The sequence below is a fragment of the Streptomyces sp. NPDC021012 genome (assembly GCF_044333355.1).
In the GTDB taxonomy this organism is placed as follows: Bacteria; Actinomycetota; Actinomycetes; order Streptomycetales; family Streptomycetaceae; genus Streptomyces.
Genome location: NZ_JBIRQU010000004.1, coordinates 556,977 through 670,993 on the forward strand (window position 1 = coordinate 556,977; position 114,017 = coordinate 670,993).

Sequence of the window (114,017 nt, forward strand, 5' to 3'; positions counted from 1 at the left end):
CTACCACCGGCACGCACACGGGCTGGTGGAGAGAGGCCGTGATCTACCAGGTCTACCCGCGCAGCTTCGCCGACGGAAACGGCGACGGCATGGGTGACCTGGAGGGCGTCCGCAGCCGGCTGCCGTACCTCAAGGAGCTCGGCGTCGACGCCGTCTGGCTCTCCCCGTTCTACGCCTCGCCGCAGGCCGACGCCGGTTACGACGTCGCCGACTACCGGGCCATCGACCCCATGTTCGGCTCGCTCCTCGACGCCGACGCCCTGATCCGCGAGGCCCACGAACTGGGCCTGCGCATCATCGTCGACCTGGTCCCCAACCACTCCTCCGACCAGCACGAGTGGTTCCAGCGCGCCCTGCGCGAGGGCCCCGGCTCGGTGCTCCGCGAGCGCTACCACTTCCGCCCCGGCCAGGGCGAGAACGGCGAACTCCCGCCGAACGACTGGGAGTCCATCTTCGGCGGCCCCGCCTGGACCCGTACGGAGAACCCGGACGGCACCCCCGGCGACTGGTACCTCCACCTCTTCGCCCCGGAGCAGCCCGACTTCAACTGGGAGCACCCCGCCGTCCGCGACGAGTTCCGCTCCATCCTGCGCTTCTGGCTCGACATGGGCGTCGACGGCTTCCGCGTCGACGTCGCCCACGGTCTGGTCAAGGCCGCGGGACTGCCCGACATCGGCGCCCACGACCAGCTGAAGCTGCTCGGCAACGACGTCATGCCCTTCTTCGACCAGGACGGCGTCCACGAGATCTACCGCTCCTGGAGGCAGATCCTCGCCGAGTACGACGGGGAGCGCGTCCTCGTCGCCGAGGCCTGGACCCCGACCGTCGACCGCACCGCGAACTACGTGCGCCCCGACGAGATGCACCAGGCCTTCAACTTCCAGTACCTGGGCACCCACTGGGACGCCGCCGAGCTCCGCGCCGTCATCGACGCCTCCCTCGACGCCATGCGCCCGGTCGGCGCCCCCACCACCTGGGTGCTCTCCAACCACGACGTCACCCGGCACGCCACCCGCTTCGCCAACCCGGCGGGCCTCGGCACCCAGCTCCGCGAGGCCGGCGACCGCGAGCTCGGCCTGCGCCGCGCCCGCGCCGCGACCCTCCTGATGCTGGCCCTGCCCGGCTCCGCGTACGTCTACCAGGGCGAGGAGCTCGGCCTCCCGGACGTCACCGACCTGCCCGACGAGGTCCGCCAGGACCCGTCGTTCTGGCGGGCCAGCGGCCAGGACGGCTTCCGCGACGGCTGCCGCGTGCCGATCCCGTGGACCGTCGAGGGCTCCTCGTACGGCTTCGGCGACGGCGGCTCCTGGCTGCCGCAGCCCGCGACCTGGGCCCAGCTGAGCGTCGAGGCGCAGACCGGCGACCCCGGCTCCACCCTGGAGCTCTACCGCAGCGCGCTCGCCGTCCGCCGCGAGCGCCCCGAACTCGGTGCGGGCGACTCCGTCGAGTGGCTGGAGGCACCCGAGGGTGTGCTCTCCTTCCGCCGCGGCGGATTCGTCTGCACCGCCAACACCACCGGCCGGGCCATCACCGTCCCGCTGCCCGGCCGGTATCTCCTCTCCAACGAGGAGGTGGACAGCTCCGCCGTGGAGGGGACGGTGGAGCTGCCCGCCGACAGCACCGTCTGGTGGGCGGTGTGACGATCCCCCTGCCGCGGGGCGCCGGGAGCGGCGCCCCGCGGCTCGCGGACATCGCGGCCCAGTCCGGCGTCAGCGAGGCCACCGTCAGCCGCGTCCTCAACGGCAAGGCGGGGGTGGCCGGCGCGACCCGGCACAAGGTGCTCGCCGCGCTCGACGTCCTCGGCTACGAGCGTCCCGTACGGCTCAAACGCCGCAGCGCGGGCCTCGTGGGGCTCGTCGTGCCCGAGCTGACCAACCCGATCTTCCCGGCCTTCGCGCAGGTCGTCGAACAGGTCCTCGCCGGGCACGGCTACACCCCCGTGCTCTGCACCCAGATGCCCGGCGGCGCCACCGAGGACGAGCTCGTCGAGCAGCTCGTGGAGCGCGGGGTCGCCGGGATCGTCTTCCTCTCCGGGCTGCACGCCGACGCCACCGCCGACCCCGCCCGCTACGCCCGGCTGTCGGCCCGGGGCGTCCCGTACGTCCTCATCAACGGCTACAACGAGCACATCGACGCCAACTTCGTCTCCCCGGACGACCGGGCCGCCGCCCGCATGGCCGTCCGGCACCTGGTCGAGCTGGGCCACGAGCGGATCGGCCTCGCCATCGGCCCCACCCGGTACGTGCCCTCGCGCCGCAAGGCCGAGGGCTTCACCGCCGAGCTGCACGAGCTCCTCGGCGTCGACCGCGCCGAGGCCGAACGGTTCATCAGGCCCACGCTCTTCGGCGTCGAGGGCGGCCACGCGGCCGCCGACATCCTGCTCCGCGAGGGCTGCACGGGCATCGTCTGCGGCTCCGACCTGATGGCGCTCGGCGTCATCCGCGCGGTGCGCGCCCGCGGCCTCGACGTGCCCGGCGACGTCTCCGTCGTCGGCTTCGACGACTCCCCGCTCATCGCCTTCACCAGCCCGCCGCTCTCCACCGTCCGCCAGCCCGTCCAGGCCATGGCGACGGCGGCCGTCGGCGCGCTCCTGGAGGAGATCGAGGGGAACCCGGTGCAGCGCACGGAGTTCGTCTTCCAGCCGGAGCTGGTGGTGCGCGGTTCCACGGCGCAGCCGCCGGCCCGGCTTCCGCAAGTCCTTCCGTAACAAGTTGCGTGGGGGTGCCCGGAGGGTTGACCGGGCGCCGGGGCACTCGTACGGTCACGGCTGAAAACAGTTGCTGAACCTTTCGGCAACTTCTTGCGACAGTGAAGTCAGCAGGAGGAAGCATGGCCAGAAAGACCGTGGCCGCTGCACTCGCCCTCGTGGCGGGAGCCGCTGTGGCCGTCACGGGCAACGCCCCGGCGCAGGCCGCCCCACCCGGCGCGAAGGACGTCACCGCGGTGATGTTCGAATGGAACTTCGCCTCCGTCGCCCGGGAGTGCACCGACCGCCTCGGCCCCGCCGGATACGGATACGTCCAGGTCTCCCCGCCCCAGGAACACCTCCAGGGCGGCCAGTGGTGGACCTCGTACCAGCCGGTCAGCTACAAGATCGCCGGACGTCTCGGCGACCGCACCGCCTTCAAGAACATGATCGACACCTGCCACGCGGCGGGGGTCAAGGTCGTCGCCGACTCCGTCATCAACCACATGGCGAACGGATCGGGCACGGGAACGGGCGGGACCCCGTTCTCCAAGTACGACTACCCCGGCCTCTACTCGGGCGCCGACATGGACGACTGCCGGGCCACCATCTCCAACTACCAGGACCGCGCCAACGTCCAGAACTGCGAACTCGTCCAGCTCCCCGACCTGGACACGGGCGAGGACTACGTCCGCGGGAAGATAGCCGGCTACCTCAACGACCTGCTCTCCCTCGGCGTCGACGGCTTCCGCATCGACGCCGCCAAGCACATGCCGGCCGCCGACCTCGCCAACATCAAGTCCCGGCTGACGAATCCTTCCGCCTACTGGAAGCAGGAGGCCATCTACGGCGCCGGCGAGGCCGTCCAGCCCAGCGAGTACCTCGGCAACGGCGACGTCCAGGAGTTCCGCTACGCCCGCGACCTCAAGCGCGTCCTGACCGGCGAGAAGCTCGCCTACCTCAAGAACTTCGGCGAGGCCTGGGGCTACATGTCCTCCGCCCAGTCCGGCGTCTTCGTCGACAACCACGACACCGAGCGCGGCGGCGACACCCTGAACTACAAGGACGGCGCGAACTACACCCTCGCCTCCGTCTTCATGCTCGCCTGGCCCTACGGCTCCCCGGACGTCCACTCCGGCTACGAGTGGACCGACAAGGACGCGGGCCCGCCCAACAACGGCCAGGTGAACGCCTGTTACGCCGACGGCTGGAAGTGCCAGCACGACTGGCGCGAGATCTCCTCCATGGTGGCCTTCCGCAACACCGCCCGCGGGCAGGCCGTCACGGACTGGTGGGACAACGGCAACAACGCGATCGCGTTCGGCCGCGGCTCCAAGGCGTACGTGGCGATCAACCACGAGTCCTCCGCCCTCACCCGCACCTTCCAGACCTCCCTGCCGGCCGGCACCTACTGCGACGTGCAGTCCAACACCCCGGTCGCCGTCAACGCGTCCGGCCAGTTCACGGCCACCCTCGGCGCCAACACCGCGCTCGCCCTGCACACCGGCGCCACGAGCTGCGGCACCACCCAGCCCGCCACCGCCGGAGCCTCCTTCAACGTCAACGCCACCACGGTCACCGGCCAGAACATCTACGTCACCGGCAACCGCCCCGAGCTCGGCAACTGGGCCCCCGCCTCCGCCCTCAAGCTCGACCCGGCCTCGTACCCCGTCTGGAAGCTGACGGTGAACCTGCCCGCCGGCACGGCCTTCGAGTACAAGTACCTCCGCAAGGACGCCGCCGGAAACGTCACCTGGGAGTCCGGCGCCAACCGCACCGCGACCGTCCCCGCCTCGGGCCAGATCGTCCTGAACGACACCTTCCGCAACTGAGCTTTTCCCCCACGCAAGGGCCGCCCCGCCGGGGCGGCCCTGCCACCCGTACCCCCTTTCCAGGGAGCACCCCCGTGATACCCAAGAGAACGGCGGTCGCGCTGGCCGCCGCGCTGTGCGCCGCCCTCGTGCCGGCCGTCCCGGCCACAGCCGCCGGCAAGGCACCCGCACCGCCCTCCGACAAGGCGCTCGCCGCCCAGCCCGCACGCCAGGACCTCACCCGCGAGCAGTTCTACTTCGTCCTGCCCGACCGCTTCGCCAACGGCGACACCGGGAACGACCGCGGCGGCCTCACCGGCAGCCGTACGGAGACCGGCTTCGACCCGACCGACAAGGGCTTCTACCAGGGCGGTGACCTCAAGGGCCTCACCGAGCGGCTCGACTACATCAAGGGCCTCGGCACCACCGCCATCTGGATGGCGCCGATCTTCAAGAACCGGCCCGTGCAGGGCACCGGCAAGGACGCCTCCGCCGGCTACCACGGCTACTGGATCACCGACTTCACCCAGGTCGACCCGCACTTCGGGACCAACGAGGACCTGGAGGGGCTGATCGCCGCCGCCCACGCCAAGGGCATGAAGGTCTTCTTCGACGTCATCACCAACCACACCGCCGACACCGTCGACTACGCGGAGAAGAAGTACGGCTACCGCCCCAAGGGCGCCTACCCGTACCTCGATGCCTCGGGCCGCCCCTTCGACGACCGTACGAAGATCGGGAAGGTCGACGCGGACTCGTTCCCGTACACGCCGACGACGACCGGCGGGAAGGTCCCGTCCTGGCTGAACGACCCGACGATGTACCACAACCGGGGCGACTCCACCTGGGCCGGGGAGTCCGCCGAGTACGGCGACTTCGTCGGACTCGACGACCTGTGGACGGAGCGTCCCGAGGTCGTCGAGGGCATGAAGAAGATCTACGAGAAGTGGGTCCGCGACTTCGACATCGACGGCTTCCGCATCGACACCGTCAAGCACGTGAACCTGGACTTCTGGACGCAGTGGGCCACCGCCCTCGACGCGTACGCGAAGAAGCAGGGCCGCGAGGACTTCTTCATGTTCGGCGAGGTCTACTCCGCCGACACCGCCGTCACCTCCCCGTACGTCACCCGGGGCCGGCTCGACGCCACCCTCGACTTCCCCTTCCAGGACGCGGCCCGCGCCTTCGCCTCCCAGGGCGCCGGAGCCGACCGCCTCGCGAAGGTCTTCGCCGAGGACTACCGGTACACCACCGACAAGGCCAACGCCTACGAGCAGGTGACCTTCCTCGGCAACCACGACATGGGCCGCATCGGCTCCTTCCTCAAGCAGGACAACCCGAACGCCTCCGACGAGGAGCTCGTCCGCCGCGACCGGCTCGCCAACGAGCTGATGTTCCTCTCCCGGGGCAACCCGGTGGTCTACTACGGCGACGAGCAGGGCTTCACGGGCCCCGGCGGCGACAAGGACGCCCGCCAGACCCTCTTCGCCTCCAAGACCGCCGACTACCTCGACGACGACGAGCTCGGCACCGACCGCACGCACGCCTCCGACGCGTACGACACCACGCACCCGCTGTACCGGTCGATCGCCGCGCTCTCGAAGCTCACCCGCGAGAACCCGGCCCTCCGCGACGGCGTCCAGCAGGAGCGGTACGCCGAGGGCTCCGTCTACGCCTTCACCCGCACCGACCCGAAGACGCGGACCGAGTACCTCGTCGCCGTCAACGGCGCCACCACGCCGAAGACCGTCACCGTCCCCGTCGACTCCGCCGACTTCCGTGCCCTGTACGGGGGTCAGGGCGCCGTCACGGCTGCCGACGGCAAGGTGACCGTCACCGTCCCGGCCCTCTCCTCCCTCGTCCTCAAGGCCGGCGCCCCGCTGCCCGCCCCGGCGACGAAGCCCACCGTGACGCTCAAGGCCCCCGCCGCGGGCTCCACCGGCACCGTCGAGCTCTCCGCCGACGTCACCGGCGGCGGCCTCAACCGGGTCGTCTTCGCCGCCCAGGTCGGCGACGGCCGCTGGCAGACCCTCGGCACCGCCGACCACGCCCCCTACAAGGTCACCCAGCACGTCACCGCCCCCGCCGGCACCGCCCTGCGCTACAAGGCCGTCGCCGTCGACTCCGCCGGCCGCACCGCGAGCGCCCTCGCCGCCACCACCGCGGGCGCGCCCCCGGCCCCCGAGAAGCCGGTCGCCGTCGAGCGGACGTACGCCGTCGTGCACTACAAGCGCGCGGACGGGAACTACGACGGCTGGAAGCTGAAGGCCGCCGGCCAGGAGACGGCCTTCACCGGCCGCGACGCCTACGGCGCCTTCGCCTGGGTCAAGGTCCCCGAGGGCGCCTCCACCCTCACGTACACCGTCGAGAAGGACGGCACCGCCGACGGCCCGCAGCGCGCCATCAGCCTCGGCCGCACCGGCGAGGTCTGGATCACGCAGGGCGCCGAAGGCCAGTCCGACACCAACCCCGCACCGGGGGTCCCGGACAAGACGAAGGCCGTCATCCACTACCAGCGGGAGGACGGGAACTACGACGGCTGGGGCCTCCACACCTGGACCGGCGCCGCCCAGCCCACCGACTGGTCCCGGCCGCTGATGCCCACGCGCGTCGACGCGTACGGCGCGGTCTACGAGGTCCCGCTCACGGAGGGCGCGAGCTCCCTCTCGTACATCCTCCACAAGGGCGACCAGAAGGACCTGCCCACCGACCAGTCCCTCGACCTCGGCACCTACGGCCACGAGGTCTGGCTCCTCTCCGGACAGCCCACGTACCTCCTCCCGACCACCGGCGGCGCCCCGAACCTCGACCTCGGCAAGGCCGAGGCCCAGTGGATCGACCGGAACACCGTCGTCTGGAAGGTGAAGACCACCGACGCCACCAGCCAGCAGCTGGTGTACGCGAAGGACGGCGGGATCACCGTCACCGACGGCGCCCTCAGCGACGAGGGCCGCTGGCTCCGCCTCACCCCGTCCTCCCTGAGCGACGCCCAGAAGGCGAAGTTCCCGCACCTCGCCGCGTACCCGGCCTTCACCGTCGACCCGCGCGACGCCGACCGGGTACGGGACTCCCTGCGCGGCCAGCTGATCGCCACCCAGCGCGCCGCCAACGGCGCCCTGCTCGCCGCCACCGGCGTCCAGACCGCCGGAGTCCTCGACGACCTGTACGCGCCGAAGGCCACGCGGGCGCAGCTCGGCCCGGTCTTCCGGAACGGCCGCCCCGCCCTCTCCCTCTGGGCCCCCACCGCCCGGTCCGTCGCCCTCGAACTCGACGGGAAGACCGTGCCCATGCGGCGCGACCCCGCCTCCGGCGTCTGGTCCGTCACCGGCCCGCGCGACTGGGCGGGCAAGCCGTACCGGTACGTCGTGGAGGTCTGGGCCCCCAGCGTCCAGAAGGTCGTCGAGAACCGGGTCACCGACCCCTACTCCACCGCCCTCACCACCGACTCCGCCCGCAGCCTCGTCGTCGACCTCGCCGACCCGGCCCTGGCCCCCCAGGGCTGGAAGGAGCTGAGGAAGCCCGCCGCCGTGCCGCTGCGGGACGCCCGGATCCAGGAACTCCACATCCGGGACTTCTCGATCGCCGACGCGTCGGCCGAGGCCGACCACCGGGGCACCTACCTCGCCTTCACCGACAAGAACAGCAAGGGCTCGGAGCACCTCCGCGACCTCGCCGCCTCCGGCACGAACTACGTCCACCTCCTCCCGGCCTTCGACCTCGGCACCGTCCCCGAGAAGAAGTCGGACCGGACCACCCCCGCCTGCGACCTCAAGGTCTACGCCCCGGACTCGGCCGAACAGCAGGCATGCGTCACCGCCGCCGCGGCCAAGGACGCCTACAACTGGGGCTACGACCCCCTGCACTACACCGTCCCCGAGGGCTCCTACGCCACCGACCCCGAAGGCACCCGCCGCACGGTCGAGTTCCGGCAGATGGTCCAGGCCCTCAACGGCGACGGACTGCGAACCGTCATGGACGTCGTCTACAACCACACCGTCGCCGCCGGACAGTCCGACAAGTCCGTCCTCGACCGGATCGTGCCCGGCTACTACCAGCGCCTCCAGGCCGACGGCTCCGTCGCCACCTCCACCTGCTGCGCCAACACCGCGCCCGAGAACGCCATGATGGGCAAGCTCGTCGTCGACTCGGTCGTCACCTGGGCCAAGCAGTACAAGGTCGACGGCTTCCGCTTCGACCTCATGGGCCACCACCCGAAGGCGAACATCCTCGCGGTGCGCAAGGCCCTGGACGAGCTGACTGTCGCTCGCGACGGCGTCGACGGAAAGTCGATCGTCCTCTACGGCGAGGGCTGGAACTTCGGCGAGGTCGCCGACGACGCCCGCTTCGTCCAGGCCACCCAGAAGAACATGGCCGGCACCGGCATCGCCACCTTCTCCGACCGGGCCCGCGACGCCGTCCGCGGCGGCGGCCCCTTCGACGAGGACCCGGGAATCCAGGGCTTCGCGAGCGGCCTGTACACGGACCCGAACACGTCGGCGGCCAACGGCACCCCGGCCGAGCAGAAGGCCCGCCTCCTGCACTACCAGGACCTCATCAAGGTCGGCCTGACCGGCAACCTCGCCGACTACCGCTTCACCGACACCTCGGGCCGTACGGTCAAGGGCTCCGAGGTCGACTACAACGGCGCCCCGGCCGGATACGCCGCCGCGCCGGGCGACGCCCTCGCCTACACCGACGCCCACGACAACGAGTCCCTCTACGACGCGCTCGCCTTCAAGCTCCCGGCGGGCACCTCCCCGGCCGACCGCGCCCGCATGCAGGTCCTCGCCATGGCCACCGCCACCCTCTCCCAGGGCCCCTCGCTCTCCCAGGCCGGCAGCGACCTGCTCCGCTCCAAGTCCCTGGACCGCAACTCCTTCGACAGCGGCGACTGGTTCAACGCGATCCACTGGGACTGCCACGACGGCAACGGCTTCGGCCGCGGCCTGCCCCCCGCCGCCGACAACAAGTCCAAGTGGCCCTACGCCAAGCCGCTGCTCGTGAACCCGTCCCTCACGGTCGGCTGCGCCCAGATCGACGCCTCCTCCGCCGCCTACCAGGACCTCCAGAAGATCCGCACCACCGAACCGGCCTTCTCCCTGGCCACGACCGACCGGGTCCAGGAAACCCTGTCCTTCCCGCTCTCCGGCCGCGACGAGACCCCCGGCGTCATCACCATGCGCCTCGGCGACCTGGTCGTCGTCCTCAACGCGACCCCGGACAGCACCTCGCAGAAGGTCGCCGACCTCGCCGGCAAGCACTACGCCCTCCACCCGGCCCAGGCCTCCGGCTCCGACCCGCTCGTGAAGACCTCCACCTACGATCCGACCTCGGGCACCTTCACGGTCCCGGCCCGAACGGTGGCGATCTTCAAGACCAGCTGATCCCACGCCTGACGGGGGCGGCGCCCCCCGTTGTGGGCAGTCGTTCCGCTGGGGCGGAACGGGTGGGCACAACGGACCCGCGCCTTGCCGGCGCCAGAGGCTTACGAGCCCGGACCCGCACCCCGTGCACAGCGCACAACGGGTGCGGGTCCAGGCGCGGAACGCGGAGGCGCCGCTAGAGGGCGCCGTCCCGTGTGCCCACCCGTCCCGCCCTGCGGGACGATTGCCCACACGGGGCGGGGCGGAGGCCCAGACGGGCAGCGGGGGCGCCGCCCCGCACGGCGGGGGGGCGCTGCCCCTCACGCCAGGGCCTTCTCCATCAGCCGCACCGCGTACACCCGGCCGTCGGCCCCCACCTTCTCCAGGTGGGGGCCGACGGCCGTGTACCCGGCCCCCTCGTAGTACGTCCCCAGGACCGGATTGCGCGCCTCGCAGTCCAGCCGGGCCAGCGTCCGGCCCGCGGCCGCGATCCGGTCCTCCGCGTGCGCGAGCAGCATGCGCCCCGCACCGGCCGGTGCCGTCTCCCGGTCGGTCATGAGCCGGTGCACGTAGCCGGCCACCGGCGGCTGCGGTCCCCAGACCTCCCGGTCCTCCCACCACAGCTCGTACGCGCCGACCGTCCGACCCTCGTGCGCGGCGATCCACACCTCGCCCTCGGCGATCCGCGCGCGGAAGTGCTCGGAGCCCCGGGCCCCCGGCTTCCACTGGTCGATCCCGCTGCGCACCATCCAGCGCGCCACCCCGTCGAACAACCCCACCAACAGGTCCAGGTCGCGCTCGTCCGCCTGCCGGAAGGTCACTTGTGTCGTCATGGCGATCACCGTAAAGGTGTGGCCAGACATTCGTTTCCCCAGGAGTGACCCCCATGCCGCAGATCACCGTCGACTACTCCGCGCCCCTCGACCGCCGCGGCTTCGCGCGCGCCCTGCACCCGCTCGTCGTGGAGACGGTCGACGCGACGCTCGACGCCTGCAAGACCAGGTTCCGGGAGGTCGAGGAGTTCGTCGTGGGCGGCGGAGAGGGCGAGGACGTCCTCGTGCACGTCGAGATCGCCCTGCTCGCGGGCCGCACCGACGAGGCGAAGGCACGGCTCGCGGAGGCCGTCCTCGACCTGCTGCCCGGGTACCTCAAGGCCGCCGAGGGGGCCAGGCTCTCCGTCGAGGTCAGGGACCTCGACGGGTCCTACCGCAAGCGCTGATCCGGCACGCCGGGCACGCCGGGCACGAGCGCCGCGAGCCTGGCCACGAGCTCCCCGAAGGGGCCGTCGGCCGGCTCGTCGGCGAGGATGCCGACGAGGATCTCCGCCATGTCCGCGTCGTACGCGGCGCTCACCGCCGCCAGCGCGGCGAAGTCGTGCACGAGCTGGAGCTCCAGCTCGGCGCGCGGGACCCGGCGGCCGTCCAGCCAGAGGAGCGCCGTCGACTCGGCGAGCGACACCCAGGAGCGGACGACCAGTTCGAGCCGGGCGGAGGGCTTCTCGACCTCCAGGTGCGCCAGGATCTGCTCGTACGCGGCCTGCCGCACTTCGTCGATCATCGCGTTCGTCGTGGAGGAGCCGACCGCGGGCCCGCCGCGCATCAGCGCCGCGAAACCGGGCCCGTGCTCGTCCACGAAGTCGAAGAAGCGGCCCATCACCCGCAGCAGCCGCGCCCCGAGCGGCCCCCGCGGCGGCTCCACGAAGCGGGCCGCCAGCTCGTCCGCCGCCCGCCGCAGCGCCGCCTCGTAGAGGCTCTGCTTGCCGGGGAAGTAGTGGTAGACCAGCGGCCGCGAGATGCCCGCGGCCGCGGCGATCTCGTCGATGGAGACCTCGTCGGGAGAGCGGTGGCTGAAGAGTTCGAGGGCCACCCCGATCAACTGCTGCTTGCGCTCCTCGACGCCCATCCTGCGGCGTACCCCGGTCGTCATACGAACAGCCTAACCGCGTCCGTTACGCTCCTGCCCCATGAGCTCTTCCGACCAGGACACCCCGAAGGCCGAGGCCCCGGAGGCCGACGAGCCCCAGGAGACCGAAGAGGCCCGGGAAACCCCCGACTCCCCTGACCCGGAAGGGGAGGAGGAGACCGGGGCCCCCGCCTCCGGGCTGACCCCGAAGCAGGCGCGGCGGCTGCGCGTCGCCGCCGCGTCCGTGCTCCTGGCCGTCCTGGCCGTGGTGCTGGTCATCCGGCTCGCGAGCCGCACGTCCGTCCTGGTCGTCGGCGTGTACGGGCTCGCCATGATCCTCTGCGGGATCGTGATCGAACTCTCCCGCAACGGCCGTACGCGCCTGGGCACCTGGCTCCTGGCCGGCGGCCTCCTCACCGCCCTGGCCCTGGACTGGCTGGTCCTGCCCTAGCGGCTACAGGTCGAGGACGAGCCGCTTCCCCGCGCAGCGCGAGACGCAGATCAGCATCGAGTCGTTCCGCTCCTCGTCGGTGAGCAGCTCGTCCCGGTGGTCGATCTCGCCCTCCAGGACCCGCTGTTGGCAGGTCCCGCAGAAGCCCTGCTGGCAGGAGTACATGAGGCCGGGCACCTTCTCGCGTACCGCCGACAGGAGCGACTGGTCGGCCGCCACCGTCAACGTCCGCCCGGAGCGGCGCAGTTCGACCTCGAAGGCGGTGCCGCCGGTCGTCGCGGCGGCGGTGAAGCGCTCGAACCGCGCCGTCCGCCCCTCGGGCATGGCGGCGGCCACCGCGTCCATCAGACCGTCGGGCCCGCAGCAGTAGACGGCGGTCTCGGCGGGGAGGTGGGCGAGGAACTCCAGTCCGGGGAAGCCGGATTCGTCCTCCGCGACGACGGTGACGCGGTCGCCGTCACCACCCAGCCGCTCGATCTCCTCCAGGTACGGCATGGTGGCCCGGCTGCGCCCGCAGTACACGAGCCGCCAGTCCGCCCCGGCCGCCTCGGCGGCGCGCAGCATGGGCAGGACGGGGGTGATGCCGATGCCGCCCGCGACGAAGGCGTACGCGGGGGAGCCGACGAGCGGGAAGCGGTTGCGGGGCCCCCGGATCTCGATCTCCACGCCCTCGCGGAGCTGCCCGTGGACCTCGCGGGAGCCGCCGCGCCCGTCCTCGACGAGGCGGGTGGCGACGGTGTACGAGGCGGGGTCGCCGGGATCCCCGCAGAGCGAGTACTGCCGGACGAGCCCGGAGGGCAGGACGAGGTCGATGTGGGCGCCCGGCTGCCAGGCGGGCAGTCCGGCACCCTCCAGGCGCAGTTCGACGACGCCCTCGGCGGGCGTGGAGCGCCGGGTCACGCGGACCTTGCGCGGGACGGTGCTGCCCCGCCCGTACCCGGACACGGGGGTGTCGAGGGAGGGCATCGGCCAGAGCGGTGCGGTGGTCATGCGGCTGCGGACGGCGCGGCGGACGAGCAGCGCGGCCCCGGCGACGAGGGCGACGGTGGTGAGGCGGGGCATCAGTGGCCTCCGTTGGCGCCGGGGGAGGAGGCCAGGTAGGCCATGGCCTGCGCGGTGTTGCCCTCCTGGGAGGGGTGGTAGGCGCGGCTGAGGTAGCGGGGTATGGAGCGCAGCATGGCCGGGGTGGAGGGCAGGACGCCCTGCCGGCCCTTGCGGACGAAGTCCGCGAAGGAGGCCTTCGGGTTGACGAGGCTCGGGTCGTTCTCCATGAAGAAGCGGATGCCCCGCTGCCAGAGGAAGACGAGCGCGGAGAAGGCGAGCGCCCAGGTGCGGGCGCGGCGCCGGTAGCCGCCGTCGAGGTGCATGAAGAGCTCGAAGGCGACCGCGCGGTGCTCGACCTCCTCGGCCCCGTGCCAGCGCAGCAGGTCCAGCATGGTCGGGTCGGCGCCGACCCGGTCGAGCTCCTCGGCGTTGAGGACCCAGTCGCCGAGGAAGGCGGTGTAGTGCTCGATGGCGGCGATCAGCGCGACCCGCTCCATGAGCCACCAGCGGCGCGGCCGGCCGGGCGGCAGGGTCCGGTCCCCGAGGAGCTTCTCGAAGAACCAGTCGACCTGCGCGGTGTACGGGGTGGGGTCGAGGCCCAGCTTCCGCAGGTGGGGGAGGACGTCGTCGTGGGCCTGGGAGTGGATGGCCTCCTGGCCGATGAAGCCGATGACGTCCTCGCGCAGCCGGTCGTCGGTGATGTACGGCAGTGCCTGCTTGTAGACGTGGACGAACCAGCGCTCGCCGGCCGGCAGCAGCAGGTGCAGCACGTTGATGGTGTGCGTGGTGAAGGGGTCGCCCGGTACCCAGTGGAGCGGCGTCTCTTCCCAGTCGAAGGAGACCTTGCGGGCCTTGAGCTCGACGTGCTCCGACGCCACCGGTGCAGGCTGCGTATTAGACATGACGTCAATGTACTGAGAAGTAAGTCGCTGACAACAGGCCCGCGCACCGTCTTTTTCCTGGTTGCCGCCGAGTCTTCCCCGATCAGCGAAGGGCACCCGTCCGGCTCCCGCCCCGCAGGGTCCCGTCCAGGTCCGCCCGCGCGCCCGCCTTCGCCCGCACCGCGAGGAGCGGTCCGTCGGAGCGGCCCTCCACCCCGCCGGAGACCTCCAGGGCGGTGAAGTCCGGGCTGCCCGCCGCCAGGACGAACCAGCCGCCGCCCGGCGCCTGCCACAGCACGCCCGCGAGGACCCGGGGATCCCGCACCCCGCAGGCCGGCGAGCCCTCGGAGCGGGCGGCGAGCGCGGCCGGGACCCGGGGCGAGGGGACCAGGAACTGGGCGAGGACCCGGCTGCCCGTGCCCCGCCAGGTCTCCGCGCGCGTGCACACCCAGGTGGCACGCCCGGCGCCCTCCGGCAGCGGCTGCCGCGCGAATCGCCAGGCGTTCACGGACCGCACCCCGTGCCCCCGCACCGCCGCCAGCTGGCACGCCGTCCGCGCCCAGGCCTCCCGGGCCTCCGGGCCCGTCGCGTCCACGGGCGCGGCGGGCGGACCCCACAGCAGCCGGGCGGGCGCCAGCTCGCCCAGGTCGGTGAGGAGCCGCACCCCCTCGCCGTCCCGGACCTGGAGCGTGTTCCAGCGGGAGCAGGCGCCGGCCTGCGCGGGGCTCGGCAGGGGCTCGGTCACCCCGTCGGCGTCCCGCGCCAGCGGCCACGGGTCCTTCGCGGGCATGAGGAGGTCCCGTACGGCCGTCTCCCGCACCCAGGGGGCCGTCAGATAACGGACGTTGCCCCCCGCGCGCGAGACGACGAGCGCGGCGGCGCCGACGGCGTCGGCCGCGTCGGTCCGCGCGAAGTCGAGCGCGGCGCCCTCCGTCCCCTCGACGGGCTCCGCGTACCGCACGGCCCGCAGCCCGTCGTGGAAGAGCACCACCCGCATCGCGTCGACCCGACCCGCGAACAGCAGTTGCGGCGGCCCCATCGGCGGCCCCACGGGCGTCCCCGGCGTCGCCGAGGTCCGCACGGAGCCACCGGGCCGCGCCCACACCGCGAGCGCCCGCCGCAACAGCGCGCTGTCGCCCCTCAGCCCGCCGCGCACCGGCCACACCGAGAAGTCCCGCCGCGTCGCCCCCTGCCACACCCCGGGCTCCACCCGCTTGACCTCACCGGGGTCGAGAGCGGCCTCGGCCGCGGGATTACGCGCGTACGAGGGCGCCGCAGCACCGTTTCTTCCCCACCCGTCCCCCGGCAGCCCCAGCAGCGTCCCGCACACCACGAGCGCCACGACGGCCACGAACCCGGCCCGCGCATGCTGCCTCCGCCGCATCAGATCGGTCGGCCGCGCCTGCAGCGCACACGGATCGAACTCGTCCGACTCCAGCAGCGCGGCACCACTGAGGCGCCGGGGGAGCGCGCTCCCTCCGGGGCCGGCGCCCCGGGGGCGGCCGGCGCCCGACAGTCCTCCGGACTCGTGGCCCCCGAGTGCTCCGGCCTGTCCGGGACCGGCGGTTCGACCGGGTTCCCTGTGTCCGTCGTGCCCGTCGTGCCCGTCGGCGTCTCGACGGCTGCCGCCGGGCGTGGCCGGGCCGGTTGCCCGGCCAGGACCGCGAGGGCCGTCCGGGAGTTCGGCCCGGCCCACCCTCCCGGGGCCGGCCTGCTCGCCGACCCGCTCGGAGCGGCCCTCCGGGGCGGCGGACCCGGTTCCGGTCGGTGCGCCAGGCAGACCGGAACCGTCGGGGCGACCGGAACCGCCGAGGCGACCGGCTGAGCCGAGGCCCCCGGTCCCACCTGGATTCCTGCCCTCACCCGGGCTTCGGGTCCCATCCGGGCTCCCGGTCCCACCCGGGCTCCCGGTCCCATCCGGGCCCCAGGCCCGCCCCGGCCCGCTCTGTTCGCCGACCCTGGCCCTCCCGGATCCGGTCCCAGCGGGCTCGGCGGGCTCGGCGGGACCGGCGGGGTGGCCGGAGTGGCCGGGGTCGGCGAAGGCCGGGTCGGCCAGGGCGTCCGCCTCCGCGAGGGCCGCTGCCGGGTCGTCGACGCCCGCGGCGGCCAGGATGCGCAGGACCTCCGGGTCGCCCTGGCGCTCCAGGCCGCGGAGGACGTATGCCGCGCGGCCGGGGCCGGAGAGCCGGGACAGCTGCTGGTCCAGGGCGAGTTCGTCGGCGCCGCCGACGCGGGGGAAGAGCCGGAGGCCCCACACGTGCGGCAGCAGCGGCGGGAACTGCGCCCGGCGCGGCAGCGCGAGGCGCCGGAGCGGCAGCCCGGCGATCAGCGCCTGCCGCAGCACCTCGCCGCGCACGTACGCGTACCCGGGATCCACCGCGTCCTCGGCCCGGCGCGGGCCGGGCACGGCAGGGCCCGGGACCCGGCGGCGCGGGAGCGACCGCTGGACGAGGGCGTGCGCGGTCAGCACCCGGCGGTTGCGGCCGAGCGAGGGCGGCAGCACGAGATAGGCGATGCGGACGAGCCGCGGATACCGCTCGACGAGCGCGGCCTCGGCCTGTTCGACGTCGACGGGGCCCACGGGCGAGGGAACGAGATCCTGGGTGCTCACGTTCAGCAGAACGAGCGATTCTTCCGATGGTCACCCCGGCCGCCGCCCGGGGATCAGGCCGCGGAGACCGTCAGCCGCTCGCGGATCAGCGCCGTCACCTCGTCCGGGATGCCGAGCCCCTCCCGTACGTACTTCTCCATCGACCCGTGCCGGACCGCCACCTCGTCGAGCGCCGCGTCCAGGTACTCCGGCAGGACCCCGATCAGTTCGAGCGCGAGCTCGGGGTCGCCGCCCTGGGCCGTGAAGCCCTCGATCATCGGCGCGAACGCGAGCCGCACCGCCGGGTTCACCGACAGGTACTCGGCCCGCACCGTCTCCTCGTCCGCGCCGAGCAGCGACAGGACGACCGTCGCCGCCCAGCCCGTACGGTCCTTGCCGGCCGAGCAGTGGAACAGCAGCGGCCCCGCGCCCGGCGTGCCCAGCTCGCCGAGCAGGGCGCGGTAGGAGGCGCGGGCGGAGTCGCTGGAGACGAAGGTCCGGTAGGTCCGGGCGAAGGCCGCCCGCACCCTGCCCCCGCCGAGGTGCTCCTCGGCGAGCGCCGGGTCGGCGAGCAGGGCCTTCAGCCGGGCGGCGGGCGGCAGCCCACTGCCCGCCAGATAGTCGGCGAGGACGTCCGCCACCAGCAGCCGGGCCCCGGCCGGCAGCCGGTCCGGCCGGTCACCCCGCTCGGTCTCCGTCCGGAAGTCCACGACGGTACGGATCCCGAGCCCGGCCACGGCAGGCTCGGCCGGGTCGAGCCGGTCGAGCTGCGCGGACCGCAGCACGAGCCCGGACCGCACCGAACGCCCCTCACCGAGCGGCAGACCGCCGAGGTCACGGAGATTGGCGACGGAGGTGGCGGGGATGGCGGGCATGGCGTCGACTCCTCCGATTCACACGACTCCCTGCCGACCGTAATGGATCGCCCCACTCCGAGCAGGTCCACCCACTACGCGCCCACACCCGGCATGACGGTGCGCTTCGCTCACGCCCCCCGTGCGGGCCCGCGCCCGGCGGGCCCCCTCCCGGGGGCTTCACCCCCGCCCCCGCGCGGGGCCCGTACCCGCCTGGGGCTTCGCCCCGCCCCGCGTGGGGCCCGCACCCGCTGCCCGTGTGGGCCGCGCGCCCGGCGGGGCGGTGCCCCTCCCGGGGCTTTGCCCCCGCCCCCGTGTGGGGGCCGCACCCGCTGCCCGTGTGGGCCCGCACCCGGCGGGGCGGTGCCCTCCGCCACCCGCCGTGTGGGCAATCGTCCCGCTGGGGCGAGGGGGTCCCCCCTGCTCGAGCGAAGTCGAGAGCTTGGGGGAGGGTGGGCACACGGGACGGCGCCCTCTAGCGGCGCCTCCGCGTTCCGTTGCCTGGACCCGCACCACCAGGGAGCTGTACACAGGGGTGCGGGTCCAGGCACTGAAGCCTCTGGCGCCGGCAGGGCGCGGGTCCGTTGTGCCCACCCGTTCCGCCCTGCGGAACGATTGCCCACAACGGGGGGGCGGCGGCGGGACGCGGGACCGTTGAGGGTGGGTACCGCCCCGGCGGCGCGCGCCCACAACGGGGGCGAAGGGCGGGCACCGCCCTGGCGGCGCGCGCCCACAACGGCGGGCGCCCCCCGCAACCGGGGCGCAAAAGGGCCCGCCCTCACCCCTTCGCCAGCGCCGCCAGCACCTCCGCCTCCCGCTCCGCGCTGAGCCCCGCCCCCGCCCGGTCCGGCCGCTGGGGCGCGACTCCGCCGAGGGAGAGCAGCCAGGTCCAGGTGTCCGCGACGGTGTCCGCGACGGGGCGGCAGTGCAGGCCGGTGGCGAGGGCGCGGGAGACGTCGGCGGTGTGCATGGCGTCGTAGGTCTCGCCCGGCGGCAGCCAGACGGGGAGCTCGGTCCAGGGCTCGGCCCCGGCGGCGAGGAGGGCCTCCGGGGGAGTCCAGCGGAGTTCGGCGTCGGCGCCGGTCGCCCGGACGCAGGCGTCGAGCAGCTCGCCCATCGTGGTGTGCCCGGGCGGCGAGACGAGGTTGTAGGGCCCGGAGAGCCCGGCCGCCACCGCGTCCAGCGTCCACGCGGCGAGGTCGCGGACGTCGATGTACTGGACGGGCAGCTCGCGCGGCCCGGGCGCCAGGACGGGCCCGCCGCGCGCGATCCGGCCCAGCCACCAGGGGAGCCGGCCCACGTTCTCGTACGGGCCGAGGATGAGCCCCGCGCGCACGAGCAGCGTCCGGTCGGGCCCGAAGGCGTCGGTGACGGCCAGTTCGCCGCCCCGCTTGGCCTCCGCGTAGGGCACGTCCCCGTCGTCCGGGGAGCCCTCCACCAGCGGCCCGTCCTCCCCGAGCCCGGCGGCGGCCGGCCAGGCGTACACGGAGCGGCTCGACACGTACGCGTACCGCCCGACCCGGTCCGCGAGCAGCCGCGCCGCGTCCCGGACCGCCGAGGGCGCGGCCGACCAGGTGTCCACGACGGCGTCCCAGGAACCGGTGCCGAGCGCGGCGAGCCCGTCGGGGGCGGTGCGGTCCCCGAGCAGCGAGGCGGCTCCCGCCGGAACGGCATGGCGGCCCCGGTGGAAGACCGTCACCTCCCAGCCCCGTGCGAGCGCGTCCTCGACGATCGCGCGGCCGACGAACTCCGTACCTCCGAGCATCAGCAGTCTCATGATCCGAGCCTGCCCGGCGGGCAGGGCCGGGGCCAGGGCGTTCCGCTCCCGGAGGATTCCGCCAGGGGAGGAACGACTTAGGGAGGTGGGCCTGTCCGGCCTTCCGGCCGGATGACACGATGACGGCGATGACAGATGCCCGGTCGCCCCTGCGCACCCTACGAGCCGCACTTTTCGCGGTCGTGTGCGTGACTTTGGCCGCCGTGGGGCATTCGTCCATGTCCGCGCACCGGCTTCCGGCGACCACGCTGCTCGCCGCCTTCGCCGCCACCACGGCCATCGCCTGGGCCGCGGCCGGACGACGCCGGGGCGCGCCCGCGATCGCGGGGGCCCTGCTCCTCCTCCAGGGCGCGCTGCACCTGCTCTTCTCGACGGCGGGCGGCCACGCGCGGGAGTCGCACGCCGCCGTGCCCGGCCTGGGGAACATGCCGGGCATGGAGTCCATGGACGCCATGGACTCCATGGGGGTGGGCATGACCATGGGCACCCCCACCCCCATGAGCTCCGGCGCCGGAATGCTCGCCGTCCACCTCCTCGCCGCACTCCTCTGCGGGGTCTGGCTCGCCCGCGGCGAGGCCGCGTTCTTCACGCTCGCCCGCGCCGCCCTCGCGTACGCCTTCACCCCGCTCCGCCTGATCCGCGCCCTCGTCCCCGTCGCCGGGACCCCGCGCCGCCCGGTCCGCCGGGCGCGGCGGAACGCCCGCCGCCCGCGCACCGTCGTCCTCGCGCACACCCTCTCCCGGCGCGGCCCGCCCCGGCTGTCCGCACCCCGCGCCACGGCCCTCGGAGCACACGTCTGACCCGGGGGTCGCCTCCCCCTGTCGACTCACCGACTCCAAGGACAGTCAGCCATCATGACCATCGACGATCTCGCGCGCCCGAAAACTCCGAAAACACCGGAAACTCCGGAAGCCGTCGACCCCGGAGCGCCGTCCTCGACGAAGCCCCGGCCCGGCACCTGGAGCGCCCTGCGCCCCCTCGTCCTGCGCCTCCACTTCTACGCGGGCGTCCTCGTCGCCCCGTTCCTCCTCGTGGCCGCCGTCAGCGGTCTGCTCTACGCGCTCTCCTTCCAGGCCGAGAAGGTCGTGTACGCGCACGAGCTGGAGGTCCCCGTCGGCGGCACCGTCCTGCCGCTCTCCCGGCAGGTGGACATCGCCCGCGAGGCCAACCCGGACGGCACCGTCACCGCCGTCTGGCCCGGCGCCGAACCCGGCGCGACCACCCGGGTCCTGATGGCCGACCCCGACGTCCCCGAGGACGCCTCGCTGGCGGTGTTCGTCGACCCGTACACCGGTGAGGTGCGCGGGCAGCTGCCCAGTTACGGCAGCTCCGGCGCCCTCCCGCTGCGGACCTGGATCGACGGCCTCCACCGCGACCTGCACCTGGGCGACCTCGGCCGCAACTACAGCGAACTCGCCGCGAGCTGGCTGTGGGTGATCGCGCTCGGCGGCGTGCTGCTCTGGGTGGGCCGCCGCCGGAAGAGCCGCCGCGCCCTCGTCCTGCCCGAGCGCGGTCCGAAGTCCCGTCGCCGCACGCTCTCCTGGCACGGCTCGGTCGGCCTGTGGGCGGCGCTCGGCCTGGTCCTGCTCTCCGCGACCGGCCTGACCTGGTCGCGGTACGCGGGCGAGAACATCGGCACCGTCCAGGACGCGCTCGGCGGCGCCACCCCCGCCCTGTCGGCGGGCGCGGCCCCGTCGTCGGAGCACGAGGGCCACGGCGGCGGCCACCACGGCGGTACGGCCCCGAAGGGCGCGGACATCGGCATCGACAGGGCGCTGGAGGCGGCCCGCGCGGCGGGGATCGACAGCCCGCGGATCTCGGTCGTCCTGCCCGCCGAGGGCAAGGGGTACGTGGTCAAGGAGACCGACACGCAGTTCCCGGTCCAGCTGGACTCGGTGGCGCTGAACCCGGCCGACGGCACGGTCCTCGACCGCCTGCGCTTCGCCGACTATCCGCTGCTCGCGAAGCTCACCCGCATCGGCATCGACGCGCACACCGGCGTCTTCCTGGGCCTGTTCAACCAGCTGGCCCTCGCCGCCCTCGCGCTCGCCCTGGTCCTGCTGATCCTCTGGGGCTACCGCATGTGGTGGCTGCGCCGCCCCGGCCGCCCGGTGGCGCGCGGGGCCTGGCGGAAGGTCCCGGTGACGCTGCTGCTGCCGCTCCTGGCGGCGACGGCGGTTGTCGCCTGGTTCGTACCGCTGCTCGGTCTGAGCCTGCTGCTGTTCCTGGCGGCGGATCTCACCCTGGCGCTGATCGCCAGGGTGAGATCCGGCCGAACGGCCTGATCAGGGCGTGTACTTGTAGCCGACCCGCCGCACGGTCTGGATCGTGTGGCGGTGCTCGGCGCCCAGCTTGCGGCGCAGCCGGGCCACGTGCACGTCGACCGTCCGGCCGTCGCCCACGTGCCCGTACCCCCACACCGTCGTGACCAGCTGGTCGCGGGTGTGCACCCGGTGGGGGTGCGCCACCAGGTGGGCGAGCAGCTCGAATTCGAGGTACGTCAGGTCCAGCGCCTGCCCGTCGACGAGGGCGATCCGCTGGACGCCGTCGATGGTCACCGACCCCCGCTCCTCCGCCGCGACGGGGGCCTGCGGGGGGACGGGGACGGGGGCCACGGGCAGGTGCGGCTGCTGGTCGGCCGGGACGAGGACGAGGTACCCGACCATCGGCGGGCGCCCCGGCAGCGTCGGCAGCGCGTGCTGTGGCGCGGGCAGCAGGGTCGCGCCGGGCGGCAGGAAGTCCGCCACCTGGGAGAGGTCGACGACCTCGTTCGGATCGACGGCACGCAGTCGGTGCCGGCCGGGGCGGACGGCCGTGAGGGAGGCGCTCTGGGCGTGGGCGCTCTGGGTGTGGGCCATGGCAGATCAGCTCTTTCGCGCGGGGAACGGACGGAGGTGTCTCGTACGTCGTGCGCGTGCGGCCGAAGGCCGGGATCGGACCGTGTACCGATCGGGGCGTTAGAGGGCCGACGCGTTCCTCACGCGTCGACAGCACCGGTCGAAGTCGTGGTGCGCCCGGGTAGGCCAGAACGGCTCGAGGTCGTGGCGACCCTTCGCGGTGTCGTTCTGCATGATGGCCATATCCCTATTAAACCAGGAGGGAAACGAGCTGAGCACCCCCGGTCACCCCCCAACTCGTCCGAACGTCCGGAAAAGATCCGTCGACCTCCCCGTCACACAGCCGGCCGCGGCCCTCGACCAGCCGGCCGCCGCCCCCGGCCCGCCCGCCGCCTCAACCGACCAGCCGCTTCCGCCAGTCCAGCCCCGTGACCAGGATCGCCTGCTCCGGGTCCCCGTCCCACCGCACGCGCAGCCCCTGCCCGCGCAGCGCCCCGGCGACCTCCTCGCCGACCGCCGCGGCCGTCGTCGTCTCCGCCGCGTGGTCGAACCGGCCGTACAGCAGGTACAGCGGCCCGCCGTCCGCCGCGCCCTCGGTGCACTGGGTGTGGAAGTACACGAACCCGCGCGCCCGGTCCGCCCCGTCCTCCGCGCCGATCTCCGCCGTCCCGCAGGACCGGCAGCACGTGAAGTGCTCGCGGGCGACGATCCCGGCCGCGTCCAGCTCGGCGAAGGCGGCGGTGATCCGCTCGGGGTCGGTCGTGCCCTCCCAGCCCGCCATCTCCCCGACGCGCTCCAGCCACAGCCGGTCCACCAGCGCGGCGGCCTGCTCGCGGGAGACCGGGTGCTCGTCCGGGGAGAACACCTCCTCCTGGGCGGCCCGGGTCAGCCGCGCTCGGTCGTCGTAGCCGCAGACGAGCATCGAGCGCACCCGGTTCTCGATCTCCTCCCGCACCTCCCCGGGGAGTTCGGGAACGTCCGGCGCCGCCGGGAAGTCCAGGTCCTCCCAGCTCACCCCGGCGTCCCAGGCGGCTTCGCCGCGTGCCCAGGCCGCCAGGACCTCCGCGACCCGCTCCGGCGTGTCGAGCCGTGTCCCGACGTGCAGTTCGGGCCCGCCGGCCCGGTGCTCCAGCCGGAAGTGCCCGCCGTCGGCGTGCCACACCTGGGCGAAGACGTCCGGCAGGTCCGGTATCCGCTGGAGGACCAGGAAGCGGTCCCCCTCGGCGCCGATGCGCCGCACGAGCCCGGTCAGGTCCTCCTCGGACGGCCGGACGTGCTTCTCCCAGTTCTCGGTCTGCACCGTGATGTCGAGCATGAGCCCACTGTCACAGACCCCACTGACAACGCCGCAGGGGCGCCCACCGTGTGAAACGGCGGGCGCCCCTGTCGGGCTGTGCGCGGGATCAGACCTGGCCGGCCTTCTCCAGGGCCTCGCAGCAGGTGTCCACGATGAGGCGGGTCACCACGTACGGGTCCACGTTCGCGTTCGGGCGGCGGTCCTCGATGTAGCCCTTCTGGTCCTGCTCGACCTGCCACGGGATGCGGACCGAGGCACCGCGGTCCGAGACGCCGTAGGAGTACTCGTCCCACGGGGCGGTCTCGTGCAGGCCCGTCAGGCGCTCGTCGATGCCGGCGCCGTAGTTCTTGACGTGGTCGAGCGGCTTCGAGCCCTCACCGAGCGCCTCGCACGCGGTGATGATCGCGTCGTAGCCCTCGCGCATCGCCTTCGTGGAGAAGTTGGTGTGCGCGCCCGCGCCGTTCCAGTCGCCCTTCACCGGCTTCGGGTCGAGCGTCGCGGAGACGTTGAAGTCCTCGGCCGTGCGGTAGAGCAGCCAGCGGGCGACCCACAGCTGGTCCGAGACCTCCAGCGGGGACAGCGGGCCGACCTGGAACTCCCACTGGCCGGGCATGACCTCGGCGTTGATGCCGGAGATGCCGAGACCGGCCTTGAGGCAGTTCTCCAGGTGCGCCTCGACGATCGGACGGCCGTGGATCTCGTCGATGCCGACGCCGCAGTAGTAGCCGCCCTGCGGGGCCGGGAAGCCGTTGACCGGGAAGCCGAGCGGACGGGTGCCGTCGAAGAAGGTGTACTCCTGCTCGATGCCGAAGATCGACTCCTGGGCGGCGTACCGGCCGGCGACCTCGGCCAGCGCGGCGCGCGTGTTGGACTCGTGCGGCGTCATGTCCGTGTTGAGGACCTCGCACAGCACCAGGACGTCGTTGCCGCCGCGGATCGGGTCCGGGCAGGAGAAGACCGGCTTGAGGACGCGGTCCGAGGCGTGACCCTTGGCCTGGTTCGTGCTGGAACCGTCGAAGCCCCAGATCGGCAGCTCGTCGAGGGCGAGGCCCTCACCCGCGATGATCTTCGTCTTGGAGCGAAGCTTCGCGGTCGGCTCGGTGCCGTCGATCCAGATGTACTCAGCCTTGAAGGTCACGGGTCTCATCCTTTGGCGTGCTGCTGCGGGGATCCGCCGCGGCTCGCGGCACTGCGAGAAGCTGCGGTCACCGCGCCGTCTGCGCGGTGTGTGTTCGACCGCAGCTTCGCAACCTGGGATTTCCCGTCGGTTGCCCGTTTGTGAACCCCGTGTTACTCAGCCATCCGGGTGAACCCGCGTCCGCCGTGCGACAGCGCGTGCGCCGAGCGGCGCCCCACCCCTCGTATACGGGGAGCGGGGCCTGTCAGTACCGCCCGGCAGACTGGGGGCATGGCGAAGAAGATCGGCGACAAGCCCCGTATCGGACTCCTCGGCACCGGCCCCTGGGCCGCCCGTACGCACGCGCCCGCGCTCGCGGGGCATCCGGGCGTCGAGTTCAGCGGGGTGTGGGGCAGACGGCCCGAGGCGGCCGCCGCGCTCGCCGACGCGTCCGGCACGCGCGCGTACGAGGACGTGGAGGCCCTGTTCGCCGCGAGTGACGCCATAGCCCTGGCGCTCCCGCCGGACGTCCAGGCGGCCTTCGCCGTCCGGGCGGCGGCCGCGGGCTGCCACGTCCTGCTCGACAAGCCGGTCGCCACGACGGTGGCGCTCGCCCGCGAGGTGGCGGAGGCGGTCGAGGCGGCCGGGGTCGCCTCGGTGGTCTTCTGCACCCTGCGGTTCGCGGAGCCGACGGCCCGCTGGACGGACGAGCGGGCGGCGGAGGGCGGCTGGTTCCTGGGCGAGGCGCACTGGCTGGGCTCGCTCTACGGCACCGGCTCCGCCAGCGCGTACGCGGCCTCGCCCTGGCGGCGGGAGAAGGGCGGCCTGTGGGACGTCGGCCCGCACGTCCTCTCCGTGTACCTTCCGGTCCTCGGCGACGTCACCGAGGTCACCGCCGTGCCGGGCCCCGACGACACCCACCACCTGGTGCTGCGCCACGCCTCGGGAGCGAGCAGCACGGCCACGCTCACCCTGAGTGCGCCCCCGGAGGCGGCGGAGGCGGCCCTCACGCTGTACGGCACCGGGGGCCGGGCCGAACTGCCCCGCTGGGACGGCGCGGTGGAGGCATTCGCGGCGGCCGTGGACGCCCTCGTCACCGCGGCCCGCACCGGCGAACCCCACGCCTGCGACGCCCGCTTCGGCCTCCGCATCACGGAGATCCTGACGGAGGCGGAGCGGCATGCGGCCCGCGGCTGACGACGGCACGGCCGGTGACGGCGACGACGGCACGACCGGCGGCGAGCCCGTCCTCCGGGCCGTCACGCCCGCCGACTGGCCCGTCTGGCGCGAGGCCCGGATCGCCTCGCTCACGGTCTCGCCGGAGGCGTTCAAGGTGCGGCTCGCCGACTGGGGGCGGGGCGGTGAGGAGCGGTGGCGGGCCCGGTTCGAGGACCCGGCCGCGTACGGCGTCCTGGCCGTCCGCGGCGGTCGGCCGGTCGGGATGGCCGCGGGGCTCCTCGCGCCGGACGCCGTGCCCGAGCTGCGGTCGGTCTGGGTCGCCCCCGAGGCCCGGGGGCTCGGTCTCGCCGCCCGGCTGATCGCCGCCGTCGAGACCTGGGCGCAGGGCACGGGAGCGGACCGGCTCCGGCTCTCCGTGCTGGCGGCCAACGCCCCGGCGATCGCGCTGTACGAGCGCCTCGGCTACGTGCCGGACGGCGGCGCGGGGGAGGAGCGCGTCATGACGAAGGCGCTGGGCGACGCCCTCTGAGGCTCTCCGCGAGGGCCGCGCACAGCGCGTCCAGGGCGGCCCCGTACAGCCGCTCCGGCGGGGTGGCGTAGCCGACGACGAGGCCGTCCGGGTGGGCGGCGCCGCGGGCGTCCGGGTGGCGGTAGGAGGCGAGGCCCTCCGTGGCGACCCCGTGCCGGGCGGCCGCGGCGAGCGCCGCCCGCTCCGTGCCCGGGGGCAGCTCCACGACGGCATGCAGACCGGCGGCGATGCCCGTCACCCGTACCTCCGGCACCCGTTCGGCGAGGACGGCGGCCAGCCGGTCGCGCCGCTCCCGGTGGCGGCGGCGCATGCCCCGCACGTGCCGGTCGTACGCGCCGGAGGCGAGGAGCTCGGCGAGGGTGAGCTGGTCCAGGGCCGAGGCGTACGGCTCGCGTTCCCCCTTCGCGGCGGCGACGGCGTCCACGAGCGCCGCCGGCAGGCACATCCAGCCGAGGCGCAGCGCGGGGGAGAGGCTCTTGCTGACGGAGCCGAGGAGGACGGTCCGCTCGGGGTCGAGGCCCTGGACGGCGCCCACGGGCCGCCGGTCGTACCGGAACTCCCCGTCGTAGTCGTCCTCCAGGACCAGCCCGCCGGAGCGCCGGGCCCACTCCAGGACACCGGCCCGGCGTTCGGGGTGCAGCGGTCCGCCGGTGGGGAACTGGTGGGCGGGCGTGAGGAGTACGGCCCCGGCCCCGGGCGGGACCTCCCCGGTGCGGGCCCCGCCCCCGTCGACCCCCACCGGCACCGTACGGACGCCGGCCTCGCCGAGGAGGCCCCGGTGGAAGGGGAGGCCGTACGCCTCGACGGCCCAGGGGCGCTCCGTACCGAGCACCCGGGCGAGCAGCCGCAGCGCGTGCGCGGCGCCGGAGCAGATCACGATCCGCTCGGGGCTCGTGCGCACGCCCCTGACCCGGGGGAGGTACTCGGCGAGGGCCCGGCGCAGTTCGATCCGGCCGTGCGGGTCGCGGCTCCCGAAGGCCTCGTGCGGCGCGGCGGTCAGGGCCCGCCGGGCCGCCGCCAGCCAGGGGCCGCGCGGGAAGGCGCCGGGGTCCGGCCTGCCCTGGACGAGGTCGTACGGGAGGGGCGGCGGCGCGGCCGGGCGCAGGGGCCCCGCGGCGGGTGCGGCGACCCGCTCGGCGACCCGGGTGCCGGAGCCCTGGCGGGAGGTCAGCCAGCCCTCGGCGACCAGTTCGGCGTACGCGGCGGCGACGGTGTTGCGGGCGATCCCGAGGTCGGCGGCGAGCGACCGGTAGGGCGGCAGCCGCGTCCCCGGGGCGAGCCGCCCCTCGCGCACGGCCTCGCGCAGGGCCCGGATGAGCGCGGCCCGCCGGCCGCCACCGGCGCCGAGGTCCAGATGGAGGTCGTTCCCGAGCGCGTCGGCGCCGCTCACCGCTCCCCGCCGTCGTCCATGAGGTCCCGCACCCCGGTGAGGAACCGGCGTACGGCCCCGGTCTCCTCCTCCGTGAAGCCGCCGAGCAGGGCGACCGTCCCGTCGATCAGCGGCCCGAAGTGCGCGCGGCCCAGTTCCTTGGCGCGGTCCTCGACGGTCAGCAGGACGCGCCGCCGGTCCCGGGTGTCGCGCGTCCTGGCCACGTACCCGAGCCGTTCGAGCCGGTCGACGACGGCGGTCGTGCCGGCCGAGTTGAGGCCGAGCCGCTCGCCGAGCCACCCGGCGGTGGCGTCCGTACCGGCGCGCTCGGCGTCGAGGAGGCAGATCAGGGCCCGTACGTCCGTCGGGTGCATGCCGTTGCGGGCGGCGAACTCGTTCTGGCGCAGGCCGTACTCGACGGTGACTTCGCGCAGCAGATGAAAGATCCGCATCTCCGGTGACGAGTCCACCGAACCCTCCTATGATCTCCAGCGATCCCAATGTCTCGCTGAGCGAGATTATCGACGAACGAGATTATCGCCGAACGAGAGGACGAGCGCGATGCCGCACGCCCGGACCACCGCCGGCACCTACGCCGCGGCCTACGAAGAACTCCTCGCCACCTGGCCCGCCCCCACCACCACCTCGGAACTCCGCACCCCCCACGGCACCACCCACGTCCTCCACCACGGCCCCCCGGACGGCCCGCCCGTCCTCCTCCTGCCCAGCGGCGGGTCCACCGCCTGCTCCTGGCGCGCGACGGCCGCCGCGCTCGGCGCGACGCACCGGGTCCACGCCGTCGACCTCGTCGGCGGACCGGGCCGCAGCCGGGCGGACGGCAGCCCGATCCGTACCGCCGCCGACCTCACGGCCTGGCTGGACGCCCTGCTCGACGGCCTCGGACTGGCCTCGGCCTCGCTCTGCGGCCACTCGTACGGCGGGTGGATCGCGCTCCGGTACGCCCTGGCGGCCCCCGGCCGGACCGACCGCCTCGTCCTCCTCGACCCGACCGGCTGCTTCGCCGGCTTCGGTCCCGGCTACCTCCTGCACGCCCTGCCCGTACTGCTGCGCCCGACGGCCGCGCGCATGGAGGCCCTCCTGACCTGGGAGACCGGCGGGGCCGCGCACGACCCGGCGGTACGGCGCCTCGACACCCTGGCGGCGGAACTGCCCCGGCACCGCCCGGTCACCGGCCCCCGCCCCACCCGCGCCGAACTGGCCGCCCTGCGGCCCCCGACGCTGATGCTCGCGGCGGGGCGGAGCCGCGTGCACGACGCGGCCCGGATCACCGCGACGGCCCGCGCGACCGTCCCCGGCATCGCGACGGAGACCCTGCCGGAAGCGACCCACCACACCCTCCCGACGGACCTGCCGCCCGAGGGGCTGTCGGCGATCACCCGCTTCCTGACGGGCTGAGGAAGCCGACGGGCGGAGGGCTCAGCGGGACAGCGCGTCCCGCACGGCCTCCTCGGTCCGGCCGACGACGGCCGTGCCGTCCTCCGCCGTGATGATGGGCCGCTGGATCAGCTTGGGGTGCGCGGAGAGCGCCTCGATCCACCGCTCCCGGCCGTCCTCGTCCCGGGGCCACTCCTTCACCCCGAGCTCCTTGGCGATGTCCTCCCCGGTCCGCGTGATGTCCCAGGGTTCGAGCCCGAGCCGCTTCAGCACCTCCCGGATCTCCTCCGGCGTCGGCACGTCCTCCAGATACCGCCGCACGGTGTAGTCGGCGCCCTCCGCGTCGAGGAGCGTGAGGGCGCCGCGGCACTTGGAACAGGCGGGATTGATCCAGATCTCCATGCCCCACACGGTACTCGCACGGGCACCCCCCAAGCCCCCCTCCACCACCCCCCAAACCCCACCTGGCCAGGGGCGATTGTCAGTGGGGTTCTCTAAAATGGGGGGTGAAGGTGAGGGTCCCGGGGAGGGCCCGCACCCCACCGTTCGCCAGGAGGTAGCCCATGGCTCTCGCCGTGATCCGGACGCCGTCCATCGAACCCTGGAAGCCGCTGGAGAAGAAGCGGCTCCCCGCGGGCCGCCCCCGCGAGTGGTACGTGACGCACAACCGCCGCCTGAAGGCCATGCGCCTCGCGATCGCGCTCCTCGACGCCGGCGTCTACGTCCCGTCGAAGGCGACGAACGCGACGATCAGCGCGACGGCCGCCGAGATAGGCATCCACCCGCCCTCCGACACCACCTGCCGCATGGTCCGGGCCCTGATCCGCTACGGCCGCTGACACCGGCGGAGCGCCGCCCGGGTCCAGGCCCGGACCCGGGCGGCGCCGTCGCCGGATCCCGCCCGCTACCAGGCCACCGGCAGCCGCTCGGGGAGCCGCTTCATGAAGTTGGTGCGCCACACCAGCTGCTCGACCGGCACCGCGAGCCGCAGCCCCGGCAGCCGGTCGAGGAGCGTCTCCAGGGCGATCTCGGCGTGCCGCTTGCCGAGCGCCGTCGCCGGGCAGTAGTGCGATCCGCCGCCGAAGGAGAGGTGGTCGGAGGCGTTCTCCCGGTCCGGCCGGAAGGCCAGCGGGTCGGGGAAGCGCTCCGGATCGTGGTTCGCGGCCTCCACGAGCACCAGGACCAGCTCACCGGCCCGCACGTCGACGTCGCCGAGCCGCACGTCCTCCAGGGCGAGCCGCGGCAGCCCGTCGCCGATCGACAGGTTCACCCGCAGCAGCTCGTCCATCGCCCCCGCGACCCGGCCACCGCCCCCGGCCAGCGCCTCCCGGACGTCCGGCCGGGTCAGCACCGACACCAGCGCCATCGTCAGGAACCCGGCGGTGGAGATCACCCCGGCCCCGAACAGCGTCACGCCCACCGTCGCCAGCATCTCGTCCGTCAGATGCGCGTACTCCGGATCCTCGCGCAGCGCCGCGAGCTCCGCCATCAGCCCGCCCGTCGCCGGATCGTCGAGCCGCTCGGTCATGTACGCGATGTCCCGGTCCCAGTTCAACCGGGCCGCCTCGATCTCGCGCGGCGCGTTCATGAAGGCCACGTCCAGGCTGCGCAGCAGCCGCGGCCCGTCCTCCTCCGGGATGCCCAGCATCCGGCAGTGCAGCCCCGCCGAGTACGGATCGGCATAGGCGCCCCGCAGCTCCCCGGGCGCCCCCTCGGCGACCAGCGCGTCCACCAGGGCCCCGGCCCGCGCCCGCAGCCACTCCTCCAGACCGGGCGCCTTCGGGTTGATCGCCTTCATCACGGCCTTGCGCAGCCCGGCCCCCGTGATGTTGCCCATGTTGTTCACCACGTGCGGCGGGATCGTCAGCGCGTACTGCCGCGGCGCTCCCGGCGCCGAGGTGTCCTTCAGGCTGAACCTCGGGTCCTCCAGGACCTGTCGGCACAGCTCGTACGAGGAGACCAGCCAGGCCTCGGCCCCGGCGATCGTGCGGACCTTCCGCACCGGCTCGGCGCGCAGCGCGCCGATCTCGGCGGGCAGCCGGGTCCCGTCCCAGTCGAAGGGGAAGGCGGGCAGGGTCTCGACGGCGACGCTCATCGCGCGGTTCCTTCCATGACGGTCTCGACGGGCGTGAGGATGCCGTGGCCCTGGTTGCGCGAGGCCCGGAGCCCGGACCCCCGCCCGTACAGCAGATCGGCCAGCGGCAGCGCCTGGTGGTAGCAGTTGAGCGAGGACGGCACCCCGAGGATCGCGGGCGTGTCCAGGAACAGCGGCACCTCGGCGCAGATGTACGCCCGGCACACCTCCCGCTGCCGCTCGTCGACCACCTGCCCCGGCGCCAGCTTCCCGGCCAGGAAGATCCCGGTCAGCGCGTCGCAGGTCTCCCGCACCACCGGGTCCGCCGCCACCGCGTCGAGCACCGTGCGGTGCAGCTCCCGGTAGGCCGGGACGTCCCCGAACTCCGACATCCCCCGGGCCCGTACCCGCACCCCCGCGGGATCGGCCTCCGCCACGGCCGCCCCGACCTTCGCCCGCACCCCCCGCAGGTTCTTGACGGCCTTCCGCCGCGCCTCGTCGGCCCCGTACCCCAGCGCCTCGTACATGTCGGCGACATGCAGATCGGTGTAGACGAGATCGACCTGGTCGAAGTGGTCCAAGCCCCAGCGCGTCAGCTCGCGCAGCCGCCGGGCGGTGAAATAGCTGTTCCCCGGTGAGACGCCGATGACCACGTGCGCGCCCTCGTCGGCGATGACGCGGCAGTGATCGGTGTACGGCTGGAGTCGGAGCGTCTCGGCAGGGGCGAAAGCCGCCTGAGTCACGTAGGCAGTCCTCATCGCGCCAACTAGTCCCTGCGGAGCCCTGTGCTCCGGGTGTGGCGGCAGCGACGACGACACGCTATCGACCAGTCGCGGAGCGTGAACCCCCTACCCATAGGTACGGGCGACAGTTCGTCAGCTGTTCACGCCCCCGTGATCTCGGCCGGAAACGGCGAGGCCCGCCGTCCCCTCGGAGGGGGCGGCGGGCCTCGTCAGGCAGCCTCGGCTTAGAGGTCGAAGTAGAGCTCGAACTCGTGCGGGTGCGGGCGGAGCTGGATCGGGGCGATCTCGTTGGTGCGCTTGTAGTCGATCCAGGTCTCGATCAGGTCGGAGGTGAAGACGCCGCCGGCCTGGAGGTACTCGTTGTCGTCCTCGAGGGCGTTGAGGACGGCCTCCAGGTTGGTCGGGACCTGCTGGACGTTGGCGTGCTCCTCGGGAGCGAGCTCGTAGAGGTCCTTGTCGATCGGCTCGGCCGGCTCGATCTTGTTCTTGATGCCGTCGAGGCCCGCGAGGAGCAGGGCGGAGAAGGCGAGGTACGGGTTCGAGGACGGGTCCGGGGCGCGGAACTCGACGCGCTTGGCCTTCGGGTTCGAGCCCGTGATCGGGATGCGCATGGCGGCGGAGCGGTTGCGCTGCGAGTACACCATGTTGACCGGGGCCTCGAAGCCCGGGACCAGGCGGTGGTACGAGTTCACCGTCGGGTTGGTGAAGGCGAGCAGCGACGGGGCGTGCTTGAGGATGCCGCCGATGTAGTAGCGGGCGGTGTCCGAGAGGCCCGCGTAGCCCGTCTCGTCGTAGAACAGCGGGTCGCCGTTCGCCCACAGCGACTGGTGGACGTGCATGCCCGAGCCGTTGTCGCCGAAGATCGGCTTCGGCATGAAGGTCGCGGTCTTGCCGTTGCGCCAGGCGACGTTCTTCACGATGTACTTGAAGAGCATCAGGTCGTCGGCCGCGGCGAGCAGCGTGTTGAACTTGTAGTTGATCTCGGCCTGGCCGGCGGTGCCGACCTCGTGGTGCTGGCGCTCGACCTGCAGGCCGACGTTCTCCAGCTCCAGGGAGATCTCGGAGCGCAGGTCGGCGAAGTGGTCGACCGGCGGGGCCGGGAAGTAGCCGCCCTTGTAGCGGACCTTGTAGCCGCGGTTGTTCTCCTCCGCACCGGTGTTCCAGGCGCCGGCCTCGGAGTCGATGTGGTAGAAGCCCTGGTTCGCCGAGGTCTCGAAGCGCACCGAGTCGAAGACGTAGAACTCGGCCTCGGGACCGAAGTAGGCGGTGTCGGCGATGCCGGTGGAGGCGAGGTACGCCTCGGCCTTCTTCGCGATGTTCCGCGGGTCACGGCTGTACTGCTCGCCCGTGATCGGGTCGTGGATGAAGAAGTTGATGTTCAGCGTCTTGTCGCGGCGGAAGGGGTCCACGCGGGCCGTCGACAGGTCGGCGCGGAGCGCCATGTCGGACTCGTGGATGGCCTGGAAACCGCGGATCGACGAGCCGTCGAAGGCGAGCTCCTCGGACGGGTCGAAGGCCGTCGCCGGGATCGTGAAGTGCTGCATCACACCCGGAAGGTCGCAGAACCGGACGTCGACCATCTTGACGTCGTTGTCCTTGATGAACTTCTGGACCTCGTCGGCGTTCTGGAACCCGTTGGTCTGGGACATCCCACTCCTCCTACTCCCGGCCCGGGGAGGGGCGGGGTTGCAGCGGTCGTGCGGCCAGTGCGGTGGCACACGCTGGACCCGACCATAGGCAGACGGGATTTCTCAAGCGTGACCCGATTGTTTCGGCGAAGTTAACCGGGCCGTGTGGCGCACCGCCTCCCTTGCACCGTACTCCGACCCGGGCCGAACTGATCAAAAACGGGCACAGTACCGTGGTCGGGTGGACAACAGGCAAGCACTCGGATCTTGGCTCTCCGGCCCCCGCGCGGCGGCCGAGGACGCAGGCGTCGACTTCGGCTACCGCGGTGAGCAGCTCGGGCTGCCGGAGGAGGGCCCCGGCTCGATCGCCCGCCCCGGGCGGCGCCTCGGCGCCCTCGCCGTCGACTGGGCCCTCTGCATGCTGATCGCATACGGCCTGATCACCGACGGCTACAACCAGGCCACGGGCAACTGGGCCCTGGTCATCCTGTTCGTCCTGGGCGTGCTGACGGTGGGCACCGTCGGCTCGACGCCCGGCAAGCGGATCTTCGGCCTGCGCGTCCTCTCCGTGAACGGAGGCCGCCTCGGCCTGTTCCGGGTGGCGCTCCGATCCCTGCTCGTCTGCCTCGCCATCCCGGCCCTCATCTGGGACCGCGACGGCCGCGGCCTCCACGACCGCCTCTCCGGCGCCGTCCAGGTCCGTATCTGAATCACGTATACGAACAGGGAAAGGCCCCGGACCTCGCGGTCCGGGGCCTTTCTCGTCAGGTCGGGGGTCAGCGCATCTTTCCGCCGCGCGGCATCCGCATGCCCTTCGGCATCGGACCCTTCGGCAGCGGCATGTTGCTCATGAGGTCGCCCATCGCCCGCAGTCGGTCGTTGGCGGCGGTCACCTGCGGGCCGGTGAGCACGCGCGGCATCTTGAGCATGGTCGTACGGATCTTCTTCAGCGGCACCTGGCCCTCGCCGTCGCCGACGATGATGTCGTGCACCGGCACGTCCACCACGACGCGGCTCATCCGCTTCTTCTCGGCCGCGAGCAGGGTCTTGACCCGGTTCGGGTTGCCCTCGGCCACCAGCACGATGCCCGCGCGGCCGACCGCGCGGTGCACGACGTCCTGGCTGCGGTTCATCGCGACCGCGGGGGTCGTGGTCCAGCCGCGTCCGACGTTCTGCAGCACCGCCGCGGCCGCGCCCGGCTGGCCCTCCATCTGCCCGAAGGCCGCGCGCTCGGCGCGCCGCCCGAAGACGATGGCCGCCGCCAGGAGCGCCAGGACGAAGCCCAGGATGCCCAGGTAGACCGGATGACCGATGAGGAAGCCGATCGCGAGGAGGACACCGAGTACGCCGATGCCCACGCCCGCGACGACCAGACCGACCTTCGGGTCCGCCTTCCGGGTCATCTGGTACGTGAGGGCGATCTGCTTCAGTCGCCCGGGGTTCGCAGCGTCAGCGCTGCCCGTGTTTGCCTTCCTCGCCATGTCCTGAAGTTTACGTGGCCCGGGAAGCCCGGCCCGACGCGACCTCCATCACGCGCTGGGCCTCCACCCGGTCCTTGGCCCGGCGGCGGTCCTCCAGGACGGAGTTCCAGGCGTTGCGCCGGGCGGTGCGCTGGCCGGCGCCCAGGAGCAGGGCCTCCACGGCCTTCAGGGCGTCGGTGACGGACGGGATCGCGGTGACGCGGACGTGCGTCGATGCGGCCGGCATGTCGGGGTCCTCCCTCGATTGCGGGTGAGACGAGGTGGGGGGTGCGAGCGGTGGTGGCGGTGAGTGAAACCAGGCTCACAGATCGGTGTTACCAGGACGTGACCCGGCGGTCAAACACTGATGAAACGTTGATGCGGCCGGTTGGGCGAGGGGGAAACGGCGGTGCGGCCCGCGCGCCCCGCTGAGCTGCGGGGTCGTGCGGACCGCACCGGATCCGGCCAGTACTGACCGGTAACTACTTGTGCTCGGATTCACACAGCGGTCAGACGGCCTGCGTGGCGTTGTCGACCGCGCCGCGCTTCTCGATCGCCTGCTGGTACAGCCGGCCCGCGCGGTAGGAGGAGCGGACCAGCGGGCCCGACATCACACCGGAGAAGCCGATCTCGTCGGCCTCCTCCTTCAGCTCCACGAACTCCTGCGGCTTCACCCAGCGCTCCACGGGGTGGTGCCGGACGGAGGGGCGCAGGTACTGCGTGATCGTGATGAGCTCGCAGCCCGCGTCGTGCAGCTGCTGGAGCGCCTCGCTGATCTCCTCGCGGGTCTCGCCCATGCCGAGGATCAGGTTCGACTTCGTGACCAGACCGTAGTCGCGGGCCTGGGTGATGACGTCCAGGGAGCGCTCGTACCGGAAGCCCGGACGGATCCGCTTGAAGATCCGCGGGACGGTCTCGACGTTGTGCGCGAAGACCTCGGGGCGGGAGTCGAAGACCTCCTTGAGGAGCTCCGGCACCGCGTTGAAGTCGGGGGCGAGCAGCTCGACCTTGGTGCGGCCGTCGGCGCGGTCCGCCGTCTGCTGGTGGATCTGGCGCACGGTCTCCGCGTACAACCAGGCGCCGCCGTCCTCCAGGTCGTCGCGCGCGACGCCCGTGATCGTGGCGTAGTTCAGGTCCATCGTGACGACCGACTCGCCCACGCGGCGGGGTTCGTCGCGGTCCAGCGCCTCGGGCTTGCCCGTGTCGATCTGGCAGAAGTCGCAGCGCCGGGTGCACTGGTCACCGCCGATGAGGAAGGTCGCCTCGCGGTCCTCCCAGCACTCGAAGATGTTGGGACAGCCCGCCTCCTGGCAGACCGTGTGCAGGCCCTCGCTCTTCACGAGGCCCTGCATCTTCGTGTACTCCGGACCCATCTTCGCGCGGGTCTTGATCCACTCGGGCTTGCGCTCGATGGGGGTCTGGGCGTTCCGGACCTCCAGGCGCAGCATCTTGCGTCCGTCGGGGGCGACTGCGGACACATCGGCTCCTGTAGCTTCGATTCTTCGGCGCCCACCAGGGTACGCCCGTTGCTTCCATGCCTTGCTCTACGCGTGGCCAACCCGTGGCCACAGCTCGGCATTCCTCAGGCCGAGGCCGTCTCCACCGGACGCTCGATCTCCCGCGGCTTGAGATCCGCGTTCTCCAGGACGTCCCGCAGGTGCCTCTCGACGACCGGGAGCACCTCCTCGATCGTGAGGTCCCGGCCGAGCTCGTTCGCCAGCGAGGCCACGCCCGCGTCCCGGATGCCGCACGGGATGATCCGGTCGAACCAGGTGTTGTCCGGGTTCACGTTGAGGGCGAAGCCGTGCATGGTGACGCCCTTGGCGACCCGGATGCCGATGGCGGCGAGCTTGCGGTCCTCGCGGCGCTGGCCGGCGTTGGACGGGGCGTACTCGGGGCCGTTCAGGCGCGGGTCGAACTCCTCGTCCGTCAGCCGCGGGTCGAAGTCCAGCGACAGACCGCCGAGCGAGGGGCGCTGCTCGACGGGGTCGCCGAGGACCCAGACCCCGCTGCGTCCCTCGATCCGCGTCGTCTCGACGCCGAACTCGGCGGCCGTGCGGATCAGGGCCTCCTCCAGGCGGCGCACGTGCGCGACGACGTCCACCGGGCGGGGCAGCTTCATGATCGGGTAGCCGACCAGCTGGCCGGGGCCGTGCCAGGTGATCTTGCCGCCGCGGTCCACGTCCACCACCGGCGTCCCGTCCAGCGGCCGCTCGCTCTCCTGGGTGCGCCGGCCGGCCGTGTAGACCGGCGGGTGCTCCAGGAGCAGACAGGTGTCGCCGATCTCGTCGGCGAACCGCGCGGCATGCACCTCGCGCTGCTTGTCCCAGGCCACCTGGTACTCGACGGCTTCCTCGCCGAACCCAAGGCGGACGAATCGCAGCTCACTCACGGCCATGCCTCCTCCTGGGTGCCGGGATCCGGGGTCCGGGGATCATCCCGGGCCGGCTCGGCACCATGCGTCATTCGCGCCCATGCCACTGTACGGCGGCGACGGGGACGCCCCTCCGGCAGGTGGACGGGGACGTCTACGTCAGCGATGCCGTCAATCCTCACACGATCGGATGAATGTGGGGCGAAGGTGGCGGTACGGGCCGTGGGGACCGCTAAATTCGCGCCGTTCCATGAGGGTCCGGCGGGGCTGCCGTCCGGGCCCGGAAGGCAGGAGACCGCACAGCTGATGACGGAACGACCACCGCAGCGCATCCCGAACCGCCAGCTCGCCGCGCTCATCGCCGAAGCCGGGTTCTCCAACGCGGGGCTCGCCAGACGGGTCGACCAGCTCGGACTGGAACACGGGCTCGACCTGCGGTACGACAAGACGTCCGTGACCCGCTGGCTCCGCGGTCAGCAGCCGCGCGGCACCACCCCCGCCCTCATCGCCGAGGTCTTCACCCGCCGCCTCGGTCGCCGGCTCTCCGCCCAGGACCTCGGCCTCGACGCCTGCGCGCCCGTCTACGCGGGCCTGGAGTTCGCCGCCACCCCCGAGGAGGCCGTCGACATCGTCAGCGGCCTGTGGCGCAAGGACTCCGGCAGCCACGCCGAACTCCGCAAGATCGCCTTCACCCCGGCCGGCCTCGTCGTCCCCAGCCGCGACTGGCTCATCGGCCGCGCCGACGACCGGGTCGCCCGCGGCGAACCGGCCCCCGTCGCGCCCCGCGCCTCCACGCCCCCGCAGGACCTCCGCGTCCCGCCCCAGGGCCGCTTCTCCGTGCCCCGCCAGCGCGGTACGGACAGGGGGCCCGGCCAGCGGGTCTCCAGCGGCGACATCGCCGCCCTCCGCTCCGTCGGCGAACTCTTCCGCACCCTCGACCACGCCTACGGCGGCGGGCACGCCCGGCAGGCCCTCGTCCGCTACCTGGAGCACGAGGCCGAGCCGATGCTGCGCGGCACGTACGGGGAGAGCACCGGGCGCCGCCTCTTCGCCGCCGCCGCCGACCTCACCCGGCTCGCCGGCTGGACCTCGTACGACATCGCCGCCCACGGACTCGCCCAGCGGTACTTCGTCCAGGCGCTGCGCCTCGCCCAGGCCGCCGGGGACCGGGCCTACGGCTCGTACGTGCTCCTCACCATGAGCTGCCAGGCCGTCTACCTCGGCCACGGGCGCGAGGCCGTGCAGCTCGCCCGGGTCGCCCAGCAGGGCGTCGGGCCCGCCGCGCCGCCCGTCGTCCAGGCGATGCTGCACGCCGTCGAGGCGCGGGGCCACGCGGTTCTCGGCGAGGCGCGGGCCTGCAGCGCCTCCCTCGTCCGCGCCGAGCGCGCCCTGGAGGCGGCCCGGCCCGGCGACGAGGTCCCCTACTGGGCCCGCCACTTCGACGAGGCGCAGCTCGCCGACGAGCTCGGCCACTGCCACCGGGACCTCCAGCAGTACCGCCCCGCCGCCCAGCACGCCGAGCGCGCCCTCCAGCTCCGCGCCCCCGGCTTCGCCCGCAGCCGCCTCTTCTGCCGCGTCGTCCTCGCCACCTCCCGGCTCGCCCTCGGCGAACTGGACCAGGCCTGCGCGCTGGGCGCCGAGGCGGCGCAGCAGGCCTCGGAGATGCGGTCGGCCCGCGCCGTCGAGTACGTCCGCGACTTCGAGCGCCGCCTGGAGCCGTACCGCGACGCGGCGGCGGCCCGCACGTACCGCGACCGGGTGGCGGCGATCGGCTGACACGCACGGCCAGGGCGGAGGGGTCAGGCCGCCGCCCCGGGTTCGGCCAGGGGCGGGCGGACGCCCAGGTCCGTCAGGAGGGACGTCGTGGCGCGGGCGGCGGAGGCCAGGGCGCCGGAGACCGTGCCGGTGTCGCGGTGGTCGCCGCAGACGTAGAGGCCGGCGAGCAGGCGGACCGAGCGGTGCGCGTCGTGCGGGGGCGGCATCGCGGGGACGGCGTCCGGGGTGTGGTGGAGGGCGAGGAGTTCCCAGTCGTCGGTCGAGGTGCCGTACAGCGTGGCCAGGTGCTTGCGGACCCGGCGTTCCGTGTCGTCCGGCGGGGTGCCGAGGACCGTCGAGGTGATCAGGGCCCGGCCCGCGGGTGCCCGGGTCGGGTCGACCGCGCTCATCACCGCCGTGTGGGCCACCGGACCGCCCGGGTCCGACTCCAGGAGGAGGGTGGGGTCCGCGGTGGGCGCCACGGGGGCCGTGTGGTGCAGGACGGTGACCGGGTGGAAGCCGGGCACCCGGAGGCCCGGCAGCAGCTTCGCCGCCGTGCGCGCGCCCGTGGCCAGGAGGACCGAGCGGCAGCCGATGACGCCGTGCTCGGCGGTCGTGACCCGGGAGACCGACACCTCCGTGACCCGGACGCCGGTGCGGACCGTGCCCGGCGGCAGCGCGGCCGCGAGCCGCTCGGGCAGCGCCGCCGCACCGCCCTCGGGGACGGTCGGCCGGCCCAGGGCGAAGGCCCGCAGCGCCAGGTCCGCCTGACGGCTCGACATGCCGAGGTCCGGATCGGCGAGGAGCGCGGCGAGAAGGGGACGCAGCACCCCCTGGACCGTACGGGCGGGGAGCCGGGCGGCGAGGGCCTCGCGGGCGGTCCGCTCGGGGCGGGCGAGGAGGCGCGCGGGAGGCGTCGCGGCGAGCCGGACGAGGGAGGCGCCCAGCCGCGCCTGGTCGAGCGAGACGGCCGGATTACGGGGGGCGCTCGCGAGGGCGCGCGCCATGCTGAACGCTCCCCCCACGCCCCGGTGGACCCCGCCGCCCCGCTGGCCGGGCGCCCGGCGCGGGTGCGGGACGCCCCAGCGCGCGTACCGGCCGTCGCTGTGGACGAGCACCCCCGGACCGAACGGGCGCAGCGGGAGCCCGGACAGCCCCGGCGCGGTCCGCAGTTCCTCGGGCGAGAAGGTGAGCAGCGGGCCCACCCGGTCGAGCCGGAAACCGTCGACGTGGTCCGTGGCCAGCCGGCCGCCGACCTGCGGCTCCGCCTCCAGGACGGCGACCGCGAGCCCGGCGCCGGTCAGCCGGCGGGCGGCCGCGAGACCCGCGGTCCCGGCTCCTACGATGACGACGTCGACGGTCTCCACGACGTCCCTGTGCTGTGCGCTGGTTGCGGTACTGAGCACGTGCCCCTCCCCAGGTCGGCGCGCCGGTGGGAGGCCTATGCCCCCAACGGGCCCCCGGAATGCCCGAGTTCGCGTTCACGTTCGCGTGTGTGTCGAACCGTGGGCATCGAGCCTAGGCAGCGCCCGCGGGGAAGTCGGCCGCGCGCGGCGGGGGTGCACGCAGCACGGGGGAGCGCAGACGCCCTCCCCCGTCGGCGCGGACGCCCTCCCCGCTAGTGCAGCGCCGCCCGGATCGCCTCGTCGATCGTCGGGAACGCGAAGTCGAAACCGGTCTCCAACAACCGCCCCGGCAGCACCCGCTGACTGCCCAGCACGTCCTGCGCGAAGTCGCCGAGGACGACCTTCAGGGCGGGCGCGGGGACGGCGAAGAGGGTCGGGCGGCGCAGCACCCGGCCCATCGCCGCCGTCACCTCGCGGTTGGTGACGGGCTCGGGGGCCGTGAGGTTCACCGGACCCGACAGGGACGGGGTGTCGACCAGGTGGCGCAGGGCGGCCACCTCGTCGTGGAGGGAGATGTGCGACCAGTACTGGCGGCCGTCGCCCATCCGGCCGCCGAGTCCGGCGCGGAAGACGGGGAAGAGCCGTCCCCAGGCGCCGCCCTCGCGGGCCACGACCAGGCCCGTGCGGGCGTACGTGACCCGGATGCCGGCCTCCTCGGCGGGGGCGGCCGCCGCCTCCCACTCCACGCAGACCGAGGGCAGGAAGCCCGTACCGGCGGGGGCGCTCTCGTCCACCGCGCGCGTGCCGGTGTCCCCGTACCAGCCGAGCGCCGTGCCGCAGACCAGCGCCTCCGGCGGGTCCGCGAGCGAGGCGAGCGCCTGGGCGATCGCCGTCGTGCCGAGGACCCGGCTGTCCCGGATCTCCTTCTTGTACGCCTCGTTCCAGCGGCGCTCGCCGACGCCGGCGCCCGCCAGGTGGACGACGGCGTCGACGCCGACGAGCCCGGCGGCGTCCACGTGAAGGCGTTTGGGGTCCCACTCGACCTCGTCGGCGGTCCGGGCCGGACGGCGGACGAGGCGGAGGACGTCGTGGCCGTCGGCGCGCAGGGAGCGGACCAGGGCCGAGCCGATGAGCCCGGAGGCGCCGGTGACGGCGACACGCTTGCGGATCGCGGAACGCTGCATGTCCCCATCCTGCCCTCCCGGGGCCGGGACCTGGCACAGTGGCCGCCATGATCGTGCCGGAGACGCAGATACGTACCGCCGTGCGGGACGACGAGGCCGCGCTCGCGGAGCTCGACCGGGCCACCTGGTCGACGCTCCACGCGGTGATGCCCGCCCCGGAGCCGGGCGCGCCCTTCTTCGACGCGCGCCACCTTCCCGAGGACTACCTGGTGGCCGTGCGCGGGGGAGCGGTCGTCGGTTACATCCGGGTGGTGCCGCCGACCCCGCTCGCCGCCACGGCCCACGTCCGCCAGATCCAGGGCCTCGCCGTCGCCGGGTCCGCCCGGGGCGAGGGCGTCGCGCGGGCGCTGCTGCGGGCCGCCATGGACCGGGCCAGGGAGCAGGGCGCCGTACGGATCACCCTGCGGGTCCTCGGGCACAACGCGCCGGCCCGCGCGCTCTACGCCTCCGAGGGCTTCGCGGTCGAGGGCGTGCTGCCGGGGGAGATCCTCCTCGACGGCGCGTACGTGGACGACGTCCTCATGGGTCGGTCGCTACGGGGCTGAGGCATCCCCCGCCCCGTCCCTCAACAGCCTCATCCCGCCCATCAGTTCCCGCAGGCAGCGGACCGCGAGGGCGGCCGGGGCGCCCTCTCCGCGCTCCGGCGCGTCCGTCTCGGCCCAGGTCTCCAGGGCGATCCGGATGGCGTCGGTGGCGGCCGCCGCCGCGAGCCGTACCTCCAGCGGGTCGGCGGCCGGTCCGGCGAGCCCCGCGACGACCTCGCGGAGCCGCTCCTCGGACTCCTGGTTGACCCGGTACCAGACGGCCCGGAGGGCGGGGTCCTCGGCGGCGGCGCGGAGCAGTCCGCGCGTCCAGCGCAGGCCCTCGGTGTCGGCCGCGCCCGAAGGGGTGAGCGAGGCGGCGATCGAGCGCTCCAGGGCCTCGGGCACGCCCGCGCCCGGTTCCGTCGCGGCGAGGAGCTCCCGCCAGCGGTCGGCGCCGCCCGCGAGGAGCGGGGCGACGGCGTCCTGCTTGGAGCGGAAGTAGCGGTAGAAGGTGCGCAGGGCGACGCCGGCCCGCTGGGCGATCTCCTCGGCCGTGGTGCCGTCGGGGCCCCGCTCGGTGAAGAGCTCGGCGGCGGCGCGGGCGATGTCCAGCTGGGTGGCGGCCTTGCGGCGCTCCGTCAGCGAGGGGGGCGAGGGGGTGGGGGGCGTGGCGCCCTCGGACTTGGTGCTCACCCACGAAGCGTACGCCCGCGACTGCCGAACGTGCATAGCGTGCAGGTGTGGCAAAACGTGCCACTCAGGCGTACGGTGGCAGTACCCCCGGAAAGCTTGACATCGAGAGGTTGTCGACATGAACCAGCTGACCCGCTACGAAGGACGCCGCGCCCTCATCACCGGCGGCGGCTCCGGCATCGGCCAGGCCACCGTCCTGCGGATGCTCGCCGAGGGCGGCCGGGTCGTCGCCGCCGACATCAGCGAGGACGGCCTCAAGGACACCGTCGCCAAGGCCGGCGACGCCGCCGACCGCCTCACCACGATCGTCGTGAACATCGGCGACGAGGCCTCCGTACGGACCGGCGTCGCCGCCGCCGTCGAGGCGCTCGGCGGCCTGGACGTCCTGGTCAACGCGGCCGGCATCCTCCGCTCCTCGCACACCCACGAGACGAGCCTCGACGCCTTCGAGCAGGTGATCCGGGTCAACCTCACCGGCACCTTCCTGATGATCCGCGAGGCGATCCCGGCGCTCCTGGAGGGCAACGACTCCGCCGTCGTCAACTTCTCCTCCACCTCCGCGATGTTCGCCCACCCCTACATGGCGGCCTACGCGGCCAGCAAGGGCGGCATCCAGTCCATGACCCACGCGCTGGCCTCCGAGTACGCCAAGCAGGGCATCCGCTTCACCGCCGTCCAGCCCGGCTCCATCTCCTCCGGCATGACCGACGGCTCCGGCGCCTCCCGGCAGTCCCAGGGCCCCGGCCTGCCCGAGGACACCGACTGGTCCCTCTTCGCCAAGCTCGCCCCCGCCCTCGGCCAGGGCTTCGCCGGCCCCGAGACCGTCGCCGGCGTCGTCGCGATGCTCGCCTCCGAGGACGGCAGGTTCATCACCGGCACCGAGGTCCGCATCGACGGCGGGACCCACTTCTGATGACCGCCGCCGAGGTCTTCGGCGGCCGTACGGCCGTCATCACCGGCGCCTCCTCCGGGATCGGCGCCGGCCTCGCCCGGCACGCCGCCGGACTCGGCATGAAGCTGGTCCTCGCCGACATCGCCGCCGAGCGGCTCGCCGAGTTCGCGGGCGAGCTGTCCGCGACCGGAGCCGAGGTCGTCGCGGTCGTCACCGACGTCGCCGACCCCGCCTCCGTCGAGGCCCTCGCCGACACCGCGTACACCCGGTTCGGCACGGTCGACCTGCTCGTCAACAACGCCGGGATCATGGCCATGGGCTACTCCTGGGAGATCCCGGCCGAGCGCTGGGACGCCATGCTCCGGATCAACATCGGCGGGTACGTCAACGGCATCCGGGCCTTCGTCCCGCGCATGCTGGAGCGCGGCGAGAAGGCCTGGGTCGTCAACGTCTCCTCGATCGGCGGCATGCTGCCGAGCCCGCTGATGGCCCCGTACAGCGTCACCAAGTTCGGCACGCTCGCCCTCACCGAGTCGCTGCACCACGAGATGCTGATGAAGGGCGCCCCGATCCAGGTGTCCGTCGTGACGCCCGGCTCGGTCAAGAGCGAGATCTTCAGGGCCGCCCGGCCCGGAGAGACCGCCCCGCCGGAGATCGCCGCCTTCAACGAGCAGCTCCAGACCCTGGCCGACGAGCACGGGCTCACCCCCGAGGAGCACGCCGCCCGCGTCTTCGAGATGGTCGCCGAGGGCAAGTACTGGGCGATCCCCCAGCCCGAGCAGCTCTTCCCGGCCCTCCAGCCGAGGACCGACATGATCCTCGCCCAGGAGAACCCCCGGCTCCAGCTGGGCTGAGACCCCCGGGGGCGCCGGAATCCGCCCTCCGCGCCCCCGGGTCCTACACCGCCCCGAAGCGCTCCCACAGCCGAGGGAAACGGGCCGCGAGGACGGCGTCGTCCTCCAGGTCGAAGGGGGCGCCGAGCGGCTCCCCGCCCGGCATCGGGATGCCCAGGTCGGGGGTCTCGGCGCCGGTCAGCGCCTCGTAGGCCTCGTCCGCCGCGAAGCCGATCTCCTCGCCGTCCCCGTCGATCTCCACGTCGAAGTCGCCGAGCAGCTCGGCCAGGGCGTCCGGATCGTGCACGCCCCCCTCGTACACCTCCCGGCCCTGGCCGATCAGCCAGCAGCGGAAGGAGTCGAAGGTCTCCTCGCCCGCCCCGTCGAACAGCACGGCCGCGGCACCCCACAGATCCCAGAGGTACGCGCGGTTGAAGCGGGCCTCGAAATGGCGCGCGTAGTCGAGCACCGAGTCGGGGTCAAGCCGGGTCAGCCGCTCCACGAGCAGATCGGCCTGCTCCTCGGGGTCGCCCTCGGCTTCCTCGCGGGTGGCGTCGATGAGCTCCCAGAACTCGGTCTCGTCCATCACGGCACCAGCATCGTGGCTCGGCGAGTCCGACGCACCCGGAAAGCCCGAAAAGAATCCGGACAGAAGGTGTCGTACTTTCCTGCCAGCCTGGTGCGCATGACAACGGAGAACACACCCCTGCGCGGACGGATCTGCCTGGTCGCCGGTGCCACCCGGGGCGCCGGACGGGCCATCGCCGTCCAGCTCGGCGCCGCCGGAGCCACCGTCTACGTCACCGGCCGCACCACCCGGGAGAAGCTCAGCGAGGTCGGCCGCGCCACCGAGACCATCGAGGAGACCGCCGAACTGGTGACCGCCGCCGGCGGCGAGGGCGTCGCCGTCCCCACCGACCACCTGGAACCCGACCAGGTCCGGGCCCTCGTCGACCGGATCGACCGCGAGCGCGGCCGGCTCGACGTCCTCGTCAACGACGTGTGGGGCGGCGAGCACCTGATCGCCTTCGGGAAGAAGACCTGGGAGAACGACCTCGCCGACGGCCTCAGGATGCTCGAACTCGGCGTGCGGACCCACGCCATCACCTCGCACCTCGCCGTCCCGCTGCTGATCCGCCACCCCGGCGGGCTCGTCGTCGAGGTCACCGACGGCACCGCCGCGTACAACGGCACCCGCTACCGCGAGAACCTCTTCTACGACCTCGCCAAGAACGCCCCCATCCGGATGGCCTTCGGCCTCTCGAAGGAGCTGGAGGAGTACGGCGGCACGGCCGTCGCCCTCACCCCCGGCTGGCTCAGGTCGGAGCAGATGCTCGCCGGCTTCGGCGTCACCGAGGAGAACTGGCGCGACGCCACCGAGAAGGTCCCCGACTTCGGCGTCTCCGAGTCACCGGTCTACGTCGGCCGGGCCGTCGCCGCCCTCGCCGCCGACCCCGACCGGCACCGCTGGACCGGCCGGTCCCTCTCCAGCGGGCAGCTGGCGAAGGAGTACGGCTTCACGGACGCGGACGGCTCCCGCCCGGACGCCTGGGGCTTCATCATCGCGGGCGAGACCGGGAAGCCGGACGTGGCCGACTACCGGTAGAGCCCTACCGGTAGAGCTCCGCCATGCCCCGGGCCGCCTCCGCGAACCGCTCCCGGAGCGCGGCCGGGGCCAGCACCTCCACCTCCGGGCCGAGCCCGAGGAGCTGGCCGAAGGCGACCTCCTCGCTCTCCACCCGGAGCGTCACGGTCACCCGTCCCTCCCCGGCGTCCCCCGCCGCGAGCGCCTCCTCGGCCGCTGCCCGGTCCGTCACGTACGGCAGCCTGCGCGCCCCCGCCTCCGTCAGCCGTACGACGACCTCGGCGCGCAGGATCGACCGGGCGAACTCCGCCGCCCGCTCCTCCCAGAAGACGGGCAGGTCGAAGTCCGGGTCCCGGTCGAAGCGCTCCTCGCCCACGGCCACCGCCGTGAACCGGTCCACCCGGTACGTGCGGAAGGAGGAACCCGAGCGCGCGCACACGTACCAGACGCCCGCCTTCAGGACGAGGCCGTACGGCTCCAACTCCCGCTCCACCTCCTCGCCGTCCCCCCGCCGGTACCGGGCCGACACCCACCGGTCGTCCCACACCGCCTCCGCCACCGGCGCGAGCAGCTCCGGCGTCTCCGGCTCCTGGTACCAGCCGGGCGCGTCCAGGTGGAAGCGCCGGGCCGCCGACTCGGAGGCGTCCCGCAGCGAGGGCAGCAGCGCCGCCGACACCTTCAGCCGGGCCGCCGAGGCCGCGTCCTCCAGGCCCATGTCCCGCAGCGCGCCCGGCAGCCCCGACAGGAACAGGGCCTCCGCCTCACCGCGCGCCAGACCCGTGAGCCGCGTCCGGTACCCGCCGACGAGCCGGTACCCGCCGGCCCGGCCCCGGTCCGCGTACACCGGCACCCCCGCCTCGGAGAGGGCGAGGGCGTCCCGCGTGACGGTCCGCTCCGACACCTCCAGTTCGGCGGCGAGTTCGGCGGCGGTCATCGACGGACGCGACTGGAGGAGCAGGACCATCTTGATCAGGCGGGCGGCACGCATGGGCCCACCCTCCCATCCATACTGGGAACTTGGGGCAGCAGACCACAGGGGGGAGAGGCGCGATGCGACGGGGCATAGTGCTCGACGGCCGCTACGAGCTCATGCACGTGCTCGGCGGCGGCGGGTACGGCGAGGTCTGGTCCGCCCGCGACCAGCGCATGCAGCGGGAAGTGGCCGTCAAGTTCCTCAAGCAGGGCGTGGCCCGCAGGAACGAGGACCTCATCCGCTTCCGCCGGGAGATCCGCGCCGCCGCGGAGCTGCCCGGACGGTACACGACCGTCGCCCACGACTGGGGCGAGGCCGAGATCGGCGGCATCCACCTGCCCTACATGGTGATGGAGCGGCTGCCCGGCCCCACCCTCGTCGACGCCGTCAGATCGGGCGGCGTCCCGAAGTGGAACGTCGCCGTCTCCTGGGCGCGCCAGGTGGCGGCCGCCCTCGAAGCGGCGCACCGGCGCGGCATCGTCCACCGCGACATCAAGCCGCACAACGTGATGTTCACGGAGGACGGCGAGCTGAAGGTCCTCGACTTCGGCATCGCCAAGTTCTTCGGCGACACGGTCAGGGAGAGCGGACTCACCCTCACCGGAACCCCCATGGGCACCCCCGTCTACATGTCGCCCGAGCAGGCGAAGGGCGAGCGGACCGTCGACCACCGCAGCGACCTGTACGCGACGGGCGCGCTGCTCTACTTCCTGCTCACCGGTCGGGCGCCCTTCTCCACGGAGAACGGCTACACCATCGAGTACCAGGTGATCCACCACGAACCGCGCCCCGTCGAGGAGCTCGCGCCCGGGATCCCGCCCGGGCTCGCCGAGCTCGTCGGCCGGCTGCTCGCCAAGCACCCCGAGGACCGGCCCGCCTCCGCGACGGAGGTGCTGGCCCTCCTCGACGGGTTCCTGGCCCCCGCGACCGGCGCCGGGGTCCTGGAGGCCGTGGAGCGGGAGGCGTACGAGCTGCGCGAGAAGGTCCTGCGCGAGGTCGGTGAGCTCCGTCAGTTCGCCGAGTCGTCCGCCCAGCGGGTCCGCGACGAGGCCGAGGCCGCCGTGGCCGAGCTGCTGGCCCAGGCCGAGAAGGACGCGCGGGCGAAGCGCCAGGAGGCGGACGAGCTCTTCGAGGAGACCCGCGACAAGGCCCTGCAGGCCGCCCAGGAGTTCGAGACGAACCTGGCGAAGCGGCGCGAGCAGTCGGAGCGGGACCTGGCCTCGCGCCAGGTGAAGGCCGAGAAGCGGCTCGCGGAGATCGAGCACCGCGCCGAGGCGCTGCGCCTGGAGGCGGAGAAGCTCCGCACGGACGCGGAACGCCGGGCCCGCAGGGTCGTGGCGGGCGCGGAGGCGGAGGCGGCCTGGAGCCGGGCCGCGCTGGCCGGGCTCGCCGACCTCCGCGCCACGCTCGACGCGGTGCTCGCCGACAGCAGGTACCAGCCCGTCGGCACCCTGGCGGAGCAGCGCGCGGCCATCCTCCACGACCTGGAGGCCCTCCGGAGCACCCTGCCCTCCGCACCGGAACCGGAAGCCCAGATCGAGGCCCAGCAGCAGTACCGGGCCTGACGGAACGTACGCCGAGGGGCCGCCTCCGTATGTGCGTACGGAGGCGACCCCTCGGACGGATGGGGGCCCTTACAGGCCGTAGCGCTCGCGCGCCTCCTTCACGGACGTCGCCTGGACCTCGCCGCGGCGGGCGAGCTGGGCCAGGGCCGCGACGACGATCGACTGGGCGTCGACGCCGAAGTGGCGGCGGGCCGCGTCGCGGGTGTCCGAGAGGCCGAAGCCGTCGGCGCCCAGCGAGGTGTAGTCCTGCTCGACCCACTGCGCGATCTGGTCCGGGACCTGGCGCATGTAGTCGGAGACCGCGAGGACGGGGGAGTCGACGCCCGCCAGGGCCTGGCGGATGTACGGGACCTGCTCCTCGCCGCGCAGGAGGGCCGCGTCGGCCTCCAGCGCGTCGCGGCGCAGCTCCGTCCAGGAGGTCGCGGACCACACGTCGGCGGCCACGCCCCACTCGGCGGCGAGCAGCTTCTGCGCCTCCAGGGCCCAGTGGATGGCCGTGCCGGAGGAGAGGAGCTGGATGCGGGAGGCGTTCGCGGGCAGCTCCAGGCCGGCCGACTCGGCCGTGTTGAAGCGGTAGAGGCCCTTGACGATGCCCTCGTCGATGCCGGACGGCTTGGCCGGCTGCGGCATCGGCTCGTTGTAGACCGTCAGGTAGTAGAAGACGTTCTGGTCCTCGCCCTCGGCGGCCTCGCCGTACATCCGGCGCAGACCCTCCTTGACGATGGCCGCGACCTCGTAGGCGAACGCCGGGTCGTACGTCAGGGCCGCCGGGTTGGTGGCCGCGATGACGGGGGAGTGGCCGTCGGCGTGCTGGAGGCCCTCACCGGTCAGGGTGGTGCGGCCGGCGGTCGCGCCGACGAGGAAGCCGCGGCCGAGCTGGTCGCCGAGCTGCCACATCTGGTCGGCGGTCCGCTGCCAGCCGAACATCGAGTAGAAGATGTAGAACGGGATCATCGCCTCGCCGTGCGTGGAGTACGCGGTGGAGGCGGCGATGAAGTCGGCCATCGAGCCGGCCTCGGTGATGCCCTCGTTCAGGATCTGGCCGTTGACGGCCTCCTTGTAGTACATCAGCTGGTCGCGGTCGACCGGCTCGTACGTCTGGCCCTTCGGCGAGTAGATGCCGAGCGAGGGGAAGAGCGACTCCATACCGAAGGTACGGGCCTCGTCCGGGACGATCGGGACCCAGCGCTTGCCGGTCTCCTTGTCGCGGATCAGGTCCTTCATCAGGCGCACGAACGCCATGGTCGTGGCCATCGACTGCGAACCGGAGCCCTTGTCGAAGGCCGCGAACGCCTTGTCGGCCGGGGCCGGCAGCGGGGCGAGCGGGTGGGTGCGGCGGGCCGGGGCCGGGCCGCCGAGGGCCGCACGGCGCTCCTGGAGGTAGCGGACCTCGGGGGAGTCGGCGCCGGGGTGGCCGTAGGGCACCTGGCCGTCGACGAACTGCGCGTCCGAGATGGGCAGCTCAAGAAGGTCACGCATGTTCTTGAACTCGTCCGTCGTCAGCTTCTTCATCTGGTGGTTCGCGTTCTTCGACGCGAAGCCCTCACCCAGGGTGAAGCCCTTGACGGTCTGCGCCAGGATGACCGTCGGCGCGCCCTTGAACTCCAGGGCGGCCTTGTACGCGGCGTACACCTTGCGCGGCTCGTGGCCACCGCGGGAGAGGTGGAAGCACTCGAGGATCTTGTCGTCGGACAGCAGCTGCGCCATCGCGACGAGCGCCGGGTCCTTGCCGAAGAAGTCCTGGCGGATGTAGGCGGCGTCGCGGGTCTGGTACGTCTGGACCTGCGCGTCCGGGACCTCGCGGAGGCGGCGGACGAGGGCGCCGGTGGTGTCGAGCGCGAACAGCTCGTCCCAGGCGTTGCCCCACAGCGACTTCACGACGTTCCAGCCGGCGCCGCGGAACTGGGCCTCCAGCTCCTGCACGATCTTGAAGTTGGCGCGGACCGGGCCGTCGAGGCGCTGCAGGTTGCAGTTGATGACGAAGGTCAGGTTGTCCAGACCCTCGCGGGCCGCCAGGGCGAGGGCCGCGGTCGACTCGGGCTCGTCCATCTCGCCGTCACCGAGGAACGCCCACACGTGCGAGGCGGAGACGTCCTTGATGGAGCGGTTGGTCAGGTAGCGGTTGAAGCGCGCCTGGTAGATCGCGGAGAGCGGGCCCAGACCCATGGAGACGGTGGGGAACTCCCACAGCCAGGGGAGGCGGCGCGGGTGCGGGTAGGAGGGCAGGCCGTTGCCGCCGGACTCCTGCCGGAAGTTGTCGAGGTGGGTCTCGTTCAGGCGCCCGTCGAGGAAGGCGCGGGCGTAGATGCCGGGGGAGGCGTGGCCCTGGATGTAGAGCTGGTCGCCGGAACCGTCGGCTTCCTTGCCCTTGAAGAAGTGGTTGAAGCCCGTCTCGTAGAGCCAGGCCGCGGAGGCGAAGGTGGCGATGTGGCCGCCGACGCCGTACTTGGAGCCGCGGGTGACCATCGCGGCCGCGTTCCAGCGGTTCCACGCGGTGATCTTCCGCTCCATCTCCTCGTCGCCGCCGGACTCGGTGATCGAGGGCTCGGCGGAGGTGGGGATGGTGTTGACGTAGTCCGTCTCCAGGAGCTTCGGCAGGGCCAGGCCCGCGCCTTCGGCGTGCTGGAGGGTGCGGCGCATCAGGTAGGCGGCACGGTGCGGGCCCGCGGCCTTGGTGACGGCGTCCAGGGAGGCCGCCCACTCGGCGGTCTCCTCGGTGTCACGGTCCGGGAGCTGGTCGAGCTCGCTCGGATTCTTGCCTACGGGACCGGTCATGATCGCCGCCTTCCGGACAGATGGGGGTGGAGATGGGTGCCTTGTCTGGCAGGACAGGGCGGCGGGCCGGGTGCGGCCCGCCGAAGACTCTAAACCGGCGATCGATGATCGATCAAAGGGTTGAAGGGGAAAACCTCTTCGAATCGAGAAAGTCGGCACCGGGTGTCAAGGAAAAGGGCACCCGGTGCCTAGTTTTCTGCCCTGTTTTCGCAGGTGAGGCTGGATGTATGAGGGTGCGCGCGCACGGATGAGCGGGCCCGCCGAGGAGACGGGCCCGCTCACCGTGCGTAGGGATCAGGCCCGGGGTGCGCAGCCCAGGACGTGCGCCTTCACCAGGGCGCCGATGTTCGGGTCGCCGCGCCGGAAGGCCTCCACGAGGTCCTGGTGCTCCTCCGCGTACGACTTCTGGACCGTGCCCAGCCAGCGGATCGACAGGGCCGTGAAGACCTCGATGCCGAGCGTCTCCCAGGTGTGCAGCAGGACGCTGTTCCCGGCCGCCTTCACCAGCTCCCGGTGGAAGGCCACCGTGTGCCGCACCTGCGCCGTCCCGTCGGCGGCCGCGTCCGCCTCGTACAGGGCCGCCACGTGCGGCTCCAGGGCCGAGCAGTCCGCCGCGAGCCGCCCGGCCGCCAGCTCGGCCGCGATCTGCTCCAGACCGGCGCGTACGGGGTAGCTCTCCTCCAGGTCGGCCGCGGTGAGGTTGCGGACCCGGACGCCCTTGTTGGGCGCCGACTCGATCAGCCGCAGCGACTCCAGCTCGCGCAGCGCCTCGCGCACGGGCGTCTGGGAGACCTCCAGCTCGGTCGCGATCCGGCGCTCCACGATGCGCTCGCCCGGCTTCCAGCGGCCGCTGACGATCCCCTCCACGATGTGCTCGCGGATCTGCTCGCGCAGCGAGTGGACGACGGGGACGGTCATGAAGCGGCTCCTCGGGGAGTGTTGACCCTTAGACAATACGGCGGCGCCCCCGTCCGGAAACACTTCCGGACGGGGGCGCCGCTGGTGAGGCTCGTTACGTTGCCTTTCGCCGACCGTGCCTTACAGACCGAGGTCGACCTCGAACTCGCCGGCCTCCAGGATCGCCTTGACGGCCGTCAGGTAGCGGGCGGCGTCGGCGCCGTCCACCAGACGGTGGTCGTAGGAGAGCGTCAGGTAGGTCATGTCGCGGACGCCGATGACGGTGCCCTCGGCGGTCTCGATGACGGCCGGACGCTTGACCGTGGCGCCGATGCCCAGGATGGCGACCTGGTTCGGCGGGACGATGATCGTGTCGAACAGCGCGCCGCGCGAACCGGTGTTGCTGATGGTGAAGGTCGCACCGGACAGCTCGTCCGGCGTGATCTTGCTGGCGCGGACCTTGCCGGCCAGCTCGGCCGTGGCCTTGGAGATGCCGGCGATGTTCAGGTCGCCCGCACCCTTGATGACCGGCGTCATCAGACCCTTCTCGGAGTCCACGGCGATGCCGATGTTCTCCGAGTCGAAGTACGTGATGGTGCCCTCGTCCTCGTTGATCCGGGCGTTGATGACCGGGTGGGCCTTCAGCGCCTGGGCCGCCGCCTTCACGAAGAACGGCATCGGGGAGAGCTTGACGCCCTCACGGGCGGCGAACGCGTCCTTGGCGCGGGCGCGCAGCTTCATCAGCTTGGTGATGTCGACCTCGACGACCGAGGACAGCTGGGCCTGGCCGTGCAGCGCCTTCATCATGTTGTCGCCGATGACCTTGCGCATGCGGGTCATCTTGACCGTCTGGCCGCGCAGCGGGGAGACCTCCAGGGCGGGGGCCTTCGGCGCGGCGGCGGCCGCCGGGGCGGCGACGGGAGCGGCAGCGGCGGCCTTCTTGGCCTCGGCGGCCGCGAGGACGTCCTGCTTGCGGATGCGGCCGCCGACGCCGGAGCCCTTGACGGACGCCAGGTCGACACCGTTCTCGGTGGCGAGCTTGCGGACCAGCGGGGTCACGTAGGCGCCATCCTCCGACGGCGCAGCCGGGGCGGCCGCGGGGGTCGCCGGGACCGGGGTCACGACGGCCGGAGCGATGGACGGGGCGGCGGCGACCGGAGCGGCCGGAGCCGGGGCCGGGGCGACCGGCGCGGGGGCCGGAGCCGGGGCGGCCGGGGCGGCCGGAGCCGGGGCAGCGGCGGCCGGGGCGGCGGCGGGGGCCGGGGCAGCGGCAGCCGGGGCGGCGGCCGGGGCGGCACCCGCGGCGCCGATGACGGCCAGCTTGGCGCCGACCTCGGCGGTCTCGTCCTCGCCGACGACGATCTCCAGGAGAACGCCGGAGGCGGGGGCGGGGATCTCGGTGTCGACCTTGTCCGTGGAGACCTCGAGCAGCGGCTCGTCGGCCTCGACGGTCTCGCCGACCGACTTCAGCCAGCGGGTCACGGTGCCCTCGGTGACGGACTCGCCGAGCGCCGGCAGCACGACGTCGGTGCCCTGGGCGGCACCGGCGGGGGCGGCGGCCGGAGCCTCGGCCACGGGGGCCGGGGCGGCGGGGGCCTCGGCGACCGGCGCCGGGGCGGCGGCCGGAGCCGGAGCGGCCTCGGCGGCCGGGGCCGGGGCGGCGGCCGGGGCGCCCGTGCCGTCGTCGATGATGGCGAGCTCGGCGCCGACCTCGACCGTCTCGTCCTCGGCGACCTTGATGGAGGCCAGGATGCCCGAGGCGGGGGCGGGGATCTCGGTGTCGACCTTGTCGGTCGAGACCTCGAGCAGCGGCTCGTCGGCCTCGACACGCTCACCCTCGGCCTTGAGCCAGCGGGTGACGGTGCCCTCGGTGACGCTCTCGCCGAGCGCCGGCAGGGTTACGGAAACCGACATGGTTTCAGTTGCTCCTAACGAATTGCGGAAAGTGGTCGTCGCGCCCTGTGATGACGTGAGCGTCAGTCGTGGGAGTGCAGCGGCTTGCCGGCCAGGGCCAGGTGGGCCTCGCCGAGCGCCTCGTTCTGCGTCGGGTGGGCGTGGATGAGCTGCGCGACCTCGGCCGGCAGCGCCTCCCAGTTGTAGATCAGCTGAGCTTCGCCGACCTGCTCGCCCATGCGGTCACCGACCATGTGGACGCCGACCACGGCACCGTCCTTGACCTGGACGAGCTTGATCTCGCCCGCGGTCTTGAGGATCTTGCTCTTGCCGTTGCCCGCGAGGTTGTACTTCAGGGCGACGACCTTGTCCGCGCCGTAGATCTCCTTGGCCTTGGCCTCGGTGATGCCGACGGAGGCGACCTCGGGGTGGCAGTACGTCACCCGGGGCACGCCGTCGTAGTCGATCGGGACGGTCTTCAGACCGGCCAGGCGCTCCGCGACGAGGATGCCCTCGGCGAAGCCGACGTGCGCGAGCTGGAGCGTCGGGACGAGGTCGCCCACGGCCGAGATCGTCGGCACGTTGGTGCGCATGTACTCGTCGACCAGGACGTAGCCGCGGTCCATCGCGACGCCCTGCTCCTCGTAGCCCAGACCGGCGGAGACCGGGCCGCGGCCGATGGCGACCAGGAGGACCTCGGCCTCGAAGGTCTTGCCGTCGGCCAGGGTGACCTTGACGCCGCTGTCGGTGTACTCGGCGGACTGGAAGAAGGTGCCGAGGTTGAACTTGATGCCGCGCTTGCGGAACGCGCGCTCAAGAAGCTTCGAGCTGTTCTCGTCCTCGACCGGGACGAGGTGCTTCAGGCCCTCGATCACCGTGACGTCGGTGCCGAAGGACTTCCACGCGGAGGCGAACTCGACGCCGATGACGCCGCCGCCGAGGATGATCGCGGACTCCGGGACCCGGTCCAGGGTCAGCGCGTGGTCCGAGGAGATGATCCGGTTGCCGTCGATCTCCAGGCCGGGCAGGGACTTCGGCACGGAACCGGTGGCCAGGAGGACGTGGCGACCCTCGACGCGACGGCCGTCCACGTCGACGGAGGTCGGGGAGGACAGGTGGCCGGTGCCCTCGATGTAGGTCACCTTGCGGGAGGCGACGAGACCCTGGAGGCCCTTGTACAGGCCCGAGATCACGTCGTCCTTGTACTTGTGCACGGCCTTGATGTCGATGCCCTCGAAAGAGGCCTTGACACCGAACTGCTCCGCCTCGCGCGCCTGGTCGGCGACCTCGCCGGCGTGGAGCAGGGCCTTCGTGGGGATGCAGCCGTTGTGCAGGCAGGTGCCGCCGAGCTTGTTCTTCTCGATCAGTGCGACGTCCAGGCCCAGCTGCGCTCCGCGCAGCGCCGCGGCGTAACCGCCGCTACCGCCGCCGAGGATCACTAGGTCGAAAACGGTGCTGGCGTCGTTCGCCACGTCACGTCCTCCATGCATGTGCGCTCGTCGCCGGTCGTCGACGACCTGGCGGCGGCTGGTGTCCGGCCGCTTTATTTCGGCCCTGTGGTGGGGGCCCTGTCCTGCCGAGAACCCATCTTCGCACTTGTTGACGGACGACGGGACGCGGGGCCGTGCTCTGAGACGGCCGATCGTCCGTACGGCGGGGTCACCAGAGCGTACGAACCTACGGATTTCGTCGCGAGCGAACAAAGGGGGAAGGCCCCGGAGCCGAAGCCTCCGGAGCCTTCCGTCACACGCGTGGAGCTCAGAGCTCGCCGGCCGCCGTGCGCTCGGCCAGCTTCACCAGGGTGCGGACCGAGGAGCCGGTGCCGCCCTTCGGGGTGTAGCCGTACGGGGCGCCCTCGTGGAAGGCCGGGCCCGCGATGTCCAGGTGGGCCCAGGTGATGCCCTCGCCCACGAACTCCTGGAGGAAGAGGCCGGCGACCAGGCCGCCGCCCATCCGGACGCCCACGTTGGCCATGTCGGCGGTGGGGGAGTCCATGGACTTGCGCAGGTCGGCGGGGAGCGGCATCGGCCAGGACTGCTCGCCGACCTCCTCGGCGATCTCGTGGATCGCGGTGCGGAAGTCGTCGTCGTTGGCCATGATGCCGAAGGTGCGGTCGCCCAGGGCCAGGACCATGGCGCCGGTCAGGGTCGCCACGTCGATGATCGCGTCCGGGTGCTCCTCGGAGGCCTTGGTCAGCGCGTCGGCGAGGACGAGACGGCCCTCGGCGTCGGTGTTCAGGACCTCGACGGTCTTGCCGTTGTACATGCTCAGGACGTCACCCGGGCGGGTGGCGGAGCCGGACGGCATGTTCTCCGCGAGGGCGAGCCAGCCCGTGACGTTGACCTCCAGGCCGAGGCGGGCCGCGGCGACGACGGTGGAGAACACGGCGGCGGCGCCGGCCATGTCGCACTTCATCGTCTCGTTGTGGCCGGCCGGCTTCAGGGTGATGCCGCCCGAGTCGTAGGTGATGCCCTTGCCGACCAGGGCGAGGGTCTTCTCCGCCTTCGGGTGGGTGTAGGCGACGCGGACCAGGCGGGGCGGGTTCGCGGAGCCGTTGCCGACGCCGAGGATGCCGCCGTAGCCGCCCTTGGTGAGCGCCTTCTCGTCGAGGACCTGGACCTTGAGGCCGTGCTCCTTGCCGGCGGCCTGCACGGCGGCGGCGAAGGTGGCCGGGTAGAGGTCGTTCGGCGGCTGGTTGATCAGGTCGCGGGCGCGGTTGATCTCCTCGGCGACGGCCTGGGCGCGCTCGGCGGCGGCCTTGTGGGCCTTGTCGCGCGGCTTGGCGCCGAGCAGGGCCACCTCGCCGAGGGGCTTCTTCGCGTCCTTGCCGTTCTCCTGGTACGCCGTGTAGGAGTACGCGCCCAGCAGGGCGCCCTCCGCGATGGCGCCGGCGTCCTCGGCGGCGGCGATCGGCAGCGCGAACGCGGCCTTCTTCGCGCCGGTCAGGGTGCGGGCGGCGGTGCCGGCGGCGCGGCGCAGGACCTCGGCCTCGAAGGACTCGCCGTCCTCGGGGGCCTCGCCGAGGCCGACGGCCAGGACGACGGGGGCCTTGAGACCGGCGGGGGCGGGGAGCTTCGTCGCCTCACCTTCGGCACCCGAGGCGCCCAGGGTCTCCAGGACGGCGGCGAGCCGGCCGTCGAAGGCCTTGTCGACGGCCTCGGCGCCCGGGGCGACGACCAGCGTCTTACCGGACTTCGCGACGCCGACGACGAGGGCGTCGGCGCGCAGCGTCGCCGCACCGGCAGTGCTGAGAGTGAGAGCAGTCACGGTGGTGAAATCTCGCTTCCATTGAGTTCTGTGGCGGTCGAGGGATGGGCCGACCGTGCCCGCCGCATCGTATTTCGGCCCGGAGAGCGCCGAGAACGAGCCTACGCTCGCTCACCCGGTTCGCTCACGGCGGCGGTGATTCACTCATCCGTGGTGTCTCTTTCATGTTTACCCTTCCGGCTCCTGTCGCCCGGCCACACTCGCCTCATTCACGCAAGGACACCTCACCCGTCCTTCGCCACATCCGCGACATCTCCACGCGTTCCGCCGATACCGGCGGGGCCCGTCGAGGGGGGACACCCGCCATGGACTCCGGCCGAATCCGTACGCCCAGAACCGCGCCCCGCACCGGTCCTCGTACGGGAAGGATCGCGGCCCTCGCCGCCGCCGCGCTGCTCGCCACCGTCGTCCCGTCCGCGCAGGCGGTCGCCGCGACGGCGCCCCGCGTCGACCTCACCGTCCTCGTCGTCGACGACGGCGGCACCGCCGTCGGGGCGATCACCGCCGAGCTGAGGGGCTCCGGCGTCCCGTACCGCACGATCGACCTGAACGACCCGAACCGGCCGGTCGTCGACGCCGCCTTCCTCGGCGACACGGTCGACGGACGCCCCCGCGCCAAGTACCAGGGCGTCGTCCTGCCCCACGAGAGCGCCTTCGGCCCCGACTCCGCCGAGGCCACCGCCCTCCACACGTACGAGCGGACCTTCGGGATCCCGCAGGTCGACGCCTACACCTGGGCGCACCCCGGCGTCGGCCTCGACTACACCGACCAGGGCGGCTGGTCCGGCGTCCTCGACGGCCGCCGGGCCGACGTCACCGCCGCCGGACAGGCGGGCCCCTTCGCGTACCTCGCCGGGGCGCTCGCCTTCGAGGACAACGACCCCTCGATCGCCGAGAGTTACGGCTACGCGGGCCGCCCCCGCACCGGCTACACCAGCTACCTGGACGTGCCCGTCGACGGTGGCGGCCGGGCCAGCCTCCTCGGCGAGTACGCCACCGACGGCCGCCGCGAACTCGTCGTCACCTTCGCCTACAACCAGTACCAGCGGCCGTTCCGGGCGCTCGCCCGCGGCATCGTCGACTGGCTCACCCAGGGCGTCCACCTCGGCCAGAGCCGCAACTACCTCTCCGTCCACGTCGACGACGTCTTCGCCCCCGACGCCCGCTGGAACCCCGAACTCAACTGCACCCCCGGCGACTTCGACTGCGTCGGGGACGACGGAGAGGGCGCGAACCCGATCCGCATGACGGCCGCCGACGCCCAGTACGCCGCCGCCTGGCAGAAGTCCTCCGGCTTCACCCTCGACATGGTCTACAACGGCGGCCAGGGCGAGCAGTGGAAGGCCGAGCACGGCGGCACCGACCCGCTCACCGACCGGCTCGTCGCCGACCGCGCCCAGTACCGGTGGATCAACCACACCTACACCCATCCCTTCCTCGGCTGCGTCCAGGACAACGCCGTCGTCCCCTGGCAGTGCGCCAAGGACACCGCGGGCAACACCCTGTGGGTCAGCCGCTCCGAGATCTCCGGCCAGATCCGCGACAACCACAACTGGGCCGTCGGCAAGGGCATCTCCGTCGACCGCTCCGAACTCGTCACCGGCGAACACTCCGGCCTCAAGACCCTGCCCCAGCAGCCCGTCGACAATCCCAACCTCGCCGGCGCCCTCGCCGACAACGGCGTGAAATGGACCGGGAGCGACGACTCCCGCGAGCCCCAGCAGCGGTCCGTGGGCACCGGCACCGTGAAGACCGTGCCCCGCCACCCCATGAACGTGTACTACAACGTGGGCACCGCCGCCGAGATGACCGACGAGTACAACTGGATCTACACCTCCCGCGCCGACGGCGGCAGCGGCGTCTGCGAGTCCAACCCGACCTCCACCTGCCTGCCCGCCCCGCTCCCCACGGCCACCGGCTACGCCGACCGCATCGTGCCGCAGGAGGCCCGCACCGCCCTCTCCCACGTCCTGGGCAACGACCCCCGGCCGCACTACGTGCACCAGTCCAACCTCGCCGAGGAGCGGCTCCTCTACCCGGTCCTCGACCGCGTACTGGCCGATTACCGGGCCCTGTTCGCGGCGAACGCGCCCCTGGTGAACCCGGCCCAGAAGGACGTCGGCACCGAACTGAACCGCCGCTCCGCCTGGGAGCAGGCCCTCGCCGCCGGAAAGGTCACCGCCTACCGCGTCGGCACCACGGTCACCGTCAAGGCGCCCTCCGGCGTCGCCGTGCCCGTCACCGCCCCCGAGGGCACCCGCAAGAGGCTCCTGCTCGGCACCACCGCCTTCGGGACGGCCTACGCGGGCACCCGCTCCGCCTGGACCGCGCCCGAACCGCTCCAGACCGCCGTCACCCTCACGCTCCCGACCACCTGACGCCCGACACAGCACGTCCTGGGGGGAACCCGCTCATGCCGAGCAGTGGCCGTCACGTCACCATGCTCACCGAAGGCACCTACCCGCATGTCCACGGCGGCGTCAGCACCTGGTGCGACCAGCTCGTCCGCGGCATGCCGGAGGTCGACTTCGAGATCCTCGCCCTCACCGGCAGCGGCCGAGAACCCGTCACCTGGGAACTGCCGCCCAACGTCACCCGGCACACCGCGTACCCCCTGTGGGGACCCCCGCAGGGCCCGGCCGTGCGCCGGCCCCTGCGGGGGCGCGAACGCCGCCGCTTCCTCTCCGCGTACGAGAGCCTCCTGCTCGCCCTCCTCGACCCCGGGGCGGGCTGCGACTTCGGCACCGGACTGTACGAACTCGCCGAACTCGCCCGGCAGGGCCGGCTGACCGCCGCCCTCCGCTCCGAGCCCGCCCTGCGCTCCCTGATGTGGATCTGGACCATGCCGCACCTGCCCACCCTCGCGGCCCGGCCCACCGTCCACGACGCGCTCACCGCCACCGACCTGCTCGAACACGCCCTGCGCCCGCTCGCCGCGCGGATATCCACCGGCGGCGTGGCGCACGCCGTCTCCAGCGGTCTCGCCACGCTGCCCGCCCTCGCCGCGCAGCACTTCGAAGGGGTGCCCTTCCTGCTCACCGAACACGGCATCTACCTCCGCGAGCGCTACCTCGGCTACCGCACCGAAGCGCAACGCTGGCCCGTCAAGGCCCTCATGCTCGGCTTCTACCGCGAGCTCAACACCCTCGGCTACCGCAAGGCCGACCTCATCACCCCCTGCAACCAGTACAACCGGCGCTGGGAGGAGCGCGGCGGAGCCCCCACCGACCGCATCCGCACCGTCTACAACGGCGTCGACCCGGCCCTCTTCCCCGAGGCCGGACCCGAACCCGAGACCCCCACCCTCAGCTGGTGCGGCCGCGTCGACCCCATCAAGGACCTGGAGACCCTGATCCGGGCGTACGCGATCTCCCGCGCCGAACTCCCGGAGCTGAGGCTCCGCCTGTTCGGCCCGGTCCCGGCCGGGAACGAGGACTACCTCACCCGCCTGGAGAAGCTCGCCGCCGAACTGGGCGTCGCCGACGGGGTGTCCTTCGAGGGCCGGATCAGCGACGTCCCCTCCGCCTACGCCGCCGGCAGCGTCGTCATGCTCTCCTCCATCAGCGAGGGCTTCCCCTTCTCCCTCATCGAGGCCATGTCCTGCGGCCGCGCCACCGTCTCCACGGACGTCGGAGGCGTACGGGAGGCCGTCGGCGACACCGGGATCGTCGTCCCGCCCCGCGAACCGGCCGTCATGGCCGCCGCCGTCTCCGCCCTCCTCCTGGACGGCACCCGCCGCGCCGAACTCGGCCGCCGCGCCCGTCAACGCGTGATCGACCAGTTCACCCTGCACCGCTCGGTGGACGGCTTCCGCCAGATCTACCGCGAACTGGCGGGCGCCCGCCCGGCCACGCTGCCGCCCCAGGAACCCCTCCGCCTGCGCATCCCCGCCCCCCGCCGCACCTCCCCGGCCCTCGTCACAGGAGGCACCCCGGCATGAGCGGCTCCCTCTGGCTGAAACCCCCGAGGACGGAGACCCCGCTCCCGGCGATCCCGCGCCCCCGCGAGGAGGACGACACGGTACGGGCCCCCGCCGGAGGCGACCTCGCCGCCGACCCGCTCGACGAACTCGCCCGGCGGCTCGACGGGTTCGTCGCCGCCGCCGTGCACCCGGACGAGATCGCCGCGATCCTGGAGTCGGACGGCATGACCGACGAGCACATCCGGCTCACCTACGGCCGGGCCGACTCCTTCTCCCTCGCCGAGGACCTGTACGCGCGCGTGGAGCGGCGCCACCCCGAACCGGCGGCGCCGTCCGGCGGCGCCTGGTACGGCGAGCTCGCGGGCTGTCTGCTGCGGGGGCTGGTCTTCACACTGCCCGGCCTCGCGTACGTCCTCGCCGCGCCGCTGCTCGCGGGGGCGCACGGCAGGTTCGGGCTGCCCGCCGGGACCGTCCCGCTGCTCGCCGGGGCCGTCACCGGCTGGATGTGGAACCAGGCCCTCTCCCACCGCGCGTACACCTGGCTCGGCCTCGGCGACCGGCCCGCCGCCGCCCGCGCCCTGCTCACCGGCGCCCCGGCCGGGGCCCTCGCCGGGACGGCCGCCGCCCTCGCGACCGCCGCGCCCGGCGAGACCCCCGCCGCCGTCTTCGCCGCCGGGCAGTCGCTCTACCTCGCCGCCGCGACCGTGCTCCTGGTCCTCGGCCGCGAACGGGCCCTGCTCGGCGCCCTGCTGCCGCTGACCGGCGCCCTCCCCGCCCTCCGCTGGGACCTGCCGGACGCGCTGCGCGCCGCCCTGCTCCTCGCCTCCCTCGCCGCGTCCGTCGCCCTCGCCGCGCCGGCCCTCCGCCCGGGCCTGCGCCGGAGCGCGGCCGGCCGGGGCGGACCCCCGCGCTCCGCCTCCCTCCCGTACGGTTTCTTCGGCCTCGGCAGCGGACTGCTCGTCCTCCACGCGGGCGTGGGCGACACCCTGGTCGGCGGGGCGGGGGCGGTCATCGCGCTCACCCTCTCCATGGGACCCGCCGAATGGCTGCTGCACCGCTTCCGGGGCGAGAGCCTCACCCGGCTGCGGACCCTCTCCACCGCCCGCGAGTTCCGCCGGGCGGTCACCGGAACCCTCGTGCTCTGCCTCGGCGGCTACCTCACCGTCCTCCTCGCCCTCACCCTCGCCGCGGCCCTGGCCTGGCCGGGAGCGCCCTGGCCGACCCTCCCGCGCCTGCTCACCCTGCTCCTCATCGGCACCGTGCTCTGGCTCGGCCTGCTGCTCCAGGCCTTCGGCGCGGTGCTCAGCGCCGCCACCGTCTGCCTGCTCGCGGCGGCGGCGCAGACCGTGGAGCCGGTGGCGGGCCCGCTGGCCACCGGGGGAGCGGCGGCCGTACTCGCCGCCCTGACCTGCGCCCTCCTCGTACGACCGACCGCCCACCGCGCCTAGAGGTGTCATGACGACCAACCCTTCCCTCCTGGTGCCGTACTACGAGCACCCGGCCGAGCGCCCCGAGGCCTGGTCGGCGCTCGTCGACGCGGCGCCCTCCCTGTACGGCGTCGTCCTCAACCCGGCGAGCGGCGCCGGAGCCGCACCCGACCCGGCGTTCACCGAGGCCGCCGGGCGGCTGCGGGCGGCCGGGGTCCGGGTCCTCGGCTACGTGGACACCGCCTACGCCCGCCGCCCGCACGCCGAGGTCGTCGCCGAACTGGTCCGCCACCGCGACTGGTACGGCGCCGACGGCGCCTTCCTGGACCAGGTGGCGACCGCGCCCGCCGCCCTCGCCCACTACCGCCGCATCGCGGTCGCCGCCCGGGCCGCCGGGGCCGCGACCCTCGTCTTCAACCACGGCGCCCACCCGGACCCCGGCTACGAGGCCCAGGCCGACCTGCTCGTCACCTTCGAGGGCCCCTGGGACACCTACCGGACCCTGGACCTGCCGGTCGCCGCCCACTACTGCCACCTCGTCTACGCGGCCCCCGAGGGCTTCCGGCCGGACACCCCGGTGCACTGCGCCGTCCCCGGCACGGGCGCGCACCCCTGGGGCACCCTTCCGCACCTCCTGGAGCCCGCCCGATGAGACGCTCCCCGCTGCCCCTGCTCGTGGCGGTGCTGCTCCTCGCCACGGCCTGTACGGCGGCCCCCGGACCGGACTCCGGGAAGACCGGCGGCCGCTGGCGGCCGGCCCCCGGCCTCGCCTGGCAGTGGCAGCTCAGCGGCCGCCTCGACCCGGCCGTCGACGTCCCCGTGTACGACATCGACGGCTTCGACCACCCGGCCACGACCGTCGCCGACCTCCACCGCCGCGGCCGCAAGGTCGTCTGCTACCTGTCCACCGGCGCCTGGGAGGACTTCCGCCCCGACGCCGACGACTTCCCGAAGGCCCTCCTCGGCAAGGGCAACGGCTGGGACGGCGAGCGCTGGCTCGACATCCGCCGCACCGACCTCCTGGGGCCGCTCATGGCGAAGCGCCTCGACATGTGCCGGGACAAGGGCTTCGACGCCGTCGAGCCCGACAACATGGACGGCTACGAGAACCGCACCGGCTTCCCGCTCACCGCCGCCGACCAGCTCCGCTACAACCGGCTCATCGCCGGCCTGGCCCACGACCGGGGCCTCGCGGTCGGCCTCAAGAACGACCTGGACCAGATCCCGGAACTGCTCCCGGACTTCGACTTCGCGGTCAACGAGCAGTGCGCGGAGTACGACGAGTGCGGCCGCCTCGCCCCGTTCACGGCGGCCGGCAAGGCGGTCTTCCACGTCGAGTACGAGCTGACGACGGAGCAGTTCTGCCCCCGGGCCCGGAAGCTGAACCTGAGCTCCATGCGGAAGAGGTACGCGCTGGACGCCTGGCGCGAGCCCTGTCAGCCCAGCGTCAGCGCGACCAGGGCCACCGTCGCCGCCGTCTCCTCCAGCGCGCCGAACACGTCGCCCGTCACCCCGCCGAAGCGCCGCACGCAGCGGCGGAGCAGCAGCGCCGCCGCACCGAGGCCCGCGCCGGCGGCCAGGACGCCGTGGACGGCGTCGTAGGGGGAGAGGAGGAGGCCCGCCGCGGCGCAGAGGGTCAGGACGGCGGCGGTCGCGCAGGTGGCGGAGCGGGTCGGGACGGTCGCCGCGACGATCGCGCCGAGGCCCTCCGGGCGGGCCGCCGGGACGCCCTGGCGGGACGCGTGGGTGAGGGCGAGGCGGGCCACGGTCGCGGCGAGGGCGGCGCCGAGGACGCCCCGCGCCCAGCCCTCCCCGTACAGCTCGTACAGCGCGGCGACCTGGGCGAGCAGGACGAGGACCAGGGAGATGACGCCGAACGGGCCGATGTCCGACTGCTTCATGATGCGCAGCGCGTCCTCGGCCGGCTTGGCGCTGCCGAGGCCGTCGGCGGTGTCCGCGAGGCCGTCGAGGTGCAGGCCCCGGGTGAGCAGGGCGGGGACGGCGGTGGTGGCGACGGCCGCGAGCAGCGGTCCCGAGCCGAGCAGCAGGAGGAGACCGCCGGCCGCGGCGGAGCAGAGCCCGACGACCAGACCCGCGAGCGGGGCGCAGAGCATCCCGGCGCGCGCCGCGTCCCGGTCCCAGCGGGTGATGCGGGCGGGGAACACGGTGAGGGTCCCGAAGGCGAAACGCAGGCCGTCCATCCGGGCAGGGTAATCGCCGCCCCCGGACGGTAGATTGCGCATACCGCTCATATCGGATCGGGGTGGCATGGGTCACTGGTTCTCCAGGAACATCGTCGAGCCGGGCAAGCTCCCGACGCTGCTCGCTCTGACCTCCTTCGTCCTGACATTCCTGGTCACCCGCACCGTCACCCGGCTCATCCGGGCGGGGAAGGGGCCCTTCCGGAACGTCTCCTCCGGAGGCCTCCACATCCATCACGTCGTGCCCGGCGTGGTCCTCACCGTCCTGGGCGGTTTCGGCGCGGTGGGCAGCGACCGGCACGGCGTCGGCGGGGCCGTGTTCGCGGTCGTCTTCGGGATCGGCGCGGGGCTCGTCCTGGACGAGTTCGCGCTCATCCTCCACCTCGACGACGTGTACTGGTCGGAGGACGGCCGCAAGAGCGTCGAGGTGGTCGTGCTCACCACGGCCCTGGTGGGGCTCGCGCTCAGCGGTTTCTCACCGCTCGGCGTCAACGACATGACCACCGACGAACGCCAGGACCGGGCCACCTTCCTCCTGACCCTGGCGCTGAACTTCCTCCTCGTCCTGGTCACCCTGGTGAAGGGGAAGCTCCGGATGGCCGTCTTCGGGACCCTGGTCCCGTTCGTGGCGATCGTCGGCGCCGTCCGGCTGGCCCGCCCCGGCTCCTGGTGGTCCAAGCGCTTCTACCGCCGCCGCCACCGGGCCAGGGCCCGCTCCCGGCTCCGCACGTACCGCCACGACAGGCGCTGGACCAAGGTCCGGCGCCGCTTTCAGGACCTGATCGGCGGCTTCCAGGAGCGGGTTCCCGGGCGCGGCCCGACACCGCCGGCCTGACGGCGCCCGCGCAGGACCTGGACCGCGATCAGGACGAGGACGGCGGCGATGGCCGCGATGTGCTCCTTGCCCGCCAGGTTCGCCTTGATCACGACCTCGACGGCCATCGCCACGACCACGAGCCCGCCGGTCCAGTACGCCCGGTAGCGCCAGCAGACGTAGACCGCGAGGCCCACCACGGCCGCCGACGGGCCGGTGTCGACGACCTGGGCGTCGGAGGCGGGCAGTCCGAAGGGGCTGTCCGGGCCGAGCGCGATGCCCACGCGCGCGTAGAGCGTGCCGGCCAGCGTCGCCAGATAGGCGACGGCGAGCGTCCGTCCCCGCCCGAGGCAGATCTCGGCGATGCCGAACACCAGCAGGACCTGCGCGAGGGCCCCCCACACGGGCAGGTCGAGCGCGGGGACGAACAGCGAGAGCGGGGTGCGGAGCAGCGCCAGCCACAGCGGGTCCTCGGCCCGTACGGAACCGATGTCCTGGACCGGCTGGTAGCCCCAGTCCTGGTTCTGCACGACCTGGAACAGGGAGGTGAGGCAGACGGCGGCCAGCGTCATCGGCACCGCACGCCACTTCCTCGTGACGAGCGCCGTCCGCACGGTGGTGAACAGCGGCCCCCACTCGCGGCGGGCGAACTCCCGGACGGAGCGGATCAACGGCTGCTCTCCAGATGTCTGCGGTGCATCCACTTCGGCAGCCCGGGGGCCTCCAGGAAGCCCTCGGCCCGGCCGGCGGCGAGGCCGATCCGCAGCAGGTCCGCACTTTTCTCGAAGAGCATGAATCGGGGCTCCCAGATCGGTCGGTACTTGGCGTTGGCGCGGTACAGCGACTCGATCTGCCACCAGCGGGAGAAGAAGCTGAGCAGTGAACGCCACATGCGCAGCACGGGCCCCGCCCCGAGCTTCGAGCCACGTTCGAAGACCGACCTGAACATCGCGAAGTTGAGCGAGACCTGCGTGATCCCGATCTCCTTGGCGCGCTGGAGGAGTTCGATGACCATGAACTCCATCAGGCCGTTCTCGGAGTCCCGGTCGCGGCGCATCAGATCCAGCGAGAGCCCCTGCGGCCCCCAGGGGACGAAGGACAGCACCGCCCGCAGCTCGCCCCGCTCGTCGGTGCACTCCAGCATCACGCACCTGCCGTCCCGGGGGTCGCCGAGCCGGCCCAGGGCCATCGAGAAGCCGCGCTCGGTGGCGCCGTCCCGCCAGTCGTCCGCCTTGCGTAGGAGTTCGGCCATCTCCTCGGCGGGGATGTCCTCGTGGCGCCGGATCCGCACCTCGTACCCGGCCCGCTTCACCCGGTTGTAGGCCTGCCGGACCGTCCGCATGGCCCGCCCGTCGAGCGTGAACTCGTCGGTCTCCACGATCGCCTCGTCACCCAGCTCCAGGGCGTCCAGGCCGTGCCGGGCGTAGATGACCCCGGCCTCCTCGCTCGCGCCCATCACCGCCGGGATCCAGCCGTGCTCGCGGGCCTCGGCGAGCCAGGGCTCGATGGCGCCCGGCCAGGCCTCGGGGTCGCCGATCGGGTCCCCGGAGGCGAGCGAGACCCCGCCGACCACCCGGTAGGCGATGGCCGCCTTCTCGCTCGGCGACCACACCACGCTCTTCTCGCGGCGCAGCGCGAAGTAGCCCAGCGAGTCGCGCTCGCCCTGCTTGTCGAGCAGGGCCCGCAGCCGCTCCTCGTCCTCCTCGGTCAGCGGGTCGACGGCCCGCCGGGAGCGGAAGGCGGCGAAGAGCACCGCGAAGAGCAGCAGCGTGGACATCACGTTGATGGTGACGTCGACCCAGCCGGGCGGGTGGATCCCGGGGAAGCCGGAGTCGTCCGAGGCCAGCGTGACCAGGCGCAGCAGGCCGTACTTCCAGCGGTCCAGGAAGGTGGAGTGCCCGGTGGACTCGTTGGTGACGGTCACCAGCACGGCGGCGAGCAGCGAGGTGACGAGCAGTCCGCCGACCGCCACCGCCGCCGCCAGCTTCGGGTTGGAGCGGTCGCCCTTCGCGTAGAACTCCTTGCGGCCGAGCAGCAGCGCGAGCACGAACAGGGCGGTGAGGGCCAGCGAGATCCAGTTCTGGGCGTGCTGCCGGATCTCCGGGAAGAACATCACGAGGGCGAAGAGCAGCAGGAAGAGCCCGCTGAGCACGAAGTTCAGGATCCACGCGGCCCGCTTGCGGCGCCGCATGGTGATCGCCAGGACGAGGGTGAAGACCCCGGAGGCGAAGCCCGCGGTGAGCAGGTACGGGGTGAAGTAGTTGTCCTCGTTGTGGCGGCGCAGGTCCTGCCCGAACGACACCCAGACGGCGCTCAGGAAATTGACGAACGTGACGACGCGCAGGTACCAGACGGCGAACGCGGCACTCCGCCGCGAACGGGCGGTGCTGCCCCGGGGGGTGGCGCTCCGGGGCGCTGCTTCGGCAGACAAACGGACTTCTCCCATGAAAAGCGATCATATGGGTCGGTGCTTGTCGTACGGAGACGCCGGAGGCGGCCACGCGCGCGTCGCGCGCGACCGCCCCGGAGTCGGTCGTTCCGTTCCCTCGGGCTCAGGCCGTGTCGGCGCCGTCGACGCCCGGAACGGTCGGATCCGGACGCTCGGGCAGCTCCGCCGCGAACGCCGCCGCGGCCTGGACGAGGGGAAGTGCGAGCAATGCCCCGGTTCCCTCACCCACATGGACGCCGTGATCGAGCAGAGGGTTGAGCGCCATCCGGTCCAGCGCCTTCGCCTGCGCCGGCTCCCCGCTCACCTGACCCGCCAGCCACCAGTCCGGCGCCCGGAACGCCGCCCGCTGCGCCACGAGCGCGCAGGCCGCGCCCACCACACCGTCCAGGATCACCGGCATCCGCCGCACCGAGGCCTGGAGCAGGAAACCGGTCATCGCCGCCAGGTCCGCCCCGCCGACCGCCGCGAGCAGCTCCAGCTGATCGCCCAGGACCGGCCGGGCCCGCCGCAGCGCGTCCCGGATCGCCGCGCACTTGCGCATCCACGCCAGATCGTCGATCCCGGCCCCGCCCCGACCGGTCACCACCGAGGCGTCCGTCCCGCACAGCGCCGCGACCAGCGTCGACGCCGGGGTCGTGCCGCCGACGCTCAGATCCCCGAGCACCACCAGATCGGTGCCCGAGTCCGCCTCCTCGTCGGCGATCGCGATGCCGAGCCGGACCGCCGCCTCGGTCTCCTCGACCGTCAGCGCGTCCTCCACGTCGATCCGGCCGCTGCCGCGCCGCACCCGGTGCCGTACCACCTCGGCGGGCAGCAGCTCCGGCTCGCAGTCCAGACCGGCGTCCACGACCCGCACCGGCACGTCCATCGAGCGGGCGAGCACGGCCACCGGGCTCACCCCGTCGAGCACCGCGCGCACCAGCTCGTGCGCCGTGCCCGCCACCCGGCCCGACACGTCGAGCGAGGCCACCCCGTGGTCGCCCGCGAACAGCACGACCTTCGGCTGCCCGATCGCCCGCACCTTGACCGAGCCCTGCGCCGCGGACAGCCACTCGCCCAGCTCGTCGAGCCGGCCCAGCGCCCCCGGCGGCACGGTCAGCCGCTCCCGGCGCTCCTCGGCGTCACGCCGTATCCCGCCGTCGGGGCGCTCGATCAGATCGGAGAAGTCATCCAGGTTCAAGGGTTCCGCCCAGTGATCACGTCAGCGAGGTCCATCAGCGATCGGAACCCTACCCGCGCAGCACCAGCGCCTGCCCCGCGACCACGAGGACGACCTCCTCGCACTCGTCCGCGAAGGCCGCGTTCAGCCGACCCAGCTCGTCCCGGAAGCGCCGCCCCGCCGCCGTGGCCGGCACCACCCCCGAGCCCACCTCGTTCGTCACCGCCACGACCGTACGGCGCGTCGCCCGCACCGCCGCCACCAGCTCCGCCGTCCGCTCCCGCAGCGCCGCCTGCCCGCCGTCCCGCCACCGCTCGTCGTCCCAGGCGCCCACCCGGTCCATGGCGTCCGTCAGCCACAGCGACAGGCAGTCGACCAGCAGCGCCGGACCGTCCTCCGCGAGCAGCGGCACCAGCTCGCACGTCTCGGCCGTACGCCACGAACCCGGCCGCCGCTCCCGGTGCAGCCCCACCCGCTCGGCCCACTCCGGATCGCCCTCCCGCGTCCCGCCCGTCGCCACGTACAGCACCTCGGGGAAGGTCTCCAGACGCCGCTCCGCCTCCACCGACTTCCCCGACCGGGCCCCGCCCGTCACCAGCGTCCGCCGGGGCACCTCCGGCACCTCGTGGTACTCGCCGATGTACAGCGTCGTCCCGTCCGGCACCGCCCGCGCCCCCGCCGCCGCGAGCCGCCGGTCCAGCTCGGCGCCCGTCGGCGCGTCGTGGTCCAGGTGCACCGCGATCACCTCGGTGGCCGGGCCCACCGCCCCGGCCGCCCGCAGCCGGGCCAGCCCGTCCGGCCGCCCGGTGACATCGGCGACGACCATGTCGTACGGCGCGCGGTGCTCGTCCCCGATCCCCGCGGGCGCGCCCCCGGGCGGCAGGTACAGCAGCCGCTCCCCGTCGGCCGAGACCACCTCGTACCCCGTCCCGGGGGAGTCCATCGACACCGCCCGCACCCGGTGCCCGCTGATCAGCGTCAACTCCCGCCCGTCCGGCACCCGCACGGCGGTCGGCAGCCCCGCGGGCACCTCCACCGCCGGCCCGTCGTGCGGATGCGTCAGCAGCACCTGCCGCACTCCCACCAAGGAGTGCCCCGACCGGGCCGCCGCGAGCGCGGCCCCCGGGGTCAGATCGAGCAACAGGGCCCCGTCCACGAGCAGCGAGGTCGCGGCCCTCGCGCGCTTCCCACGGGAGAGCGCGCACACGGCGCAGGGGCAGTCGGGGCGGGGGAGCCCGAGCGGGGCGCCGGTGCCGAGCAGAGTCAGTTCCACCCTCAGATCCTCCCGCGCCACCGCGAGGCGTGCGCGCCCGGCTACGCTGCGGGCAGGAAACCGATCATCCGGTGAGCTCCAGGAGGCTTGCATGGCATGGACGTGGCGGTTCGAGAAGTCCGACGGCACCGAGGTCGAGCCCGTCGTGACCCCCGAGGAGTTCCCCACCCAGGGCGACGCCGAGAGCTGGATCGGCGAGCACTGGCGTGACCTCCTCAGCGGCGGCGCCGACCAGGTGACGCTGTCGGAGGACGGGACGAAGATCTACGGCCCGATGCCGCTGGACGCGGAGGGCTGAGGCCCCGGCGGCGGGGGGGGGGCGGGGCCCCCCCCCCCCCCCCCCCCCCGGGGCCCCCCCGGGCCCGGGGCGGGGGGGGGGGGGGCGCCCCCCCCGGCCAAACACCCCCCCCCCCCCCCCCCCCCCCCCCCGGGGGGGGGGGCGGGGGGGGGGGGGGGGGGCGCCGCCGCGCGCGCCCCCCCCTCGTGACGGTCTGGGTGCTGGGGCCCACGATACCCGCCCCGGGCCCGGGGGCGGGGGGGGGGGGGGCCCCGGGGGGGGGGGGGGGCCCGGCCCCCCCCCCCCCCGCCGCTACAGTTCGCCCAGCGTGACCTGGGCCTTGTGGGTCGAGCCGCCCCGGATGTACTCCACCGTCACCTCGTCCCCCGGCCGCATCGCCGCCAGCGCCTCCGACAGCGAGGTGATCGTCGTGATCTCGGTCTCGCCGAGCCGGGTGATCACGTCGCCCGGCTTCAGGCCCGCCTTCCCCGCCGCCCCGTCCGCCGGCGCCTCGACGATCGCGACGCCCGCCGGCTCGTAGTTGTCGTCGAGGACCGTACGGCCGGTGATGTTGAGGGCCGCCCGGCCCGAGTCCGTCACCTTGCCGTTCTTGATGATCTGGTCCGCGACCGTCCGCACCATCGACGCGGGGATCGCGAAGCCGATGCCGGGCGCCGAGCCGCCGCCGAGTTCGGGGTCGGTCGCGGCGAGCGTCGGGATGCCGATGACCTCGCTGTCGAGGTTCACGAGGGCGCCACCGCTGTTGCCCGGGTTGATCGCGGCCGACGTCTGGACCATGTTCGCGATGGTCGCGCCCGTGCCGCCGCCGTCCCGCCCCTCGCTGACCGTGCGGCCGGTCGCGGAGACGATGCCCTGGGTGACGCTGCCGGACAGGCCGAGGGGGGAGCCCATCGCGAGCACGATCTGCCCCATGTCGACCTCGGCGGAGTCGCCGAACCTCGCGGCCTTCAGCCCCTTCGGCACGATGTCCAGCTTGAGCACGGCGAGGTCCTGCTCGGGGTACGAGGAGACGAGCCGTGCCGTCACGGACTGCCCGCCGGTCGCCGCCGTGACCTTGAAGCTCTTCTCCTGGCCGACCACGTGCGCGTTGGTGACGATGTGCCCCTTGTCGTCGTAGACGACCCCGGAGCCGAGGCTGTTCGACGCCTCGATCTGGACGACCGACGGCAGGACGTTCTTGATGACGGTCTGGTAGTCGTCCTGGAGCTCGTTGGAGACGTGCGGCACCGGCGTCTGGGTGGAGCGCTCCGGGGCGGCCGCGCCCCCGGCGGAGGAACAACCGCCGACCAGTGCGACGGCGCAGGCCCCGGCGGCGAGGGGGAGGAGGACACGACGGGCACGGGCACGAGCATGGGCACGGAAGACGTCCATGTCCGGAGTATCCGATTCCGCCCTGCCCCCGGCCCGGCGAGCGCACCCGATCAGGGGTGCGCGACCACGCCCCTACCCCCGTACCCCGCACAGGTGCAGCAGCGCCGCGATCCGCCGGTACGGATCCGTGCGGCCCGCGCGGTCCTCGGCCGCGAGGAGCCGGTCGAGTTCCTCGGCGGCGGGCAGGCCCGCGTCGGCGGGGACGTCGTCGGTGAAGACCCGCACCCCGTACCAGGCGTGCAGCGGCGCCGCGATCCCCGCGAGCGTCGCCGTGAGCGCGTCGATCCGGTCGGCCCGCACCTTCACGCCGTTGTCGTCGGTGTAGACGTCCGAGTCGAAGGCGGCGAGCGCGCCCGACCAGTCCCCGGCGAGCCCCGGCCGCATGGACAGGGCCTCCGCGTTCCGCACCACCAGGGACAGCAGGCCGCCGGGGGCCAGCATCCGGGCCAGGCCGGCGAGCAGCGCGTCGGGCTCGTCCGCGTACATGAGGACGCCGTGGCAGAGGACCACGTCGAAGCTGCCGGGCAGGAAGTGCACCCCGGTCTCGCGTCCGTCGCCCTCGATCATCCGGACCCGCTCGCGGATCCCGGCGGGCTCCGTCGCCAGCGACTCACGGGCCGCCTTCAGCAGGTCCGGATCGGCCTCCAGGCCGGTCACGGTGTGCCCGGCGCGGGCGAGCCGCAGGGCCTGGGTGCCCTGCCCCATGCCCGCGTCGAGGATCCGCAGCCGCTGCCCCACCGGGTAGCGGCCGGCTATCTGCTCGTCGAGCTGACGGGCGACGATCTCCTGCCGGATGGTGTCGCGCAGCCCGCCGGGACCGGCGGGCCAGTGGGCGACGACGGGCAGCACGGGGCCACCCGACTCCGACGTGGCCTCGCCGAACGCGCGCCCGTCGAACTCCGAGCTGTCGGCGCTCAGGGCCGCTCTCCGCGCTTGACCTGCGGCTTCGGCAGACGCAGTCGGCGCATCTGGAGCGTGCGCATCAGGCCGTAGGCGATGGCGCCGCGCTTCGGCTCGTTCGGGAAGCGCGTGTTGAGCTGCTTGCGCAGACGGATCCAGATGCCGATCGAGTCGATGACGATCAGGACGATCACACCGAGCCAGAGCAGCAGGGAGATGTTCTGCAGCGACCTGTTGGAGTTTCCGAACACCGACAGCACGAGGATCACCACGGCCATCGGCAGGAAGAACTCGGCGATCGCGAACCGCGAGTCGACGAAGTCGCGCACGAAGCGGCGGACCGGACCCTTGTCGCGGGCGGGCAGGTAGCGCTCGTCGCCGTTGGCCAGCGCCTCGCGCTGCCGGGCCAGGTCCGAGCGGCGTGCCTCGCGCTGGCGCTTGGCGGCCTCCTTGCGGTCGGTCGGCACCGTCGCGGCACGACGGCGCTGGGTCTGCGCCTCGCTCCGCTTCGGAGTCGGGCGGCCCTTGGGGGCCTCGGGGTCGCGGGGCTGCTTGGTGGAGAGGTCCGCCGTCACCTTGTCGGTGGGGGCCTTCTCGTCCTTCGAACGGCTACGGAACACAAAACCCAAGGGTACGGGGTGGCGGGCATGAACCCCATGCTGGGCGGGAACGATCCGCTAACGGACTGCGTCTTGGGCGGTACGTACACGGGACGGCACGGGGGTCTCCCCGAGGTCGATCTACTCCCTGGGCGGGAGCGGATGCCGCGCACAGTCGTCCTTGGGGAGGAGCGCATCCCGCTCCGAACAGTGCGGTAATGGAGACAGGGACCGTACTGTGGATCCTGTCGAAGAGCTGGAGCCGAGTCCGTCAGAAGGGGGCGCGCGAAGCCCATGAGCGGTGTCATGAAGCGTATGGGGATGATCTTCCGCGCGAAGGCGAACAAGGCCCTTGACCGGGCCGAGGATCCGCGCGAGACGCTCGATTACTCCTACCAGAAGCAGCTGGAGCTGCTGCAGAAGGTGCGGCGGGGCGTCGCCGACGTCGCCACCTCCCGCAAGCGGCTCGAACTCCAGCTGAACCAGCTGCAGGGCCAGTCCGCCAAGCTGGAGGACCAGGGCCGCAAGGCCCTCGCCCTCGGCCGCGAGGACCTGGCGCGCGAGGCGCTGTCCCGCCGGGCCGCGCTCCAGCAGCAGGTCAGCGACCTGGAGGTGCAGCACCAGACGCTGCAGGGCGAGGAGGAGAAGCTCACCCTCGCCGCCCAGCGCCTGCAGGCCAAGGTGGACGCCTTCCGCACCAAGAAGGAGACCATCAAGGCGACCTACACGGCGGCCCAGGCGCAGACCCGGATCGCCGAGTCCTTCTCCGGCATCTCGGAGGAGATGAGCGACGTCGGCCTGGCGATCCAGCGGGCCGAGGACAAGACCGCCCAGCTCCAGGCGCGCGCCGGCGCGATCGACGAGCTGCTCGCCTCGGGCGCGCTCGACGACCAGTCGGGCCTGGCCAAGGACGACATCCAGGCGGAGCTGGACCGGCTCTCCGGCGGTACGGACGTCGAGCTGGAGCTCCAGCGGATGAAGGCCGAGCTGGCCGGGGGCCCCTCGGCGCAGCAGCAGGCCATCGAGGGCGGCTCCGGTACGAACCAGAACCAGGGCCAGCAGCAGTCCCACCCGCGCTTCGAGAAGTAGCTTCGAGAGGCCTCGGCGAAAGACAGGACGCGTCATGATCGTACGGATCATGGGGGAGGGCCAGCTGGAGCTGGCCGACAGCCACTTCGTCGGGCTGAACAAGCTGGACGACGAGCTGCTCGAAGAGATGGAAGCGGGGAACGAGGAAGGCTTCCGGCGCACGCTGGGCGCCCTCCTCGACGCCGTCCGCCGCCTCGGCTCGCCCCTTCCCGACGACGCCCTGGAACCCTCGGAACTGATCCTCCCGGCTCCCGACGCGAGCCTGGAGGAGGTCCGGGAGATGCTCTCCGACGACGGCCTGATCCCCGGCTGACGAGGCTGTGGGCCGCCGCCGGGTGCGGCGGTCCGCACGGGGGTGCGCCGTACCGTTGTCCCCGTGACTCCACCCGGCCCCGCCACCGGCACCCCCTACGCCCCCGCGCGTGACTGGTTCCGCGCGCATCCGCTCGCCTTCGACGCCGTGATCGCCGTCGGCGCGCTCGTCGCGATGGTCGCCGGGTCGTTCACCGACCCGCACGGCAGCCCGGACGGGCCGACGTTCGGGGACAGGGCGCCCAGTGCCTGGGGCGTGGTCGTCATGATCGTCGGGGCCGCCGCGCTGGTGTGCCGCCGGCGCAAGCCCTTCGCGGTGCTCGCGTTCACCGTCGCGATCACCCTGTTCGAGCTCATCGACGACAACCGGCCCGCCCCGATCGCGATGAGCGCCGTCATCGCGCTCTACACGGTCGCCGCCCGCACCGACCGCCCCACCACCTGGCGGGTCGGTCTCGCCACGATGGCGGTGCTCACGGCCGCCGCCATGGCCTTCGGGCCGACCCCCTGGTACGCGCAGGAGAACCTCGGCGTCTTCGCCTGGACCGGGATGGCGGCGGCGGCCGGAGACGCCGTCCGCAGCCGCAGGGCGTTCGTCGACGCGATCCGGGAGCGGGCCGAGCGCGCCGAGCGGACCCGCGAGGAGGAGGCCGGGCGGCGGGTCGCCGAGGAGCGGCTGCGGATCGCCCGCGACCTCCACGACGTCGTCGCGCACCACATCGCCCTGGTGAACGTGCAGGCCGGGGTCGCCGCCCACGTCATGGACAAGCGCCCCGACCAGGCGAAGGAGGCCCTCGCGCACGTCCGCGAGGCCAGCCGCTCCGCCCTGGACGAGCTGCGCGCCACCGTCGGCCTGCTGCGCCAGTCCGGCGACCCGGAGGCCCCCACCGAGCCCGCCCCGGGCCTCGCCGTCCTCGACGGGCTGCTCGACAGCTTCCGCAAGGCCGGGCTCCCGGTCTCCCTGGCCCGCGCCGACGAGGGCCTGGCGCTCCCGGCGACCGTCGACCTCGCCGCGTACCGGATCGTGCAGGAGGCCCTGACCAACGTGCGCAAGCACGCGGGTCCGGACGCGGCGGCCGAGGTGAGCGTCGTCCGGGTGGGCCGTACGGTCGAGATCACCGTCCTCGACAACGGCACCCCCCGGACCGTCCCGCCGCAGGCCGTCGAGCAGCCCCCCGTCGGCGGCCACGGGCTGCTGGGGATGCGCGAGCGGGTCGGCGCGCTCGGCGGCACCCTCACCGCGGCGCCCCGCTACGGCGGCGGCTTCCGCGTCCAGGCGATACTGCCGGTGACGTCCCGCACGGGGGAGGACCGCGCATGACCATCCGCGTACTGCTCGCCGACGACCAGGCCCTGCTCCGCAGCGCCTTCAAGGTCCTGGTGGAGTCCGAGCCGGACATGGAGGTCGTCGGGGAGGCGCCCGACGGCGCCGAGGCGGTCGCGCTGGCCCGCGCCACCCGGCCCGACGTCGTCCTGATGGACATCCGCATGCCGGGCACCGACGGCCTCGCCGCGACCCGGATGATCACCGCCGATCCCGAGCTCGGCGACGTGCGGATCGTCATGCTGACCACGTTCGAGGTCGACGAGTACGTCGTGCAGTCGCTGCGCGCCGGCGCCTCGGGCTTCCTCGGCAAGGGGGCCGAGCCGGAGGAGCTCCTCGGCGCGATCCGGATCGCGCACGCCGGCGAGGCGCTGCTCTCCCCGGCCGCCACCAAGGGGCTGATCGCCAGCTTCCTCGCGCAGGGCCCCGGCGCGGACGCCCCGGACCCGGGCGTCGCCGTCCGCACCGAGCGGCTCGCCGCGCTCACCGCCCGGGAGCGGGAGGTCCTCGTCCTCGTCGCGGGCGGCCTCTCCAACGACGAGATCGCCGAGCGGCTGGACGTCAGCCCGCTCACCGTGAAGACGCACGTCAACCGGACCATGGCCAAGCTCGGCGCCCGCGACCGGGCCCAACTGGTGGTCACGGCCTACGAGTCCGGTCTCGTACGCCCCCGGGTGGAGTAGGCGCGTACTCCAGACGCGGTATGCGCGGGATAAGGAAGTGGACCCGGGGGCCGAGGAATTCCGGACGTGGATCGCTGATCGTGTATGCGGGGGGTGCCACGGTGTGCCCGCCTGCCGACGAGTACGCCACAGAAGAGAGACCCCATGTCCTGGCTGTCCAGATTCAGCCTCGCGCAACGGGCCCTGATCGGGCTGATGTCCATCGTCGCGATCGTGTTCGGCGCGATCGCGATCCCGCAGCTGAAGCAGCAGCTGTTCCCCTCGATCGAGCTGCCGATGGTCTCGATCCTCGCCCCCTACCAGGGCGCCTCTCCCGATGTGGTCGAGAAGCAGGTCGTCCAGCCGCTGGAGAACAACCTCAAGGCCGTCGACGGCATCAAGGGCATCACGTCCACCGCCTCCGAGGGCAGCGCCGTCATCATGGCCAGCTTCGACTACGGGGACGAGGGCACCAAGCAGCTCGTCGCCGACGTCCAGCAGGCCGTCAACCGGGCCCGCGCCCAGCTGCCGGACGCGGTCGACCCGCAGGTGGTGGCCGGCTCCACCGACGACATCCCGACCGTCGTGCTCGCCGTCACCTCCGACAAGGACCAGCAGGCGCTCGCCGACCAGCTGGACAGGACCGTCGTCCCCGCCCTGGAGGACATCGACGGCGTCGCCCGGGTCACCGTCGACGGCGTCCGCGACCTCCAGGTCTCCGTCACCCCGGACGACCGCAAGCTCGCCGCGGCCGGCCTGAGCCCGATGAAGCTCGCGGAGGCCATCCGCAACGGCGGCGGCACCATGCCCGCCGGCGCCTTCTCCGAGGCCGGCAAGAGCCGCACCGTCCAGGTCGGCGGCGGCTACACCTCGCTCCAGCAGATCCAGGACCTGCGGATCAAGCCCGAGAAGGGCAGGGCGGTCCGCCTCGGCGACGTCGCCACCGTGAAGCAGGAGGAGGCCACCCCGGTCTCCCTGACCCGTACCAACGGCAAGCCCAGCCTCGCCGTCCTGGCCACCATGGACAAGGACGGCAGCGCCGTCGCCATCTCCGACGCGGTCAAGGACAAGCTGCCGGAGCTGCGCGAGGACCTCGGCGCCGGCGCCGAGCTGACCGTGGTCTCCGACCAGGGCCCGGCCGTCGCCAAGTCGATCTCCGGCCTCACCACCGAGGGCGCGCTCGGCCTCGTCATGGCCGTCCTCGTCATCCTGGTCTTCCTGGCCTCGCTGCGCTCCACGCTCGTCACCGCGGTCTCCATCCCGCTCTCGGTCGTCCTCGCCCTGATCGTGCTGTGGACCCGTGACCTGTCCCTGAACGTGCTGACGCTCGGCGCCCTCACCATCGCCATCGGCCGGGTCGTCGACGACTCGATCGTGGTCCTGGAGAACATCAAGCGGCACCTCGGATACGGCGAGGAGCGGCAGGCCGCGATCATCACCGCGGTCAGGGAGGTCGCCGGCGCGGTCACCTCCTCGACCCTCACCACCGTCGCCGTCTTCCTGCCGATCGGCCTGGTCGGCGGCATGATCGGCGAGCTGTTCGGCTCCTTCAGCCTCACCGTCACGGCCGCGCTGCTCGCCTCGCTGCTCGTCTCGCTCACGGTCGTCCCGGTCCTGTCGTACTGGTTCCTGCGCGCCCCCAAGGGCACCTCGGCGGACCCGGAGGAGGCCCGCCGGCTGGCCGAGGAGAAGGAGACGAAGAGCCGCCTCCAGCGCGCGTACGTGCCGGTGCTGCGGTTCGCCACCCGGCGCCGCTTCACCAGCGTCGTCATCGCCCTCGTGGTCCTTTTCGGCACCTTCGGCATGGCGCCGCTCCTGAAGACCAACTTCTTCGACCAGGGAGAGCAGAAGGTCCTGACGGTCAAGCAGAAGCTGGCCCCGGGCACCAGCCTCGCCGCCTCCGACGAGGCCGCGAAGAAGGTCGAGAAGGTCCTCGCCGACACGAAGGGCGTCAAGGACTACCAGGTCACCGTCGGCTCCTCCGGCTTCATGGCGGCCTTCGGCGGCGGCACCGGCTCCAACCAGGCGTCGTACCAGGTGACCCTGGAGGACTCCGCCTCGTACGAGAAGACCCGGGACGCCCTGCACGAGGCGCTCGGCAGGCTCGACGGCATCGGCGACACGACCGTCGCCGCCGGTGACGGCTTCGGCAACCAGGACCTCAGCGTGGTCGTCAAGGCCGCCGACCCGGCGACCCTGAAGAAGGCGGCCGAGCAGGTCACGCAGGCCGTCGCCCAGCTGAAGAACGTCTCCGACGTGCAGAGCGACCTGTCCCAGTCGGTGCCGCGGATCTCGGTCCGGGCCAACGAGAAGGCGGCCGACGCCGGCTTCGACGACACCAGCCTCGGCATGGTCGTCGCCCAGGCGGTGCGCGGCACCCCGGCCGCCAAGGCGATCCTCGACGACACCGAGCGGGACGTCCTGATCACCTCGGCCCACCCGGCCACCACGCTGGCCGCGCTGAAGGCGCTGCCGCTCGGCCCGGTGAGGCTCGGCGACATCGCGCACGTCGAGCTGGTGCCGGGACCGGTCTCCATGACCCGGATCGACGGCGCCCGCGCGGCGACGATCTCGGCCAAGCCGACCACGGACAACACCGGTGCGGTGAGCGCCGAGCTCCAGACGAAGATCAACGCGCTCGACCTGCCCGAGGGCGCCATCGCGTCCATCGGCGGCGTCTCCCAGGACCAGTCCGAGGCCACCGGCAAGATGGCCCTGGCGATGCTCGCCGCCGTGGCGATCGTCTTCATGCTCCTGGTCGCGACCTTCCGGTCGCTGGTCCAGCCGCTGATCCTGCTGGTCTCGATCCCGTTCGCGGCGACCGGAGCGATCGGCCTGCTCGTGGCCACCGGCACGGCGATGGGCGTCCCGGCGATGATCGGCATGCTGATGCTCATCGGCATCGTCGTCACCAACGCGATCGTCCTGATCGACCTGATCAACCAGTACCGGGCACAGGGCCTGGGCGTCGTCGAAGCGGTGATCGAGGGCGGCCGGCACCGGCTCCGCCCGATCCTGATGACCGCCCTGGCGACGGTCTTCGCCCTGCTGCCGATGGCCCTCGGCGTCACCGGCGAGGGCGGCTTCATCGCCCAGCCGCTGGCCGTGGTGGTGATCGGCGGTCTGATCACCTCGACGCTGCTGACCCTGCTCCTCGTCCCGACGCTCTACGCGATGGTGGAGCTCCGCAAGGAGCGCCGCGCGAAGAAGAGGGCGGCGAAGCGGGAGAAGAAGGCGGGCGGCGACACCCCGGTCCCGCCGCAGGCCAAGGAGCCGGCCGCGGTCTGATCCGCAAGGCCGGCGGCACAACAGACCCGAAGGGGCGCCCCGCGGTGTGCGGGGCGCCCCTTCCGTGTGTCCGTACGAGGAACCGTTACGGCAGGGCCAGCATCCGCTCCAGGGCGAGCTTGGCGAAGCTCTCGGTCTCCTTGTCGACCTGGATCTGGTTGACGAGGTTGCCCTCGGCCAGCGACTCCAGGGTCCACACCAGGTGCGGCAGGTCGATGCGGTTCATCGTCGAGCAGAAGCAGACCGTCTTGTCGAGGAAGACGATCTCCTTGCCCTGGTCGGCGAAACGGTTCGCCAGGCGGCGGACGAGGTTCAGCTCCGTGCCGATCGCCCACTTGGAACCGGCCGGGGCCGCCTCCAGGGTGTTGATGATGTACTCGGTCGAGCCCACGTAGTCCGCGGCGGCGACGACCTCGTGGCGGCACTCGGGGTGGACGAGCACGTTCACGCCCGGGATGCGCTCGCGGACGTCGTTCACCGAGTCCAGCGAGAACCGGCCGTGCACCGAGCAGTGGCCGCGCCAGAGGATCATCTTGGCGTTGCGCAGCTCCTCGACGGTCAGGCCGCCGTTCGGCTTGTGCGGGTTGTAGAGCACGCAGTCGTCCAGGGACATGCCCATGTCGCGGACGGCGGTGTTGCGGCCCAGGTGCTGGTCCGGCAGGAACAGCACCTTCTCGCCCTGCTCGAAGGCCCAGTTCAGGGCCCGCTCGGCGTTGGACGAGGTGCAGATCGTGCCCCCGTGCTTGCCGGTGAAGGCCTTGATGTCGGCCGAGGAGTTCATGTACGAGACGGGCACGACCTGCTCGGCGATGCCGGCCTCGGTGAGCACGTCCCAGCACTCGGCGACCTGCTCGGCGGTGGCCATGTCGGCCATCGAGCAGCCGGCCGCGAGGTCGGGCAGGACGACCTTCTGGTCGTCGCCGGTGAGGATGTCGGCCGACTCCGCCATGAAGTGGACGCCGCAGAAGACGATGTACTCGGCCTCCGGCTTGGCGGCGGCGTCGCGCGCGAGCTTGAAGGAGTCACCCGTCACGTCGGCGAACTGGATGACCTCGTCGCGCTGGTAGTGGTGGCCGAGGACGAAGACCTTGTCCCCGAGCTTCTCCTTGGCGGCGCGGGCGCGCTCCACGAGGTCCGGGTCGGAGGGCGAGGGCAGGTCGCCGGGACACTCCACACCGCGCTCGCTCTTCGGGTCGGCCTCGCGACCGAGCAGGAGCAGGGCGAGCGGCGTCGGCTGCACATCCAGGGGCTGGGCGGTGGTCACGTCACGCACCCTTTCTTCGGGGTCTTCGGGAAACGCTTTTCGTCGAAATGACGCTATCTATCATAACTGCTTCACGTCAGAATGACGATGGCCATAGTGTCGATGTGACGAATTCGCCGTCCGCACTCCTGGACATGGTGTGCGAGCATGAAAGAAGAAAGACCCGCTCGGCCCGGAATGAATCCGGGACACCGCCGGTTGCAACCGTCGGCAAGCAGTCTCCGTACACACCGGGAGAGAAGCAGATGTCCGTATCGGACGAGAAGACCACTGTCAGCGACGGCATCCTCCTGTCCGACGCCGCCGCGGCCAAGGTCAAGGCCCTCCTCGACCAGGAAGGCCGCGAGGACCTGGCCCTGCGCGTCGCCGTTCAGCCCGGCGGCTGCTCCGGCCTGCGTTACCAGCTGTTCTTCGACGAGCGCTCGCTCGACGGCGACGTCGTGAAGGACTTCGACGGCGTCAAGGTCGTCACCGACCGCATGAGCGCCCCGTACCTGGGCGGCGCGTCGATCGACTTCGTCGACACGATCGAGAAGCAGGGCTTCACCATCGACAACCCGAACGCCACGGGCTCCTGCGCCTGCGGCGACTCGTTCAGCTAAGCCGTACGCACGTGAGGGCGGTGACCCCGGGATCTCCCGGGGTCACCGCCCTCACGCGTACCGGGGCCGCCCCGGGCCCGCGGGCCGAAAGCCCCCGGGCCGCGCCCCCGCGCCCGCCCGACGCGCTCAGCGCCGCGGCACGGCCTCCCCGCTCGCCGCGTCCACCACGGTCCGGTCGCCCAGCGGGCTCTGCAGCGTCACGGTCAGCGTGATCTCCTTGGCGATCGCGATGCACACCCGCCCGGGGTCGGCCTTCTCGTCGATCCGCACGGTCACCTTCTCCGGGGTCTCCACGGCCTTGGCGGTGTACGTGCTGCACACCCCGCCCCAGAAGGTGACCGTCAGGTTCCGGCCGTCCTCCGCCGTCCGGTACGACTCGATCTGCCGGGCCGGCGCCGTGCCCTGGTCCGGCGGCGAGGGCTTCGCCGGCGGTGCCAGGTACTCCCGGGCCACCGCCGTCTCCACCACCGTGTAGGGCGCCGCGTCCACCGGGTCCGCGGTGAACAGCCACGCCGGTACGAGCAGCCGCTCGCCGGCCACGTCCCGCGCGGCCAGACCGAACACCGCGGCCGTCACCGGGACCTCCGTCGGCGGCGCCACGCCCGCGTCCGGGCGGCAGGGCGCGACCGGCTCGTCCTTGCCGTTCCCGTCGACTCCCGCCCCCGCCGGCGGGTCGGTCGCGCAGCCGCCGATGCCGACCGGGCCCGTGCCCTTCGACTCCTCGTTCAGCTCGGCGAGCGCCTTCGACGCCCCGACCACGGGGTACGTGGTGCCCTTCGCCGGCTCCTTGAGCATCCCGCTCCCGCCGACGGCCTTCCCGTCCGGGCCGATGTGCAGGCCCGTCGACCAGCCGTAGGTCGGCAGCCCGGCCACCACCGGATCGGCGTTGACCACCCGCACCGAGCCGTCGATCACCTGGGTCGCGGTCACCTTCGCGTCGTCCTGGCCGAGCGCCTTCAGGACGGGGACGGCCGCCGCCTTCGCCGCCGCCTCGCTCACCGGCGTACGGCCCGCGACCGGGGGCTTCACCTCGCCCGGGGGCGGGCAGGCCGCGCCCTTGAGGCAGGAGTCGCCGGCCGGGCCGCCGTCGTACCAGGAGTACGTCCAGTTCCCGGGCGCCTTCCGGGCCACGTCGAGGCGCGGTCCCCGGCCGTCCTTCTCGGGCCCGACCGTCCAGACGTCCCCGACCAGCGCGGGCCGGCCCTTGATCCCGAGCGCTTCGGCCAGCCTGGCCACCTCCGCCGAGGTGACCAGGCCCTCGGGCCGGTGGACCGCGGCCGAGGAGGGCCCTTGGGGGAGGGGGCCCTTGGCTTTGTAGACCGTCCCGCGCGGGCCGCCGCCCGGGTCCGGTTCACCGGGCGCGATCCCGGCACCGCCGCTGCCGCTCTCCGGGCGCGGCGGCGGGGACGGCACCGTCCGGGCGGCCGCGTCGGCCACCGCGGCCGGGGCGGCCGCACCCTGGGACGTCGCCGCCACCGCCAGATAGACGCCACCGCCCCCGGCGAGCAGCACACTCGCCGCCACCGAGGCGGCGAGGACGTTCCGTCGCCTCCGAACGCTTTCCGTACCGCTCACCGCAACGCTCCCTCGTCTCGACCGGACGCCGATGGGACGGAGCGGAGGGGCGGACGGTTCCCGTCCGTCAGCCGCCGTACTCGGCGGTGGCCTCGATCAGCCGGGCCGAGGCCGCCGGCACGACCACGCCGTGGATCGACGCGGGGGAGACCCGTACGGGCCGGGGGGAGACCGGAGCGACCCAGTGGGGGGCCATCCGAGCGCCGTCCCCGCGCAGCTGGGCGAGGCTCAACTCGGACTCGTGTCGCTCGCGAGGAGCGGGGTACATGGTCATGGGCGCACCGTATGCACCGCAGCGCTCCGGGGAAAAGACCTACTCTGGGGTAGTTTCCACTGTTCGGCAGGGAGCCCCCCAGCCGGTAGCGTGAACTGTCGTCCTTCGTTCGAGCGCCTCGCGCGCCCCTACTGAATTCCGCAGGAGCACCCCGCCGTGCGTATCGCAGTCACCGGCTCCATCGCCACCGACCACCTCATGACCTTCCCCGGCCGGTTCGCCGACCAGCTGGTGGCCGACCAGCTCCACACGGTGTCCCTCTCCTTCCTCGTCGACAACCTCGACGTCCGCCGGGGCGGTGTCGCCCCGAACATCTGTTTCGGCATGGGCCAGCTCGGTGGCAGCCCGATCCTCGTCGGCGCGGCCGGGTACGACTTCGACGAGTACCGCGCCTGGCTCGACCGGCACGGCGTCGACACCGCCTCGGTGCGCATCTCCGAGGTCCTGCACACCGCGCGCTTCGTGTGCACCACCGACAAGGACCACAACCAGATCGGCTCCTTCTACACGGGCGCCATGAGCGAGGCCCGGCTGATCGAGCTCAAGGCCGTCGCCGACCGCGTGGGCGGCCTCGACCTCGTCCTCATCGGCGCCGACGACCCCGAGGCGATGCTCCGCCACACGGAGGAGTGCCGCACCCGCTCCATCCCCTTCGCCGCCGACTTCTCGCAGCAGATCGCGCGCATGGACGGGGAGGAGATCCGCACGCTCCTCGACGGCGCCACGTACCTCTTCTCGAACGAGTACGAGAAGGGCCTCATCGAGTCCAAGACCGGCTGGACCGAGGCGGAGATCCTCTCCCGCGTCGGCCACCGCGTCACCACGCTCGGCTCGCGCGGCGTGCACATCGAGCGGGTCGGCGAGACCCCCATTGAGGTCGGCTGCCCCGAGGAGACCGCCAAGGTCGACCCCACGGGCGTCGGCGACGCCTTCCGCGCGGGCTTCCTCACGGGCCTGTCCTGGGGCGTGAGCCTGGAGCGGGCCGCGCAGGTGGGCTGCATGCTGGCCACGCTGGTCATCGAGACGCTGGGCACCCAGGAGTACACGCTGCGGCGCGCCAACTTCATGGAGCGCTTCACCAAGGCCTACGGCGAAGAAGCCGCCACCGAGGTCCACACCCACCTGCTCTGACCCACCGCCCGCCCGCCGGGCGGTGCCCCTGCCAGCCCCCGTTGTGGGCAATCGTTCCGCCGGGACGGTGCCCACCCTCAACGGTCCCGCGTCCCGCCGCCGCCCGCCGCCGTTGTGGGCAGTCGTTCCGCTGGGGCGGAACGGGTGGGCACAACGGACCCGCGCGCTGCCGGCGCCAGAGGCTTACGCGCCCTGACCCGCACCCCGTGCACAGCGCACATGGGGTGCGGGTTCAGGCCCGGAACGCGGAGGCGCCGCTAAGCGCGCCGTCCCGTGTGCCCACCCTCCCCCAAGCTCTCGGCTTCGCTCGAGCAGGGGGGACCCCCTTCGCCCCAGCGGGACGATTGCCCACACGGGCGGGGGCGAAGCCCCAGGCGGGCGCGGGCCCCACACGGGGGCGTGGGTGAAGCCCCGGGAGGGGGCACCGTCCCGCCGGGCGCGGGCCCGCACGGGCAGCGGGGCGCGGGCCCCGCACGGGCGCGGCGTGCTACGACACCCGGCGGACCACGTACGCCACCCCACCCCCCGCCGAAGGCGACTCCCCCACGTACTCCTGCCCCCGCATCTCGCACCACGCCGGAATGTCCAGCCGCGCCGCCTCGTCGTCCGACAGGACCGTCACGGTCCCGCCCACCGGCACGTCGCCGATGACCTTCGCGAGCTCGATCACGGGGATGGGGCAGCGCTTGCCGAGGGAGTCGACGACGAGCGAGTCCGAGGGCGCGGGGGAGGACGGTGCGGAGACGGGGGCGCCCAGCCGCTCCCGTACCGCCGCCACCACCCCCGGAAGGACCGCGAGGAAGCGGTCGACGTCCTCCGCCGAGGTCCCGCCGGGGAGGGACACGCGGACGTTGCCCTCGCTCAGTACGCCCATCGCGCGCAGCACATGGCTGGGCGTCAGCGTCGAACTCGTGCACGACGAACCGGACGAAACGGAGAAACCCTCCCGGTCCAGCTCCGACAGCAGCGTCTCCCCGTCGACGTACAGGCAGGAGAAGGTGACGAGGTGCGGGAGCCGGCGCACCGGGTCGCCCACCACCTCCACGTCCGGCACCAGCTCCGGCACCCGGGCCCGGATCCGGTCCACCAGGGCCCGCAGCCGCGCCCCCTCGGCCGCCGCCTCCGCCCGGACCGCCCGCAGCGAGGCCGCCGCCGCCACGATCGCCGGCAGGTTCTCGAAGCCGGGCGCCCGCCCCGACTCCCGTTCGTCCGAGGGACCTTGGGGGGCGAACCGGACACCCTTGCGCACCGCGAGGAGGCCGACGCCCGCCGGCCCGCCCCACTTGTGCGCGCTCGCCGTGAGCAGCGACCAGCCCGCCGGGACCGGTCCCCAGCCCAGCGACTGCGCCGCGTCCACGAGGAGCGGCACCTCCGCCGCCCGGCAGGCCTCGGCGACCTCGGCCACCGGCTGCTCCGTCCCCACCTCGTGGTTGGCCGACTGGAGGCAGGCCAGGGCCGTGCCGGAGCCGAGCGCCGCCGCGAAGGCGGACGCGTCCACCGCGCCCGAGCGGTCCACCGGCACCTCCGTCACCGTGCCGCCCGCCGCCGCGTGGGTCTCGCCGGCATGCAGGACGGAGGAGTGCTCGACCGCCGAGACCACGAGCCGGTTCCCGACGCGTCGGCGCCCCGCGAGCGCGCCGGAGACCCCGGCGTGAACCGCGCGCGTCCCCGAAGGAGTGAACACGAGCTCGTCCGGCCGGCACCCCACGGCCTCCGCGGCCGCCTCCCGGGCCGCGTCCAGCAGCAGCCGGGCCCGCCGCCCCTCCCGGTAGAGCCGGGCCGGATCGGCCCACCCCTCGTCCAGGGAGGCCAGCAGCGCCTGGCGGGCGACGGGGTGCAGCGGGGCGGCGGACGCGGCATCGAAGTACGGCATCCGCCCACCGTAGAACGAGAACACCCCCACCACGGCCCCGGGACTCCCGCCCCGCACCGAAACCCCGCGGCCCAGGCCCCTCGGCATACATCGAAGCCTCACGGCCCGGACCCTCGGCATGCGACGGAGCCTCACGGTCCGGGGCTCCCGGCATGCGACGGAGCCTCACGGTCCGGGGCTCCCGGCACGAGACGGAGCCTCACGGTCCGGGGCTCCCGGCACGAGACGGAGCCTCACGGTCCGGGGCTCCCGGCACGAGACGGAGCCCCATGGCCCGGGGCTCCCGGCACGAGACGGAGCCTCACGGTCCGGGGCTCCCGGCACGAGACGGAGCCTCACGGTCCGGGGCTCCCGGCACGAGACAGAGCCCCATGGCCCGGGGCTCCCGGCACGAGACAGAGCCCCATGGCCCGGGCCCTCGGCGCGCGGCAGAGGCCTCGCGGCCGGGGGATCCCCGCGCTTGACGGGCCCTCGCGGCCCAGGGGGCCCCGTACGTGACGCGACCTCGCGCCCCGGGGCTCCCGGCGCGCGGCCGAAGCCTCGCGGCCCAGGACCCTCGGCGCGCGGCGAAGTCCTCGCGCCCCCGGGCTCCCGGCGCCTGGCGGCGGGCCCTCGTCGCCCGGGGCCCCAGTGTGCGATGAGGCCTCGTCAGAAGTGGGTGGCGGCGCGCCGGCAGGCGGCCGAACGGGGGTGTCGTACCCCCCTCCGGAACACCGGAGTCCACCCCTTCGGGGACTCGGACGGCGCGTTGGGCACCCTCCCCGCGCGACCCCAAATAGCGTCCAGTAGGGTTTGGTCCGCATAAACATCCAAACCCCTGCCCGCGGCCGGGGCGGCGACCGACCAGCGAGACGGACGGCCGTGGCCGACCACTGCGGGCCGAGACTCTCGGGAAGGCGCTACGTGAGTCCCAACGGCTCCGACCGCTCGTCGCGGCGCCCGATGCGGCGGAAGCTGCCGCAGGTGCTGACTGCGGGCCTGATCCTGGCGACAGCCACGGGCTGCTCGTACAACTGGGAAGACTTCCCCCGCCTTGGCATGCCCACCCCCGTCACGGAAGAGGCGCCTCGGATCCTCTCCCTCTGGCAGGGTTCCTGGGCCGCGGCCCTGATCACGGGCATCCTGGTGTGGGGCCTGATCCTCTGGGCCACCATCTTCCACCGGCGCAGCCGGACCAAGGTCGAGGTACCTCCGCAGACCCGTTACAACATGCCCATCGAGGCGCTGTACACGGTCACTCCGCTCATCATCGTCTCGGTGCTCTTCTACTTCACCGCGCGCGACGAGTCGAAGCTCCTCGAGCTCACCCCGAAGCCGGCTCACACGGTCAACGTGGTCGGCTACCAGTGGAGCTGGGGCTTCAACTACGTCGAGAACGTGCCCGGTGTGAAGGGTGACGCCAAGACGGACAAGAACCTCGCCTCGCTCCCGGACAAGTTCCTCGCGGACTTCCCGGAGAACGCGGGCGGTGTCTACGACGCCGGCATCCCCGGCGACCGGAACCCGCAGACCGGCAACCCGGGCCCGACCCTGTGGCTGCCGAAGGGTGAGAAGGTCAGGTTCGTCCTGTCCTCCCGTGACGTCATCCACTCGTTCTGGGTGGTCCCCTTCCTCATGAAGCAGGACGTCATTCCGGGTCACACCAACTCCTTCGAGGTGACTCCGACCCGTGAGGGCACCTTCCTCGGCAAGTGCGCCGAGCTGTGCGGTGTCGACCACTCCCGGATGCTCTTCAACGTCAAGGTGGTCTCTCCGGAGCGCTACCAGGCGCACCTGAAGGAGCTGGCCGAGAAGGGGCAGACCGGCTACATCCCGTCCGGCATCGCGCAGACGGACCCGGCTAGGAATGCGGAGAAGCACCAACTGTGAGCATCCCCAACGAAACCCAGGGTGCCGCCGCGGCTGAGGACTCGTACGAGAACGAGCTGCCCGTACGGCGCAAGCAGCCCGGCAACGTGGTCATCAAGTGGCTCACCACCACGGACCACAAGACCATCGGTACGATGTACCTGGTCACGTCGTTCGTCTTCTTCTGCATCGGCGGTCTCATGGCGCTCTTCATGCGCGCCGAGCTGGCCCGTCCGGGTACGCAGATCATGTCGAACGAGCAGTTCAACCAGGCGTTCACGATGCACGGCACGATCATGCTGCTGATGTTCGCGACGCCCCTGTTCGCCGGTTTCGCGAACTGGATCATGCCGCTGCAGATCGGCGCGCCCGACGTGGCGTTCCCGCGGCTGAACATGTTCGCCTACTGGCTGTACCTCTTCGGCTCGATCATCGCGGTGGCCGGCTTCCTCACCCCGCAGGGTGCGGCCGACTTCGGCTGGTTCGCCTACTCCCCGCTGTCGGACGCCGTCCGCTCGCCGGGTGTCGGCGCCGACATGTGGATCATGGGTCTGGCCTTCTCCGGCTTCGGCACGATCCTCGGTTCGGTCAACTTCATCACCACGATCATCTGCATGCGCGCTCCGGGCATGACGATGTTCCGCATGCCGATCTTCACCTGGAACGTGCTGCTGACCGGTGTCCTGGTCCTGCTCGCCTTCCCGGTCCTGGCGGCCGCGCTGTTCGCCCTGGAGGCGGACCGCAAGTTCGGTGCCCACGTCTTCGACGCGGCCAACGGCGGAGCGCTGCTCTGGCAACACCTCTTCTGGTTCTTCGGACACCCAGAGGTGTACATCATCGCCTTGCCCTTCTTCGGCATCATCTCCGAGGTCATCCCGGTCTTCAGCCGCAAGCCGATGTTCGGCTACATCGGTCTGGTGGCCGCGACCATCGCGATCGCCGGTCTGTCCGTGACCGTGTGGGCGCACCACATGTACGTCACCGGTGGCGTGCTCCTCCCGTTCTTCTCCTTCATGACGTTCCTCATCGCCGTACCGACCGGCGTGAAGTTCTTCAACTGGATCGGAACGATGTGGAAGGGCTCGCTGTCCTTCGAGACCCCGATGCTCTGGGCCGTCGGCTTCCTGATCACCTTCACCTTCGGTGGTCTGACCGGCGTCATCCTGGCCTCGCCCCCGATGGACTTCCACGTCTCCGACTCGTACTTCGTCGTGGCGCACTTCCACTACGTCATCTTCGGCACCGTCGTCTTCGCGATGTTCTCCGGCTTCCACTTCTGGTGGCCGAAGTTCACCGGCAAGATGCTCGACGAGCGCCTCGGCAAGATCACGTTCTGGACGCTGTTCGTGGGCTTCCACGGCACGTTCCTGGTGCAGCACTGGCTCGGTGCCGAGGGCATGCCGCGTCGTTACGCGGACTACCTCGACGCCGACGGCTTCACCACGCTGAACACGATCTCGACGATCTCGTCCTTCCTGCTCGGTCTGTCGATCCTGCCGTTCTTCTACAACGTGTGGAAGACCGCCAAGTACGGCAAGAAGATCGAGGTCGACGACCCGTGGGGCTACGGCCGTTCGCTCGAGTGGGCGACCTCCTGCCCGCCGCCGCGGCACAACTTCCTCACCCTGCCGCGGATCCGTTCGGAATCCCCGGCGTTCGACCTGCACCACCCTGAGATCGCCGCTCTCGACCAGCTCGAGAACAAGCCGCACGAGGCCGCGGCCCTCACGGGCAGCAAGGAGGCCGGCAAGTGAAGATCCAGGGCAAGATGTTCATCTGGCTGAGCGTCTTCATCCTTGCCATGGCGATCCTGTACGGCGTCTGGTCCAAGGAGCCGGTCGGTACGACGGCGCTCTTCCTGGCCTTCGGCCTGGCCATCATGATCGGCTACTACCTGGCCTTCACGGCCAAGCGTGTCGACGCGATGGCGCAGGACGACAAGGAGGCCGACGTCGCGGACGAGGCCGGTGAAGTGGGCTTCTTCGCCCCGCACAGCTGGCAGCCGCTCTCGCTGGCCGTCGGTGGCGCGCTCGCCTTCCTCGCCATCGCGATGGGCTGGTGGATCCTGTACTTCTCCGCCCCGCTGATCCTCGTCGGCCTGTTCGGCTGGGTCTTCGAGTTCTACCGCGGCGAGAACCAGAACCAGTAGCGGTACCCCGCTCCGCACCGGAGCACCCGAGGGGCCCGGACACTTCGTCAACGAAGTGTCCGGGCCCCTCTTTTGCAGCACTCGGCGCGCCGGTCGCGAGGAACGTACTTAGCGTGAGGTCATGAACGACACGCCGCGCATTCGGACTGTTCTGAGCTGCACCCTTCTGGCCGTCACCGTCACCGCCGGCGCCACCTCGTGCGCGGGCTCCGACGGCCACCCGCTGTCGGAGAAGGCCTACGACGCGGCGGACCAGCTCGCGGTCAGCGCCCCCGCCGACGGCGCCAAGGCGGACCCCGAGAAGCCCCTGGAGATCACCACCAAGGGCGACGACGGCCGGATCACCGACGTCACCGCCACCGACTCCTCCGGGCACCACCTGGCCGGCGAACTCACCGCGGACGGACAGCGCTGGCGCTCCACGGCCGCCCTCGCGGCCGGCGCCCGCTACACGGTCCGGGTGGCCACCGAGGACGAGGACGGCGCTCCAGGCGCCCGTACGTTCACTTTCGAGACGGCTCCGGCCAAACGGGCCCTCACCGTGACCTTCGGGCCGGAGGCGGGCACGTACGGCGTCGGACAGCCCATCACGGCGGAGCTCAGCCTCCCCGTCAAGGACCGGGCGGCCCGCGCGGTCGTCGAACGGGCCCTCAAGGTCCGCTCCACGCCCGCCGTCGAGGGCTCCTGGTACTGGGTGGACGACAAGAAGCTGCACTTCCGTCCGAAGGAGTACTGGCCGGCCGGGGCGATCGTCACGGCCACCGGCAACCTGGACGGCCTCAAGGTCGGCGACAAGCTCTACGGCGGCGCCTCCAAGCCGCTGAAGCTCACCATCGGCGACCGGATCGAGGCCGTCGCGGACGCCGAGTCGCACTACATGACCGTGAAGCGCAACGGAGAAGTGATCAACACCATTCCGGTGACCACCGGCAAGCCCGGCTTCTCCACCCGCAACGGCATCAAGGTGGTGCTCGGCAAGGAGTACTACGTGCGGATGCGGGGCACCAGCATCGGCATCTCGGAGGGCAGCTCCGACTCGTACGACCTGCCCGTGTACTACGCCACCCGGGTGACCTGGAGCGGCGAGTACGTGCACGCGGCGCCCTGGTCCGTCGACTCGCAGGGCGTCGAGAACGTCAGCCACGGCTGTGTCGGCATGTCGACGGGGAACGCGGCCTGGTTCTACGAGACCGTCCGCCCCGGAGACGTGGTCCGGGTCGTCAACAGCGCCGGCGAGGCGATGGACACCTTCGGCAACGGCTACGGCGACTGGAACATGCCGTGGGACAAGTGGCGCACGGGCAGCGCCCTGGTGGAGACCGCCGGAAGCCCGGTGACCCCCGACGAGAAGGCCCGTCTGAGGCCCTCGATCTGACCCCGGGGGGGGCCGACGCCGGAGGGGCCTGTCCGTCGGACAGGCCCCTCCGCGCGGGGCCGGGGCGGCTCAGGCGTCGATCGACAGGCGTGAGCGCAGCAGGGCGGCCAGGGAGGCCGCGAACTCGACCGGTTCCACCGGAAGGGTGACCGCGGCGTCCGCGCGGCTCCAGGTGGCCAGCCAGGCGTCCTGCGGGCGTCCGATGAGGAGCAGCACCGGCGGGCACCGGAAGACCTCGTCCTTGATCTGCCGGCACACCCCCATGCCTCCGGCGGGCACCGCCTCGCCGTCGAGCACGCACACGTCGATCCCGCCCTCGTCCAGGCGCTTCAGGACCGCCGGCAGCGTCGCGCACTCCACGAACTCGACCGGGGGAACGTCGGCCGCGGGCCTGCGTCCGGCCGCGAGCCGCACCTGCGCGCGGGTGTTGGCGTCGTCGCTGTAGACCAGGACCGTGGCACTCGACTGCATCGTTCCTCCGTGGGGAAGTCCGTGGGAAGGTCGTCGATCGATGCGCCGGATGCTACTCCGGTCCACACCCCGTCAACACCCGTTCAGCACCTGTTCGAACGGCGCTCCGGGGCCCTCGCACTGGGCCGTTCGGGCTGGACACGGCCCCCTGACACTCCGAACGGCACCCCCCGGAGTGAGGGCGGGATAAGCGACCGACATAATGTCGGTCGTGGCGACAGTAACGACAGTAGAAACAGGGCACGCGCACCCGTCGGTCAATCGACCGAACCTCACCAGCGTCGGAACCATCATCTGGTTGAGCTCCGAGCTGATGTTCTTCGCGGCCCTCTTCGCGATGTACTTCACCCTGCGATCGGTGACGGGTCCCGAGTTCTGGGCGGAAAAGGCCTCGGCCTTGAACTTCCCCTTCTCGGCGACCAACACCACGATCCTGGTGCTCTCCTCCCTCACCTGCCAGCTCGGCGTCTTCGCCGCCGAGCGGGGCGATGTGAAGAAGCTCCGGACGTGGTTCATCATCACGTTCGTGATGGGTGCGATCTTCATCGGCGGCCAGGTCTTCGAGTACACCGAGCTGGTCAAGAAGGACGGCCTCTCGCTGTCCTCGGACCCGTACGGCACGGTGTTCTACCTGACCACCGGCTTCCACGGACTGCACGTGACGGGCGGTCTCATCGCCTTCCTGCTGGTCCTCGGCCGGACCTACGCCGCCAAGAGGTTCACCCACGAGCAGGCAACCGCCGCCATCGTCGTGTCCTACTACTGGCACTTCGTCGATGTCGTCTGGATCGGCCTCTTCGCCACGATCTACATGATCAAGTAATCGGTTCCGCCTCCACGGCGGACCGAGACATCCAGCAAGCATCGACGCAGAAGATCCTGACACCGGGGTAATCCGTGAAAAAGCTCTCCGCACGACGACGCCATCCGCTGGCGGCGGTCGTCGTCCTACTTCTCGCGCTGGCGGCCACGGGGGGGCTGTACGCCGCGTTCGCGCCCGCGGGCACGGCGAAGGCCGATGAAACCGCCCAGTCCCTCGCCATCGAGGAGGGCAAGAAGCTCTACTCCGTCGGCTGCGCCAGCTGCCACGGAACCGGCGGTCAGGGCACCACTGACGGCCCGTCCCTCGTGGGCGTCGGTTCGGCCGCGGTCGACTTCCAGGTCGGCACCGGCCGTATGCCGGCCCAGCAGCCGGGCGCCCAGGTCCCGCGCAAGAAGGTCATCTACTCGCAGGCCGAGATCGACCAGCTCGCGGCGTACGTGGCCTCCCTCGGCGCCGGCCCGATCGCGCCGACCGAGGGGCAGTACAGCCCTGACGGTGCCGACATCGCCAAGGGTGGCGAGCTGTTCCGCACCAACTGTGCCCAGTGCCACAACTTCACCGGTGAGGGTGGCGCGCTGACCTACGGCAAGTACGCCCCGAGCCTTGAGGGCGTGGACCCGAAGCACCTCTACGAGGCCATGCAGACCGGCCCGCAGAACATGCCCTCCTTCCCGGACACGACCATGCCGGAGAAGGAGAAGAAGGACATCATCGCGTACGTCCAGGCCGTCAACGGCGACAAGTCCGCCAGCCCGGGTGGCCTCAAGCTCGGTGGCCTCGGCCCCGTCAGCGAGGGCCTGTTCGCCTGGATCTTCGGTCTGGGTGCGCTGATCGCAGTTGCCATCTGGGTCGCGGCCCACACCGCTAAGGCCAAGAAGTCATGAGTAGCCAAGAGATTCCAGAAGAGACCCTGCCGGCAGGGCAGGACACCGCGCACGGCGCGGTGACGGTCGCCGACGACCCGTTCGCCGACCCGGGCCTCCCGCCCCACAAGCCCCGCATCCAGGACATCGACGAGCGGGCCGCCCGCCGGTCCGAGCGTGCGGTCGCCTTCATGTTCACGCTGTCGATGCTGGCCACCATCGGCTTCATCGCCTCGTACGTGATCTTCCCGGTCGACAAGATCGTGTACATCTGGCCCTTCGGCCACGTGTCCGCGCTCAACTTCGCCCTGGGTCTGACCCTCGGTGCCGCCCTCTTCTTCATCGGCGCGGGCGCGGTCCACTGGGCCCGCACCCTGATGTCCGACGTCGAGGTCGCCGACGAGCGTCACCCGATGGCGGCGACCCCCGAGGTCAAGGCGAAGGTCATGGCGGACTTCGCGGCCGGTGCCGCCGAGTCCGGCTTCGGCCGCCGCAAGCTGATCCGCAACACGCTCTTCGGAGCGCTCGCGATGGTTCCGCTGTCCGGCATCGTCCTGCTGCGTGACATGGGCCCGCTGCCCGAGAAGAAGCTCCGCTCCACCATGTGGACCAAGGGGCTCCAGCTCATCAACATGAACACGCACGAGCCGCTGCGTCCCGAGGACGTCGCGGTCGGTTCGCTGACCTTCGCGATGCCCGAGGGCCTCTCGGAGCACGACGAGCACTTCCAGACCGAGATCGCCAAGGCCGCCCTGATGATCGTCCGGATCCAGCCGGAGGACATCAAGGACAAGCGCGAGCTCGAGTGGTCGCACGAGGGCATCGTCGCGTTCTCGAAGATCTGCACCCACGTGGGCTGCCCGATCTCCCTGTACGAGCAGCAGACGCACCACGTCCTCTGCCCGTGCCACCAGTCCACCTTCGACCTCTCCGACGGAGCCCGCGTCATCTTCGGCCCGGCCGGTCACCCCCTTCCGCAGCTGCGGATCGGCGTGAACGACAAGGGCTTCCTCGAGGCGCACGGCGACTTCGAAGAGCCCGTCGGTCCTGCCTTCTGGGAGCGCGGATGAGCACTGTGACCAACACGCAGAAGAAGGCGCCCGCCGGTGAGCGGGTCGCCGACTGGGCCGACGGCCGCCTGGGGATCTACACGCTGGCCAAGGCCAACATGCGGAAGATCTTCCCGGACCACTGGTCCTTCATGCTGGGCGAGGTCTGCCTCTACAGCTTCCTCATCATCATCCTGACGGGCGTCTACCTGACGATGTTCTTCCACCCGTCGATGAACGAGGTGGAGTACGTCGGACCGTACGTCCCGCTCCAGGGACAGCTGATGTCCGAGGCGTTCAACTCGACCATGCACATCTCCTTCGAGGTGCGCGGTGGTCTGCTCATCCGGCAGATCCACCACTGGGCGGCGCTGATCTTCCTCGCCGGCATGTTCGTGCACATGATGCGCGTCTTCTTCACCGGCGCGTTCCGCAAGCCGCGTGAGATCAACTGGCTGTTCGGCTTCCTGCTGTTCTTCCTGGGCATGTTCACCGGCTTCACCGGTTACTCGCTCCCGGACGACCTGCTCTCCGGCACCGGTGTCCGCTTCATGCAGGGCGCGATCCTGTCCGTGCCGGTCCTCGGCACGTACCTGTCGATGTTCCTGTTCGGCGGCGAGTTCCCCGGCGGCGACTTCGTCGCCCGGTTCTACTCGGCGCACGTGCTGCTGCTCCCCGGCATCATGCTGGGCCTCGTGGTCGCCCACCTCATCCTGGTGTTCGTCCACAAGCACACGCACTTCGCCGGCCCCGGCCGCACCAACGACAACGTCGTCGGCATGCCGCTGCTGCCCGTGTACATGGCGAAGGCCGGAGGCTTCTTCTTCCTGGTCTTCGGTGTCATCGCGGTCATCGCGGCGATCGCCTCGATCAACCCGATCTGGGCCATCGGCCCGTACCGCCCGGACCAGGTGTCCACCGGCGCCCAGCCCGACTGGTACATGGGCTTCGCCGAGGGTCTGATCCGTGTCATGCCGGGTTGGGAGATCAACCTGTGGGGCCACACGCTGGTCCTCGGCGTGATGATCCCGCTGGCGATCTTCCCGGCGGTCCTCGCGGCCATCGCGGTCTACCCGTTCATCGAGTCCTGGATCACCGGCGACAAGCGCGAGCACCACATCGCGCAGCGCCCGCGCAACGCTCCGACGCGCACCGCCTTCGGTGTCGCCTGGATCACCGCGTACATGATCATGCTCGTGGGTGGTGGAAACGACCTCTGGGCGACCCACTTCCACCTGTCGCTGAACTCGATCACCTGGTTCGTGCGGATCTTCTTCTTCGTCGGTCCGGTCATCGCGTTCATCGCCACCAAGCGGATCTGCCTCGGCCTCCAGCGCCGCGACAAGGACAAGGTGCTGCACGGCCGCGAGTCGGGCATCATCAAGCGCCTGCCGCACGGTGAGTTCGTCGAGGTCCACGAGCCGCTCAGCCAGGGCGAGCTGCACCGCCTCACGGCGCACGAGCAGTACGCGGCCGCCGAGCTTCCGCCGGCCGTCGACGAGAACGGCGTCGAGCGCAAGATCGGCCGCATGGAGAAGCTCCGGGTCAAGCTCAACAAGGGCTACTACGGCGACGACAACCAGATCGCCAAGCCCACGGTCGAGGAGTACAAGGAGATCCAGAGCGGCCACGGCCACCACTGATCGCCTTTGAACACCTGACCTTGTAGGTCGCCACGGCGAGAGCCCCGTCCATTCGATGGACGGGGCTCTTTGCCGTCCCCGGAGGTCGATAGGGTGGAACCGTATCCGTCACGTGATCATCACAGGAGCTGCCATGAGCGCTGCGACCCCCGCTGGAGGACCTACGTCGGCGGGCCGCTCCTGGCCCGTCCTCCTGAACGGCCTGCTCGACGGCCAGGACCTCACCGCCGACGACACGGCCTGGGCGATGGACCTGATCATGAGCGGCGAGGCGACCGACGCGCAGATCGCCGGGTTCATGGTGGCGCTGCGCGCCAAGGGCGAGACCGTGCAGGAGATCGCCGGCCTCGTACGGACCATGTACGCGCATGCCAACGTCATCGAGGTGCCCGGGAAGACCGTCGACATCGTCGGCACCGGCGGCGACGGCGCCAAGACGGTGAACATCTCCACGATGGCGTCGATCGTGGTCGCCGGGACCGGTGCCAAGGTCGTCAAGCACGGCAACCGCGCCGCCTCCTCCGCCTCCGGCTCCTCCGACGTCCTGGAGAAGCTCGGCGTCAACCTCAACCTGACCCCGCAGCGGGTCGCCGAGGTCGCCGACGAGGCCGGCATCACCCTCTGCTTCGCGATCAAGTTCCACCCCTCGCTGCGGCACGTGGCCGCGGCCCGCGGCCAGCTGGGCATCCGGACGACCTTCAACGTCCTCGGTCCGCTGACCAACCCGGCCAAGGTGCGGGCCCAGGCGGTCGGCGTCGCCGACCCGCGCATGGCGCCGATCGTGGCCGGGGTCCTCGCCGAGCGCGGCAACTCCGCCCTCGTCTTCCGCGGCGACGACGGCCTGGACGAGCTGACCACCACCTCCACCTCCCGGGTCTGGGTGGTGAGGGACGGCGGCGTCACCGAGGAGCGCTTCGACCCGAGGGACGTCGGCATCGGCCTCGTCCCCCTGGAGGCGCTGCGCGGCGAGGACGCCTCGTACAACGCCGACGTCGCCCGCCGGCTGCTCGCGGGGGAGACCGGGCCGGTACGGGACGCGGTGCTGCTCAACGCGGCGGCGGCGCTCACCGCCCTGGAGCCCGGCACGGGCACCCTGGCGGAGCAGCTGGCCGCGGGCATCGCGAAGGCGGCCGAGTCGGTCGACTCCGGCGCGGCCCGCCGGTCCCTGGAGCGCTGGATCGCCGCCAGCAACGCCTGAGGGCATGTGAACGGCGCATTGCGACCCCGTCCCGGATGCCGGGACGGGGTTGCGGCGTCGTGATCGTCTGGCATAAGTTCTGGAACAGGTCATGAGTGACAGCTGCAAGGCCCCGGCCGGCTGTCCGGCAACCCTCCGTCCGTGGCGGGGTGCCCCGGGTGAAGACCAGGCCGTACGAGCAGAAGCCTGCGGCAAGCGCGGACCCCTGCGCACCACCCTGGGGTCCTTGGTCCTCTAGGGAGCGTTGTCTCGTGAGCAAGCGAATGCGTTAGGGCCTTTCCGGCCCCTCTTCCCCTCTCCACCCGTATGCGGCGCAGCCCTTCGCGCGCTGCCGTCCCACGGGCCCCTTCACGCCTTTCGCGCCCCTTTTATGCCGGGAGATACCGCCATGTCCGCACGCCCGAACGCCGCCGTTGAGACCGCCACCACCGTCGAGACCACCGCCGTCGAGTCCGCCGACCCCTGCTGCGCCGCCCCGCTGCCGGTCCTCGGCCGGGACGTCACCGTCCCGCTCGTCACCGGCGGCGAGGTGACCTACGCGGCGCTCGACTACGCGGCCAGCGCGCCGGCCCTCCAGCGGGTCTGGGACGACGTTGCCGCGTACGCCCCGTACTACGGCAGCGTGCACCGCGGCGCCGGCTACCTCTCCCAGCTCTCCACCGACCTCTTCGAGAACAGCCGGGTCACCGTCGCCGAGTTCCTCGACTGCCGCCCCGACGACCAGGTGGTCTTCACCCGCTCCACCACCGACTCGCTCAACCTGCTCGCCGCCGTGATCCCGGCGGACTGCCAGGTCTTCGTCTTCGAGACCGAGCACCACGCCTCGCTGCTGCCCTGGCGCGACGCCCGGGTCACCTACCTCAACGCGCCGCGCACCCCGCAGCAGGCCGTCGAGACCCTGGAGCGCGCCCTCGCCGACCGCGACCCCTACGGTCCGGCCCTGGTCTGCGTCACCGGCGCCTCCAACGTGACCGGCGAGCTGTGGCCGGTGCGGGAGCTGGCGGCCGCCGCGCATGCGCACGGCGCCCGGATCGTGCTCGACGCCGCCCAGCTCGCGCCCCACCACCCGGTCTCCGTACGGGAGTTGGACGTGGACTGGGTCGCCTTCTCCGGGCACAAGCTGTACGCGCCCTTCGGCTCCGGCGTGCTCGCCGGCCGCGCCGACTGGCTGCAGGATTCCGAGCCCTACCTCGCGGGCGGTGGAGCGTCCCGCAAGGTAGCCCGTCGGGCCGACGGTGGTGTGGACGTGGAGTGGCACACCACGTCGGCCCGACATGAAGCCGGTTCGCCGAACGTCATCGGCGTCTACTCGATCGCCTCCGCCTGCAAGGCGCTCACCGAGGCCGGCTTCGACTCCCTCGTCGCCCGTGAGCGGCACCTGATCGCCAAGGTCCGCGAGGGCCTGGCCGAGGTGCCCGAGGTGCGCGTCCTCTCGCTCTTCGGCGACGACGCGCCCCGCGTGGGCGTCATCTCCTTCGTCGTGGAGGGCTGGAACAGCTCCCACTTCGCCGCCGCGCTCTCCGCCGAGTACGGCATCGGCGTCCGCGACGGCCTCTTCTGCGCCCACCCGCTGGTCCGCACCCTGCTCGGCAGCGACCCGCAGGACCCGGGCGAGTGCGGCGCCCCCGAGGCGGCTCCGGGGGAGCGGTCCCTCAACGCCATCCGGGTGAGCTTCGGCGCCGGTACGCCGGACGAGCACGTGGAGCGGTTCGTCGGCGCGGTGAAGGAGCTCGTCCGGGACGGCGCGCAGTGGAAGTACCGCACCGAGGACGGCCGCTGCGTCCCGGACCGCGGCTGATCAGTCACTCGTACGGGTGAAGGGGGCCTCCCGGTCTGGAGGCCCCCTTCAGTCGTGCCGCAAGCGCGGTGTCAGGACTCCAGGCCGATGGCGAAGGCCGCCTCCAGGTCGTGCTGGGAGTACGTGCGGAAGGCGACGTGGGTGTCCGTGGCCTCGACGCCCGGGATCTTGCTGATCCGGCCGGGGATCACGTCCGCCAGGTCGTCGTGGCGCGGCACCCGGACCATGGCGATCAGGTCGTACGTACCGGTGACCGAGAAGACCTCGCTGACGCTGTCGAGCGCGGCGATCGACTCGGCGATCTCGGGGATCCGGTCCACGCTGGTCTTGATGAGCACGATCGCGGTGATCACGGCTGGCTTTCTCCCTCGGTCGCCGCGGCTGGGGCTTTCACTCTATCCCCACCGCGGAAGCGCCCCCAGGCGTAGAGGAAGCCGACGGAGAAGCCCACGACATGGGCCAGATAGGCGACGCCCGGTCCCGCGCCCGCCGCCCGCGCGGCCAGCCACTGGAGCGTGAACCAGAAGATCAGCACGATCCAGGCGGGGAAGCGCAGCGGCAGGAAGAACAGGAAGGGGAAGAGACTGGTGACCCGGGAACGCGGGAAGAGGAAGAGAAAGGCCCCGAGCACCGCGGAGATCGCCCCGGAGGCCCCGACGAGGGTCTGCTCGCTGTCGGCGTGCGCCACCGCGTACCCGAGCAGGGCGACGTAGCCGGTCCCCAGGTAGAAGAGGCAGAACTCGACCGGCCCCATGCGCTCCTCGGCCATCGCGCCGAAGACGTACAGGAAGAGCATGTTGCCCAGGAGGTGGAGCCAGCTGCCGTGGACGAAGAGCGCGGTCAGCGGGGTGAGCAGGGCGCGCGGATCGCCGCTCGTCAGCTCGGCGGGCACGACGCCCCAGCGGCGGAAGTAGGCGCCCTGCGCGGCGAGCAGCTCGTCGCCCGTGCCGTACGCCGGGGCGAGTCCGGCCACCGGACTGATCACGAAGAGCAGGCAGCAGGCGGCGATCAGTCCGTACGTCACCGTGGGGCCGCTGCGGGTGCCCCGCCAGGCACCGAGGGCCGCGCCTCGCCAGTCGATCATGGACAGATCATGGCGTACCGGGGCCGAAGTGGACAGAGTGCCTCGCCGTGCCCCGGTCTCCCCGCGAGGCCTTAGGGTTACGGGCACCACCACCGCAGTTCGACGGCGCACCGCGGCACCCGCACCTGGTACCACGCAACAGGAAGAAGGACGGACCGATGACGACGGTTCCCCTGCCGACCGACGAGACCCGCTGGCGCTGCACGCTCTGCGGCAACCTCACCCGCTTCGACGTGACCCGTTCCTCCAAGGTCGTGGAGTACGTCCATCTGGACCTCGCCGGGGACCCGACGGTCGAGGAGCGGCAGGTGGTCAGTGAGACCATCGAGTCGGTCCGCTGCCGCTGGTGCAACGCGGTGGACCAGATCGAACTGGTGGACAGGCCGGGCACCGCCTCCTGAGGGGCGGTACGGACGACATAGGGGTGACGGATCGTGGAGCAGCCCGCGCACGGTGGTGAGCCGGCCGGCGCGGCAGGTGACGCTGCCGAGACGCTCGACCACCCATTGCCGGAAGGCGTACGGCGGCGGGTCGTCGCGCTGGTCGCGGACGCCTTCGGCGGGCTCACCGTCGCGGAGCTGCCCGCACCCCTGCGGCAGTACGCCCGCTTCACCGCGAGCCGGCGGGCCAAGTTCGCCGGCAACGCGATGGCCGCCGCCCTGGAGAGCGACCCGCTCTTCCGGCAGCGGATCGGCGAACGGTTCAAGCAGGGGCAGCCCGAGCTGGCCGGGGCCGTGGAGACCGGCACCCCGCCCGCGGCCGCCGACCCCGTCGACGTGGCGGCGGCCGCCTATGTGCTGCGCCCGCCCGGCTGGGTCAAGCTGGTCGCCGCCGCCGGCGAGGAGGCCCAGCGGGTCGACGCCGAGCGGGCCGACGAGGCCGGCCGGCGCGAGCTGGAGCGGCTGCGCGAGGAGCTCGCCGCCGCCCAGGACCGCTCCAGGGGCGAGACCGAGCAGCTCCGGCGCGATCTGGAGACCGCCCGCAAGGAAGCGGAATCGCTTCAGCGCAAGCTGCGCAGCGCCCAGAGCGACATCAAGCGCGGCGAGGCCGCGCTGCGCAAGGTGCAGGGCGAGATCGAGGCCGCGCGCGCGGAGTCGGCGGCCCAGGTGTCGGCCGCCGAGAGCGAGACCCGGCGGCTCAGGGCCCGGCTCGGCGAGGTCGAGGCGGCTCTGGAGGCGAGCCGCAGGACCGCCCGCGAGGGCCGCTCGATGGAGGACATGCGGCTGCGGCTGCTGCTCGACACGGTCCTCGACGCGGCCCAGGGGCTGCGGCGCGAACTCGCGCTGCCGCCCGTCTCGGTGCACCCGGCGGACACCGTGGACGCGGTGGAGCCGGGGCGGATGTCCCCGAAGGACATCGCGGCGCGGGCGCTCTCCGAGACGGACCCGGCGCTGCTCGACCAGCTGCTCGCGCTGCCGCAGGCGCATCTGGTCGTCGACGGCTACAACGTCACCAAGACCGGCTATCCCACGATGCCGTTGGAGAAGCAGCGGCTGCGGCTGCTCGGCAGCCTGTCGGCCCTGGCGGCCCGCTCGGGCGCCGAGGTCACCTGTGTCTTCGACGGGGCGGAGCTGGCGGCCCCGGTGCTGCTCGCGCCGCCGCGCGGGGTGCGGGTGCTGTTCTCCAAGCCCGGTGTCACGGCTGACGAGTTGATCCGTCAGCTGGTCAGGGCGGAGCCGCCGGGGCGGCCGGTCGTGGTGGTCTCCACCGACCGCGAGGTGGCCGACGGGGTCGCGAAGGCGGGGGCGAGGCCGGTGACGTCCGCCTTGTTGCTGAAGCGGCTTTCGCGTCTCTCGTGACGCATTGCAAGTCCTGGGCGGTATGCCCGAATTATGGATGGCGCACCGTCAAGTGCTCATCACTGCCCGTGCGATGTATGTAAATAAAGTGGTGCGTGAGCGAGATTTTTGCCATCGGGATTTGAACTGATCACAACTTGGTCACTAGGGTCGGGCTTCGAACCTTCGCGCGGTTGATCACCCATCCGGGGTGGCGGCGGAGGAACCGCCTGCCCCTGACCGGTTGGGCGGCTCTGAGGAAGAAGGAGCTCGCCCCCGTGGCGTCCCACCGTCGACCCAAGCAGCCGAGCCGTACCCGTGTGACCGTGCTCACCGTGACCGCAGCCGCCGCCGTGGCGCTGACCGCGCAGTCCGGGGCCCAGGCCGCTCCCGCCAAGCCGAAGATCGACGAGGTCAAGTCGAAGGTCGACAAGCTCAACGAAGAGGCAGAGGTCGCCACCGAGCAGTACAACCTCGCCGACGAGCAGCGGGGCAAGCTGCAGAAGGAGATCACCCAGCTCCGGGACAAGGTGGCCCGCGGCCAGGAGGAGCTCAACACCCTCCGCGACCAGATCGGTTCGGTCGCCAGCGCCCAGTACCGCTCCGGCGGCATAGACCCGGCCCTCCAGCTCTTCCTCTCCGCCGACCCGGACACCTACCTCGACAAGGCGTCCGCGATCGACCAGCTGAGCGCCCAGCAGGCCGACGTGCTCACCACGATCCAGGCCAAGCAGCGCACGCTCGCCCAGGAGCGGGCCGAGGCCACCTCGAAGCTCGCCGACCTCGAGGACGTCCGCAAGACCCTCGGCGAGAAGAAGCAGAAGTACCTCGGCAAGCTGGCCGAGGCCCGCAAGCTCCTCGACACCCTCACCGCGGCCGAGCGCCAGAAGATGGAGCAGCAGGACCGGGAGAAGGCGCAGCGCGCCAGCCGCGACGCCGCCGGCGCCCGCCCCGACCTGGGCAACGAGGCCCCCGGGAGCAGCTTCGGCGCCGCCGCGCTCGCCGCCGCCGCCACCCAGCTCGGCAAGCCGTACGTCTCCGGCGCCGAGGGCCCCTACTCGTACGACTGCTCCGGTCTGACGATGTGGTCCTACCGCCAGGCCGGTGTCGGCATCACCCGCACCACCTACACCCAGCAGAACGACGGCGTGAAGATCGGCCGCAGCCAGCTCAAGCCGGGCGACCTGGTCTTCTTCAACAACCTGGCGCACGTGGGCCTGTACGCGGGCAACAACACCGTCCTGCACGCCCCCCACACGGGCGCCGTCGTCCGCTACGAGTCCATGAGCACCATCGGCTCGTTCATGTTCGGCGTCCGCGTGGCCGGCTGACCCGCCGCCGCGACCCGCTCCGGCCCACCGCCCAATCGGGTGGTTCGCCGCGACGCGCACTGACCTGACGCCCCGCCGGTGACCTGTGTTCTCCGGCGGGGCGTCACTTTGTGTGCCCGGCGCCTTCGTTGGACGAGGACTGATCAACGGCTACTGTCTGCCGCGCCAGTCTGCGTCGAGCCGAACGGAGCGCGATTCGTGGCGTCCCACCGCCGACCCGCGAGGGTCACCGTCCTCACCGCCGCCGCCGCGGCCACCGCGGCGGCGTCCCTCGGGGCCGTCCCCGCGAGCGCCGACCCCGGGGCCACGCCCGCGGCCACCCGCGCCACGGTCGACCGCCTCTTCGAGGAGGCCGAGAAGGCCACCGAGGGCTACAACCGCGCGGACGAGAAGGCGGACGCGCTGCGCCGGACGGTCTCCCAGGCCCAGGACAGCCTCGCCCGGGGCCAGGAGCGCATCAACCGCATGAGGGGCGTGCTCGGCGCGGTCGCCGGGGCCCAGTACCGCTCCGGCGGCATCGACCCCGCCCTCGCCCTGCTGCTCTCCTCCGACCCCGACAGCTATCTCGACCGGGCCACCGCCCTGGACCGGGTCACCGCCCGCCAGAGCGCCGCGCTCGGCGAACTCCGGCGCGAGCAGCGCGCCCTGAGCCAGAAGCGGAGCGAGGCCCGCACGGCCCTCGCCGAACTGGAGCAGAGCCGGGCCGAGGTCGCCCGCCACAAGCGCACCGTCGAACGGAAGCTCGCCGAGGCCCGCCGGGTGCTCGCCTCCCTCACCGTCGAGGAGCGCACCGACTACGAACGCGCCTCCCGCACCGGCGAGCGCGCCGGCGGGCCCGACGGCGGGCCCGACGGCGGGACCGCCGAGGCCCTGCCGCCGCTCGCCGACCTCGGCCCCTCGCGGGCCGCCGCCGCGGTCATCGCCGCCCGCAGCGCGATCGGCAGGCCGTACGTGTGGGGGGCGACCGGCCCCTCCGCCTTCGACTGCTCGGGCCTGATGGTCTGGTCGTACCGCCAGGCCGGGATCAGCCTCCCGCGCACCTCCTCCGCGCAGCGGTACGCCGGCCGGCAGGTCCCGCTCTCGCAGGCACAGCCCGGCGACCTCGTCACCTACCGCGGCGACGCCAGCCACGTCGCCATCTACGCCGGGAACGGCCAGGTCATCCACGCCCCCTACCCGGGCGCGCGGGTCCGCTACGACCCGGTGAACATGATGTCCCACGTGACGGTGACCCGGGTCTGACGCGCTGCTCTTCCCGCTCGCCTCCGGGGCGCCCAAGCCGGGCTCACAGGTCCGGGCGTGCTCGCCCCCTCGTTCCTCGGGGGCTCCGCGCGCCCGGACCTGTTCCCCCGGCCGCGCCCCTTCGGCGCCCCGTACGATCGAGGGCGTGGCGACCCGGCGGAACGCAGCGGTGCGCGGCGCGGCGGCGGGTCTGCTGGCCGCGCTGCTCGCGCTCGCCGGGTGCGCGGCCCCCGAACCGCCTGCGGGCCCGGCGCGCGGGGAGATCCAGGGCCTCCTCGACCGGCACGCGCGGGCGATGCTCGACCGGGACGAGGCCGGCTACCTCGCGGCCCTCGACCCCGCGCTCGTACCGGCCGCGCGCACCGAGTTCGACCGGCTCGCGAAGGTCCCGCTGGACGACTGGGGCTACCGGGTCACCGGGGTCGACCGGACCGGCGAGGGCAGGGCCACCGCCAGGGCCGAGCTCGGCTACCGGATCAAGGGCTACGACTCCGGGCCCGCCACCACCGAGCGGGTCCTCGACCTCGCCGAGCGGAACGGCCGCTGGTACGTCACCGGCGACCGCGCCGCCGAGGGCGCCCCGCAGCAGCTGTGGCAGCAGGGCGAGGTCACGGCCGTGACCGGTCGGCGCAGCCTCGTCCTCGGCGTGGGGCAGAGCGGGGAGCGGCTGCGGGAGATCGCGACGGCGGCGGACCGGGCGGTGCCCGCCGTCGGGGACGCCTGGCACGGGAGCTGGGCGGGCCGGATCGTCGTCCTCGTGCCCTCCTCGATCGAGGCGATGGGCCGGCTCCTCGGCGGCCCGGCCGCCTCCTACCGGGGCATCGCGGCCGTCACCACCGGCCACACGGGCGGCGGCCCCACCGCGCCCGCGGACCGGGTGATCGTGAACCCGGACGCGTACAACGTGCTGGGAGAGTTCGGCCGGCAGCTGGTCCTCACCCACGAGACCACCCATGTCGCGACCCGCGTCCAGACCACCAAGGCCACCCCGGTCTGGCTCTCCGAGGGCTTCGCCGACTGGGTCGCCTACCGGGGCACCGAACGCACCGCCGCCCAGGCCGCCCCCGAGCTGCGCCGCGCGGTCCTGGCCGGCGACCTCCCGGCGGAGCTCCCCGACGACGCGGCCTTCGCCTTCGGCGGCGACGCGGAGGCCCTGGCCCGGGCGTACGAGGGCGGCTGGCTGGCCTGCGAGCTGATCGCGGACCGCTGGGGCGAGGAGAAGCTGACCGCCTTCTACCGCGCGGTGGGCGCCCACCCCGGCCGGGACGGCGCGGTGGAGAAGGCGCTCCGGGAGGTCCTGGACACCACGCCGGAGCAGTTCACCGCCGACTGGCGGACGTACCTGGGGGAGCGGCTCGGCTGACGGCCCCGGCCCGGCTCAGAAGGAGCCGGACAGGGCCTTCTCGCGCTCCGGCCGGCCCGCCTGCGCGGGGATGGCCGCGGCGAGACGCGGCTCCGTCACCGTGTGCCGCCACAGGATCCGGCAGGCGATGAGGGTGGCGGCGATCAGCAGGCCGTTCCGCGTGAACAGCACCGCGATGCCCAGCGGATCGCTCCGCGTCACGTGCGAGAACCACACCGGGAACTCGAACTGCGTCACCGCCGTCGCCCAGAGCACCAGGTGCGCGGGCTTCCGCATCCGGCTCGACCGGTAGGCGAGGCACACCGCCGCCAGGCCGACCAGCCACAGCATGTACTGGGGGGAGAGCACCCGGCTCGTCGTCGTGAACAGCAGCACCGCCACGAAGGCCGCGTCCGCCACCGTCGACGAGGCGAAGTGCCGCGCCCGGAACCGCCACACGAGCAGCCAGCCGAAGGCGGCGACCGTGAGCACCAGCGCGGCCGTCGAGACCGTGGACACGTACGGGCCGAGGAACTCGATCGAGCCGTAGTTCATCCTCGCCTCGCCCTCCCAGCCGACGTGCCGCAGGACGTGGAAGACCATCGCGCCCAGCGACTCGACCTCCGTGCCCCGGTCGCGCTGGAACCCGAGGAAGGCCAGCGCCCCCGGCATCCACAGCAGGCAGAAGCCCAGCGCGGCCGCCGCCGCGACCACCGCCGTCGACCAGGAGCGGAAGGTCGCCCGGCCCTTCGGGGCGCCCGCGAGCAGCAGCACCGGCCACACCTTCAGGACGGCGCCGAAACCGGCCAGCGCGCCGAGGACGCGCGGGCTGCGGCCCGCCGCGAGCAGCGCGGCCACGGCGACGGCGGTGACCATCACGTCGTACCGGGCGTACGCGGTCGGGCCGAGCAGCGGGACGCCCGCCAGCCAGAACCAGGCACCGCGCGAGGAGCGGCCCGCGCGGCGGCCCGTGTACAGGAGCAGCCCGAAGACGAGGGCGTCGCAGAGGAAGGCGAGCAGGAAGAAGGCGGAGGCGTAGCCGAGGAACGGCAGCAGGCCCGGGGCGAGGATCGCGAACGCGGCGGCCGGCGGGTACTGCCAGGTGACGTCGTCCAGCGGGTACGTGCCCGTCCGCAGGACCTCGTACCAGCCCTGGTAGATGTGCGAGACGTCGAAGGTGATGTCCGGTCCGGGGATCACCACGATCTTGAAGACGCACAGCAGCAGGAGGACCCGGGAGAGCCCCCAGAGGCCGAGCGGAAGTCGCAGACCCGTGCGTGACCCGTTCCCCACGGCACCCGTCGTCACTGTCGCGTCCCTGTCCTGTCGGCCCGCGGTGGCGGGGCGGTCGTGTTGCCGGGCGGTGGATGCGATCGCGTACTGTCGGCCACGATGCACAAGACCCTGATCGTAACCAACGACTTCCCGCCGCGTCCCGGCGGAATCCAGGCCTTCCTGCACAACATGGCACTCCGCCTGGACCCCGACCGGATCGTGGTCTACGCCTCCACGTGGAAGCGCAGCCGCGAAGGGATCGAGGCGACGGCCGCGTTCGACGCCGAACAGCCTTTCACGGTCGTACGGGATCGCACCACCATGCTGCTGCCCACACCCCGGGCGACCGCCCGCGCCACCGCGCTCCTGCGCGAGCACGGCTGCGAGTCCGTGTGGTTCGGCGCGGCCGCCCCGCTCGGCCTGATGGCCCCCGCGCTGCGCCGGGCCGGAGCGAAGCGGCTCGTCGCCACCACCCACGGGCACGAGGCGGGCTGGGCCCAGCTCCCCGCCGCCCGGCAGCTCCTGCGCCGCATCGGCGAGGGCACCGACACCATCACCTACCTCGGCGAGTACACCCGCTCCCGGATCGCGACGGCCCTCACCCCGGCCGCAGCGGGGCGCATGGTCCAGCTACCGCCCGGAGTCGACGAGAAGACCTTCCACCCCGACTCGGGCGGCGACGAGGTCCGCGCCCGCCTCGGGCTCAGCGACCGCCCGGTCGTCGTCTGCGTCTCCCGGCTCGTCCCCCGCAAGGGCCAGGACACCCTGATCCGGGCCATGCCCGCGATCCTGCGGCGGGTCCCGGACGCCGTCCTCCTGGTCGTCGGCGGCGGCCCGTACGAGAAGGACCTGCACCGCCTCGCCGCCGAGACGGGCGTGGCCGGATCCGTACGGTTCACCGGCGCCGTCCCCTGGTCCGAGCTGCCCGCCCACTACGGGGCCGGCGACGTCTTCGCCATGCCCTGCCGCACCCGGCGCGGCGGCCTCGACGTCGAGGGCCTCGGCATCGTCTACCTGGAGGCCTCCGCCACCGGCCTGCCCGTCGTCGCCGGCGACTCCGGCGGCGCGCCCGACGCCGTCCTCGACGGCGAGACCGGCTGGGTCGTCCGCGGAGGGTCCGCCGAGGAGACCGCCGACCGCGTCGCCACCCTCCTCCTCGACCCCGAGCTCCGCGCCCGCATGGGCGAGCGGGGCCGGGCCTGGGTGGAGGAGAAGTGGCGCTGGGACCTGCTGGCGGAGCGGCTGCGCGAGCTGCTGTAGTCCCCGGAGCACGGGAAGGGGCCCGGGGCGATGCGATCGCCCCGGGCCCCTTCGCCGTACCCGCCCCTACTTCGTGTAGATGGCCTCGATCTCGTCGGCGAAGTCCTTCGCGACGACGTTCCGCTTCAGCTTCAGGGACGGGGTGATGTGGCCCGCCTCCTCGGTGAACTGGGCGGGGAGGATGCGGAACTTGCGGACCGACTCCGCCTTGGAGACCGCCGCGTTGCCGTCGTCGATCGCCCGCTGGACCTCCGCGACGAGGTCCGCGTCGTCCCGGAGGGAGGCCGCCGTCGAACCGGCCGGCTTGCCGTGCTCGCTCGCCCAGCGGCCGAGGAACTCCTCGTCGATCGTGACCAGCGCGCCCACGAACGGACGCCCGTCGCCGACCACCATGCACTCCGCGACCAGCGCGTGGGCCCGGATCCGGTCCTCGATGACCGCCGGGGCGACGTTCTTGCCGCCCGCCGTGACCAGGATCTCCTTCTTGCGGCCGGTGATCGCGAGGTAGCCGTCCTCGTCGAGGGTGCCGATGTCACCCGTGTGGAACCAGCCGTCCGCGAGGGCCTCGGCCGTGGCCGCCGGGTTGTTCCAGTACTCCGTGAAGATGTGCTCGCCGTGCAGCAGCACCTCGCCGTCGTCGGCGATCCGCACCACCGAGCCCGGCAGCGGCTGGCCGACCGTGCCGATCTTCTGCCGGTCCCACGGGTTGAAGGCGGTCGCCGCGCACGACTCCGTCAGGCCGTAGCCCTCCAGGACCGTGAAGCCGATGCCCCGGAAGAAGTGGCCGAGCCGCTCGCCCAGCGGCGCGCCGCCCGAGATCGCGTACTCGCCGCGACCGCCGAGCACCGCCCGCAGCTTGCCGAAGACCAGCTTGTCGAAGACCTTGTGCTTCAGCTTCAGGCCGAAGGACGGGCCCTGCGGGGTGCCGATCGCCCGGCTGTACGCGATGGCCGTGTGCGCGGCCTTGTCGAAGATCTTGCCCTTGCCGTCGGCCTGCGCCTTCGCCCGCGCCGAGTTGTAGACCTTCTCGAAGACGCGCGGCACGCCGAGGATCAGCGTCGGCCGGAACGCGGCCAGCTCGTCGGTCAGGTTCTTGATGTCCGGTACGCAGCCCAGCTTGATCGGCGCCATCACGGACGCGACCTCGACGAGCCGCCCGAAGACGTGCGCGGCCGGCAGGAACAGCAGCACCGAGCACTCGCCCGTGCGGAAGAGGGGCTTCAGCCGCTCCACCACGTTGCCGCACTCGGCGAAGAAGGCCCGGTGCGTCAGGACGCAGCCCTTGGGGCGGCCCGTCGTGCCCGAGGTGTAGACGATCGTCGCCGGGTCGTCCGCGTTCGCCGCCGACATGCGCTCGTCGAGCAGCTCGTCGGAGACGTCCGCGCCGGTGGCCGTGAGCCGCGCGACCGCGTCGTCCTCGATCTGCCAGACGCCCTTGAGGTCCGGCAGGTTCTCCCGCACGGACTCCACCGAGGCCCGGTGCGCCGCGCTCTCGACGAGCGCCAGCGTCGCGCCGGAGTCGCCGAGGATCCACTGGATCTGCTCCGGCGAGCTCGTCTCGTACACCGGCACGGTCACCGCGCCCGCGCTCCAGATCGCGAAGTCGAGGAGGACCCACTCGTAGCGCGTGCGGGAGAGCAGCGCGACCCGGTCGCCCGGCTCCACGCCGGCCGCGATCAGGCCCTTGGCGGCCCCGCGGACCTCGGCGAGGAACTGCGTGGCGGTGACATCGGTCCAGACGCCGTCGACCTTGCGCCCCATCACGGCGACGTCTGGGTGCTGGGAGGCGTTGCGGCGGATGAGATCCGTCAGGTTGCCGTCCGTGGGGACCTCGTACAGGGCCGGAAGGCTGAACTCGCGCAAGACTGCTGCTCCTCATCGGGCGCCGGCGCCACGGCTCTGTGTGATGCACCGGTGAAGTCCATGGTCGGGCAGGTGCTCGGTGGGGGTGAGCACGACTGGTGGACTGCCCGGACGTTACTCGCCGGTACGCGGTTCCCGGTAGGGGGTCCCGGTCAGATGTTCCGTGCGTCACACATGCGTGACGGTGCTCTGCGCACAGTAATCCACAGGTTTCACGACTCCCAAGTAACCGCAGGTGACACCCCCTAAGGTGGGTTCATGCGAGTCCATGTGGTCAGTGACGTGCACGGCAACGCCGGCGACCTCGCCAAGGCGGGGGAGGGCGCCGACGCCCTCATATGCCTGGGTGACCTGGTCCTCTTCCTCGACTACGCCGACCACAGCCGGGGCATCTTCCCCGACCTCTTCGGCGCCGAGAACGCCGACCGGCTCGTCGAGCTCCGTACCGCCCGCCGCTTCGACGAGGCCCGTGACCTGGGCCGACGCCTCTGGGCCGAACTCGACGTCGACCGCGACACCGCCATCGAGGCCGCGGTCCGCCGCCAGTACGCCGAACTCTTCACCGCCTTCCCCACCCCCACGTACGCCACCTACGGGAACGTCGACATCCCCCGGCTCTGGGCGGACTTCGCCGGGCCGGGGACGACGGTCCTCGACGGCGACCGGATCGAGCTCGGCGGGCTGGTGTTCGGCTTCGTCGGCGGCGGGCTGCGCACGCCCATGCGCACCCCGTACGAGATCTCCGACGAGGAGTACGCCGCCAAGGTCGAGGCCCTCGGCGACGTCGACGTCCTCTGCTCCCACATCCCGCCGGACGTGGCGGAGCTGACGTACGACACCGTGGCCCGCCGCTTCGAGCGCGGCAGCCGGGCCCTCCTCGACGCCATCCACCGCGTCCGGCCCCGCTACGCCCTCTTCGGCCACGTCCACCAGCCGCTCGCCCGGCGGATGCGGATCGGCGCGACCGAGTGCGTGAACGTCGGCCACTTCGCCTCGACCGGGAAGCCCTTCGCCCTGGAGTGGTGACGGCGCGGCCACGAGGGCGCGATAGCCTTCCCCCGGCACGCCTGTGCCCTCGTACTTCCGCCGGACCGCACAGTGGAGGAGCCACCGCGATGGCCGAACACACCAGCTCGAGCATCACCATCGAGGCGGCGCCGGCCGACGTCATGGGTGTGATCGCCGACTTCGCCCGCTACCCCGAGTGGACCGGCGAGGTGAAGGAGGCCGAGGTCCTCTCCTCCGACGACGCCGGCCGCGCCGAGAAGGTGCGCCTCCTCCTCGACGCCGGCGCCATCAAGGACGACCACACCCTCGCCTACACCTGGACCGGCGACAACGAGGTCAGCTGGACCCTGGTCAAGTCCCAGATGCTCCGCTCCCTCGACGGCTCCTACCTCCTCAAGGCCCTCGCCGCCGACCGCACCGAGGTGACCTACCAGCTCACCGTCGACGTCAAGATCCCCATGCTCGGCATGATCAAGCGCAAGGCCGAGAAGGTCATCATCGACCGCGCCCTCCAGGGCCTGAAGCAGCGGGTGGAATCGGGCGCGTAACGCCCCGCCCGGCGCGGGCGCGGGGCCGTGGCAGGGGGCCGGTAACGTTTCGCCGCATGCGGATCATCCTTGTCACCGGTCCCGGCGGCGCCGGCCGTACCACCCTCGCCGCCGCCACCGCCCTCGCGGAGGCGCAGGCCGGCCGTAGGGTGCTGCTGGTCTCGGAGGAGGCGGAGCCGGTTCCGGGGGTGGAGCGGCTGAGGCCGCGGCCCGGGGCCGACTTCCGGCGGGAGTTCCTCGCCCTCCAGGACCGCTCCGCCGCGGCCTTCGACCTGCTCGGGGCCGCGCCCTTCGAGGAGGCGGAGCTGACGGAGCTGCCCGGGAGCCGGCAGTTCGCCCAGCTCAGGGCGGTGCGGGACGCCGCCGAAGGAGGGCATGACCTCGTCGTCGTCGACCTGCCCCCGCTGCGGGAGGCGCTCGCCCTGCTCGCCCTGCCCGGGCAGCTCCGCCGCTATCTGCGCCGCCTGCTGCCGCCGGAGCGCCAGGCCGCCCGCGCCCTGCGCCCGATGCTCGCGCAGCTCGCCGGCGTGCCCATGCCCGCGCAGTGGCTGTACGAGACCACCGCCCGCTGGGAGGCGGAGCTCGCCGCCGTCCAGGCCGTCCTCGAGGCCCCCGGCACCACCGTCCGGCTCGTCGTCGAACCCGGCCCCGGCGCCGCCCGCGCCCTGCGCACCGCGAGGCTCGGCCTCGCCGTCCAGCACCTCGCCCTCGACGCCGTC

The 114,017-nt window shown here is 72.7% G+C and carries 98 protein-coding genes, 1 pseudogene and 1 riboswitch (2 of these 100 cut by a window edge); of the genes and pseudogenes, 52 read left to right on the plus strand and 47 right to left on the minus strand.

From position 1 onward, the window contains the following. From ACH4TP_RS16770 to pulA, 4 genes are all read left to right on the plus strand, one after another. Nucleotides 1-1,640, plus strand: partial view of a glycoside hydrolase family 13 protein gene (locus ACH4TP_RS16770; RefSeq protein ID WP_398438351.1) — the 3' portion only. The gene continues 34 nt to the left of window position 1, outside the view; the window shows 1,640 of its 1,674 coding nt (coding positions 35-1,674); its start codon lies beyond the left edge, outside the window; the stop codon is at nt 1,638-1,640. Beyond that, nucleotides 1,628-2,707, plus strand: a complete 1,080-nt coding sequence (locus tag ACH4TP_RS16775) for a LacI family DNA-binding transcriptional regulator (protein ID WP_398438353.1) — start codon at nt 1,628-1,630, stop codon at nt 2,705-2,707. Before ACH4TP_RS16770 ends, ACH4TP_RS16775 begins: the two co-directional genes overlap by 13 nt. A gap of 122 nt (nt 2,708-2,829) precedes the next feature. Then, nucleotides 2,830-4,518 (plus strand): carbohydrate-binding module family 20 domain-containing protein, encoded by a 1,689-nt coding sequence (locus ACH4TP_RS16780; RefSeq protein WP_398438355.1) that lies wholly within the window; start codon nt 2,830-2,832, stop codon nt 4,516-4,518. Between the two features lie 74 nt (nt 4,519-4,592). After that, nucleotides 4,593-9,881 carry a pullulanase-type alpha-1,6-glucosidase gene (gene pulA, locus ACH4TP_RS16785; protein ID WP_398438357.1) on the plus strand — a complete coding sequence of 1,763 codons (5,289 nt, stop codon included), beginning with the start codon at nt 4,593-4,595 and terminating at the stop codon, nt 9,879-9,881. A 299-nt stretch (nt 9,882-10,180) separates the two neighbouring features. Here the strand turns inward: pulA and ACH4TP_RS16790 are convergent, their stop codons facing one another. Beyond that, entirely contained in the window at nt 10,181-10,693 is a 513-nt protein-coding gene (locus ACH4TP_RS16790) for a GNAT family N-acetyltransferase (protein WP_398438359.1), read from the minus strand. A gap of 53 nt (nt 10,694-10,746) precedes the next feature. On the opposite strand from ACH4TP_RS16790, the gene ACH4TP_RS16795 reads away from it, so the two are divergent. Next, entirely contained in the window at nt 10,747-11,079 is a 333-nt protein-coding gene (locus tag ACH4TP_RS16795; protein WP_398438360.1) for a 5-carboxymethyl-2-hydroxymuconate Delta-isomerase, read from the plus strand. Here the strand turns inward: ACH4TP_RS16795 and ACH4TP_RS16800 are convergent. Beyond that, a complete protein-coding gene (locus ACH4TP_RS16800) occupies nt 11,064-11,786 on the minus strand; it encodes a TetR/AcrR family transcriptional regulator (protein ID WP_389229895.1) in 723 nt (240 codons plus the stop codon). The genes ACH4TP_RS16795 and ACH4TP_RS16800 overlap by 16 nt on opposite strands. Nucleotides 11,787-11,823: 37 nt before the next feature. Here ACH4TP_RS16800 and ACH4TP_RS16805 point away from each other — a divergent pair, with 37 nt between their 5' ends. Further along, complete coding sequence (locus ACH4TP_RS16805) at nt 11,824-12,213, plus strand: hypothetical protein (RefSeq protein ID WP_389229892.1); 390 nt, start codon at nt 11,824-11,826, stop codon at nt 12,211-12,213. Between the two features lie 3 nt (nt 12,214-12,216). Here the strand turns inward: ACH4TP_RS16805 and ACH4TP_RS16810 are convergent, their stop codons facing one another. The 5 genes from ACH4TP_RS16810 to ACH4TP_RS16830 form a co-directional block, all read right to left on the minus strand. After that, nucleotides 12,217-13,275, minus strand: coding sequence for a PDR/VanB family oxidoreductase (locus tag ACH4TP_RS16810; protein WP_398438362.1), 1,059 nt, complete (start codon nt 13,273-13,275; stop codon nt 12,217-12,219). Then, nucleotides 13,275-14,159: a metal-dependent hydrolase gene (locus ACH4TP_RS16815; RefSeq protein ID WP_398177855.1), complete on the minus strand. Its 885-nt coding sequence runs from the start codon at nt 14,157-14,159 to the stop codon at nt 13,275-13,277. The genes ACH4TP_RS16810 and ACH4TP_RS16815 overlap by 1 nt, the downstream gene beginning before the upstream one ends. Nucleotides 14,160-14,241: 82 nt before the next feature. After that, nucleotides 14,242-16,749, minus strand: coding sequence for a hypothetical protein (locus tag ACH4TP_RS16820; protein ID WP_398438364.1), 2,508 nt, complete (start codon nt 16,747-16,749; stop codon nt 14,242-14,244). Between the two features lie 53 nt (nt 16,750-16,802). Beyond that, nucleotides 16,803-17,603, minus strand: a complete 801-nt coding sequence (locus ACH4TP_RS16825; RefSeq protein ID WP_398438366.1) for a tyrosine-protein phosphatase — start codon at nt 17,601-17,603, stop codon at nt 16,803-16,805. Nucleotides 17,604-18,360: 757 nt separating this feature from the next. Next, complete coding sequence (locus tag ACH4TP_RS16830; protein WP_398438368.1) at nt 18,361-19,359, minus strand: NAD-dependent epimerase/dehydratase family protein; 999 nt, start codon at nt 19,357-19,359, stop codon at nt 18,361-18,363. A gap of 203 nt (nt 19,360-19,562) precedes the next feature. Between ACH4TP_RS16830 and ACH4TP_RS16835 the strand changes: the two genes are divergently transcribed. After that, on the plus strand, nt 19,563-20,159 hold the full coding sequence (locus ACH4TP_RS16835) for a hypothetical protein (RefSeq protein WP_398438370.1): 597 nt from the start codon (nt 19,563-19,565) through the stop codon (nt 20,157-20,159). Between the two features lie 54 nt (nt 20,160-20,213). Then, the gene (locus ACH4TP_RS16840) at nt 20,214-21,644 is read left to right on the plus strand and encodes a PepSY-associated TM helix domain-containing protein (protein WP_398438372.1); all 1,431 of its coding nucleotides are present in this window, start codon (nt 20,214-20,216) and stop codon (nt 21,642-21,644) included. Here the strand turns inward: ACH4TP_RS16840 and ACH4TP_RS16845 are convergent, their stop codons facing one another. From ACH4TP_RS16845 to glnII, 3 genes are all read right to left on the minus strand, one after another. Further along, nucleotides 21,645-22,217 carry a winged helix-turn-helix domain-containing protein gene (locus ACH4TP_RS16845; RefSeq protein ID WP_398438374.1) on the minus strand — a complete coding sequence of 191 codons (573 nt, stop codon included), beginning with the start codon at nt 22,215-22,217 and terminating at the stop codon, nt 21,645-21,647. Nucleotides 22,218-22,590: 373 nt separating this feature from the next. Further along, complete coding sequence (locus ACH4TP_RS16850; protein ID WP_398438375.1) at nt 22,591-23,511, minus strand: DUF6891 domain-containing protein; 921 nt, start codon at nt 23,509-23,511, stop codon at nt 22,591-22,593. Between the two features lie 88 nt (nt 23,512-23,599). Continuing rightward, on the minus strand, nt 23,600-24,631 hold the full coding sequence (gene glnII, locus ACH4TP_RS16855; RefSeq protein WP_389229736.1) for a glutamine synthetase: 1,032 nt from the start codon (nt 24,629-24,631) through the stop codon (nt 23,600-23,602). A gap of 270 nt (nt 24,632-24,901) precedes the next feature. Here glnII and ACH4TP_RS16860 point away from each other — a divergent pair, with 270 nt between their 5' ends. After that, complete coding sequence (locus tag ACH4TP_RS16860) at nt 24,902-25,807, plus strand: Gfo/Idh/MocA family protein (protein WP_398177833.1); 906 nt, start codon at nt 24,902-24,904, stop codon at nt 25,805-25,807. Then, entirely contained in the window at nt 25,791-26,318 is a 528-nt protein-coding gene (locus ACH4TP_RS16865; RefSeq protein ID WP_389229742.1) for a GNAT family N-acetyltransferase, read from the plus strand. The genes ACH4TP_RS16860 and ACH4TP_RS16865 overlap by 17 nt, the downstream gene beginning before the upstream one ends. On the opposite strand, the gene ACH4TP_RS16870 is transcribed toward ACH4TP_RS16865, so the two are convergent. Then, nucleotides 26,287-27,708, minus strand: a complete 1,422-nt coding sequence (locus ACH4TP_RS16870; protein WP_398438378.1) for a PLP-dependent aminotransferase family protein — start codon at nt 27,706-27,708, stop codon at nt 26,287-26,289. The genes ACH4TP_RS16865 and ACH4TP_RS16870 overlap by 32 nt on opposite strands. Further along, nucleotides 27,705-28,139 (minus strand): MarR family winged helix-turn-helix transcriptional regulator, encoded by a 435-nt coding sequence (locus ACH4TP_RS16875; RefSeq protein ID WP_398178847.1) that lies wholly within the window; start codon nt 28,137-28,139, stop codon nt 27,705-27,707. Before ACH4TP_RS16875 ends, ACH4TP_RS16870 begins: the two co-directional genes overlap by 4 nt. A 109-nt stretch (nt 28,140-28,248) precedes the next feature. Between ACH4TP_RS16875 and ACH4TP_RS16880 the strand changes: the two genes are divergently transcribed. Next, nucleotides 28,249-29,103, plus strand: coding sequence for an alpha/beta fold hydrolase (locus ACH4TP_RS16880; RefSeq protein WP_398177827.1), 855 nt, complete (start codon nt 28,249-28,251; stop codon nt 29,101-29,103). 21 nt (nt 29,104-29,124) lie between these two features. On the opposite strand, the gene ACH4TP_RS16885 is transcribed toward ACH4TP_RS16880, so the two are convergent. Continuing rightward, entirely contained in the window at nt 29,125-29,484 is a 360-nt protein-coding gene (locus ACH4TP_RS16885) for an arsenate reductase family protein (protein WP_389229751.1), read from the minus strand. 161 nt (nt 29,485-29,645) lie between these two features. Here ACH4TP_RS16885 and ACH4TP_RS16890 point away from each other — a divergent pair, with 161 nt between their 5' ends. Beyond that, nucleotides 29,646-29,921: a hypothetical protein gene (locus ACH4TP_RS16890; protein WP_389229755.1), complete on the plus strand. Its 276-nt coding sequence runs from the start codon at nt 29,646-29,648 to the stop codon at nt 29,919-29,921. A 65-nt stretch (nt 29,922-29,986) separates the two neighbouring features. Here ACH4TP_RS16890 and ACH4TP_RS16895 read toward each other — a convergent pair whose 3' ends face one another. The 3 genes from ACH4TP_RS16895 to glnA form a co-directional block, all read right to left on the minus strand. After that, on the minus strand, nt 29,987-31,177 hold the full coding sequence (locus ACH4TP_RS16895; protein WP_389229758.1) for a cytochrome P450: 1,191 nt from the start codon (nt 31,175-31,177) through the stop codon (nt 29,987-29,989). Beyond that, nucleotides 31,174-31,899: a tRNA-dependent cyclodipeptide synthase gene (locus ACH4TP_RS16900; protein WP_398438381.1), complete on the minus strand. Its 726-nt coding sequence runs from the start codon at nt 31,897-31,899 to the stop codon at nt 31,174-31,176. Before ACH4TP_RS16900 ends, ACH4TP_RS16895 begins: the two co-directional genes overlap by 4 nt. Before the next feature lie 224 nt (nt 31,900-32,123). Further along, nucleotides 32,124-33,548 carry a type I glutamate--ammonia ligase gene (glnA, locus tag ACH4TP_RS16905; protein WP_389229764.1) on the minus strand — a complete coding sequence of 475 codons (1,425 nt, stop codon included), beginning with the start codon at nt 33,546-33,548 and terminating at the stop codon, nt 32,124-32,126. Between the two features lie 220 nt (nt 33,549-33,768). Here glnA and ACH4TP_RS16910 point away from each other — a divergent pair, with 220 nt between their 5' ends. Further along, entirely contained in the window at nt 33,769-34,236 is a 468-nt protein-coding gene (locus tag ACH4TP_RS16910) for an RDD family protein (protein ID WP_398438382.1), read from the plus strand. Between the two features lie 67 nt (nt 34,237-34,303). Here the strand turns inward: ACH4TP_RS16910 and ACH4TP_RS16915 are convergent, their stop codons facing one another. The 4 genes from ACH4TP_RS16915 to lipB form a co-directional block, all read right to left on the minus strand. Then, complete coding sequence (locus tag ACH4TP_RS16915; protein ID WP_389229770.1) at nt 34,304-35,008, minus strand: DUF4191 domain-containing protein; 705 nt, start codon at nt 35,006-35,008, stop codon at nt 34,304-34,306. Nucleotides 35,009-35,018: 10 nt separating this feature from the next. Further along, nucleotides 35,019-35,234, minus strand: a complete 216-nt coding sequence (locus ACH4TP_RS16920) for a hypothetical protein (RefSeq protein ID WP_225798795.1) — start codon at nt 35,232-35,234, stop codon at nt 35,019-35,021. 262 nt (nt 35,235-35,496) lie between these two features. Continuing rightward, nucleotides 35,497-36,465 carry a lipoyl synthase gene (gene lipA, locus ACH4TP_RS16925; RefSeq protein ID WP_041128874.1) on the minus strand — a complete coding sequence of 323 codons (969 nt, stop codon included), beginning with the start codon at nt 36,463-36,465 and terminating at the stop codon, nt 35,497-35,499. Between the two features lie 104 nt (nt 36,466-36,569). After that, nucleotides 36,570-37,379 carry a lipoyl(octanoyl) transferase LipB gene (gene lipB, locus ACH4TP_RS16930; RefSeq protein ID WP_389229773.1) on the minus strand — a complete coding sequence of 270 codons (810 nt, stop codon included), beginning with the start codon at nt 37,377-37,379 and terminating at the stop codon, nt 36,570-36,572. A 288-nt stretch (nt 37,380-37,667) separates the two neighbouring features. Between lipB and ACH4TP_RS16935 the strand changes: the two genes are divergently transcribed. Next, entirely contained in the window at nt 37,668-39,137 is a 1,470-nt protein-coding gene (locus tag ACH4TP_RS16935) for a regulator (protein WP_389229776.1), read from the plus strand. A gap of 23 nt (nt 39,138-39,160) precedes the next feature. On the opposite strand, the gene ACH4TP_RS16940 is transcribed toward ACH4TP_RS16935, so the two are convergent. Together ACH4TP_RS16940 and ACH4TP_RS16945 are read right to left on the minus strand one after the other, a co-directional pair. Then, nucleotides 39,161-40,522: an NAD(P)/FAD-dependent oxidoreductase gene (locus tag ACH4TP_RS16940; RefSeq protein WP_398438385.1), complete on the minus strand. Its 1,362-nt coding sequence runs from the start codon at nt 40,520-40,522 to the stop codon at nt 39,161-39,163. Nucleotides 40,523-40,734: 212 nt separating this feature from the next. After that, nucleotides 40,735-41,646, minus strand: a complete 912-nt coding sequence (locus tag ACH4TP_RS16945; RefSeq protein WP_398438387.1) for a TIGR01777 family oxidoreductase — start codon at nt 41,644-41,646, stop codon at nt 40,735-40,737. 47 nt (nt 41,647-41,693) lie between these two features. On the opposite strand from ACH4TP_RS16945, the gene ACH4TP_RS16950 reads away from it, so the two are divergent. Beyond that, entirely contained in the window at nt 41,694-42,191 is a 498-nt protein-coding gene (locus ACH4TP_RS16950; protein WP_389229785.1) for a GNAT family N-acetyltransferase, read from the plus strand. Here ACH4TP_RS16950 and ACH4TP_RS16955 read toward each other — a convergent pair. Then, the gene (locus ACH4TP_RS16955) at nt 42,180-42,863 is read right to left on the minus strand and encodes a TetR/AcrR family transcriptional regulator (protein ID WP_398177806.1); all 684 of its coding nucleotides are present in this window, start codon (nt 42,861-42,863) and stop codon (nt 42,180-42,182) included. The two genes, ACH4TP_RS16950 and ACH4TP_RS16955, sit on opposite strands and share 12 nt — an antisense overlap. Before the next feature lie 118 nt (nt 42,864-42,981). On the opposite strand from ACH4TP_RS16955, the gene ACH4TP_RS16960 reads away from it, so the two are divergent. Both ACH4TP_RS16960 and ACH4TP_RS16965 read left to right on the plus strand, forming a co-directional pair. Next, nucleotides 42,982-43,776, plus strand: a complete 795-nt coding sequence (locus ACH4TP_RS16960) for an SDR family NAD(P)-dependent oxidoreductase (RefSeq protein WP_389229790.1) — start codon at nt 42,982-42,984, stop codon at nt 43,774-43,776. Then, the gene (locus ACH4TP_RS16965) at nt 43,776-44,609 is read left to right on the plus strand and encodes an SDR family NAD(P)-dependent oxidoreductase (protein WP_398438389.1); all 834 of its coding nucleotides are present in this window, start codon (nt 43,776-43,778) and stop codon (nt 44,607-44,609) included. Before ACH4TP_RS16960 ends, ACH4TP_RS16965 begins: the two co-directional genes overlap by 1 nt. Before the next feature lie 43 nt (nt 44,610-44,652). On the opposite strand, the gene ACH4TP_RS16970 is transcribed toward ACH4TP_RS16965, so the two are convergent. Continuing rightward, nucleotides 44,653-45,174: a DUF4240 domain-containing protein gene (locus ACH4TP_RS16970; protein ID WP_389230522.1), complete on the minus strand. Its 522-nt coding sequence runs from the start codon at nt 45,172-45,174 to the stop codon at nt 44,653-44,655. Nucleotides 45,175-45,273: 99 nt separating this feature from the next. Here ACH4TP_RS16970 and ACH4TP_RS16975 point away from each other — a divergent pair, with 99 nt between their 5' ends. Beyond that, complete coding sequence (locus ACH4TP_RS16975) at nt 45,274-46,194, plus strand: SDR family oxidoreductase (protein ID WP_398438391.1); 921 nt, start codon at nt 45,274-45,276, stop codon at nt 46,192-46,194. A 4-nt stretch (nt 46,195-46,198) separates the two neighbouring features. Here the strand turns inward: ACH4TP_RS16975 and ACH4TP_RS16980 are convergent, their stop codons facing one another. Beyond that, the gene (locus ACH4TP_RS16980) at nt 46,199-47,161 is read right to left on the minus strand and encodes a helix-turn-helix transcriptional regulator (RefSeq protein WP_398438393.1); all 963 of its coding nucleotides are present in this window, start codon (nt 47,159-47,161) and stop codon (nt 46,199-46,201) included. Between the two features lie 62 nt (nt 47,162-47,223). On the opposite strand from ACH4TP_RS16980, the gene ACH4TP_RS16985 reads away from it, so the two are divergent. Continuing rightward, entirely contained in the window at nt 47,224-48,711 is a 1,488-nt protein-coding gene (locus ACH4TP_RS16985) for a protein kinase (RefSeq protein WP_398438395.1), read from the plus strand. Nucleotides 48,712-48,780: 69 nt separating this feature from the next. Here ACH4TP_RS16985 and aceE read toward each other — a convergent pair whose 3' ends face one another. The 5 genes from aceE to ACH4TP_RS17010 all read right to left on the minus strand — a co-directional run bounded on the left by aceE (nt 48,781) and on the right by ACH4TP_RS17010 (nt 57,543). Beyond that, a complete protein-coding gene (aceE, locus tag ACH4TP_RS16990) occupies nt 48,781-51,486 on the minus strand; it encodes a pyruvate dehydrogenase (acetyl-transferring), homodimeric type (protein ID WP_389229805.1) in 2,706 nt (901 codons plus the stop codon). A 294-nt stretch (nt 51,487-51,780) separates the two neighbouring features. Next, entirely contained in the window at nt 51,781-52,404 is a 624-nt protein-coding gene (locus ACH4TP_RS16995) for a GntR family transcriptional regulator (RefSeq protein ID WP_389229808.1), read from the minus strand. Nucleotides 52,405-52,524: 120 nt separating this feature from the next. Further along, nucleotides 52,525-54,297, minus strand: a complete 1,773-nt coding sequence (gene sucB / locus ACH4TP_RS17000; RefSeq protein ID WP_398438397.1) for a 2-oxoglutarate dehydrogenase, E2 component, dihydrolipoamide succinyltransferase — start codon at nt 54,295-54,297, stop codon at nt 52,525-52,527. 62 nt (nt 54,298-54,359) lie between these two features. Next, on the minus strand, nt 54,360-55,748 hold the full coding sequence (gene lpdA / locus ACH4TP_RS17005) for a dihydrolipoyl dehydrogenase (protein WP_041128866.1): 1,389 nt from the start codon (nt 55,746-55,748) through the stop codon (nt 54,360-54,362). A gap of 286 nt (nt 55,749-56,034) precedes the next feature. Then, complete coding sequence (locus ACH4TP_RS17010; RefSeq protein ID WP_389229814.1) at nt 56,035-57,543, minus strand: leucyl aminopeptidase; 1,509 nt, start codon at nt 57,541-57,543, stop codon at nt 56,035-56,037. Nucleotides 57,544-57,848: 305 nt separating this feature from the next. Between ACH4TP_RS17010 and ACH4TP_RS17015 the strand changes: the two genes are divergently transcribed. From ACH4TP_RS17015 to ACH4TP_RS17035, 5 genes and pseudogenes are all read left to right on the plus strand, one after another. Beyond that, on the plus strand, nt 57,849-59,921 hold the full coding sequence (locus tag ACH4TP_RS17015; RefSeq protein ID WP_398177785.1) for a hypothetical protein: 2,073 nt from the start codon (nt 57,849-57,851) through the stop codon (nt 59,919-59,921). A gap of 35 nt (nt 59,922-59,956) precedes the next feature. Further along, complete coding sequence (gene pelF, locus ACH4TP_RS17020) at nt 59,957-61,483, plus strand: GT4 family glycosyltransferase PelF (RefSeq protein WP_398438400.1); 1,527 nt, start codon at nt 59,957-59,959, stop codon at nt 61,481-61,483. Continuing rightward, nucleotides 61,480-62,913 carry a hypothetical protein gene (locus ACH4TP_RS17025; protein ID WP_398438402.1) on the plus strand — a complete coding sequence of 478 codons (1,434 nt, stop codon included), beginning with the start codon at nt 61,480-61,482 and terminating at the stop codon, nt 62,911-62,913. The genes pelF and ACH4TP_RS17025 overlap by 4 nt, the downstream gene beginning before the upstream one ends. A gap of 7 nt (nt 62,914-62,920) precedes the next feature. After that, complete coding sequence (locus tag ACH4TP_RS17030) at nt 62,921-63,544, plus strand: spherulation-specific family 4 protein (RefSeq protein ID WP_389229825.1); 624 nt, start codon at nt 62,921-62,923, stop codon at nt 63,542-63,544. Beyond that, nucleotides 63,541-64,329, plus strand: a pseudogene (locus tag ACH4TP_RS17035) (endo alpha-1,4 polygalactosaminidase); the annotation flags it as partial. The gene ACH4TP_RS17030 and the pseudogene ACH4TP_RS17035, both read left to right, overlap by 4 nt. On the opposite strand, the gene ACH4TP_RS17040 reads toward ACH4TP_RS17035, so the two are convergent. Beyond that, nucleotides 64,329-65,093, minus strand: coding sequence for an adenosylcobinamide-GDP ribazoletransferase (locus ACH4TP_RS17040; protein WP_398177776.1), 765 nt, complete (start codon nt 65,091-65,093; stop codon nt 64,329-64,331). The pseudogene ACH4TP_RS17035 and the gene ACH4TP_RS17040 overlap by 1 nt on opposite strands. 67 nt (nt 65,094-65,160) lie before the next feature. On the opposite strand from ACH4TP_RS17040, the gene ACH4TP_RS17045 reads away from it, so the two are divergent. Then, entirely contained in the window at nt 65,161-65,928 is a 768-nt protein-coding gene (locus tag ACH4TP_RS17045; protein WP_398438405.1) for a hypothetical protein, read from the plus strand. On the opposite strand, the gene ACH4TP_RS17050 is transcribed toward ACH4TP_RS17045, so the two are convergent. The 4 genes from ACH4TP_RS17050 to ACH4TP_RS17065 form a co-directional block, all read right to left on the minus strand. Next, nucleotides 65,865-66,578 (minus strand): hypothetical protein, encoded by a 714-nt coding sequence (locus ACH4TP_RS17050; RefSeq protein ID WP_389229834.1) that lies wholly within the window; start codon nt 66,576-66,578, stop codon nt 65,865-65,867. The two genes, ACH4TP_RS17045 and ACH4TP_RS17050, sit on opposite strands and share 64 nt — an antisense overlap. Continuing rightward, nucleotides 66,575-68,353: a phosphatidylglycerol lysyltransferase domain-containing protein gene (locus tag ACH4TP_RS17055; protein WP_389229837.1), complete on the minus strand. Its 1,779-nt coding sequence runs from the start codon at nt 68,351-68,353 to the stop codon at nt 66,575-66,577. The genes ACH4TP_RS17050 and ACH4TP_RS17055 overlap by 4 nt, the downstream gene beginning before the upstream one ends. Nucleotides 68,354-68,459: 106 nt before the next feature. Further along, nucleotides 68,460-69,536 carry a nicotinate-nucleotide--dimethylbenzimidazole phosphoribosyltransferase gene (gene cobT / locus ACH4TP_RS17060; protein ID WP_398438407.1) on the minus strand — a complete coding sequence of 359 codons (1,077 nt, stop codon included), beginning with the start codon at nt 69,534-69,536 and terminating at the stop codon, nt 68,460-68,462. A 49-nt stretch (nt 69,537-69,585) separates the two neighbouring features. After that, on the minus strand, nt 69,586-70,788 hold the full coding sequence (locus ACH4TP_RS17065) for a bifunctional adenosylcobinamide kinase/adenosylcobinamide-phosphate guanylyltransferase (protein ID WP_398438409.1): 1,203 nt from the start codon (nt 70,786-70,788) through the stop codon (nt 69,586-69,588). A 91-nt stretch (nt 70,789-70,879) separates the two neighbouring features. On the opposite strand from ACH4TP_RS17065, the gene ACH4TP_RS17070 reads away from it, so the two are divergent. Beyond that, nucleotides 70,880-71,086: a hypothetical protein gene (locus tag ACH4TP_RS17070; protein ID WP_389229846.1), complete on the plus strand. Its 207-nt coding sequence runs from the start codon at nt 70,880-70,882 to the stop codon at nt 71,084-71,086. A gap of 291 nt (nt 71,087-71,377) precedes the next feature. On the opposite strand, the gene ACH4TP_RS17075 is transcribed toward ACH4TP_RS17070, so the two are convergent. From ACH4TP_RS17075 to ACH4TP_RS17085, 3 genes are all read right to left on the minus strand, one after another. Then, nucleotides 71,378-72,457: a S1C family serine protease gene (locus tag ACH4TP_RS17075; protein ID WP_389229848.1), complete on the minus strand. Its 1,080-nt coding sequence runs from the start codon at nt 72,455-72,457 to the stop codon at nt 71,378-71,380. 72 nt (nt 72,458-72,529) lie between these two features. Further along, nucleotides 72,530-73,306, minus strand: coding sequence for a class I SAM-dependent methyltransferase (locus ACH4TP_RS17080; protein WP_389229851.1), 777 nt, complete (start codon nt 73,304-73,306; stop codon nt 72,530-72,532). A gap of 65 nt (nt 73,307-73,371) precedes the next feature. Further along, complete coding sequence (locus tag ACH4TP_RS17085; RefSeq protein WP_389229854.1) at nt 73,372-73,977, minus strand: DUF3043 domain-containing protein; 606 nt, start codon at nt 73,975-73,977, stop codon at nt 73,372-73,374. 273 nt (nt 73,978-74,250) lie between these two features. On the opposite strand from ACH4TP_RS17085, the gene ACH4TP_RS17090 reads away from it, so the two are divergent. The 5 genes from ACH4TP_RS17090 (at nt 74,251) to ACH4TP_RS17110 (ending at nt 80,631) form a co-directional block, all read left to right on the plus strand. After that, nucleotides 74,251-75,045, plus strand: coding sequence for a PspA/IM30 family protein (locus ACH4TP_RS17090; protein ID WP_041128852.1), 795 nt, complete (start codon nt 74,251-74,253; stop codon nt 75,043-75,045). A 34-nt stretch (nt 75,046-75,079) separates the two neighbouring features. After that, nucleotides 75,080-75,358, plus strand: coding sequence for a hypothetical protein (locus tag ACH4TP_RS17095; protein ID WP_398438412.1), 279 nt, complete (start codon nt 75,080-75,082; stop codon nt 75,356-75,358). A 63-nt stretch (nt 75,359-75,421) separates the two neighbouring features. Further along, nucleotides 75,422-76,678 (plus strand): sensor histidine kinase, encoded by a 1,257-nt coding sequence (locus ACH4TP_RS17100; protein WP_398438414.1) that lies wholly within the window; start codon nt 75,422-75,424, stop codon nt 76,676-76,678. Continuing rightward, complete coding sequence (locus ACH4TP_RS17105) at nt 76,675-77,364, plus strand: response regulator (RefSeq protein WP_398438416.1); 690 nt, start codon at nt 76,675-76,677, stop codon at nt 77,362-77,364. The genes ACH4TP_RS17100 and ACH4TP_RS17105 overlap by 4 nt, the downstream gene beginning before the upstream one ends. 144 nt (nt 77,365-77,508) lie before the next feature. Beyond that, entirely contained in the window at nt 77,509-80,631 is a 3,123-nt protein-coding gene (locus tag ACH4TP_RS17110; RefSeq protein WP_398438418.1) for an efflux RND transporter permease subunit, read from the plus strand. A gap of 85 nt (nt 80,632-80,716) precedes the next feature. Here ACH4TP_RS17110 and nadA read toward each other — a convergent pair whose 3' ends face one another. Continuing rightward, nucleotides 80,717-81,895 carry a quinolinate synthase NadA gene (nadA, locus tag ACH4TP_RS17115; RefSeq protein WP_389229868.1) on the minus strand — a complete coding sequence of 393 codons (1,179 nt, stop codon included), beginning with the start codon at nt 81,893-81,895 and terminating at the stop codon, nt 80,717-80,719. Between the two features lie 245 nt (nt 81,896-82,140). On the opposite strand from nadA, the gene ACH4TP_RS17120 reads away from it, so the two are divergent. Beyond that, nucleotides 82,141-82,497, plus strand: coding sequence for an iron-sulfur cluster assembly accessory protein (locus ACH4TP_RS17120; protein WP_015033024.1), 357 nt, complete (start codon nt 82,141-82,143; stop codon nt 82,495-82,497). A gap of 126 nt (nt 82,498-82,623) precedes the next feature. Here the strand turns inward: ACH4TP_RS17120 and ACH4TP_RS17125 are convergent, their stop codons facing one another. Together ACH4TP_RS17125 and ACH4TP_RS17130 are read right to left on the minus strand one after the other, a co-directional pair. Then, entirely contained in the window at nt 82,624-84,072 is a 1,449-nt protein-coding gene (locus ACH4TP_RS17125; RefSeq protein WP_398438420.1) for a hypothetical protein, read from the minus strand. 67 nt (nt 84,073-84,139) lie between these two features. Next, nucleotides 84,140-84,346, minus strand: a complete 207-nt coding sequence (locus tag ACH4TP_RS17130) for a hypothetical protein (protein ID WP_389229874.1) — start codon at nt 84,344-84,346, stop codon at nt 84,140-84,142. A 156-nt stretch (nt 84,347-84,502) separates the two neighbouring features. On the opposite strand from ACH4TP_RS17130, the gene ACH4TP_RS17135 reads away from it, so the two are divergent. Beyond that, the gene (locus ACH4TP_RS17135; protein WP_398438422.1) at nt 84,503-85,477 is read left to right on the plus strand and encodes a carbohydrate kinase family protein; all 975 of its coding nucleotides are present in this window, start codon (nt 84,503-84,505) and stop codon (nt 85,475-85,477) included. A gap of 487 nt (nt 85,478-85,964) precedes the next feature. Here ACH4TP_RS17135 and ACH4TP_RS17140 read toward each other — a convergent pair whose 3' ends face one another. Then, nucleotides 85,965-87,350, minus strand: coding sequence for a cysteine desulfurase/sulfurtransferase TusA family protein (locus tag ACH4TP_RS17140; protein WP_398438424.1), 1,386 nt, complete (start codon nt 87,348-87,350; stop codon nt 85,965-85,967). A gap of 903 nt (nt 87,351-88,253) precedes the next feature. Between ACH4TP_RS17140 and coxB the strand changes: the two genes are divergently transcribed. From coxB to ACH4TP_RS17160, 4 genes are all read left to right on the plus strand, one after another. Further along, nucleotides 88,254-89,219 carry a cytochrome c oxidase subunit II gene (gene coxB, locus ACH4TP_RS17145; protein ID WP_389224219.1) on the plus strand — a complete coding sequence of 322 codons (966 nt, stop codon included), beginning with the start codon at nt 88,254-88,256 and terminating at the stop codon, nt 89,217-89,219. Then, nucleotides 89,216-90,952 carry a cytochrome c oxidase subunit I gene (ctaD, locus tag ACH4TP_RS17150; protein ID WP_389224216.1) on the plus strand — a complete coding sequence of 579 codons (1,737 nt, stop codon included), beginning with the start codon at nt 89,216-89,218 and terminating at the stop codon, nt 90,950-90,952. The genes coxB and ctaD overlap by 4 nt, the downstream gene beginning before the upstream one ends. Next, nucleotides 90,949-91,347 carry a cytochrome c oxidase subunit 4 gene (locus tag ACH4TP_RS17155; RefSeq protein ID WP_086822830.1) on the plus strand — a complete coding sequence of 133 codons (399 nt, stop codon included), beginning with the start codon at nt 90,949-90,951 and terminating at the stop codon, nt 91,345-91,347. Before ctaD ends, ACH4TP_RS17155 begins: the two co-directional genes overlap by 4 nt. Nucleotides 91,348-91,468: 121 nt before the next feature. Continuing rightward, complete coding sequence (locus tag ACH4TP_RS17160) at nt 91,469-92,722, plus strand: Ig-like domain-containing protein (RefSeq protein ID WP_389224213.1); 1,254 nt, start codon at nt 91,469-91,471, stop codon at nt 92,720-92,722. A gap of 69 nt (nt 92,723-92,791) precedes the next feature. Here ACH4TP_RS17160 and ACH4TP_RS17165 read toward each other — a convergent pair whose 3' ends face one another. After that, nucleotides 92,792-93,193 carry a hypothetical protein gene (locus tag ACH4TP_RS17165; RefSeq protein WP_389224210.1) on the minus strand — a complete coding sequence of 134 codons (402 nt, stop codon included), beginning with the start codon at nt 93,191-93,193 and terminating at the stop codon, nt 92,792-92,794. A 202-nt stretch (nt 93,194-93,395) separates the two neighbouring features. Here ACH4TP_RS17165 and ACH4TP_RS17170 point away from each other — a divergent pair, with 202 nt between their 5' ends. The 6 genes from ACH4TP_RS17170 (at nt 93,396) to ACH4TP_RS17195 (ending at nt 100,567) form a co-directional block, all read left to right on the plus strand. Continuing rightward, entirely contained in the window at nt 93,396-94,016 is a 621-nt protein-coding gene (locus ACH4TP_RS17170; RefSeq protein ID WP_041128837.1) for a heme-copper oxidase subunit III, read from the plus strand. Between the two features lie 74 nt (nt 94,017-94,090). Beyond that, the gene (locus tag ACH4TP_RS17175) at nt 94,091-94,900 is read left to right on the plus strand and encodes a c-type cytochrome (protein WP_389224207.1); all 810 of its coding nucleotides are present in this window, start codon (nt 94,091-94,093) and stop codon (nt 94,898-94,900) included. Continuing rightward, nucleotides 94,897-95,949: a Rieske 2Fe-2S domain-containing protein gene (locus ACH4TP_RS17180; protein WP_389224204.1), complete on the plus strand. Its 1,053-nt coding sequence runs from the start codon at nt 94,897-94,899 to the stop codon at nt 95,947-95,949. The genes ACH4TP_RS17175 and ACH4TP_RS17180 overlap by 4 nt, the downstream gene beginning before the upstream one ends. After that, a complete protein-coding gene (locus ACH4TP_RS17185) occupies nt 95,946-97,571 on the plus strand; it encodes a cytochrome bc complex cytochrome b subunit (protein ID WP_389224201.1) in 1,626 nt (541 codons plus the stop codon). The genes ACH4TP_RS17180 and ACH4TP_RS17185 overlap by 4 nt, the downstream gene beginning before the upstream one ends. A 133-nt stretch (nt 97,572-97,704) precedes the next feature. Next, nucleotides 97,705-98,769 (plus strand): anthranilate phosphoribosyltransferase, encoded by a 1,065-nt coding sequence (gene trpD / locus ACH4TP_RS17190; protein ID WP_398438427.1) that lies wholly within the window; start codon nt 97,705-97,707, stop codon nt 98,767-98,769. Nucleotides 98,770-98,856: 87 nt separating this feature from the next. After that, a riboswitch (SAM riboswitch) is annotated at nt 98,857-98,973 on the plus strand. Between the two features lie 184 nt (nt 98,974-99,157). After that, a complete protein-coding gene (locus tag ACH4TP_RS17195; RefSeq protein ID WP_398438429.1) occupies nt 99,158-100,567 on the plus strand; it encodes an aminotransferase class V-fold PLP-dependent enzyme in 1,410 nt (469 codons plus the stop codon). A gap of 71 nt (nt 100,568-100,638) precedes the next feature. On the opposite strand, the gene ACH4TP_RS17200 is transcribed toward ACH4TP_RS17195, so the two are convergent. Together ACH4TP_RS17200 and ACH4TP_RS17205 are read right to left on the minus strand one after the other, a co-directional pair. After that, on the minus strand, nt 100,639-100,920 hold the full coding sequence (locus ACH4TP_RS17200) for an Lrp/AsnC family transcriptional regulator (RefSeq protein ID WP_017238849.1): 282 nt from the start codon (nt 100,918-100,920) through the stop codon (nt 100,639-100,641). Beyond that, nucleotides 100,917-101,651 (minus strand): rhomboid family intramembrane serine protease, encoded by a 735-nt coding sequence (locus tag ACH4TP_RS17205; protein ID WP_389224192.1) that lies wholly within the window; start codon nt 101,649-101,651, stop codon nt 100,917-100,919. Before ACH4TP_RS17205 ends, ACH4TP_RS17200 begins: the two co-directional genes overlap by 4 nt. 158 nt (nt 101,652-101,809) lie before the next feature. Here ACH4TP_RS17205 and ACH4TP_RS17210 point away from each other — a divergent pair, with 158 nt between their 5' ends. The 5 genes from ACH4TP_RS17210 (at nt 101,810) to ACH4TP_RS17230 (ending at nt 107,365) form a co-directional block, all read left to right on the plus strand. Beyond that, nucleotides 101,810-102,052: a hypothetical protein gene (locus tag ACH4TP_RS17210; RefSeq protein ID WP_389224189.1), complete on the plus strand. Its 243-nt coding sequence runs from the start codon at nt 101,810-101,812 to the stop codon at nt 102,050-102,052. A gap of 33 nt (nt 102,053-102,085) precedes the next feature. After that, entirely contained in the window at nt 102,086-103,450 is a 1,365-nt protein-coding gene (locus tag ACH4TP_RS17215; RefSeq protein WP_389224185.1) for an NYN domain-containing protein, read from the plus strand. A 257-nt stretch (nt 103,451-103,707) separates the two neighbouring features. Further along, nucleotides 103,708-104,760 (plus strand): NlpC/P60 family protein, encoded by a 1,053-nt coding sequence (locus ACH4TP_RS17220; protein WP_389224182.1) that lies wholly within the window; start codon nt 103,708-103,710, stop codon nt 104,758-104,760. 198 nt (nt 104,761-104,958) lie between these two features. After that, on the plus strand, nt 104,959-106,002 hold the full coding sequence (locus ACH4TP_RS17225; RefSeq protein ID WP_398438432.1) for an NlpC/P60 family protein: 1,044 nt from the start codon (nt 104,959-104,961) through the stop codon (nt 106,000-106,002). A 145-nt stretch (nt 106,003-106,147) separates the two neighbouring features. Further along, the gene (locus ACH4TP_RS17230; RefSeq protein WP_398438434.1) at nt 106,148-107,365 is read left to right on the plus strand and encodes a hypothetical protein; all 1,218 of its coding nucleotides are present in this window, start codon (nt 106,148-106,150) and stop codon (nt 107,363-107,365) included. Nucleotides 107,366-107,380: 15 nt separating this feature from the next. Here ACH4TP_RS17230 and ACH4TP_RS17235 read toward each other — a convergent pair whose 3' ends face one another. Further along, the gene (locus tag ACH4TP_RS17235) at nt 107,381-108,637 is read right to left on the minus strand and encodes a glycosyltransferase 87 family protein (RefSeq protein WP_398438435.1); all 1,257 of its coding nucleotides are present in this window, start codon (nt 108,635-108,637) and stop codon (nt 107,381-107,383) included. Nucleotides 108,638-108,736: 99 nt separating this feature from the next. Between ACH4TP_RS17235 and ACH4TP_RS17240 the strand changes: the two genes are divergently transcribed. Continuing rightward, nucleotides 108,737-109,879, plus strand: coding sequence for a glycosyltransferase family 4 protein (locus tag ACH4TP_RS17240; protein WP_398177718.1), 1,143 nt, complete (start codon nt 108,737-108,739; stop codon nt 109,877-109,879). 66 nt (nt 109,880-109,945) lie between these two features. Here the strand turns inward: ACH4TP_RS17240 and ACH4TP_RS17245 are convergent, their stop codons facing one another. Next, nucleotides 109,946-111,742, minus strand: a complete 1,797-nt coding sequence (locus tag ACH4TP_RS17245; protein WP_389224167.1) for an AMP-dependent synthetase/ligase — start codon at nt 111,740-111,742, stop codon at nt 109,946-109,948. Between the two features lie 270 nt (nt 111,743-112,012). On the opposite strand from ACH4TP_RS17245, the gene ACH4TP_RS17250 reads away from it, so the two are divergent. From ACH4TP_RS17250 to ACH4TP_RS17260, 3 genes are all read left to right on the plus strand, one after another. After that, a complete protein-coding gene (locus ACH4TP_RS17250) occupies nt 112,013-112,768 on the plus strand; it encodes a metallophosphoesterase (RefSeq protein ID WP_398438458.1) in 756 nt (251 codons plus the stop codon). An 89-nt stretch (nt 112,769-112,857) separates the two neighbouring features. Next, the gene (locus ACH4TP_RS17255; RefSeq protein WP_389224164.1) at nt 112,858-113,298 is read left to right on the plus strand and encodes an SRPBCC family protein; all 441 of its coding nucleotides are present in this window, start codon (nt 112,858-112,860) and stop codon (nt 113,296-113,298) included. Between the two features lie 56 nt (nt 113,299-113,354). After that, on the plus strand, nt 113,355-114,017 hold the 5' portion of the coding sequence (locus ACH4TP_RS17260; RefSeq protein WP_398438436.1) for an ArsA-related P-loop ATPase. Its footprint extends 477 nt past the window's final position; only the first 663 of its 1,140 coding nucleotides appear in the window; it begins with the start codon at nt 113,355-113,357; the stop codon falls past the right edge of the window.

Excerpts from the sequence above, each read along its gene's own strand:
- ACH4TP_RS16780 (WP_398438355.1), top strand. The coding sequence starts at position 2,830 with ATGGCCAGAAAGACCGTGGCCGCTGCACTCGCCCTCGTGGCGGGAGCC.
- ACH4TP_RS16790 (WP_398438359.1), bottom strand. The coding sequence starts at position 10,693 with ATGACGACACAAGTGACCTTCCGGCAGGCGGACGAGCGCGACCTGGAC.
- ACH4TP_RS16795 (WP_398438360.1), top strand. The coding sequence starts at position 10,747 with ATGCCGCAGATCACCGTCGACTACTCCGCGCCCCTCGACCGCCGCGGC.
- ACH4TP_RS16800 (WP_389229895.1), bottom strand. The coding sequence starts at position 11,786 with ATGACGACCGGGGTACGCCGCAGGATGGGCGTCGAGGAGCGCAAGCAG.
- ACH4TP_RS16805 (WP_389229892.1), top strand. The coding sequence starts at position 11,824 with ATGAGCTCTTCCGACCAGGACACCCCGAAGGCCGAGGCCCCGGAGGCC.
- ACH4TP_RS16810 (WP_398438362.1), bottom strand. The coding sequence starts at position 13,275 with ATGCCCCGCCTCACCACCGTCGCCCTCGTCGCCGGGGCCGCGCTGCTC.
- ACH4TP_RS16815 (WP_398177855.1), bottom strand. The coding sequence starts at position 14,159 with ATGTCTAATACGCAGCCTGCACCGGTGGCGTCGGAGCACGTCGAGCTC.
- ACH4TP_RS16825 (WP_398438366.1), bottom strand. The coding sequence starts at position 17,603 with ATGCCCGCCATCCCCGCCACCTCCGTCGCCAATCTCCGTGACCTCGGC.
- ACH4TP_RS16830 (WP_398438368.1), bottom strand. The coding sequence starts at position 19,359 with ATGAGACTGCTGATGCTCGGAGGTACGGAGTTCGTCGGCCGCGCGATC.
- ACH4TP_RS16840 (WP_398438372.1), top strand. The coding sequence starts at position 20,214 with ATGACCATCGACGATCTCGCGCGCCCGAAAACTCCGAAAACACCGGAA.
- ACH4TP_RS16845 (WP_398438374.1), bottom strand. The coding sequence starts at position 22,217 with ATGGCCCACACCCAGAGCGCCCACGCCCAGAGCGCCTCCCTCACGGCC.
- ACH4TP_RS16850 (WP_398438375.1), bottom strand. The coding sequence starts at position 23,511 with ATGCTCGACATCACGGTGCAGACCGAGAACTGGGAGAAGCACGTCCGG.
- ACH4TP_RS16860 (WP_398177833.1), top strand. The coding sequence starts at position 24,902 with ATGGCGAAGAAGATCGGCGACAAGCCCCGTATCGGACTCCTCGGCACC.
- ACH4TP_RS16865 (WP_389229742.1), top strand. The coding sequence starts at position 25,791 with ATGCGGCCCGCGGCTGACGACGGCACGGCCGGTGACGGCGACGACGGC.
- ACH4TP_RS16875 (WP_398178847.1), bottom strand. The coding sequence starts at position 28,139 with ATGCGGATCTTTCATCTGCTGCGCGAAGTCACCGTCGAGTACGGCCTG.
- ACH4TP_RS16880 (WP_398177827.1), top strand. The coding sequence starts at position 28,249 with ATGCCGCACGCCCGGACCACCGCCGGCACCTACGCCGCGGCCTACGAA.
- ACH4TP_RS16885 (WP_389229751.1), bottom strand. The coding sequence starts at position 29,484 with ATGGAGATCTGGATCAATCCCGCCTGTTCCAAGTGCCGCGGCGCCCTC.
- ACH4TP_RS16890 (WP_389229755.1), top strand. The coding sequence starts at position 29,646 with ATGGCTCTCGCCGTGATCCGGACGCCGTCCATCGAACCCTGGAAGCCG.
- ACH4TP_RS16895 (WP_389229758.1), bottom strand. The coding sequence starts at position 31,177 with ATGAGCGTCGCCGTCGAGACCCTGCCCGCCTTCCCCTTCGACTGGGAC.
- glnA (WP_389229764.1), bottom strand. The coding sequence starts at position 33,548 with ATGTCCCAGACCAACGGGTTCCAGAACGCCGACGAGGTCCAGAAGTTC.
- ACH4TP_RS16915 (WP_389229770.1), bottom strand. The coding sequence starts at position 35,008 with ATGGCGAGGAAGGCAAACACGGGCAGCGCTGACGCTGCGAACCCCGGG.
- ACH4TP_RS16920 (WP_225798795.1), bottom strand. The coding sequence starts at position 35,234 with ATGCCGGCCGCATCGACGCACGTCCGCGTCACCGCGATCCCGTCCGTC.
- ACH4TP_RS16935 (WP_389229776.1), top strand. The coding sequence starts at position 37,668 with ATGACGGAACGACCACCGCAGCGCATCCCGAACCGCCAGCTCGCCGCG.
- ACH4TP_RS16945 (WP_398438387.1), bottom strand. The coding sequence starts at position 41,646 with ATGCAGCGTTCCGCGATCCGCAAGCGTGTCGCCGTCACCGGCGCCTCC.
- ACH4TP_RS16950 (WP_389229785.1), top strand. The coding sequence starts at position 41,694 with ATGATCGTGCCGGAGACGCAGATACGTACCGCCGTGCGGGACGACGAG.
- ACH4TP_RS16960 (WP_389229790.1), top strand. The coding sequence starts at position 42,982 with ATGAACCAGCTGACCCGCTACGAAGGACGCCGCGCCCTCATCACCGGC.
- ACH4TP_RS16965 (WP_398438389.1), top strand. The coding sequence starts at position 43,776 with ATGACCGCCGCCGAGGTCTTCGGCGGCCGTACGGCCGTCATCACCGGC.
- ACH4TP_RS16970 (WP_389230522.1), bottom strand. The coding sequence starts at position 45,174 with ATGGACGAGACCGAGTTCTGGGAGCTCATCGACGCCACCCGCGAGGAA.
- ACH4TP_RS16975 (WP_398438391.1), top strand. The coding sequence starts at position 45,274 with ATGACAACGGAGAACACACCCCTGCGCGGACGGATCTGCCTGGTCGCC.
- ACH4TP_RS16980 (WP_398438393.1), bottom strand. The coding sequence starts at position 47,161 with ATGCGTGCCGCCCGCCTGATCAAGATGGTCCTGCTCCTCCAGTCGCGT.
- ACH4TP_RS16985 (WP_398438395.1), top strand. The coding sequence starts at position 47,224 with ATGCGACGGGGCATAGTGCTCGACGGCCGCTACGAGCTCATGCACGTG.
- aceE (WP_389229805.1), bottom strand. The coding sequence starts at position 51,486 with ATGACCGGTCCCGTAGGCAAGAATCCGAGCGAGCTCGACCAGCTCCCG.
- ACH4TP_RS16995 (WP_389229808.1), bottom strand. The coding sequence starts at position 52,404 with ATGACCGTCCCCGTCGTCCACTCGCTGCGCGAGCAGATCCGCGAGCAC.
- sucB (WP_398438397.1), bottom strand. The coding sequence starts at position 54,297 with ATGTCGGTTTCCGTAACCCTGCCGGCGCTCGGCGAGAGCGTCACCGAG.
- ACH4TP_RS17015 (WP_398177785.1), top strand. The coding sequence starts at position 57,849 with ATGGACTCCGGCCGAATCCGTACGCCCAGAACCGCGCCCCGCACCGGT.
- pelF (WP_398438400.1), top strand. The coding sequence starts at position 59,957 with ATGCCGAGCAGTGGCCGTCACGTCACCATGCTCACCGAAGGCACCTAC.
- ACH4TP_RS17025 (WP_398438402.1), top strand. The coding sequence starts at position 61,480 with ATGAGCGGCTCCCTCTGGCTGAAACCCCCGAGGACGGAGACCCCGCTC.
- ACH4TP_RS17030 (WP_389229825.1), top strand. The coding sequence starts at position 62,921 with ATGACGACCAACCCTTCCCTCCTGGTGCCGTACTACGAGCACCCGGCC.
- ACH4TP_RS17040 (WP_398177776.1), bottom strand. The coding sequence starts at position 65,093 with ATGGACGGCCTGCGTTTCGCCTTCGGGACCCTCACCGTGTTCCCCGCC.
- ACH4TP_RS17045 (WP_398438405.1), top strand. The coding sequence starts at position 65,161 with ATGGGTCACTGGTTCTCCAGGAACATCGTCGAGCCGGGCAAGCTCCCG.
- ACH4TP_RS17055 (WP_389229837.1), bottom strand. The coding sequence starts at position 68,353 with ATGGGAGAAGTCCGTTTGTCTGCCGAAGCAGCGCCCCGGAGCGCCACC.
- ACH4TP_RS17070 (WP_389229846.1), top strand. The coding sequence starts at position 70,880 with ATGGCATGGACGTGGCGGTTCGAGAAGTCCGACGGCACCGAGGTCGAG.
- ACH4TP_RS17075 (WP_389229848.1), bottom strand. The coding sequence starts at position 72,457 with ATGGACGTCTTCCGTGCCCATGCTCGTGCCCGTGCCCGTCGTGTCCTC.
- ACH4TP_RS17090 (WP_041128852.1), top strand. The coding sequence starts at position 74,251 with ATGAGCGGTGTCATGAAGCGTATGGGGATGATCTTCCGCGCGAAGGCG.
- ACH4TP_RS17095 (WP_398438412.1), top strand. The coding sequence starts at position 75,080 with ATGATCGTACGGATCATGGGGGAGGGCCAGCTGGAGCTGGCCGACAGC.
- ACH4TP_RS17105 (WP_398438416.1), top strand. The coding sequence starts at position 76,675 with ATGACCATCCGCGTACTGCTCGCCGACGACCAGGCCCTGCTCCGCAGC.
- ACH4TP_RS17110 (WP_398438418.1), top strand. The coding sequence starts at position 77,509 with ATGTCCTGGCTGTCCAGATTCAGCCTCGCGCAACGGGCCCTGATCGGG.
- ACH4TP_RS17120 (WP_015033024.1), top strand. The coding sequence starts at position 82,141 with ATGTCCGTATCGGACGAGAAGACCACTGTCAGCGACGGCATCCTCCTG.
- ACH4TP_RS17130 (WP_389229874.1), bottom strand. The coding sequence starts at position 84,346 with ATGACCATGTACCCCGCTCCTCGCGAGCGACACGAGTCCGAGTTGAGC.
- ACH4TP_RS17140 (WP_398438424.1), bottom strand. The coding sequence starts at position 87,350 with ATGCCGTACTTCGATGCCGCGTCCGCCGCCCCGCTGCACCCCGTCGCC.
- ACH4TP_RS17160 (WP_389224213.1), top strand. The coding sequence starts at position 91,469 with ATGAACGACACGCCGCGCATTCGGACTGTTCTGAGCTGCACCCTTCTG.
- ACH4TP_RS17165 (WP_389224210.1), bottom strand. The coding sequence starts at position 93,193 with ATGCAGTCGAGTGCCACGGTCCTGGTCTACAGCGACGACGCCAACACC.
- ACH4TP_RS17170 (WP_041128837.1), top strand. The coding sequence starts at position 93,396 with ATGTCGGTCGTGGCGACAGTAACGACAGTAGAAACAGGGCACGCGCAC.
- ACH4TP_RS17180 (WP_389224204.1), top strand. The coding sequence starts at position 94,897 with ATGAGTAGCCAAGAGATTCCAGAAGAGACCCTGCCGGCAGGGCAGGAC.
- ACH4TP_RS17185 (WP_389224201.1), top strand. The coding sequence starts at position 95,946 with ATGAGCACTGTGACCAACACGCAGAAGAAGGCGCCCGCCGGTGAGCGG.
- trpD (WP_398438427.1), top strand. The coding sequence starts at position 97,705 with ATGAGCGCTGCGACCCCCGCTGGAGGACCTACGTCGGCGGGCCGCTCC.
- ACH4TP_RS17195 (WP_398438429.1), top strand. The coding sequence starts at position 99,158 with ATGTCCGCACGCCCGAACGCCGCCGTTGAGACCGCCACCACCGTCGAG.
- ACH4TP_RS17205 (WP_389224192.1), bottom strand. The coding sequence starts at position 101,651 with ATGATCGACTGGCGAGGCGCGGCCCTCGGTGCCTGGCGGGGCACCCGC.
- ACH4TP_RS17210 (WP_389224189.1), top strand. The coding sequence starts at position 101,810 with ATGACGACGGTTCCCCTGCCGACCGACGAGACCCGCTGGCGCTGCACG.
- ACH4TP_RS17240 (WP_398177718.1), top strand. The coding sequence starts at position 108,737 with ATGCACAAGACCCTGATCGTAACCAACGACTTCCCGCCGCGTCCCGGC.
- ACH4TP_RS17255 (WP_389224164.1), top strand. The coding sequence starts at position 112,858 with ATGGCCGAACACACCAGCTCGAGCATCACCATCGAGGCGGCGCCGGCC.